Raw genomic sequence first — 87,790 nt, 5'->3', positions numbered from 1 at the left:
TTAATATCAAAGGTGGGTCTTACAGATTAAGAGAAAAAGTAAAAGCTGGCATACAGCCAGCTAAGATACGCTAATATTAGGGAATTTGTTTCCGTTGAAATTAGGGAATTTTAAACCGTTATTGACAACGGTATATTAATACCGGAATGGTCGAATCCCTATATAGTATTCAAGTTGATATAGCGATCATCGTCAATTATTTATTCTCTCACCAATCTTTAACACAACGAAGCATAAGACCCATTAATTAAAGTATTATAACAATCGTCACGATTTATGAAAAAGTAAAAACCCCAATCGTCATCGATTTTGGAAATATTGGATGGAGCAAGGAACCTGCCCCACTGTCCACTTAACTATACAGGAGAAAACCTTACTAGCGTTGTGATTAATTTTATCCTCCTAGCCTTTAGTACATTTAGGTGAGTTAATTAGTACTTCAGGCGAGAGAATAAACGGCTTCTTCTCTATCTTGAATACACATTTCTGCCAAAGAACCCTACTCTTCCTTCCGCTGTTTCATCACAAAACTATTAATCTTAAGTAAAAATGGTCCAATTCCCAAAAATAGAATCAAAGAATCTCGGGAAATCCAGCTCGATTCATCGTCAAAATGTAATGAAAAAGGTAAAAAACCCCTCTTGCATCCGCAAGAGGGGTTTCCATCGATGGAGCATAGCGGGCTCGAACCGCTGACCTCTACACTGCCAGTGTAGCGCTCTCCCAGCTGAGCTAATGCCCCGTATTATGACAGCGATTTCCTGTCGACAAGATTTATTTTATCATAGCTTTTATTGTGAGGGCAACTTATTTTTTGAAATATGCGAAAGTGCGTAAATCTCATTTCGAAATCGCAGCCTCTATATCAAAAGCCCCTCAACTTAATACCAAAGTACATAAAGTATAATGTACACAAAGTATTTTGAGGAGCTTTTACTCATTCTAAAACTTTTCTTCTTCCCCTGCTTCTTCTTTTAATTCCAACTTCCTTTTTTCCAACTCCAGTTTCTTTTCCTCTACCTCTAACTTCTTCTTTTTCAAGTCAAAATTCATTACAAAATATAAAAAGATAAACGTCATCCCAACGATTACGGATATAAATAAAAATAGGTCCAAACAAATCTCCTCCAATATTTAGCTTCGTTCATTAATTATACTTATAAATATAAACATCATGTTCATTTTTCTTTATTCAACCTGCAATGTTGGTTCAATAAGCTGTTTTAAACTGCCTTACCTCTACCTGTTTAGTGATGCTATACTAAAAGATATATACAATTTTGATAAGGGAGATGAATTCATGAAAGATATCCTTATCCAATATATGAAACGGTTTTCGGATCTCAGTGAATCCGAATTAAGAAAGCTGACAATCGATATTCCTGTTGCTTCGTTTAAGAAAGGAACGGTTCTTTTACATCAAGGTGAAGTTCCTGACAAATGCTATTTTGTTTTAAAAGGATGTGTACGGCTTTACAATGTCGATAAAAATGGAAATGAGAATACGTTCAATTTCTATACGGAAGAACAGAGTGTCACGATCTTTAATCAGCATACTACTGACAAAATTTCTCCATACTCTCTTAGCTGTTTGGAAGACTGTACGCTTATTGTAGGTGATTTATCTACTGAGCAGGAAACTTACGACATGCATCCGGTATTAGAAGAACTGACTCGTAAAATGATTGAAGAAGATATGGGTGCTATGAGGGATAATTTCTCCTCCTTCATTTCTTCGACGCCAGAAGAGCGGTACCACAATTTGATGGAAAAAAGACCCGATTTAATTGACAGGGTTCCCCAGTACCAACTAGCAAGCTACCTGGGAGTTAAGCCAGAATCTTTAAGTCGTATTAAGAAGAGGTCCGTATCTAATCTTAGGATTGTTGATTAGTTCATCGTTACCTTTTTTCCTTTTACGAATAACCAGATCCCAAACCCTAATTCACCGATGACCATGGGAGCCATCAGAATTAATTCTAGTAGTCCAATAACGTTTTCAATTTGTGGGATAAAATTGTACATGAAATGAATTAGCGAGTAGCTGAAGCCTGCTAAAACAACTAGAATACTAATCACTTTTGGTATTATTATTGTTTTCATTGCGATCAACCCGACTACGATCAGATGAAGGCCAAAAATGATCAACCCAAATGACCAAATGGCTTCAAAAGCTGTGATGGCATCCATCGCTTGCTGTGCCACGCGCGATGACGTACCTAACTCTGAATTTTGAAAAACACTTTTGGTTATTACAAGATGTGAAACCGCATTGGCTAGAATGGCTGTGTAAAGGAAACGAAGCCAGCCGGCTAATAATGCGTAACCAGGATGAAACGGCTTCAAGAAAACATAAAAGCCCCACGAAACAATTAAATCCATAATGATAATGATGAGCCATCCAAGTACCTCAAGACGAAACAAGACTTGAGATGCTTGGATGTTTTTTAATGTTGTTACTGCATCTCCCTCAATGACTAATGAGCTATGAACATATCCTTGAGCAAAAAATGCAGCAAATGTCATAATAAGTAATGCAATTGCTGAAAAGACTGCTGCTTTCTGCTGCATGTTTTGATTAGTTGTTGTCTTTAATTCCATATAAGAGCCTCCTCGACTTTGATGTTAAATGTATTGTATTTCGTCTGAGGAAGACTTTCATTGACTTAAATCAAGAATATACTATTTTTTTAAATTTGGGCAGGTGGATAGCTTAGTAGTTCGATTCTATTTTACTTCAAAATAAAACCCTCTTACGGTTGCAAGAGGGTTTCTTCTTGTTCTATTACATAATAAAAGTCGTATAACCAATAAAAGAAACGCTGTCCCCCAGCGTTTCTCCTCTCTTACCTTCTCTCCCGACTCGTTAATCCCATTGCTACAAACCGTACAATGAGTGATGCCACGATACTATATACAATCAGTGCAAATACTGCAGAGAATTCAACGACATATTGTCCAGCGAATTCCGTCGTTGGAAAGATGTTTCGAAATGGATATAATAATGGCGCTGAAAAGTCATAGATCCACTGCACGAATGGAGCTGTTGGATTGGCGCTGAATAGTTTCAGCAATATGCGAATTCCGAGAATCGCTTCGATAATGCCAAAAATCAGGCGTACGAGCGATACGAGGAATGATGATAGTGCTCTCATGTTTCTTCACCCTTTTTTAAACTGTCATATCCTTTCTTTACCCTGTTGCGATTGATCACACACGTGTCGTTTTTTTCCAGTGATTGATGGGCATAATGGATGTGGAGAAAGGAGCGTTTTACTTTGAGATTACGTGACTTAGTTTATTATATATCCCGCTATCCGCCTGTATTACAACTCGGTGCACTGATTGTGCTGATTCTTATAACAATGGGATTTATCATGCATCTGGTGGAGCCGGAAATGTTTCCGACCGTTTTCGATGGGGTGTGGTTTGCGATCGTGACGGCTTCCACGATTGGATACGGCGATACATCACCTGTGACTGTTAGAGGGAAAGCTTTTGCGATGGTGTTTATTATGTTTGGCGCTGGCTTTATGACGTTTTATATGGCGAAGCTTGCTTCTTCCTTTGTAATGACGCAGGGGGCGCTTGGCCGTGGAGAGCGAAGTTACGAGCGGACCAATCATGTAGTTGTGGTTGGTTGGAATTCGCGCAGCAGACATACGATCAAAGCACTTTTATCCAATCAGCCTGAACGATCCATCGTGCTCATTGATCATTCGCTTACGGAAAACCCGCTTCAAAAAGAAGGTATTCATTTCATTCGTGGAAACCCTGGTGAAGATAGCACATTGCGTAAGGCGAAAGTGAGCGATGCGCATACTGTTCTTATCACAGCGGATCAGTATAAAAGTGAAATTGAAGTGGATATGCAAACCATTCTTACCCTTTTAACGGTTAAAGGGATTAATCCTTCGGTGTATACAATTGTGGAAATTCTTTCGCCTGAGCAAATTGTGAATGCTGAGCGAGCTGGTGCAAATGAGGTAATCGAAAGTGCCCACCTACTCAGTACAGTTATGACGAATAGTGTCTTCTCTCATGGGATTTCGACCACTTTACTTGAGATGTTAACGCATTTAAATCCTAATCAGCTTGATTTCATGAGTGCTGAGTCGTTTAGTGAAGAGTCTTTTTGTGATGTAGCACAGCAACTAAATGAAAAAGATATCCTGATGATTGGTGTAAAAAGAGGGAGTGAGCTCGTCATGAACCCCTCCCCTTCATTTCTTATTGCATCTGATGATCTCTTACTCGTGATTCACACATAAGATGAGAGCGCGGCGTCTAGTTCTTTCACGTATCGCTCTCCGTATTTCAGCCATTCTTCATCAATTTCAGCATCTTTATTTGTGGGCTCTTGGAACTGATTAAACGACGCTGAGATGTTCCCAATATTGCCTTCAGGATCAACACCTGCCTGATACATATGAGAGAGCATGAAAGGCTGTCCAATTTCAACGATTGCGCCATCCGCATCAAGCTCTTTTTTTACAGCTTTAATGGGTACTCTTAGAAAAAGATATCCGTCTTCATCATCGATTTTATAGTCGAAATAGCCGTGATCGTATTCCCAGCCGCCTCCATAGCTATAGCCTAATTGGCGGAGCTTGTCTTCCATAATACTAAGTTCGATCGTTTTCCCTTCAAGCACAGAATTCATTGGAATCATGTTCGCTTCCTCCCTGTTTACGTAGTCTACGCTTATCGTGTCCAATGAGAGAGAATTCATGAAAAAAAAGCGCAATCGCTCGGTTAGTCCCGACAAGTGCTAGAAATAGACTTCACTGAATTTTATACTTACTTTTTTAAAATAAAAAAAGAGAGCGCCGAGGCACTCTCTCTTGTTCGTTCTATTCGTTTGTCTTAAGGCGATCCTCAAGCTCAGCTTTTTCTTTTTCGAATCCTGGTTTACCAAGAAGCGCAAACATGTTTGTTTTGTATGCTTCTACTCCTGGCTGATCGAATGGATTCACGCCAAGTAGGTAACCGGAAACGGCACATGCTTTTTCAAAGAAATAAGCAAGGTAACCGAAGTGGTAAGGCGTCATTTCAGGGATGTTCACGATCAAGTTCGGAACGTTACCATCTGTATGAGCAAGCATTGTACCTTCGAATGCTTTCTGATTAACAAAGTCCATTGTTTCACCAGCAAGGTAGTTCAGCTTGTCTAGGTTCTTGTCGTCTTCTTCGATTGTGATCTCATGACGCGCTTTCCCAACGTTCAATACTGTTTCAAACAGGCTACGACGGCCGTCTTGAACGTATTGTCCCATGGAGTGAAGATCTGTTGAGAAATCAACAGATGCTGGATAAAGACCTTTGTTGTCTTTTCCTTCACTTTCGCCAAAGAGCTGTTTCCACCACTCAGAGAAATAGTGTAGAGATGGCTCATAGTTCACAAGAAGCTCGATGTTCTTGCCTTTGTTGTAAAGGGCATTACGAACCGCTGCATACTGATAAGCCTGGTTAGATTCGATGTCAGATGTGTTCAAGTCATCTTGTGCGTCTTGAGCACCTTTCATCATCTCTTCAATAGAGATTCCGCTTGCTGCGATTGGAAGAAGTCCAACAGCTGTCAGAACAGAATAACGTCCACCAACATCATCAGGAATCACGAAGCTTTCGTATCCTTCTTCGTCAGCTAAGGTCTTAAGAGCACCTTTTGACTTGTCAGTAGTCGCATAGATGCGACGACGAGCTTCTTCTACGCCGTATTTATCTTCAAGGAACTTACGGAAAATACGGAACGCAATCGCAGGCTCAGTCGTTGTACCTGATTTTGAAATGACGTTAACGGAAACGTCTTTCCCTTCAAGTACGCTAAAGAGGTCCTTTACGTAAGTTGAGCTGATGTTGTTTCCTACGAAGAACACTTGTGGTGTTTTGCGCTCTTCTTTTGTTAGAACGTTATAGAAAGAATGGTTCAGCATTTCGATTGCTGCACGAGCACCTAAATAAGAACCACCGATACCAACAACAAGAAGCACGTCAGAATCTGATTTGATTTTCTCAGCAGATTTCTGAATGCGTGAAAATTCTTCTTTATCATAATCATGCGGAAGCGTTAGCCAGCCAAGAAAATCGTTGCCAGCCCCTGTTCCATTATGTAGCGCTTCGTGTGCAGCCTTCACTGCATCCGCCATGTATGTTACTTCATGTTCGCCAACAAACGACAATGCTTTTGAATAATCAAAACTTACTTTTGAAGTCATAATTAGCCTCCAATTATCATTTTTTGTTCTTCACTCACGTTTTACTTTAGCCCAAGACCCATTCGAAATCAAGAACACCGATCCATGTAAGCGATTACCTGGAGAGATTTCTTTCTAAACTCGTTTGACCTTGTGTCCTTATTCACTTCAGAGGACAAATTTCTTCGCTCGATTTTTGACACATTCGATTGAAACCTGAGTTTCAATCGCCTTTAAGCGGAGCTTAAAGGTCGCTGTGTTCGGCAGCCCCGGTGAGCAAATTCATTTGCTCTAACTGGGGCTGCCGAACACAGCGTAAATGGGTCAAAATCATCCCTAGCTAAAAAGCATAACAAAAAGAACCGCTCCAAAACGGAACGGTCCTATCATTTCACCTTATAGAGAAGCCTTCAAAATCGCCATCACGTCGTCGCGCTCAAGGGATTTGAAATTACCAAACGCCCCATTAGCCATCGCACGGTCAACGATAAGATCAAGCTGGCTATCGTCAATGTCGTAATCAGCAAGACGATTTGGTGCACCAAGGCTGCTCCAGAACGCACTTAGCTTGTCGATACCTTCAAGCGCAACATCGCGATCTGATTTACCTTCTTCGTTTACGCCAAGAACTTTGACAGCAAGACGCTTGAACTTATCAACGTTCACGTCAAGGTTGTGTTTCATTAAGTTCGGGAAGAGAATCGCAAGACCACCAGCGTGTGGAATATCATAAACAGCTGATACTGCGTGTTCAATGTTATGAGAAGCCCAGTCACCGCGAACACCCATCTGTAGAGATTGGTTTAGCGCTACTGTACCACTCAACATAATTGTTGCACGGTGGTCGTAGTTTTGCATATCTTCGAGAAGTTTTGGAGCTGTGTTCATCACTGTTTCAAGAACAGAGAACTGCATGTTTTCTTGTAGCTCTGTATTTGATTCAGGGTGAAGGTACTGTTCAAGTACGTGAGACATCATGTCCACCATGCCGTATACTGTATGGTTTTTTGGCACTGTATACGTATTCTCAGGATCTAGAATAGAGAATTTCGGGTGTACAAGTGGATGTCCCCAACCGTATTTCTCTTGTGTATCCCAATTTGTGATAACAGAACCTGGGTTCATTTCTGAACCAGTTGCTGCTAGCGTTAGAACTGTACCGAATGGAAGAGCTGCTTCAGGGAATGCTTTCTTCGTTACGAAGTCCCAAGCGTCTCCATCATATTTAGCACCTGCAGAAATAGCTTTTGTGCAGTCAATAACACTACCGCCACCTACTGCTAAGATGAAATCAATGTTGTTTTCTTTACAAATATCGACACCTTTATGAACAGTTGTTAGGCGTGGGTTTGGTTCAACGCCGCTAAGTTCAAATACTTCAGCACCGATTTCGGTTAATGTGTTCATTACGCTATCGTAAACACCATTTTTCTTGATGCTTCCTCCGCCATAAACAACGAGGACTCTTTTTCCGTATTGTGGCACTTCAGTTTTGAGCGCTTCTAGCTGCCCTTTACCGAAGATCAATTTTGTTGGATTTTGGAAAGTAAAATTATTCAATGTTATGTCCTCCTTTAATTCAAATCACGTTTAACTTCGCCTCTAGGCGCAATAAAAACTCACCTTTTATCTTTAGTAATGCAAGAAGTTTAGGTGAGAGTAAATGACCACCAAAAGGATTAATTCGTGCAACTAACCATCAGAAATAAACAGCTTTGATGGAAGTTCCATTTTATTATGCCTCAATCAATTATTAAAATAAAGCAATCTGCTTATAAGAATTAAGTGGAGCTGCTATGTATAATTTGGTGAAGTTTTTATCATGTTATAGAAGAATCAATATGTTTCCTAATAAAAGGAGGTATTCTTATGAGCACATTACAACGATTTGCTCTTGCGTTAGTGATCATCGGAGCGGTCAACTGGGGCCTAATTGGATTTTTCCAATTTGACCTCGTCGCGGCTATATTCGGTGGACAAAATGCTGCACTTGCTCGAATTGTCTATGGCCTAGTCGGGCTAAGTGGACTATATTGCCTAACACTACTTTTCAAGCCGACAGAAGAGCTTTCACATGATCCTGATCGCGCAACAACATAAAAAAAAGAAGGCAGCCGCGGCTGCCTTCTTTCGTCATTCCTTACTTCTTCAGACGCTTGTTCAATTGAGCTTGACGGTCGTTAGATTCTTTCAACCAGTCTTTAAGTTTATCTTCAAGCGTGTTGAAGCCTTGTGGAGAAGAAGTTTGTTGTGGTTTCTTGTTTCCGCCGCTCGGTGCTGCCGGGCGAGGCTTTCTTTCCGGACGCTCAGGTTTAGGCTGAGTAGCACGGATTGAAAGAGAGATTTTACCGGAACCTTCTTCAATGTTAAGGATTTTTACCTTAACTTCGTCTCCTACAGTAAGTTGATCTTCGATATTTTTTACGTACCCGTGAGAGATTTCAGAAATGTGAACTAGTCCTTGCTTTTGGTCGTCAATTGCAACGAAAGCACCAAAAGGCTTAATACCAGTTACCTTCCCTTCAACGATATCACCGACGTTATATTGCTCTGCCATGAAAACACTCCTAACAAATTTTTTCAACTTTACTAGTATAACATAGATTTCTAATCTAGACAAAACATCATACTAGCCTTTTCTACAAATCATACCTTTCTATTGAAGGAATAGCAAGACAAGAATGTATTATAAAGCATTTACTTTCAAATTAAAATAAACAGAGGGAATGGCTGGTACTTCAGTAATAACAAGGTTTATAGCGTGTGGTAAATAAATACATGAATATTTAATATTGACTGAATTCTTTCCGCTCGCTATAGTGATAAAATGCCATTCAATTGGACTTACTATATTGTATGAGGTGACAAGATGAAATCAAATGATCAATGGTCGTCAAGATTCGGATTTATTTTGGCTTCAGCTGGATCAGCTATCGGGCTTGGTGCACTGTGGAAATTTCCATATATGGCGGGTACAAACGGTGGAGCAGCATTTTTCCTTGTTTTTCTTCTTTTCACTGTTTTAGTCGGTGCTCCAATGCTTCTTGCGGAATTTGTTGTTGGGAGACACTCACAGCAAAATGCCGTTTCTTCGTATGAATCAATTTCCGGGAAAGCAAGCTGGAAATGGCTTGGTTATCTGGGCGTTATCGCCTCTTTCATTATTCTTTCCTTCTATAGTGTCATTGGAGGATGGGTGATTACGTACTTAACAAGAAGCTTCTCTGGTTCACTTACAGGACTTCAAAATAGCCGTTACGAAGAGTTGTTTGGTGAAGTCATTGGAAGTCCTGCAACCGCTCTCCTAACACAGGCTCTATTTTTAGCGATAACAGTAGCCATTGTGCAGTTTGGGATTCAAAAAGGGATCGAAACAGCAAGCCGTTATATGATGCCAGCTCTCTTTATTCTTTTTCTTGTGCTTGTTGCGCGTTCGCTTTCTCTTGATGGCGCAATGGAAGGGGTCTCCTTCTTTTTAAAACCTGATTTCTCTATGTTATCAGCAGAAGGTGTTCTTGATGCCCTGGGCCAATCGTTCTTTGCGCTCAGCGTCGGGATCTCCTTAATGGTTACGTACAGCTCTTATCTTGATAGAAAAGCTGATTTAACAGGATCAGTAGTATCAGTCGTTAGCCTGAACGTGTTAATCTCCTTTCTAGCTGGACTTGCCATCTTCCCTGCTGTTTTTGCATTTGGATTTGAGCCCACAGAAGGACCTGGACTTATTTTCACCGTTCTTCCTGCTGTTTTTAATCAAATGGCGTTTGGTGGTTTGTTTTTCACAGTTTTTCTAGCGCTTTTGCTCTTTGCAACGTTAACATCAGCTTTTTCCTTGATGGAAATCATTGTTTCTACAGTGACGCATGGTAAAGGAAATCGCAAGAAAGTTTCCTGGATCGCAGGATTTTGCGTATTCTTACTCGGGATCCCTTCCGCTTTGTCATTTGGTGTCCTTGGAGACATTTCCATATTTGGCAGAACAATATTTGATACGATGGACTTTCTGGCAAGTAACTTATTAATGCCTATCGGTGCTCTTCTTATCTCTATTTTCGTTTCTCGGAAAATGAAGAAAGAAATATTAGCGGACGAAGTGATGATGTCTTCTAAAATAGGGCGGGTCGTCTTCCCACTCTGGTATGGTTTAATTCGTTACTTTGTCCCAGCTGCCATTACAATTGTCCTCGTTACATCTTTACTTTCATATTAATTTCATTTATATGTATATTCTTTTTCTAAAGTGGGAATAACAGGAGTAGTAAGCTATCTATATTCCCCCTTTTGAAGACGAGGCCAACGCCTCGTCTCTTTTTTTGTCTTCTCATTCGGCCCTTCAACTTTCTAAGAGTAGGATAAAGTATGACTAAGTAAGCCAAACTTTAAATAGCGAATGGATGAGAGGTGATGAAACCGTGTCTATCCCAAGTAAGAAACGGATACAAATCGACAACGTGACGTTGGCATATGAGTATTACAAACATACTAACCCTCATGTCCATACACTTGTCTTCATTCATGGCTTCCTTTCTTCTTCCTTTAGTTTTCGTAAGCTTCTTCCCCTTCTTAAAAAGAACTATCACTTATTGTGCTTTGATTTACCAGGCTTCGGCGAGAGCGAAAAGAACTGTGATATCCACTACTCGCTTCATGAGTATGCTGCTCTTACAAATAGACTTCTTGAACGAATGCAAATTTCAAAAGCTATCTTGATTGGACATTCAATGGGCGGACAAATTGCTCTTCGCGCGTGTATTCAGCACCCAGAACGAATTGAAAAGCTTATTCTCCTATGTAGCTCAAGCTATATTAAATCTTCTTCATTAGCTATTCGATTATGCTCTTATCTCCCTTTTTTTCCACTTTGCCTTAGCTTATCAATGAGTGCCATTAATTTAAGAAAGAATTTTGAACATCTCGTTTATGACCATAAGCTACTCACGCAAGAAGTCATCGATGGCTACACATCCAGTTTTAATGAAAAAGGTTTCTTTCTTGCGCTTTCTCGCCTCATACGAGATCGAGAAGAGGATTTATCTACGAGCACATTAAATAAAATTAATTTTCCCACCCTCTTAATTTGGGGAACCTACGACCGTCTTGTACCTATACGCGTAGGTGAACGCATGAAAAAAGACCTGCCTGACGCAGATCTTCTTACCCTCTCTCATACTGGACACCTTATCCCAGAAGAAAGGCCTGTGGAAGTGTCACAAGCCATTCACCAGTTCTTACAAAAATAACAAAAACCGCACCTCGTAGAGCGGTTATTTGTTTGCGACTAATTGTGGTTCTTCCTTTAGTAAAATACTTAAAAAACCTGAAGTTACGAGAAAAGCTGCTGGAATAATATAAAAAATCGATAAAAAAATAATTCCTCCTGCTGCTGAAACGAGGAGACTAAACCCTCCTAAAATAGGTCTTGTTTTCACAAAATAACAACCTAGTACAGCAAACGCCGGAAAAATAAAAGCAGTTAAAAACGAAATATCTTTGACTTGAATTAGAGGTATCACATTAAACCTTGAGAGCACTGCTGCGATAATGCCCAAAACACATCCAGCAACGGCCAGTTTAAACATGCGCTTTTGTTTCATTTTATTCCCTCTCTCATTTTGAACCATACTCTTCTTACATCTATTCGAGTTCGAAACGCTTCATCCTTCTCTTCTTTCATACTTTCCACTAAACGATTCCATTTTAACATGAAAATTCAGCCTTAAGACTGAGAAAAGTTCAATCGTAAGAAACTCCAATTCACTCACATATTTCTATACACTCTAGATAGAGACAAAATGATAACACTTATTAATATTTCACTATTGTAACCGCGATCGAATTTGGAAACTAGTATCAAAACAAACCATTACACCACACTATTTCCCTAAAAGGAAATATATTCTTCCAGATCCAAGTTACTTCAAGTGACAATCCAGTGTTATGGCAGGAAACAAGCTATCAACTGTCAAATATGTTCTTGTATAGGAGACAGAATGAATTGAGGAGATTAGATGAAACGTATACAAACTGGACGATTCCTTTCCGCGATTTTTTTCGTTGCTCTCGGAATCTTTCTTCTTCTTATAAATATCGGCATTATTTCCATGGAAATGACGGAGGCAATTGTCTATTTTTATCCCTTCTTGTTGTTTCTGCTCGGTGGAAAGTACCTTTTTGATGCTCTATTACCTTCAACGAGAAGGAAGAAATGGACAACCGGTGTGCTACTACTCACCTTTGGACTACTTCTGATCCTTGATCGTTTCGAAATAATTGACTTTAGTTTCTGGAGTATTTGGAAACTATGGCCGCTTATATTCGTAATGATTGGCTTTAAATTCCTAGGGAGATATCGAAAAAGCCAGGGGTTCAGTCTCGTTAAGGACCATTCCTATAATAAGCCAAATTGGCAGGTTCATACGATGAATGATTGGAGTTTTGTGTGCGATTATAACTTCGATTTTTCAACGACACTTATCCCAGAGGAAGAAACCGTCATTACGCTGTCAGGATTTGTTGGTGATATTAATATTATTTTCCCAGATGATATCCCATTTAAAATTGACGGTACAGCCCATGTACTTTCGGCTACAATTGATCAGCATAACCAGGACAACGTCGGAAAGGGTCACGCCTTAACTTACAAAACAGACGATTTCGATGACGCTCTCCAACGAATCGTATTCTATCTTGACTTCTCCGTACTTGATTTACGAGTTGATCGGATTTAGAGAAAGGTGCCATAGCTGTGAATAAATCAACGCTCAGATGGAAATTATTCAAGTCGCTTCTTTATACTGCTTTATTTACTGGGGTTCTTTATTTTCTAGTTATCCAAATTGCATTGTTTTTTCAGCCTAATGCCGTATCTGTGCTATTCAGTTTATTATCACCGCTATTAGTCATGATTCTCGTGGTTCTGTTAGGAAGCTATTTCAGCTATAAAGACACGCTCTCCATCAGAAATCGACTTGAAGATATCTCCACCCAAATCATCATTCTTTCGAGAGGCAAGTTCACTGAAAAAATGAAAATGACAGACAAAGATGAAATTGGTCGGATTAGTAGTGAATTAAACGAACTGGCGGACAAGCTTCAGAAGCAAGTAACCTCTCTACAGAATTTAGTTAACCAAAAAGCTGACTTAGCTGAGAAAGCAAGAGGAGCAGCCATTATCGAGGAACGTCAACGACTTGCAAGAGACCTTCATGATGCTGTCAGTCAACAGCTTTTCGCGTTAAATATGATGTCCTCTGCTTCCATAAAGATGATGGATCGAGATATTGAAACAGCTAAATCACAAATGTTGGATGTCGCAGATCTCGCAAGTAAAGCACAAGTTGAAATGCGAGCCCTTCTTCTCCATCTCCGCCCAATTCACCTATCTGAAGATTCATTATGCGAAGGAGTGAGAAAGCTTGTCGAAGAGTTAGAAAGAAAATCAGGAGTTACTTTTCACGTCACACTTGATGATCTTCCGGACCTTTCAAGTGGAATTGAAGAGAATTTATTCCGAATCGTTCAAGAAAGCCTCGGGAATGCGCTCCGGCATGCCGAAGCATCTGTGATTCGAATTACCTTTAAACTTAAGAAAAATCAGTTTATATTACATATAAAAGATAATGGACAAGGGTTTGAAATGAATGAGAACAAAAAAGGAGCATACGGACTAGGTTCTATGCAGGAGCGATGTGATGAAATCGGCGGACAGTTCCGCATCTCTTCTCGGGCTCGTGAAGGAACTCTGGTTGAAGTACGTGTGCCGTTGGAGGGTTTGGATGATGGCAGAGATTAAGATGATGATTGTAGATGACCACGATATGGTGCGAAAGGGATTGAAAGCTTACCTTCTGACAGAACCAGATTTTCAAATCGTAGGCGAAGCTTCTAATGGCAAGGAAGCCGTCACTCTAGTGAATGAAATGAACCCTGATGTGATCTTAATGGATCTTATTATGCCAGAGATGACGGGCATTGAGGCAACAAAAGAAATCATGACCGTGAGGCCAAATACAAAGATCATTATCATAACAAGTTTCTATGATGATGAGCAGGTGTTTCCTGCGATTGAAGCAGGTGCCTTTAGCTATCTTCTAAAAACAGCTTCTGCTGATGAAATTATCTCGACCATTCGTAAGGCCGTTCAGGATGAAAGCGTAATCGAACAGAAGGTCGCTCAAAAAATGATGAACCAATTACGATCAAATCAAAAGAAGTCTTTGCATGATGATCTAACGAAACGCGAAAAAGAAGTTCTGCTATTAATAGGCGAAGGGAAAACAAACAATCAAATTGCCGAAGAGCTATACATTGGGTTAAAAACAGTGAAAACACATGTAAGTAATATTTTGGGGAAACTCGGTGTCAATGATCGAACTCAGGCTGCAGTTTATGCGATTAGAAACGGCATGGTTCGATAACACGTTACCTTCTAGAATATGCCTTTTAGTTTAGCACCCCTCTTAACTGCCTCGCATTTACTATAGGGAGTAGTGATTGAAGGAGGAACTAGCTATGGCAGAGAATTATAAAAAATGGTCAGAGCTTCCGTATGCAGGTGAAAACGAGCCACCTCATAATCCAGAAGAACCTTATGCTGGATCATGGCCGGATTATTATATACGTAATAAACCACCAGGGCGTTTTACCACATTAAGCGGAAGACCCTTTCGACTGGACATCAAGCCACCAGCATCGATCGATTGGGACAATGAGTTAAAAAAAGTCAAACATGCACAGAATCACCTTAATCCGAAGCAAGTCACTTTAGCTGAATATTGGGGGACGGGTGTAGCCAGTAAACAATGGACTCCGATTATTGATAAGTTAATTGATACGTACAACGTAACAGCACCTCGAGCAGCAAGAATTCTTGCAGGCGTTGCAACCGGCATGAATGATGCTTTTACAACGGCTTGGTATTTAAAATACCGTTGGAACGTCGCACGACCAAATCAACTGGACCACGACTTCAAATCCCTGGTCTGTACGCCAAGACATCCCACCTATCCATCAGGACATGCGACGGTAGGAGCAGCTACAGCAGAAATACTTTCTTATTTCTTTCCTGCAGAGCAAGAACGATTAAGAGAACTCGCGAAAGAGTGCGCTGACTCAAGACTCTATGCTGGTGTTCACTTCCCAGTTGATAATGAAGAAGGACTTCGCCTCGGAAAACAAATAGGTTCCATCGTCGCTGCTGAGTTGGAAAGTCAAGATAATGTTCGTGGGCAAACAATTGATGTACCATACCGAGAAAGTCATCACGCTAAATTAGCACCCCCGCCATACAAGCAGGCAATTGAGTATCCATTCGATTCGAAATGTGATTCTTCAACTAAAAATCCTTTTGTGCGAAGCAATACAAAACAACCTAAACCAAAACTCTTTTTTTAACCCCACATTTGAATTGGATCACTTTGCGATTAATCATAAAGTGATCCAATTTTTCTATGTCTTCTTTCCGTACAAATAGAGGAAGTTTCGTTATAATAGATGAAAGATTAGCAGATGAAAGGATCTTACATATGAAGCATTTACTACTTCTTATCCTTATGGTGGTCTCCATTGCAGGATGTCAATCAAGCCAAGAAGAAACAGCCAATATAACGGTTGCCGCAGCGGCTAGTTTAAGTGATGCGATGAAAGAGTTAAATTCTCTTTACGAACAAGAACACCTTGATACAGAAATCACACTAAATCTTGCATCATCCGGTGTTCTAGCCAATCAGATCAAGCAAGGCGCACCTATAGATGTCTACTTCTCTGCATCAGAGTCTTATTTCGATGATATTAAAAAGGAAGACCTGCTTGAAATCGAAACAAATTTACTGCGAAATAAACTCGTTTTAATTAAAAGCCAATCAGCTAAATTGAGTAGCTTTGACCAATTAGATGAAAGTCATGAAGGTCGCTTAGCGATCGGAACGCCTGAAACAGTCCCAGCTGGAGCCTATGCAAAAGAAGCGCTGCAATACGCAAACAAGTGGGATAAGCTAGAAGATCAGCTAATCTTCAGTAAAGATGTACGCCAGGTTCTGACTTACGTTGAAACAGGTAATGCCGATGCAGGTATTGTTTATGAAACCGACTATCGCTCTTCTAGCAAAGTAACCTTGGTTGAAGACGTTCCTACCCAATCGTATTCACCGATCATTTATCCTGCCGGGATCGTCAAAGGAGCTAACGAAGAAGCCAGTGACTATTTCACATTCTTACAAAGCGATGAATCATTAGCGATTTTTGAATCTTATGGTTTCCAAAGTGACGTGACCGCAAATGACTGAATTCCTCGATCCCATACTAATTTCACTTAAAATCTCTCTCGTCGCAAGCATCATCGTGACAGTCCTCGGGATTATCATTAGTCACCTAATGGCAGGAAAGAATTTTCGCGGGAAAAGTTTGATCGATACCGTTATTATGCTCCCGCTTGTGCTGCCTCCTTCGGTTGTTGGCTTTATTCTACTCGTCCTCTTTGGCGCTTCAAGCCCAATTGGTCAGTGGATTGAGACGATCTTCGAGCACTCACTCGTTTTCACGTGGCAAGCAGGTGTTGTCGCGGCAAGTGTCGTTGCATTCCCGCTCATGTATCAATCAGCTAAAGTTGGTTTTGAGTCAGTTGATCGAGATATTGAGGATGCAGCACGGGTAGATGGAGCAGGAAAATGGACGGTTCTAAGAATCATCTCAATTCCACTTGCTTCAAACGCTCTTATCTCTGGGATTATCTTAAGCTTCGCTCGTGCACTTGGGGAATTTGGAGCGACTTTAATGTTCGCCGGAAACCTCCCCGGAAAAACACAAACCATGCCCACGGCCATTTATGTTGCCATTGATTCTGGTCAAATGACACTTGCCTGGTCCTGGGTAATCGTAACCATTACCATCTCAACGATCATGCTTTTTTTATCTTACCGAGTAGCGATTAAAATATAAAAAAACTCGCTTACGCGAGTTTTTTACTCTTCTGTGTTCATTTCTTCTTCCTCAGACTCAGCCGATGCTGGATAGAATTCTCTCCGCAAGTGAATTTTCTCAATGAAAGAGTCTTCACTCTCACCTTCCGTTCCATAAATCGTCACATCAGAAAATCCTTCTATAAGATAGATCGTTACAGGCTTCTTAAATGGATTCGACCCTTTTCTAACCTCTTCAACTTCAAAACCTAAACTCGCGAGGAGAAGGCGATTATCCTCAAGGTAACGCAACCCTTCTGGAAAATAATTCATCTCAACGGCAACATTTTCTTTGAAAATAACTTCACCATTTTCAAATGTCATTTTCATTGGATCCTTGCGATCTGGCTCAATGCTCTTAGGGAAGTTCGATAAAAATTCCTCACGTGATAAACCTAGTAACTCAGGAGCATTTACAATCAATTCAATCGATGAAGGTTCAAAATCAATCTCTTCTTCAATCTGAGCTTCTTGTTCCTTCACATCATTCGGGACTTCATCCTCATTTTGCTGACTGTTTCCTGATGATTCATTTCCATTCCCGATCGCTTCATCAGTTTGCGCACCGCCAAAGGTCGGAACGCCCCAGACGACTATGTATAGCAATAGCCAAAAGCCGGCAAACATTGCTGCTCTTTTTCTAGAAGATGTTACAAAGGGTTTAATGATATTAGCCGCCATAAGAAGAAATGCGATAACCACCACTGCTTTTAAGAAATCCATCCTCATTCACCTCACAATTAACTATAGGATTATTTGTTCCGCAAATACAACCATTTTCTTCACTATTATGTCGAAACTGTTTTGAACCTACAGTTCCAATGGTAAAAAGAAGGAGAAATGGTTTATGTATCTAACTACAAGAGTAAGCTCATTTATAGGAGGTTCATCATGTCAGCAAACCGTTACGTTAACTTAACTGTCAAAAACTACCGATCTGCTCGAAATGACATTCAAACAGGCGACCTTCTCCTTTGTAGTGGCTCGTACCCAGTTAGTAAAATCATTCAGAACGTATCCAAATCCCAATTCAGTCACGTTGCTCTTCTATTTCGGTGGATGGATCGCATTATGATGCTAGAAAGCGTGGAAAGTTACGGTGTACGCATCGTACCGCTATCTCATTATTTCCAAGACTATCGCAATTCAGGTCATCCATACAAAGGAAAGCTTTATCTTGCAAGGCATTCTCTCACAAAGAACTTAGACGAAAATAAGCGTAATGCAATGCTAAGAAGAGGCGCTGATCTAACAGGTAAGCTTTATGACATAGAAGAAATCCTTAAAATCCTCGCAAGCGTCGTGATTGGCGACTTAGAATCGATACCAAATGACAAATACATCTGTTCAGAGTTTATTCAGGAGTGTTTCCAAAAAGCAGGCATCTCTTTCTCAGACGATGGCCGAGGCTTCATTTATCCAGAGCATATTGCAAGTGATCCAGCTGTTCAACCACTATATAAACTCACTCCTTAACCTGAACCACTATGATTTTTATTGAACAGTTACACTATGTACTGTGGTAAAAAGCCTATTTTCAAGAAACTCCTCCTAATTGTACGGTTTGTCCAGACAGATTGAATTGGTATAAATATACTAATAGTATCCGACAATGATGGAGGGAGTCACTTGACGTTAATCATAATTGATCCAGGGCACGGTGGTACAGACCCTGGTGCAACGTATAAAAATTATCAAGAGAAAAATTTCAACCTTGCTATTGGTCGTATGGTAAGAGATCGTTTATTTTCAAAATACGAAGTAGAAGTGGCATTAACACGCGAATCCGATAAAACCATTGACTTAAAACCTAGAACAAATTTTGCAAATGCGATCAAAGCTGATTTCTATCTTAGCATTCACCATAATGCTGCAGGGGGTAGCGGGTTTGAAACATATATCTATAATGGCACTGTTCCAAATGAAACCGTCCAACTACAATCGACCATTCACAACAAAATTTCAACTGAGATATTAAAGAAATACAACATTTTGGATCGCGGAAAAAAACGCGCCAACTTTCATGTCTTACGCGAAACCAAAATGAATGCATTGCTTATTGAAGTGTTATTTGTTGATAGTGAAAAAGACCTTAAACTCCTCACCAACCCTGCATTTATGACAGACATATCGACTGTCATTGCTGATGCAACTGCAACCGCCATGAAACTTCCGTTAAAACCTAAGCCGGTCGATGGCACTTTATATAAAGTGATTGCGGGAGCTTTTAGCAAGCGAGATAATGCAGAAACCTATCTCAACATGTTAATCCAAAAAGGCTTTGGGGGTTTTATAGCCACCACTGTCGTCAACAAGGAAACAATCTACCGCATTCAAGTTGGCGCATTTAAGGAAAAAGAAAATGCAGAAGTCTTAGCAGAAAAGTTAAACAAAGCAGGTATAGAAACATTTATACTAGTTGAAAAAGGAAACCCGCCTGTGGTGGAACCGGACCCGGTGCCGGTTCCAGACAAAGGTTATAAAATACAGGGCAATGCGGTGTTATCAGCTGAGCAAATGGATGCTTATACAAGAACCATTAATCCTGGAGCCCCAGACCTTGCTGCCCTATATTTGGCCCATAGTAAGAAATATTCCATTCGCGGTGATATTGCTTATGCTCAGGCACTTCACGAAACAAATTTCTTTCGTTTTACTGGCGATGTGAAACCAGAGCAAAATAATTTCGCGGGAATTGGAGCGACCGGAGGCGGAGCAACAGGTGCCACCTTTCCAAATGCTTCGACTGGCGTTCTTGCTCATATCCAACACCTCTATGCATATGCTTCCACCTCTCCTCTTCCGGCATGGGACGAAAAAGTTGATCCAAGATTCGATCTTGTGACACGTGGCTCTGCCACAACATGGCAGGCATTGAATGGAAAGTGGGCTGTTCCTGGTTCCAAGTACGGTGAGCTCATTCTCTCTTTGTACAAAAAAATGATCGAAACCGCATTAGTCAAACTTGAAAAAGAACAGGCAACATTGCAAACGACACTCAAAAACCTTGAAATTTAACATTTAGATGAAAGAGCGTTCCCCGCTTTAGGAGAACGCTCTTTTTCTATAACCGGCTATTTTTATACTTTGAAATAGCAGCCTGTACGTGTGGATGATAGGTTGTTTTTATGTAATCCGTTCCAGATGAAATCCACTTTATCGCCGTTTCTGCACGTACCCCAGTAATCATTATATCCACCCCAAGGAGATTCAATGAGCTGCATAACTTTAACATCATTTCAGAAAACTCTTGATTGAGAGAGGTAACAGACGATAAATCGATAATAAGTGTATTCACCTTCATATCAGCTACTTTTTGAAGTCCTATATCAAGAAGGAATTGAAAACCTACTTCTTCCACAACAGGTTGAAGAGGTAATAATCCCAGTTGATCCATAAGAGGGATTACGTTCACTGCCATGTTCTCCATGCGATCAATCAGTTCTTCTTGTTTTTCATACAAAAGAGTCATATCCCGGAATTCTACCATTGCTCCATACATTTTATCAGATTCTCGTAAAACCCTCGTTTGAATGGTTAAATACAGGTTATAAACTCCCCAGCTATACGGCATAGCTTCAATGAAAAACTCTTCACCCGTTTCAATCGTCCGCTCCACATGGCGCACTTCTTCTGGCGCTAAGGGGAAAACTTCGTATACATTTTCCCCTAACACATCTTGACGCTTAACTTTTAGGATCTTTTCCGCTACTTCGTTAATGTGTATGATGCGAAAATCTAAGTCGATCGCTAAAATACCACATGATATATGATTCAATATATGATCCTGTACTATACTCACTATATCACTCCTATTAGATCAGGCTCATGAAACAAAAGGAGAAGATCGGCACTCAATTCGTCCATTACATCTCTGTCAGTCTATTATAGGGCTTCAAGCTTTCCCATTCCTATTTATTATAACTATCTAAATTCTACACCCATCTTCATTTCCCTGTTTTTGTAAACGAATCGTTTTGTCTACTACAAAACTCTCACCAATCTAGTAACATTCTGAACAAAAAAAACTGCCAAAAAGGCAGTTTTCAATCCCAAGCAAATCGCTGTTCTTTCCACGGATTACCATACATATGATAACCATTCCGTTCCCAAAAGCCCTGCTGATTTTCTGACCGAAATTTAATTGCGCGAATCCATTTCGCACTTTTCCAGAAATACAGATGGGGCACTACCATTCTGATCGGATAGCCGTGTTCTGGGGTTAACATTTTCCCGTTATGTTTGTAAGCAAGAAGGCTCGATTCTGCAAGAAAATCTTCAAGCGGAAGATTCGTAGTCCATCCTTCTTCTGCCTCTAACATAACAAACCTAGCTTCCTTTCGAATGCCTACATGATCTGCTATCGTCCGTGTTGCAATGCCTTCCCATTCATTATCAAACTTCGACCAGCCCGTCACACAGTGAATATCATTTGTTTGTGACGTCTCAGGTAGAGCCATTAGCTGTTCAAAGGTTAGAACCGTAGGGCGCTCAACGAGGCCTCCTATTCTTAAATCCCAATTTGAAAGATCTTTTTCATAATAAGGAACGTCACCAACGTGTAGAACTGGCCATCCCTTCGTTACGCGTTGATTAGGAGGAACACGATCGCTGTTTTGCTCCTTTACTTTACCAAAGTACATACGCCACCTCATTTCATAGCTGTTTTATTTAGTGTAACAGAATACACCGACCCTTCTTTTATAGAATGCTCTATAATAAGCAAAAAGAAAAACACGGAGAGCACTCTCCGTGTTTTTCTTAGTTAAAAGATCATAGCTGCAATCCAGCCAAATAAGATAAGCGGGATATTATAGTGTAAGAACGTTGGGACAACCGTATCCCAAATGTGATTATGCTGACCATCTGCATTTAGTCCTGATGTAGGGCCTAATGTACTATCTGATGCAGGAGAACCCGCATCTCCGAGGGCGGCGGCAGTTCCGACAAGCGCAATTGTTGCCATTGGGCTAAATCCTAATTCCATAGCAAGTGGAACATAAATCGCTGCAATAATTGGAATGGTTGAGAATGATGATCCGATTCCCATCGTAATAAACAATCCGACGATTAACATCAAAAGAGCCGCTAGCGCTTTATTATCGCCTATTAATCCGGAGGCTTGTGTTACAAGCGATTGAACTTCACCCGTTTGTCTTAGAACTTCAGCGAACCCATTCGCTGCAAGCATCACAAAACCAATGAATGCCATCATTTTCATACCGTCTGTTAAAATCGCTTCAGATTCAGCCAAACGAATGCTCCCCGTAATATAAAGGACGATAATACCTGAAAGTGCGCCTAGAATCATTGATTCAGTTGGAATCTGAACGGCAAGGGTAACGACAACAGATAAAATTGCAAATAGGATGGAGCGATTTGAATAACTATATGTCTCAGATGTATCTTCCTGAGCAATAGATAGCTGTTTATACGTCCTTGGCTTGCGGTATGAAATGAAGACCGCAATAAGGAGACCAACGACGAGACCTGCTGTTGGCAATAGCATAGCTGTCGGTATAGAGGAAAGTTCAATTTCCATGCCACTATCAGCCATATTCGACTGAAGAATTTCGTGAAATATTTTACCGAAACCAGCCGGTAACAGAATGTATGGTGCGGTTAGTCCAAAAGTCAAAACAGCTGCTACCGCTCTACGATCCATTCCAAGTTCATTTAACACCTGAAGAATAGGTGGGATAAGAATGGGAATGAACGCAATGTGAACAGGTACTAGGTTCTGAGAGAAACATGAGATGAGAAGAATGACAAAGAGAATAAGAACTTTAGCAAGTCCCTTCTTCCGATCTCCTCCACGACGGTTAACCAGCTTTAGAGCACGCTCAACAATTAATTCAGGAAGTCCAGTGCGAGTAAGACCTACAGCAAAGCTACCTAGCAACGCATAGCTTAGTGCAACAGTCGCTCCTCCTCCAAGTCCTGAACTAAACGCTTCGATTGTATCATTAAGAGAAAGTCCTCCTAATAAACCACCTGCGATCGCTCCAATAACAAGTGCAATGACAACATGTATACGAAAAAGGCTTAGCCCTAGCATGATGAGAACTGCAAGAATAACGGCATTCATAACTTAACAACCTTTCAATCAATCCTTTAGTTTGGTAAATCACTAATAAGTTAACACGAAAGAGCAATCGTGTCAATGGAAGACGCTGGTGCTTCCCTATCTTACCATGTGGCAAGTCACAACTTCTTAGGGATATGATATAATAGACTGACAATTTTATGCATAATATTCTTTGTTTGAAATGGAAGTTAGGTAAGGGTTTCATTCACAAAGATCGAAATGAACCACCAAATGAGCAAAGACTTGATAGTTTATCCTCAACCAATCTTCATTACTTCAATCATTCACTCGATTGAAAGTAAATTTCTTCGGGTACACCATTCATAGGATCAGTTTAGAAAGGAAGATGTTGTCACTCATGGATATTTTGCTAAATTTCCCCCTTTGGGCAGCGCTATTTGGCGTTGTATTTGCCCAGTTTCTGAAAGTACCGATTTATTTTATTGCAACGAAACAAATTAATTGGTCCCTCTTCAACGCAACAGGAGGGATGCCAAGTTCTCATTCCGCCGCTACGACAGCTTTAGCGACAGGAGTTGCACTTGAGACTGGCCTTGATTCTCCTATATTTGCCGTAGCAGCGATGTTCAGCATTATTGTGATGTTTGATTCAACCGGTGTTCGCAGACAAACAGGAGAGCAAGCCATTGTACTAAACCAGCTTGTTCTTAATTTCAATAGATTCGTTTCTGAAGCGAAAAATTGGCAGCAAAAGCAAGAACGAGAGAAAATTGAAGAATTAAAAGAGCTATTAGGGCATAAGCCAATCGAAGTTCTCGTTGGTGGCTTGCTTGGAATTATTTCAACTTTAATTTTATACTACGCTTTTCAAATCGCTTAAATATAGGAGGACTTAAATGCGAATTGTTTCATTATGTCCTAGTAATACTGAGCTATGTGCCTACCTTGGTTTAACAGATCAGCTTGTCGGTATTGATGACTTTTCAGACTGGCCAGAACAAATCAGAAGTCTCCCACGTCTTGGTCCCGATCTTTCAATTGATTTGAAGCAAGTTGAAGCGTTGAAACCAGACCTTATTCTCGCATCACTGAGCGTTCCAGGAATGGAGAAAAATATTGAGGGCATGGACGAACTTGGTCTATCTTATACAGTATTAAATCCCAATTCCCTTGAGGACATTTGTAACGATCTCGTTACTCTTGGAGGGCTTACAAATAAAAAGCAGGAAGCCCTCTCTCTTTCCAATCGTTTCAGGAAATTGATTCAGGAGTACAAGGAAATCAGTGATCAAATCCCAGAAAAGCCGGATATTTATTGGGAATGGTGGCCAAAGCCCATTTTCACACCTGGTAAAACAAACTGGTTAACTGAGATTAGTGAACTGGCAGGAGCGAGAAATTCTTTTCGTGATGTGGAACTCGCTTCTGTTCAAACAGATTGGGCAGATGTCGTAAATCGAAGACCAGACCATATTTGTCTTGCCTGGGTTGGCGTTCGACAGAATAAAGTAAATCCAAAAATCGTTCAAAAACGTCAGGACTGGGACAAGCTTCAAGAAAGTCCCATTCATGTACTTGAAGAATGGCTTTATTGTCGCCCTTCACCACGTTTAATGACCGGCCTCGTCAAACTTGCAGCCATTCTTCATCCTAATCGCTATCCCTCTTTTGAAGGGGAAGATGCTTTCTTAGAAAATGAGAGGTAAACACAAAACGTCGGAGAGAATACTCTCCGACGTTTTGTAGCTTCTGTTATTCTTTCTCACTCATTAACTCTTGTCTGAAGACTTGCATCGACTCTTCTTCATTCAACGTTAACAACATTTCTTCCGTTAAGGTTCCATCACCTTTTTCGATCAGGTATACGTCGAGGGTCTTTTTCCCCCACTCATTATAAACATCATTAACTGTGTCGTAATAGAGATCAATTCGCTTCCCAGTTATTGCACTTCCTGTATCTGCTACAACCCCAAAGCCATACTCAGGAATAAAGAGTACACTACCAATTGGAAAGAGGGACGTATCGGCAGCGATCGTAGAGTAGAGATCCCGTTTTACCTTTACTCCAGAATAGGTGATGCCATATGCAGGGTGCTCAGGTGTTTTCCCTGTTGATTCCTCACCTGCCGTATAGCCTGTAGCCGTTACGGTATGCGTTGGATACTGTGACCAATCCTGAGACGTCGCTAGGCTTGTCCTATCCTCTTCACTGAGTACAGTCTGCTGAGGAAAAATCCACTTCGTTACATCTTGCATTGATAAACCCGATAATAATAAATAAGTTGATAGCAACGCTGCTGCAAAAAGTCCTGTAAAGATCATACCTTTTGCGATCAGCATGATAAATCGCACATTTTCCACTCCTCTCATGATCTATTCATTTCCAGAGAAGTGAAAACCTATTCATCAAGATAATGTACTTTTACACATATAAAAAGCTTCTGCCAACAATTGGCGAAGCTTTTAAAACATCTGATATCCTCTTACACGAAGCATTCTGATCGCAACACCTGCGAACACAGCTCCAACAAGTCCAGCAGTTAAAATAATTGCATCGGCACTTCCTAGTGAAAGAAGATCAGTACCTAACGCTTTAAATGATGAACCTGGTGAGGAAAAATATTGAAAAAACGTAACGTTATCAATAATCATGATAACGATTACAGGATAGACAACTGCCATAATCCATGTCGAGCGAAGAAGCATGTTAAGCAGGAATCCAATTCCAAAGAAAAGCACAATAAACAGCAGCATCGAAATAATCAGCTGTGGAATCGCCATCGTTTCACCCCCGAGTAATCATTGTTATTTTACTGGATTGTCCCATTTTAGTCAATGAACAGAGGGTGAACAAAAGCAAAGCGCAAGCGCTCGGTAGGTCCGACAAGCGCTGGAAGCTTTTCAATTGAACACGGTCTTCGTGTTCAACTGAAAGGCTGAAGCGACTCGAGGACCTGGGCGCTGGAGCTAGATCAAAGCAAAGCGCAAGCGCCCGGTAGGTCCGACAAGCGCTGGAAGCTTTTCAATTGAACACGGTCTTCGTGTTCAACTGAAAGGCTGAAGCGACTCGAGGACCTGGGCGCTGGAGCTAGATCAAAGCAAAGCGCAAGCGCCCGGTAGGTCCGACAAGCGCTGGAAGCTTTTCAATTGAACACGGTCTTCGTGTTCAACTGAAAGGCTGAAGCGACTCGAGGACCTGGGCGCTGGAGCTAGATCAAAGCAAAGCGCAAGCGCCCGGTAGGTCCGACAAGCGCTGGAAGCTTTTCAATTGAACACGGTCTTTGTGTTCAACTGAAAGGCTGAAGCGACTCGAGGACCTGGACGCTGGAGCTAGATCAAAGCAAAGCGCAAGCGCCCGGTAGGTCCGACAAGCGCTGGAAGCTTTTCAATTGAACACGGTCTTTGTGTTCAATTGAAAGGCTGAAGCGACTCGAGGACCTGGGCGCTGGAGCTAGACCTCAACCCATTTTATCCATTCTTATATTGAACCAAAAGAAAAACTAAGCGCTCTCAAACGCTTAGTTAGTTGGATTTTGTTTTGCTCCACTTCCTCCACAGTTATCACATGTTTCCGATCCACCAAGAAGTAGTTGAAAGTACCCCTTTCCCTGGCAATAAGGGCAATCAGTTGCTTTCGCCTTATTTTGTTGTCTTCTCACATCAACCACTCCTTTGTTGTAATTTTCTGATAATATATCAAGAATCGCCGAAAAAGAAAAACACCAAATTTCACATTGACAGCCCGTGTAAGCGAATACATCATTAGTTATCAGATTATTTCGTCATTTATCAAACCATTTCAACCATTAGTAGGTGATGTGAACAAATCGGACCTTTCCACCTATAACAGAGGTGTCTCGATTCGTCTTGAATTTTTCACTTTTTATTGAAGCTCGAATATAACAATTTGTAAGACGTGTACTGAAATTGATTTCCAGGATTCATCTCCGTTATAAACTGATCCATTTCATTCAGAAAAGAAGGAATCATAGACGACGTACGTGGATCAGTAAGCAGTTCCTCCTTTGTTAAAAATCGGCACTTTTCAATTTCATTCGTTTCGGACGTTAGCGTGCCTCCGGTTCTTCTCATATAAAAAACCACTAGGTTATCACTTACCTCTTTGTTAATGACACCTGAACGAATTCCTGCTATTCCAGTCGTTTCCGCAACAATACCCGTTTCTTCAAAAATTTCTCGGACAGCTGCTTCATCAACCGTTTCACCCGGATCCACAAATCCAGCAGGAAAAGACCATTTCTCTTTTAAACCACCATACTTCTTCATCACGACGAGATACTTCCCCTCAAATTCCACAATGCCTGCTGCTGCCAACCATACTTTTCCTCTTTCGGTCAAATCGAAATCCTCCCCCTGGAATAAATAAAGTAGTACGTTCATAGACTTTACTATAGCCCCTATTCTATTGAATAGATTAGAAAAACTTGGCTGATCGTCATCTCCTTTATGACGATCGCCTTCGTTTTTCTTATTACGCTGATCACAAATGAATCATTCCATAAGAGCAAAAAAAGGCAAAGACATGACGTCTTTGCCCTCTTTATCGAATGATCTTAAAATAGCTTAAGCTTACCTTTTTTCCAGACAAGCCCTGGCCCACCAAGCATGAAGAGATAGCGATTATCAATCACTTTTTTCATAGCAGACGCTGTGCTACCATAAAGCTTTTTATTCCCAACTTTACCAATCGCTTCGCCTTTACCAAGTGAAGCAACCGTACCTTTGATGTCAGGAGTAAAGCTTTCAAGCTCTTTCCCGCGCACAAGGCTTAATAAGTTCTTAGATACAGCTCCAGCAGCCTGGATCGCAACCTGAGCCGTCGGAGGGAATGGACGATTGATTTCTTCGTTAATAAGAAGAGCACAATCTCCAACAACGAAAACATTATCGTAATCCGGTGTACGCTGATCTTTACGAACAGGAACACGGCCGCGGTTTGTTTCGAAGCCAGAATTTGCAACGATGGAGTTACCTTGCACGCCACCAGTCCAAACAACTGTCGCCGCTTTTACTTCTTCATCCTCACCCAAAATAACGCCGTCTTCTGTTACTTCTTTGATCATTGTGCTGGTACGGAATTCCACACCTTTACGTTCAAGTAGATTCATTCCGTATTCTACAAGCTCCTCATCAAAACCAGGAAGAACAGTTGGGGACGCTTCCACATTAATGATTTTAACGCGATCACGAGGGATATCGAACTCTTTGCACAGTTCAGGAACACGTTCAGCGAGTTCACCAACAAATTCAATTCCAGTGAATCCTGCGCCACCGACAATAATAGTTAGAAGATCATCGCGACGCTTAGACTCATTATTGTAGCTTGCGAACTGGTATTCAATGTGTTCACGAATTTTTCGAACGGAGTTTACGCTACGAATACTGAAAGCATTTTCTTTAAGACCCTTAATACCAAACGTAGCTGGTTCAAAACCAAGTGCTAGCACAAGGTAATCGTATTCAAGTTCACCGTTAGAAAGAATGACGCGCTTTTCATCCGGCTTTACTTCTACGACTGTGTCTTTAATAAATTTGATTTTGTTCATATCAATGACATCTTTGATCATAATTCTTGTTTTGTCATGGTGCATTGTTCCTGCAGCTGGTTCATGAAGCCATGTTGTTTGGTAATGATAGTCATGCTTATTCACAAGCGTAACTTCCACTTCATTTGTTCCCATTTCTTTCTGAAGACGAGCTGCTGTCATAATACCGCCGTACCCTGCACCTAAAATTGCGATTTTTGGCCTACTCACTTGAATCACATCCACCTTTTATCGGTATTTTTTTAGGACATATTGTAGATTTCCCTGCATTGCCCCATCGTGAAACGTCAATAAACGCTAAATATAAGGAATCTCTTTCTCAAAATAAACAAAAATAAATAGGATCAAGAGACATTGTTAAGTATTTCACGTTCTAGATCGAAAAAAAATGGTGATCCAGCCCGCACTTTGTCATAAAATTATCAAATCTGACGCTCCATTCTAATCATATTCTTTTTTTTTTCCTTTTTCAACCTTTATAATGAAAGTTCTAGAGGTGTTTTCACCTTAGGGGTTTAGTTCCGTTTTTATTATGATTATAATAATGAAAGCACATTGAATAAATTATAGGGGGACTGACTTATGACTGACCAACATGAACTTTATGATATAACGATTATTGGTGGAGGTCCTGTTGGCTTATTTACCGCATTCTACGGTGGTATGCGCCAACTTAAAGTAAAGATTATTGAAAGTATGCCACAGCTTGGAGGGCAGCTCTCTGCACTCTATCCTGAAAAATACATTTATGACGTTGCTGGTTTTCCAAAAGTTCTCGCACAAGATCTTGTCGATAATCTTGTCGAACAGGCGAATCAATTTCAACCAGAGGTTGCTTTGGAGCAGTCTGTGGAAGAAGTAACAAAACAAGAAGACGGCACTCTTTACCTTCGTTCAAACACGGGAGAAGAGCATTATACTCGAGCGGTTATCATTACTGCTGGTGTTGGGGCCTTCCAACCTCGTCGCTTGAAAGTAGAAGGTGCTGATCTTTATGAAGGAAAGAACCTTCACTACTTCGTAAATGATCTCACAGCATTTGCAGGACAAAAAGTCCTTATTGCTGGTGGAGGAGATTCAGCAGTGGATTGGGCTAATATGCTTGAGCCAATTGCTGAGGAAGTAACGCTCATTCACCGTCGTGATAAATTCAGAGCTCACGAACACAGCGTTGAACAGCTCATGAATTCTTCGGTGAACATTCAAACGCCGTATAACATTACTGAGTTCATTGGTGATGGAGGACGCATTAACCAGGTTGTTCTCGAGCAAGTTAAAGGTGAGGAGAAAATTACTAAAGACGTGGATGCAGTTATTGTGAATTACGGCTTCATTTCTTCTCTTGGACCAATTAAAGAATGGGGTCTTGAGATTGAAAAGAACTCCATTGTTGTTAATTCCAAAATGGAAACAAACATTCCTGGTATTTATGCAGCTGGTGACGTTGCTACATATGACGGCAAAGTGAAGCTTATCGCCTCTGGATTTGGTGAAGCACCAACAGCTGTTAACAATGCCAAATCCTATATGGATCCTGATGCAAAGGTACAGCCGCTTCATAGTACTAGCCTTTTCGACAAAAAAAAGTAAGTTCTACGAAAGGTAAGGATAAACATGGATGAGACTCTCTTTATCATCGTGATGATAGCAGGTCTTGGCTTCTCTCTTTATAAAAGTCTTAAAGATACGCCAAAGCCGAACTGGAAAATCGTAAAACAAAACCTTTTCCATTCTTCTCACTAAGACGTTAAAAACCCCGTACACTTGTACGGGGTTTTTAATATGTATGTTTTTACCATCCAAGCCCTACTTTGGTTGCTAGAATTTCTCCACCTGAACCATTCAACGTAATTTCATAACGCCCTGAACGATTAGAGTATGCGAGTGTTTTTTCTTTAAAAGCAACATTAGCCTGATAGCGCACTTCAAAATTCTCCGTCTCTAAATCTCCAGATCCCTCTTCATGTATCTTTAATGTAAACAACAAAATCCCCTCCTTATACAGTCATTTTATCACCGTCAGAATTCATGAGATATGACAAATAGTTTACACTAGTACCGTATTTTTCCATGAAAAATATTTTCTTTACAGCACATTCCTTGTGATTATTTTATTTTTGAAGCGGGTAAACCCAAAATAGACTTAAATAATCTGTTTACAGGAGGACTTATCAATGAGTAGATTACAAAATAAAACAGTGGTAATTACTGGTGCTGCAACTGGAATTGGACAAGCCACTGTTGAGCTTTTCGCAAAAGAAGGAGCTACGGTTTTATGTGCTGATGTTAATACAGAAGAGATGAATAAAACAGCTGAGAAGCTGAATAACAATGGAGGGAATGTAGAAACATTTCACGTTGATGTATCAAGTGAGGAAAGCGTAACGAGTTTTGCTAACAAAATAAAAGAGGAATATGGCACGATTGATGTTCTCTTTAATAACGCAGGGGTTGACCAGGAAGGTGGAAAAGTCCATGAATACCCAGTCGAATTGTTCGATCGCATTATTTCAGTTGACTTGCGCGGTACTTTCTTAACAAGCAAATACTTACTTCCCCTTATGATGGAGAACGGCGGATCAATTATTAATACGTCTTCGATGTCAGGTCGAGCAGCTGATCTTGATCGTTCAGGCTACAACGCAGCAAAAGGCGGTATTACTAACTTTACGAAAGCCATGGCAATCGACTATGCAAGGCAGGGAATTCGAGTAAACTCTCTCTCTCCTGGTACGATTGAAACGCCACTAATTGATGAGCTTGCCGGTTCAAAAGAAGAAGAAATGGGTCAGAAATTTAGAGATGCGAATAAGTGGGTTACACCACTTGGTAGACTTGGCCGCCCGGATGAAATGGCGAAGGTCGCTCTTTTCTTAGCATCTGATGATAGTTCTTATGTGACAGGTGAGGATATTACAGCTGATGGTGGTATTATGGCGTATACTTGGCCTGGTAAGATGTTAATCGATGAGCAATGGAAAAAGGAAACAGAGTAAGACAAGGAAGCAAAACCCCGACGCAACGAGCATCGGGGTTTCTTTATGAATAAACTTAAGCCCACCACATTTCCGTTGGCTGTTCAACAATTAAAACAGATTGAAGGTTCTTAACAGCCGTTTGGAAGCCTTCGTTAATAGACATGATTGGATCTTCGTGTTCAATGCTTACAACATGGTCATAGCCATATGTACGAAGTGCGCTCATCATGTGAGACCATTCTTGATTACTATGTCCACAACCAACAGAACGGAACGTCCATGCTCGTGTCTTCACTTCTCCATAAGGCTGCATGTCTGTTAATCCATGCATGTTCACATTATCTTGATCGATATACGTGTCTTTCGCATGGAAATGATGGATCGCATTTTCTTTTCCAAGAATTTTAATGGCTGCGACAGGGTCAATTCCTTGCCACCACATGTGACTTGGATCGAGATTTGCACCGATTGCGTCACACGTTAGCTCACGAAGCTTAAGCATCGTGTAAGGTGTATGTACAAGAAACCCGCCATGAAGCTCAAGACCTATTTTCACATTATGATCCTTAGCAAATTGCCCCCACTCTTTCCAATAAGGAACTAGTTTCTCTTCCCATTGCCACTTCAAAATATCTGAGTACTCCGCTGGCCATGGCGTTACTGGCCAATTTGGGTTTTTCGCTTCTTCGCTATCACCGGGCGTTCCTGAGAATGTATTCACTACCGGAACATTCATTGCCGATGCTAATTTCACAGTCTTAACGAAAGTGTCGTGGCACTCCTCAGCAAATTTCTTATCAGGAGAAATAGGATTTCCGTGACAGCTAAACGCACTAATTTCGAGTCCTCTTGAATGAACTTTATCAAGATATTCCGAGCGCTTCTCTTCACTTTCGAGCAATTCATCCAGATTGCAATGAGCATTACCTGGATAACCTCCCGTTCCGATTTCCACCGCTTTAAGTCCAGATTCTTTCGCATGATCGAGCATCTCTTCGAATGACTTATCTGAGAATAGTACAGTAAATACACCTAGTTTCATAGGACCACTCCTCTTATGTTTTTAATCAAGTCGAATGCTTCTCCCAGTTGTACAGCTTTCATAAATTGCTTCAATTACTTGTGACACCCGTCTCGCCTCTTCCGATTTTACGATCGGTTCCTCTAGTCCAAGACAGCTGTTCACAAAATTCGCAGCTTGAGGCAATCCTGGGTCCTCATCTCCTGGTACCCATTGACTGCTCGTATTAAAAAGCATGCCGTGCTGAGCTTTATTTAATTGAAATGGAAAAACATCGAGACCCCCATTACTACCGGAGATACTAACAGACTCTTTGTCCTCTGCAATGTTGGCTGACCAGGATGTTTCAAAGAGCATAGAAATATTATTATCAAAACGGATATATGCCGTGACATGATCATCCACATTAAACGTCTCGTGATCAAATGCTCCCCACTGGTTCACTTGTTCAGGCGTTTTGCTTAAACGATTGTATGTTGTTCCTGACACTTCAACAGGCTTCGCGTTTCCCATCAGCCACATACTTAAATCAAGAAAGTGGCATCCATAATCTATTAAGCTACCGCCGCCTTGAAGCTGTTTATTCGTAAACACGCCCCAGCCCGGAACCTTTCGGCGACGAAGAGCTTGAACTCTTGCAACCATTGGATCACCGATTTCATTCTCTTGAATAAGTTGACGTGCCGCACGCGGTTCCTTCATGAAGCGATAATGATAAGCGATGGATAAGATTTTGCCAGACTTTTTCTCTGCTGCAATCATCCGATCACATTCGGTAACTGTCATCGCCATTGGCTTTTCACAGAGAACATGAACGCCTGCGAGTAGAGCTTGCTCAGCTAGATCAGCATGAAATTTATTCGGTGTGCAAATCGTAACGGCATCTACTTCATTTAGCATATCCTGTACATGCTCGTACACATTAGGAATATGACAAGAAAGCCCTACCTGCTGCGCTTTTTCATAATCAACATCATAAACACCAAACAACTCTACTTGTTCAGAGAGCTGCTGGTATGCTGGGATATGTCGGGACTGGGCGATGCCGCCAGACCCGATAATCCCCATACGTAATTTATTCACTTGATCACCTCAGGTTAACGATTTTCTTCGTTTCATTTGATTCTAGTGCCGCGAGAACAACTTGAAGAGAATTCATACCTTCCATACCGCTTACAGGAACGTCTTTATCTGACACAATGCTATCTACGAACTTGTCGATAACTTGTGAACTCGATTGGCCGTCGCTATCATTTGTTTGAATACCACCAAGCTCATATTTCACTACTTCACCAGTCTGGTACTGAACAACAAGCGAATTTACTGGATCGTCTTCAAGTCTAAGAATCGCTTTTTCGCCATAGATAATCGTTGAATTATCTTCACTCGCTGTATAAGCCCAGCTTGCTGCTAGCGTTCCAATAATACCGCTTTCAGATTTTAAGATACACACTGCACTATCATCAACAGTAGCAAACTCCTTCGCACTTGTTTCAACAAACGAGCCTACCTCTACGATCTCTTCATTTAATAAATAGCGGATAAGATCGGTCTTATGCACACCAAGATCTCCCATTGCTCCAATAAATGCTTTCTCTTTCTCGAAGAACCAACTATCTTTCCCATCCACACTCCAACCTTCAGGTCCAGGATGTCCAAAAGCTGTTCTAAAACTATACACTTTGCCAATTTCACCGCTTGCTAGAATGTCTCTCGCCTTTGCGTGGGAAGGAACGAAGCGTTGATTGTGAGCAATCATTAACTTCTTCCCACTTGCGCGAGCTGCTTCAATCATTTCTTCCGCATCTGCACGTGACGTTGCCATCGGCTTTTCGCAAAGAACATGCTTTCCTGCTTTTAATGCAGCAATAGAAATCGGGGCATGGAGGTAGTTTGGCGTACAAACACTTACAGCATCAATCTCACTATTTTGCAGTAGTTCCTCATAGCTTTCATAGGACTTTGCTCCGTAAAGAACCGCTGTTTCATCTGCTCTTGTTTTCACAATATCGCATACCGCAGCAATTTTTATTTGTGTATTTGCCGCGTATTCTGGTAAATGGCGGTGTTTCGCAATACTCCCACATCCGATAACACCAATTTTTAATTCATTCATGGTTTCTCCTCCTCAATCAATCTCTTATTTAGACGCGATGGTTTCTAACGGTTTTGCATTTCCATAGACTGGTTTTGGTATCGTCGTGGGTTTAGCCCAGGCTACAGCATTTTTCATAACCTGTTGGATCTCTTTATTGTAATAGGTTGGATATGTCTCATGACCAGGTCTGAAATAGAAAACCTTTCCTTGTCCTCTCTTATATGTACAACCGCTTCTAAAGACCTCTCCGCCTTCAAACCAGCTTACAAACACAAGTTCATCTGGAGCAGGGATATCAAAATGCTCGCCATACATTTCTTCTCTCTCAAGATCAATTTTCTCACCAAGTCCCTCCGCAATCGGATGGGTTGGATCTACAATCCACATTCTCTCTTTCTCATCCGCTTCACGCCATTTTAAATCGCAGCCTGTCCCCATTAGCTTCTTGAAAATTTTAGAGAAGTGACCAGAATGAAGAACGATAAGCCCCATTCCATCAAGAACTCGTTGATGAACGCGATTCACAATTTCATCAGATACTTCTTCATGCGCGATATGTCCCCACCAGAGAAGTACGTCCGTGTTGTTCAGGACATCTTCAGATAAACCATGTTCATGTTCGTCCAGCGTTGCCGTTTTCACTTCAAAATCTTCTTTTAGAAATTCTGCAATAGCACCATGAATCCCATTTGGATAGACGCTTCGCACTTCTTCACTACTCTGCTCATGACGATTTTCATTCCATACGGTTACGTTTAGCATTAAAATCCACTCCTATTTTTATCTATTCTTTAACTGAACCTGATGTTAATCCTGACACGATTCTTCTTTGGAAAATCAAAACCATAATAACAAGAGGAACGGTTACAACAACGGTCGCTGCTGAAATTTCTCCCCAAGGGATCGTATACTGACCCTGAAATAGGGCAATTCCGACCGGCACCGTTTTAAACTTATCAGCCGTGTTAATCGTAAGGGCAAACAAGAACTCATTCCAGGCTGCAATAAATACGAGAATGGCTGTTGTAAAAATACCTGGTACAGCAAGTGGCATAATCACTTTCCAATACGTTTGCCATAATGATGCTCCATCGATCTTCGCTGCTTCTTCAAGATCGAAAGGAATTTTACGGAAGAACGTAACGAGAAGCCAGATCGATAATGGCAGCGTGATCGTTGTGTACGGGATGATTAAGCCAAGATAACTATTTGTAAGACCTAAGTTTTTCAGAAAAATATAGATTGGTGAAATCGTCGCTACTTGTGGGAACATGGATACAGATAAGACAATCCCCAATATAATCGGTTTTCCTTTAAAATTCAGACGCGCGATGGAATAAGCAGCGAATGAAGCGACTAGAACGGTGTACACAGTCGTAATCGTCGCCACAACGGTACTGTTCCAAAGATAGCGTGGGAAAGGATAATCTACGAAAACGGATACATAGTTTTGTAGAGTTGGGTTATTGGTAAAAGGATTGAACGCTTTTTCACCAAAGAGCTCTGTTAGTGGTTTAATCGAACTTGCAAGCATCCATAAGAACGGAAACATGACAACAAAAACAAACACAACTAGGAAAACGTAAAACATCGGTCCCGCTTTCTTATTCATCTGGCTGTCCCTCCTTATTCATGATAAAATACATTCTCATTTCTTTCCAGTTCCATCGTTTATTAGTTCTGCACCGAGTAATTTAATAAAGATTCCAGAAATTATGGCAACACAGATGAATACAACTACTGAAATAGCTGAACCTTCACCAAAGTTTGTCTGTGTAAACATCAATGTATAAGCGAGCATCGAGATCGTTTCGGTTGAATTCGCTGGACCTCCGCCAGTTAATACGTATATTAAGTCAAACACTCGGAATGCATCTAGAGTCCGGAATAAGAGAGCAACGAGAAGACTTGTTTTCAATAGTGGTAATGTAATCGTTACAAACTGCTTCCATTTATTCGCTCCATCAATTGATGCGGCTTCATAGAGGGAGGATGGGATCGTTTGCAGTCCCGCTAGAAGAAGTAAAGCCATATAAGGTGTCGTTTTCCACACATCAGCGAAGATAACAGAGAACATTGCACCTGTATCCGTAGTGAGAAGCATCGACATACGATCTATCAATCCTACATCTTCAAAGAGCTTCGCTACAATACCGTTTTGTCCATCATAAAGGAACTTCCACATGAGGGCTGCAACAGCTGTTGGAATAGCCCACGGGATAAGAATACTTGCTCGAATTAATCCTCGTCCTAAGAAAGCTTTGTTAATAAGAAGGGCAATCGCCAGGCCTAGAATTAACTCTGCTAGAACAGAAATAAATGTAAATACACTCGTATTCCAAAGAGATTTCCACATCCGTGTATCAGTTAAATTTTCTTTGTAGTGTTGAAATCCAATGAAATTTGGTTCAACAACAATTTCAGTTAAAGCCGATGACAAACCTACAATTTTATCGCCTTTTTCCAAACTTCCTTCTTCATTGATTGTCATTAAATTACTATTGATTTCTTTAACGGAAGTCGTAAAATCTTCTGCTACACTTTCGTTGATTTCAACGTATTTCATGTCGTCAGGAATATTTTCAAACTTATCAAGCTTTTCATTAATCACATCATAGTTTTTTGCAGCTTGAGGATTTTCTTTAATACTTGCATCAAGATCCTCAAGTGTTGCCTTCATCTCAGTAAGCTCTTCACTTGAATTTCCATTGTCAATTTCAGAGTTAATTGCACCAACTAGAAATGGATAGTTTTGCAAATACCGATCAAGATCAATTTGGTAATCAAGATGAACTTCTGATTTCGTTGGTTCATTAAGACGAAGGTCGAAAAGACTAAAATAAAATGACTGGAAAACTGGCCAAATAGAAATCGCTAGAATAAGAATTAGTGCTGGGGCAAGAAGTAAATAACCTACAACCGCATCGTTTTTTTTCTTCTTTTTGGGCTGGTTGTCCACTTTAATAGGCTCTTTTGGATCGATATCTGTCTGCATACCAACGCTCCTCTCTTTAGGAAAAAGTGTCTTGTTGCTCACTTAGTTACGATCGCTACAAGACACCGCTTTTTGATACTACGAAATTTCTTGCAGAGAATATGTAGGAAAGAGATTAGCCTTCGTAGTGAAGGCTAATGACCTTCTCTATTATTTTTCTAGCTTTTCATTCATTTCTTTTTCCATTGCAGCCGCTGCTTCTTCAGGAGTTTCTTCTCCTGCGATCGCTTTAGAAATGTGAATTTGAATGATTTCAGAGATTTCAGGGTAGTTTGGTGCTACAGGACGTGAAACCGCTGCTTCAAGTGCTGTTTGGAATCCTTCTTCTCCAAAGAATGGGTTCGCTTCGATAATTTCTTCATCTTCGAACAGAGCAGGGATTGTTGGAGCGTGTGAACCTTTAATTGCATCAATTTTTTGTCCTTCTTTACCAGTCATAAACTTCAAGAACTCCCATGCTTCTTGAGGATGTTCAGAGAAATTATTGATGGCTGCCATCCAACCGCCAAGGGCTGAAGCAGAACCAGCGTCACCTTCAGGAAGTGGAGCTACTTCTACGTTTCCAACAATCTTAGACTGTTCTTCATCATTCGCAAGTGCGAATTGATATGGCCAGTTACGGATAAACGGAGATTGACCTTCAATAAATGCAGTATGAGATTCGACTTCAGTAAACGTATTGATGTTACCTGGAACGAAATCAGAGTTTGCGATTTCAACCATTTTTGAAATACCTTTGATCGCTTCAGGGCTATTGATAACAACTTCTCCATTCTCATCAATAAACGCACCGCCGTAAGAACCGACAAATTCAACTGCGTTTGTTACAAGACCTTCGTATTGCTTCGCTTGCATGAGGTAACCAAACTTCGTACCGTCTTCACCTTTTAGCTCAGAAGCTTGAGTCATCAAGTCATCCCATGTTTTTGGAGCTTCAGTTACTAAGTCAGAGCGATAGAATAGCATACCAGTATCAATGAATTTAGGCATCGCCCACTGCTTTCCGTTAAATGTTGCTGCCGTAACTGGTCCCTGGTTGTAGTCGTCCATATTAATACCGTCTTTTTCAATGAAACGGTCTAATGGAAGAACATATCCTGCTTGAGCGAATTCAGCTGGCCAGATTACATCGATATCGAATACATCAATTTCTGATGATTCAGCGTTCAACATTGTGACATAAGCATCATGTTGTGCTCCTGTGTCGGTCGGCATCTCGCGAAATTCGATTTCGATATTCGGGTTTTGCTTCATAAATTCCTCAACCATTACATCAGTTGATCCAGTAGCATCTTTACCACGCGCATAAACAAGTGTTACTTTCTCTTCGTCACCTGAACTTGCATTTTCATCACCAGAGCTGTTGTTATTACTTGAAGAATTGTTTGAAGAACTACATGCCGATAGAACTAGAATAAGAGCCAAAACGATAAAAAGTAGTTTACTATTCTTCATAATTCGCATAATAATAAATCCCCCTTAAATTTGGTTGAAATCGATTTCAAAATTGTAATCGATTTCAATAAACAAGTTAACGCTTACATTTATCGCAAGTTATGTAGAGTTACGAATAACAAGCGATAGTGGTAATTCTTTAACACTTTGAGTAGTACGTTCACACTGCCCTTTTAAACAGTCAATAAAAATAGTCATAGCTTGTCCGCCAATTTCAGCCCCAGGTTGATATATGGTTGTTAGCTCTGGCTCAATTAAGCTAGCAATTGGCTGATCGTCAAATCCGAGTATCGCAATATCTTTCGGAACATCTAATCCATTTCGCTTTGCTTCCTTCACCATTGCAGCTGCAACTTCATCTCCACCTGTAAAGATAGCCGTTGGTCGTTCAGTTAATTCAAGAATTTTGTTAAACGTTCTTACGCCGTCTTCCATTGTATATGTATCTTGGAAGATCCATTCTGGTTTTATTTCTAGGCCAGCTTCTTCAATCGCTTGAAAGACTCCTTTGCGGCGATCATTAGACAACCCGCTTGTTGAGCCCATACAATAAGCAATCCGCTTATGTCCTCGCTCAATTAAATGCTTTGTCCCTAAATAACTCCCCTGAACTTGATTCAATCGAACCATTGGTACCGTCGCATCATGATGATATTCATTACAAAGTATAATCGGTCCATGTGCCGTGTAGGGCTGAATTTCTTCCCAATTATTTTCAATCGAAGTGAAAATAACACCATCAACTTGCTTCGTCTGTAACAAATTCAAGTATTCGAGTTCCTTCTTCTTACTAGATTTCGTCTGACAAATGATCAATTGAAACCCATTCGCTTCAGCTACGCTTTCAATTCCATTAAGAACCAGTGTAAAAAACGGATTTGTTAATCTTGGAATTAACACAGCTACTAGATTTGTTCTTCGATTTCGCAAGTTTCTAGCTGATGTATTAGGAAAGTAACCTAGTTCCCTCATTGCCTTATGAACTAATTCCCGCTTGTCTTTAGTTACGTGTGGATAATCATTGATGACACGTGACACAGTCGCTCGTGATAGACCTGTATAGTGTGCGACATCAGCAATTGTTGCCATGTTTCATCCTCCTCAGAAAGTACAAAAGACCCTCCCTTCGTTTGTAATCGATTTCATGAAATCGATTACAAATAGCATAACGTAAGTTCACAGAATCTTCAACATTATTTTTTGAATATTTTAACCATTTTATTTTTTTAGCTGTATTTCTCTTAAATACTTATAACTCTGAGTCACACTTTCAATCGGATCAACATCACATTCGTCCTGCTCAACAACCCACCATTTTACGTCGCATGCCTGCCCCTGCTCCACTACTTCCTGAATCGCAATGTTACCAGTGCCAAGTATAGCCGTTGCTTCTCTTTCATCATCCGATCGGTCCTTTAAATGTATGATTGGTGTTCTACCTGAGAACTTTTGCATCCACTCAACTGGATCATGACCAACCTGGTTAAGCCAGTAAATATCAAATTCAGCCTGAATGGAAGAATGCGCATCTAAAATTCTGAACAGCTCACTCCCTTCAATACTTCGACCAAGTTCAAAATCATGATGGTGATATCCTAATTCCATTTGATGCTCAGTACAAACTTCCGCTGCATTCTTCATGATTTTAGCTATCTTTAAAAAGTCCTCATGACTTCTTCTTTCAGGTGGAAGCCATGGGCAAATAATTCGGCTGTTTCCAAGTACTTTTTGCTCCTCTATAACAGCTTCCAATTCGTTTTCAATTCGCTCAATTGGGATATGATGTCCAATGACGCTTAACCCAAGTTCATCTAATTTGTTTTTCACCACTGATGGTTCATGGCCATGTAATCCTGCAAGTTCAACACCTTCGTAGCCAATGCCCTCTACTCTTATTAATGTTCCGAATAAATCCTTCTCACATTCGTTTCGCAATGTGTAAAGTTGTAACCCAACTCCAATTTCAGTCATATGTGACACTCCTTTTCATAATTAGAATAAACATTCCATTCTTCCTGGCAAAGTCGATCAATTTGTAAATTTACAAATTGATCGTTTGAATGTTGACTCTCATAGAAGATAAATTTTCTTCACCATCACTGTGTTCGATGGAACGACTATAATCCCTTTTTTTAGACATAAAAAAAGAAATTTTTCATTATGTGCTCTCGATTAAAATTACATTTAAAAAGCTCATAAATTGTTCAGAGAGTTTAAGGCAAAACCTATAATGGAAAGAGAGTAATAAAAAAGCTCCCCCACACGTTCAATAAATAATTGAACGTTGGAGAAGCTTTAAACTAAGGGTAATGACTCACCCTATCCGATATTAAATTCTTAACAATTCTCCGGCGTACCAGCGTTTGTCGCTGTCTTAAAAGAAGAACCACAGCCGCATGATGCGATCGCGTTCGGATTATCGATGGTGAATCCGCCGCCCATCATGTTTTGTTTATAATCAATATTTACACCGTTTAAAACGGGTGCGCTTTCGTTATCCATAATAATCGTTACGCCATGCTGAGCGTCGAGAGCTTGATCATCTTCCTTCATTTCTGTGTCAAAGCCCATGCCATAGCTTAAACCGGTACAGCCGCCACCTTTAACACCTACGCGCAAATAAAGATTGTCGCCTTCTTCTTGCTTCATCATTTCTTTTACCTGTGCTGCTGCAGCTTCAGATAAATGGATCATTTAAATCCCTCCAATCACCGTAATGCTACTATTAGTATATCGTGCTATAGAACTAAGCTCAACAATTGAACACTATCAAACAGAAATACTCACTTCGCTAGCCTAATGATTGTATTTCAACTGTAATATCAGATTATGCTTCTTATCAGGTTTTTGACCATATGCCAATAGTTCCAGGTAATTCAAGGCAAGTACTATATCGGCTTGAGTCATTTTTGCGCATAGAATTTCACGCCGTATCTTTTCACAGTCGGAGGCTTGAATGGTCCTTCTATTTATAACCACTTATTATTCTATATCAGTATCCTATCATTTACAAATATCCAGTTATTTCACCATATAATAAACTCCAGTTGATATCGTCACTGCTGGACCTGTCATCCAGATGTGATCATCTTCATCCCACGTAATTTTCAGATCGCCGCCTGCAAGGTGAACTGTCACCTCTGTACCCTTTAATGTTTTGTTATTTAATACACCTGCTACTACTGCTGCACACGCGCCTGTTCCACAAGCTTGAGTAATACCAGAGCCTCTCTCCCATACCCGAAAATGGTATTCACTGCTAGAGACTACTTCAACAAATTCAACATTAATACTTTCTGGAAATAGCTGATGATCTGTAAAATAAGGTCCCGCTGTTGTGAGAGGAGCCTTTTCTATATTATCGACAAACATCACCATGTGAGGATTCCCCATCGATACTCCCGTCATTTGAAGCGGTTCTTCTTCAAAAAACACCGTTTCATCAATCACTTCGTCTTCTGAATTTCCTTTCATAGGAAGACTTCCTCTTGTCCACTCTGGTCTGCCCATATCAATCGTAACAGTTTCCACACGATCACCCGCTAAATGAACTTCTGCCTGTACAAGTCCTGCTAGCGTTTCAATTGCAAATTTCGTTGAAGAAACCAGCTTGTTTTCATATGCATACTTAGCTACACAGCGGAGGCCATTCCCACAGTTTTTCCCTTCAGAACCATCTTTATTAAAAATTCTCATCTTCACTTCTGCTTGATCGGAAGGGCAAATCAAAATCATTCCATCCGATCCTATACCCGTGTAGACATCCGATACTTCTCTTGCGTAATGAGGAAGATTCTTTTCTTCTAACTTTTGCTCAAATAAGTTGATGTAAATGTAATTGTTACCAAGACCGTGCATTTTTGTATATGTTATCTCTTGCAATGCTTTCACTCTTTCTATATTTTAATGGCTCTTTCGAACAGCTTCTGTCGTCCAGAAATAATCACTATCAATTTTCTCAATCATGAGCTTGCCGTTACAGCAAGGCATCACGAGTCTTGTTTTGATTTCTTCACAACCTTGTTGGTAATCTCGTTCTGTCATAGGCGTTAAAACATTCTCACTATGACAAAATGGACAATGCGGAACATAGACGTCCCCCATCATACGATCATATGGCAATGTATGTTCAAAGCTACTCACGAGTGATCCCCCCTGTCTATTATTTAGACAAGTATACCGTAAAACAGGTAAAAAACAACACCGCTTCGCCTTCCGTTTTCAACACAATCAATCAGAAAGGTATAAAAAAAAGCCTCTATAAAAGAGGCTTTCAAATTTAGAAAATAAGCATACCTGCGATTGCAGCATTTAAAAGGTTCGCAAGCGTACCTGCAAGGATTGCGCGCATTCCAAGCTTTGCAATTTCAGGGCGACGTTTAGGCGCCAGACCTCCAAGGCCTCCAAGTAAAATAGCAAGAGAAGAGAAGTTCGCAAATCCACAAAGAGCAAAACTGATAATCGCAACTGATTTGTCAGTTAGGTTTCCAGCACTAATTTCTGGACCGAAAGAAGAGAAAGCTACAAATTCATTAAGAATCAACTTCTGTCCAATGTAGTTACCTGCTTGAACAGCATCTTGCCACGGAACACCAATAACAAAGGCAAGTGGTGAGAAGATATACCCAAGAATCTGCTGAATCGTTATGCTTCCTGCGCCAAACCATCCACCAACTGCTCCAAGTAAACCGTTTAGCAAGGCAATCAATGCGATAAACGCAAGAAGCATCGCTCCAACGTTTAAAGCAAGTTTCAGACCGTCTGATGCACCATGTGCAGCAGCGTCAATCACGTTTACGTGATCTTCGTTTCTTTCCATCTTAATTTCTTTCGCTGTTTCTGGTGTTTCTGTCTCTGGCATGATGAGCTTAGCCATTAACAAACCACCTGGTGCTGCCATGAAACTTGCCGCTAGTAAATACTCAAGCGGTACACCTAATAAAGAATAACCAATCAGGACAGAACCAGCTACCGAAGCAAGTCCTCCTGTCATAACTGCAAAAAGTTCTGATTTCGTCATTTTATCTAAATAAGGTTTGATGACAAGTGGCGCTTCCGTTTGACCAACAAAGATATTTGCAGTAGCTGATAGTGACTCCGCTTTACTTGTTCCAAGCGCCCATGAAATCGCTCCACCAAGTAGACGGATAACCCACTGCATAATCCCAAGGTAATAAAGAACAGAAATAAGAGAAGAGAAGAAAATAATGATCGTTAGTACTTGAAATGCAAAGATCATTCCAATGTCTTCATTTCCAATTAAGCCACCGAAAAGAAAGCCAATTCCCTCATTAGCATATCCAATAATATCCTGAACGAATAATGATAGTTGCTTTAAAGCAGTCTTACCTGCTTCCCATTTTAATACTACAAATGCAAATGCAACCTGAATGGCAAGTGCACCCAGTACCGTACGAAGGTTAATCGCTTTGCGATTTGTAGAAAAGATTAGTGCGATGGCAAATAACACAGCCATACCACCGAATCCCCATAAAATTTGCATATTTTACACCCCTTGTTAATTATTGAACCCGTTTATAAGCATAGCCTACCCCATTACCAGATTTTAAATAGAAATATTATAGCAATTAGCTAAATACAGCGCTTACAAACAGTGTTTTGTTATCTGAATATTCGACATTTTTCGCGCGTACGCGGAAAATAAAAAGTCCGTTCTCTCTCTATTAGACTTCAATGGACCTTTGTCATTATAACACAGAAACTGAGCAGTGAAAGCCCTTAATTTTCTTCGTTTAATTTTCGCATTATTTTTTCTATTAAAGCTTCAGATGTATCTGCATTTACTAAACGTCCATCTACGATAGCAAAAGACTCAGAGTAGCAGTTCCCACAATAACCAAGACAGCCGTAGTCAATTAATTCAATATCGTGGATCTTCTCCAGGGCCTCCCATACGCGCTTATTCTCTCTCAAGTTTCCCGCACAAAATTCGATTGTCTTCAAAGTAAAGCACTCCCCAGTTAAGCATTTAAGAAATGTTATTGTACATAAGTCACAGTTTCGCTATACTTTTAACTGTCATAACATAATGAATCGTATAACTATATTATAGCGCGTGTCGCTTCCTTTTTTCTTCCTTATTCATCATTTCTTCTACATCTTTTCTACTTAATTATAGGGAGACAGCGTTATGTAATTTTATTAAAGGGGACCTCTTATCATGAAAAGGCTAGTGCTATTAGGCGGAGGATACGGCGGTATGCGTATCCTACAGAAATTATTTGCATCTGATCTACCAGAAGACCTCACAATTACGCTTGTTGACCGAAACCCTTATCACAGTATGAAAACCGAGTATTATGCACTTGCTGCCGGAACAGCAAGTGATCATCACATACGTGTTCAATTCCCTGTTCATAAGAAGCTAGAAATCAAATACGGCGAAATCACTAGTATTAATCTTGACTCAAATGTTATTCACCTAAATGACGATGATGACCTTGCATATGACACGCTCGTCATTGGACTAGGATGTGAAGATAAGTATCATAACGTACCAGGTGCAGATGTTCATACGCTAAGCATTCAAACGATTGATTCATCTCGAAGAACGTATGAAGTATTGAACAATCTCGGCGCTAAATCTGTCGTTGGTATTGTTGGTGCAGGACTTAGCGGAGTGGAGCTAGCAAGTGAACTTCATGAAAGTAGGCCAGATCTTCAAATTAAGCTATTTGATCGAGGACACACTATTCTTTCTGCCTTCCCAGAACGACTTGGAAAATACGTTCAATCCTGGTTTGAGGAGCGTAACGTAGAAGTTGTTAGTGAATCGAATATTACAAAGGTGGAACCTAATACGCTCTTTAATCATGGAGAGCCTGTCCACTGTGATTCGATTGTTTGGACAGCTGGCATCCAACCTAACAAAATCGTAAGAGATCTTGACGTTGAAAAAGATGCCCAGAAGCGAATCGTCTTAAATGACTATCATTCTGTTCCAAGTCATGAGAATGTTTTTGTTGTAGGAGACTGTGCAAGCTTGCCACACGCACCAAGTGCTCAGCTTGCTGAGGAACAAGCAGAACAAATTGCTCTCGTATTGCAGAAACAATGGAAAAAAGAAACACCACCTGCGCTTCCACCAATTAAAATTAAAGGAACGCTTGGTTCACTCGGAAGCAAGCACGGCTTTGGTGTCATGGCCAATCGTCCACTTACTGGCCGAGTTCCTCGCCTACTTAAGTCAGGTATATTATGGATGTATAAGAACCATAACGGTTAATAAAGTTGAACTTTATAAGAAGCAAATATACTTTTTCGTAATATAAAACCCGTGAACAAATTTGTTCACGGGTTTTATCATTTAAGCCGTTGCAGAACGGTCTTCTAGAACAGCATATAAGTCTTTTAATTTAGGGTTACCTTCTGACACAATTTCATTTCGGACGACAACAACTGGATAGAACAGATCTTCATCAATCACTTTTGAAGCGAAAGCCGCCTCATATCCGGAAAGTTTACTATGAATATCAATATATCGAACGACTATTTGGCGATCTGGATACTTGCGGTCGAGGGCCGCTTTAAGCCATTCAGCCGTTTCCTCTGAAGAAGGTAAGTTAACACAGCTCGCACAGCGCTCACCTGCTCCATAGACGAGTACTTCTTCCATGGTGAAAACGTCCTTTCTATTCAATCAATTTACCTTCATTGTACCCTATTCCTATCATGTAGAAAAGAAGCATTGGCCTTTTTCATGTTCCAATCTTGAATATGGATTCATACCATGATAAAGTTAGGATGAGAATTATAATCATTCTACATTAGCACATAGATTTTTAACATAATCATTAGTATAATGGAAGTATGAAGGGAGTCGATGAATGATGCAAGAGCAAGTACAAGATGTATTGAATAAACTACGTCCATTCCTTCTGCGTGACGGTGGAGACGTAGAGCTTGTAGACATCGAAGAAGGCGTAGTTAAAGTACGTTTAATGGGAGCATGCGGCAGTTGCCCTAGTTCCACTATCACACTTAAAGCAGGTATTGAACGCGCACTTCTTGAAGAAGTTCCTGGCGTAACTGAACTCGAGCAAGTATTTTAAACCAAACACATCCACCCCCTCTGTCATGGAGGGGGTTTTTATTTTTAACTTAACCAATCTACTCTTCTCATTTGCTTACCATATTCACCCATCAATTCCTGAAACAACAAACGGTACATTTCCTCCCTTTCGCCTTCTCTTCTCACAAGTTCCTTTAAATTCACAAAGCTCTTTTCTTTCTCCTTCAAATTGCCATCACTATAGTAATGCTCGACTGTCTCTACATATGGAAGAGGGAATAACAAACGAGCATACAGTAGATTCCAATCCATTTGAGTTAACGTACGCCTCTCATGATAATCCCACATAAATTGCCTGATGCCTTCAAAATTCCCTTCGCCCTCCACTAGCTCATATCTAATCCACTCAGCAAGATCTCTCGCTGGATGGTCAAGGATGAGATCATTCGGAAATAGCCCTTCAGATGTACGGTGATAATTGGCCGTATACCGATTAAACGCAAGAGTTCTAATCTGAAATGGATTCATTCCCATGTCGATGCCACAGTCCACAATGTACTGAATCGCATTCTCTGATAAGCCAGAATAATAGGGGAATGTTTCTATAAACCATTCATCAAATTCTCTGAGAGGCTGAGTCTGATTCTTCAATTCCTCACGAAAAGATTCAAGTTGGTCTATCCTGTACTGCCACCTCATCTGCCACGGTTGAATTTCTGGTAATTCATTATAAGCTGCAAGGAGATTACCTGCTTTCCTATGAAATAGCGCTAGCCGACTCCCATCACTGTGATGAATGCGATTATTTCGATCATACGGTTTTTGATAAAGAACATACGCCTCATTTTGAATTGTCTCTATATACTTCCCTCTTCTTGAAGAAATCGGTAACATTGTAGGTTCATTCTGTTGATTAAGAAAGTTTGCAACCATTACATACCAGGGAAATTCACTCTCTTGTTCACTTAGTGCACGTCTCAAAATAAATTCAGATTGATCAGATGTACGAAGCAAATATCCACTATTTTTAACATTATGTTGATCTATAACGATGCCATATTGATGAAAAACCTCTCGTTCAAGCATATTAACCCTCCGGCAATTCGTCTTAATACCGTACTATATGCCCCGCGCGCCCAATCGGTGTAAAGTAGTCACAGAAGTTTAGTGTCATATTTCTTCCTGACTTACCATATACTAATATAATCAATAACATCCAATACCAATTTACTATAAAGTTAGGTGGGACAAGAATGGGCCAAGAACCTATGGACCTTGTAGAACAAGCAGCGAGAAGTAAATTAAAAGAACGTGGTGTCGAGATCAAAGATATCGCAGACCTTGTTTTCTATCTCCAAGAAAAATATCACCCTAACCTTGAAATGGAAACTTGCATACAAAATGTAGAACGTGTACTTTCAAAAAGAGAAGTGCAAAATGCAGTGCTCACGGGAATTCAGCTTGACGAACTTACGGAAAGAAAACTGCTTGATCAGCCTCTACAAGATATATTAATGAAAGATGAAGGTCTATATGGAGTAGACGAAATCATCGCTCTTTCAATTGTAAATGTATACGGATCGATTGGCCTTACGAACTATGGTTTTATCGATAAACAAAAGCCTGGTATTCTCGAAAAGTTAAATGATAAATCCAGTGGTGCATGCCATACCTACCTTGACGATATTGTGGGAGCTATTGCGGCAGCTGCATCTAGTCGACTTGCCCATAGAGCTCAAAAAACAGAATAACGGCAAATATAAAAACGCCCAATGGGCGTTTTTATATTTGCCATTCATCTAGCGTAAGAGCCGTATACTCGGGTTGCTTTTCGACTGATAACAAGTGCTCTTTCGTTGTTACGCCTGTATGAACAAGCAATGTATCCAAACCGGCATTGATACCTGCAAGAATATCGGTGCGATAATTATCCCCAACCATCAACGTCTCTTCTTTCGGTGTACCAAGTTGAGCAAGAGCTTGTTCCATAATAATCGGTTCAGGCTTCCCAATAAAAATAGGGTCTACTTCCGTTGAAACAGTCACGACTGCCGTCAATGAACCATTACCGGGTAACAATCCTCGTTCAGTTGGAATCGCAATATCTCCATTTGTCGATATAAAAGTAGCTCCGTTTCGAACGGCAATGCACGCCTTCGCAAATTTTTCGTATGTGATTGAACGGTCAATCCCAACGACAACATAGTCTGGATTGTCGTCTTGAATCATTAAACCTTCATCCGTTAAGGCATCACGAATGCCTTCTTCTCCAATCACATAAACCGAAGCATCTTGCTTTTCATTAGAGATATAACTTGCTGTTGCCACGCTTGTTGTAAACACGTGATCTGGCGTACATGGTACACCAAACGCCTCTAGCTTATCAGAAACTTGTTCTTTCCGTTTTGATGAATTGTTCGTCACAAATAAATAGGGAATATTTGCTTCCTTTAAACGCTTCACAAACTCGACTGCTTCGTGAATTTTTTCAGTGCCTCGATACATTGTACCATCTAGATCAATTAAATAGCCTTTATAGTTTTTCATGTACTTATTATCCTCCTTCTACTTATCCAATCCATAAGAAAACCGCTTTCATTAATGAAAGCGGTTCATATATTCGGGTTTTTGAATAAAAAATGTCAGCTGATCGTTTCTTACTCTTTTCATCAAAAACACCTTACTTTCTTTACAATGTGTGTTTACCTTAACATCAATCTTCATTATCTGGAAGAAAAGCTGAAACAGCCCCTAATTCTTGATTTAAGTATGTTCTTATATCAGTAGGAAACTGCTCTAGTGCACTGAGGTTATTCCGAAGATTTTGCTCCAATGCTTCATGATCAAGCATAACATATTGCTGCATTAGTGGTTTTCTCATGCCCACGACTTCTTTTAACATAATAGTATTTTCAGTTGAAATTACTTTTTCATCAGCTAGGATTTCAATAATATCTTCATAGCTCCCGGGATCTCGCATAATGAACCCATCAATGATGCTGTTCCCTACGTCAATCATGCTCTCAATGACAACGTGATGAATTCGCTCTAATCCGAGAAAATGAAGTTCTGTTTGAAAAGAACTTTCCTTCATAAGAACAATCATTTTATCGAAATAAACCAGCTGTTCTTCTATTTTCTTACGATCCACAAAATACATACTCATGCACCTACCTCTAACACTTATGATTCAATCACCATTTTCTGAAACGGTATTAAATACTTCTCTACATTTTATCATATCTTAAAATGCAACGGCTTACATTTTCTAATGAAAGCTTGTATGAGAACGCCTCATAAGATGGTATGATAGCGTTAACTAGAAAAGGAGGGTGCTATGATGGAAGATGAACGACTCATCTACGACGAACAGGAGGCCACTGAAGCCAGGTTCGTCTGCTTTATGGGAAGCAATCATCGGTTTGACCTTTGTATTGTAAAATCAGATCGCTTTTATGGAAAATCGTTAGTCCTCGATATTCAAGGAGGCAAATTTGCAATTATCGGCCACGATGATCTAAATGAGCCTGGAAATCTCGAGCATGCCTACTCTCTCAATGAGGAAGATGCTGAAGAACTTCGTACCTTCTTGAGAGAAGTCTTAAGTCACTAATATTTTATCAGACAATGAATACACTACCTCCTAAAGGTGGTGTTTATTCATGTTTGATGAAGAAGATTATCAAGACTTTGCTAACGTAGAGAAAGGGCGAAATTACGTCCTCCCTGAAGATACGCCAGAAGGTCCATACGGTTCACCGGTGAATAAAAAGCTCGGTAAAACCTCACCTTGGCGAGAAGGGCAGCGTTCCTATAGTGCATTTAATTACGAAAATAAAAATCTTCACCAACATTTACCTCGTCAGGACCCTGGCTCACATCCACCACACGATGATCCAGAAAAAGACTCCGAAAAACCATACAAAGCATAAGCCCTTAGGGCTTATGCTTCTTGTTGTTGTTTCTTCGGTTTTTCCTTCTTCTGCTTCTTTAATACAAAATAAGGGCAGCCGAAGTTGCAGTATTCATATAAATAATCAAGCACCGTGCTGAATTTTGTATCGAAAGTTGCTTTTTGGTTACGGTCCTCAAAGAATCCTTTTAATCTAAGCTGACCATATCCCCAATCCCCAACAATGTAATCATATTTATCCAGAATCTCACTATATCGAGCAAGAAAAGCTTCTTCGTTCCAACCTTCTCTTTCATCCTTCATCAACTCAAACGTATGTTGATTTACTTTTATCATTCTTTATCCCTCATTTCAAAATGGGCTCATTAGTCTTATGATACCTTTTTTATTCGATTTGTCCAAGTAATACCAGTAAAAAAGGAACAGAGTTCGGTCATGATAACAGTATGGAGGTGAAGGTTATTGAAAAAACAAATTCTGCTCATACTGCCACTCGTATTAGGACTTGGGGCATGCCAGGGAGAAAATGCAACAGATTCCTTTGACCACGCAGATTTAACACCTGTTAAAACGGATCCCGATGAATACGGTATGAACACCGCTAACTCTCAGGAAAAGTCCAAAAAGGGTGGCTTTGGATATGTGCGTCATACACGAAATACAAACAACATGAATTCTCAAAAACAACCCGAGAACATTGCCTACCTTGATCGTGATCGTATGTCAGATATGATCGGTTCAATGGCAATTGTTTTACCTTATGTCAATGATGTCGCAACGCTAGTAACAGATGAAGAAGTTCTCATTGGCTATAAAACAACAACAAAAGATCGTGATGCCACTGCGGATCAAGTAAAGAAAACGGCTCTTTCTGTCATTCCAAGATATTATCACGTCTATGTTTCTGACGAAGAAGGAATGATTGCTGAGGTCGAGCGATATCAAAATGCCTCCACTGCAAATGGAGAACTCGAGAAGAGCATAGAAGAAACGATTGCCAAAATGAAGAAAGCGCCACAAGGGAAAAAAGTAAGTGATGGAGAGAATGAGAACGGTGAGATGAAGGGCGAAATGAATGAAGACTTAAATGATACAGATGGAAAAGAAATGATGTCGAAGTAAAAAAATCGGCCCGATAAAGGCCGATTTTTTTATCTTTCCTATTACTTATCCATTACTTCGAAGCCTGCTTAGCTGCATTGACTTGCTCATCAGCATGATAAGACGAACGAACCATTGGACCAGATTCACAGTGTTTAAAGCCTTTTTCCAGCGCGATATCTTTGAGCTCAAGAAACTCTTGAGGCGTCCAGTATTTTTCTACTTTTAAATGCTTTTTCGATGGTTGTAAGTATTGTCCAAGTGTAACAATATCAACATCATGTGCGCGAAGATCATCAAGTGTTTGAATGATTTCCTCTTTTGTTTCACCTAACCCTAGCATGATGCTGGATTTAGTCGGAATCTCAGGATTCATTTCTTTTGCACGCTGAAGAAACTCTAGTGTACGACGATATTTTGCGCGTGCTCTCACTCTTGGCGTTAGGCGCTCCACTGTTTCGATATTGTGGTTCATAATATCCGGTTTCGCATCCATGAGTGTTTCAAGCGCTTCATATTGTCCACCCATGTCTGATGGAAGAACTTCGATCGAACAGAACGGATTTTTACGACGAATAGCACGTACGGTTTCAGCAAAAACAGCAGCACCACCATCTTTTAAATCATCTCGCGCTACAGCGGTAATGACCACGTGTTTTAGTCCCATCTGTTCAACGGAATCCGCAACGCGTTCAGGCTCTGCCCAATCAAGCTCAGTTGGAAGACCAGTTTTTACTGCACAAAAACGGCATGCACGAGTACAAACATCACCAAGAATCATAAAAGTTGCCGTCTTACGAACAGCCCAACATTCATGGATATTCGGACAACGCGCTTCCTCACAGACCGTATGTAACTTTTTCTCGCGCATCATCTTTTTTAAGCCTTTATAATTTTGGTTTGTATTTAGTTTTATTTTCAACCACTCTGGTTTTCTTAAATATTCTTCTTTCTTACTCACTACACTCACCTCACCTATTACTTTTCTGTAATAAAGAATACCATAGGTAACTCATTCATTTCTATAAAAAGTGTGAATCTATTGAGGATTAAGACTTTAGACCTTCCATTATTTAGTTCTAATGATTTACGCACGGAAAACCAAACTAAGGGTAATGACAAATTACGAAAGGAGAAGAAACACTTGAGAAAATATAGTTTTCTTATCCTTATTCTTTTCTTCCTCATCCCTATAAACGTTCGAGCTGCTGATATAGACGAAGATAAACTAAGAAACGAACGGAAGATGTTATTTCATAAGATGGAAGCCGTCACACAGGTCCCCTGGTACATCTATGCTGGTATTGATCAATATGAACGAAGCATTAGGCGCTCACAAAAAGATATTCCTCGTGAAAAAGGTGCAATAGCTATCTATATTACGCCTGAAAAATGGTCTGGGAGTACGAATCCAAATAAAGAAGATCACGATCCTATCTCGATATCGTTCTTTAATGGAATTGGCCTCGATGGCAATGGAGATGGCAAAGCCGAGCGTACTAATGACGAAGATCTACTTTATACAATTGGGTCTTTCATACAACAGTATGGAAGTTCTTTAGAAGATATTCAGATTGGTCTTTGGGATTATTATCATCGTGACCAAGCAGTAAGGACGATTACAAGTAATAGTGCTGTTTATCATACATTCAAAACGCTTAAACTCGATAAGCATGCTTTTCCCGTACCACTTCACGCAAACTATAGTTACCGAAGCACCTGGGGCGATCGACGTGGGTGGGGCGGACTTCGAATTCACGAAGGAACGGATATTTTCGCTTCTTATGGTGTTGGAGTGAAAGCGACAAGTTATGGAACTGTCGAAACGAAAGGATGGAATGAATACGGTGGTTGGCGGATCGGGATTCGGGATATCGATGGCAATTACCACTACTATGCTCACCTAAATGGGTTTGAAAAAGGCATTGAGAAAGGTCATGTTGTACAGCCAGGTGAAATCATTGGGTATGTTGGTAGCTCTGGATATGGACCAAAAGGAACGGCTGGAAAGTTCCCGCCACATCTTCACTATGGCATCTATAAAGACAACGGAAGAACAGAATGGTCGTATGATCCCTATCCTTCGTTGAGGCTCTGGGAACGACAGGAACGAATACGCAACAAAAAGTAAGCAAAAAAGAAGAACTAGCTCGCTAGTTCTTCTTTTTATGTTCTATTGTTTTTTCGATACTCTCACAGCATTCAAAATGCTAGCCGCAAGACCACCCCATATAATAACCATTCCAACTACCATCATGAAAATCGCGCTACCACCCATATTAGCTTACCTCCTTATACTTTTGCTGTTCAGCTTTCGCGTCCCATTTCTTTAGGCTGAATAGAATTCCAACCAGAAGGGCGAATCCTGCGACAGCCCAGCCACTATAAAGAATAAAGCCGTTTGAGTAGCCTTCATAGTTCCCAGTCGGTGTATCAAACTGACGAAGAAGATTTGTCTTAAAGAGATCGAACATCATATAACCAAGTACGAGAGGAGTAATGACTCCAAGACAAGCTTTCCACCAGTACTTCAGTGAAATGTCTGAAATGCCGTTTGCATGTGACTCAAGCGTATTAAGCTCACGAAGTACCCATGCTACAACAACGACTTCCATTAGTCCTACAAAGGCAATTCCGAACTGGTTAATAAAGTAGTCAGCTGCGTCAAGGAAGAACAATCCGCCTTGCGTTGCAAACAGAATTGAGATAATAGAGGAAATCCCTCCACCAATTAGAACAGCTTTCGTACGAGAAATTCCGAACTTCTCAGAAACACCTGCAACATATGTTTCGGAAATGGAAATGAGTGAAGACAAACCTGCAAGTACAAGTGAAGCAAAGAATAAGAATCCGAACAAACCGTTCAAAGCTGGGAACTCATTGATAATTTGAGGGAAGACAACGAAGGCTAGTCCTACGCCACCGCTCACTACTTCGCCAACGCTAAGTCCTTGCTGCTGAGCCATAAATCCAAGCGCTGAGAATACCCCAATACCTGCTAGAAGCTCAAACGCCGAGTTACCAAAACCAGTAATAAACGCGTTATTCGTAATATCTGATTTCTTAGGTAAGTAACTAGAATAAGTAATCATAATAGCAAAAGCAATGGATAAACTGAAGAAAATTTGCCCGTATGCAGCAACCCAAACACTTCCTGAAGTAATGCTATCAAAATTCGGTGTAAAGAAAGCATTTAGACCTTCAGCAGCACCAGGCAGTGTCACTGCTCGAATCACAATGATTAAGAAAAGAACAATTAATGTAGGAATGAAAATTTTATTAGCACGCTCAATGCCCTTTTTAACTCCAGCAAGAAGTACGCCAAGTGTAATGATCCATACGGCAATTAATGGAAGGAATACGCCTGGTACGATACTACCTGTTTGTCCAGGATCAACCGTTAATTTCAAATAATCATTGAAGAGGAATGCTTCTGTATCAGAACCCCAACTTTGATTAAATGCAAAATAGCTATAAGAGATGGCCCACGCAATAATTACCGCGTAGTATGTGGAGATGACGAATGCAACGATAACGCCCCACCACCCTAGCCATTCCATTTTCTTATTCATTCTAAAGAATGAAAGTGGTGCGGACCCACGGAATTTATGACCCAATGTAAATTCAAGAATAAGAATTGGAATTCCGGCTGTTAATAATGCAAATAAATAAGGAATAAAAAATGCCCCACCACCGTTGTCATAGGCTACGGCCGGAAATCTCCAAATGTTCCCTAGACCTATTGCTGAACCAACTGCGGCTAAAATAAAACCAGCCCTTGTCCCCCATTGCGCACGATTTTCCAAATAAATTACCCCCTTAGACAAATGTTAACCTTTTTCACCATAAGCCCCCTTCCAGAAAAAGGTTAAGACTTTTAAGTAAATTCAGATTATTTTGTTTATAGTATATCTAGTACGTATGTCCTTGTCAAAACAATCTTTTTACATTTTTCGTATGAATCGTTCAATTTTCTATATAAATCTCTCCTTTTTTGTGAAAATACATAAAAAAAACAGGAGGAATATCCTCCTGTTTGATTAATGATTTGCCATTTCAACTGGTCTGTTGGCATATTTTCCTTTTAGCATGAAAATTAATAATCCGAATAGAATCGCTGTTGCCACAAGACCAAGAATGGAACTACCAGTAAAGCCAAGAACCAAATATCCTAGTATAGAAATACCTGCAACGAGCAATGCATAAGGCAACTGGGTCATCACATGATCGATATGGTGACTACCTGCGCCTGTGGAAGAAAGAATCGTTGTATCCGAAATTGGTGAGCAGTGATCTCCAAATACAGCTCCTGCAAGAACAGCGGCAAGTACAGGAAGCATGTAGGTAGGATCCGTAGCAGCGGCAATCTCTCCTGCGATCGGAAGCATAATGCCAAATGTTCCCCACGAAGTTCCCGTTGCAAACGCCATAACACCTGCAAGTAGGAACAAAATAGCTGGTAAGAAGCCAATCACAATATGGTCATTAACAAGTCCTGCAAGATACTTACCAGTTCCTAGCGAGCCGATAATTTCAATCAATGTCCATGCAAAGAAAAGAATGTATACGGCTGGAAGCATTGATTTAATGCCTTCCCAAATTCCTTTTCCAAGAACCGCTCCACCCATTCTTTTTGGAAAGAAGAAGAGGAGAGAAGTTATAAGTCCAATAATTCCACCATAAAGGAGAGAAGCAGCAACGTCTGTATTTTCAAAGACAGACAAAGCTGTCACGGCTGTATCCGTTCCGCTAACAGCCTGGATTCCTGTAATGATCATAAACGTAACAGTACCAGTAATTAGCATAATAATGGGCCATGCAAGATCAGCTACTTTCCCCTTCTCACTTTCAGGTAGTCCAGATGTTTGACCAGGTACGGCACCTTGATTCGGATCAAGCACTTCTCCTGTTTTCTGTGCACGGTCTTCATGTACTCTCATCGCCTTAAGATTAATGTCAAAATAACTAACAAAGAACACCATCGCCAGTGCGAAGAGAGCATACAAATTCATTGGAATCATTCTGATAAAAGCTTCTAACGCGCCAACACCTGTAATGCTATGCGTTGCTAATACACCACCAATTAACGCGATGATATAAGCCCCCCAGCTTGAAATAGGGGAAATAATACACATTGGTGCTGCAGTTGAATCAATGATATAGGCAAGCTTTGCCCTTGAAACATTGTGCCTGTCCGTAATCGGTCTACTAACGTTTCCAACTGCGAGCGAATTAAAGTAATCATCAATAAAAATAATAATACCAAATACCGCTGTGACAATCTGGGCGCCTACTCTTGTTTTCACGCGTTTCATGGCCCACTCGCCAAATGCGCGACTTCCACCTGAGATCGAAATAAAGGCCGTCATCATACCTAATAAAAGTAGGAAGAAAATAATGTACATGTTCCAAGTATTTAAACCACCGCTCTCGGAATCAATGAAGATCCCTTTTACGATTGTATAAATTTCTTCTAATGAATTTGGTACACTCCAATTGTTGATCATTAGCGCACCAAGAATAATGCCTACTCCTAGAGAAGGAAGCACTTTTCTAGTCACCACTACCATTAGCAAAGCTACGAGTGGTGGAATAATGGATAGAACTGAATTCTCCATGAATATCCTCCTAATAAATGATTGGTCATCATAACCGGAATGGACGCCTATCCCTCAACCTTCTTGTCGTGTTTGTATGCAAAAAAGCGAGCAATGATAGGATTGGTCCTATCATTGCTCGCTTCACCGAGTCAATGTTAAGTGTCCACCCCGATCAGTAGTTCTCCATTACAAGTTAGACTCATAATGACAGTTCGACACTTCTTCAATGTCGCCCCAACATAAATAATGTGACCGTTATTTATGCTTCGGCAGATCTCCCTTTCGATGCTGATCATTGGTGTCATTCTCCCAACACGTACTCATGAGGATCTGCTCCTCTACCTCATCGTATAAGATAAGGAACAATATTAAGTTCAGTTTTAAAGTATACCTTACTTTCGTTGTTTGTGCAATTGTAGATTGTTCCAGAGATATTTCTATTAGAAAGGAACTATTTTCTTATCTATCGACATTTAACAATGACGATGAATAATGGGGTTCCTTGTCTTAATCGGGCTTTGGCAAAACGATCGATGGATTCCCACCATTTCCATTATCACCATTATAATAATAAGGAACGTCTCCCTGAATAAATAGATCCCCGATTTTTACGGAGTTCGACACCTCAGTATTCTTTGTAGAGAAAGGGATAATTACGTTCATCTCAACTTTAATATTGATATACACCTCAAGATACGTGTTGTTAATTCCCGTTTCTTTCACCTTTGTATCAATATTAGAAACCACATCTCCAATCATTTCAAACCGCACTGGAATCCTCGGTCCAAAATTTGAGAGAAGAACATTATTTGTAGCCATCCCTAAAGGTATAGAGTATACGATTCCTTGTTGATTTTCGGTACCTTCGTAATCGATATCTATATCATTCTTAAAGGTTTCCAGCTTATCTAAATCACCAGCTTCAACATAATCTAAATAAGTTTGAACTCGTTCTGTGGCCTCTGAAATCAATCGATTATAAACTTGCGAGTTAAAGCTATAACTTGGTACTTTTTCGGAATCATTACCATGAACGATAATTAAATTCTCAACGTCAATACCGTCTGCGATCTTCTTTGAAATGGCATCATTTATTGCTTGCGCAGCAACTTGACGTGTTTTTGTTTCAGCAATACTGATTAAGCTTGGTTCAATTCCTTTATTAACAATCCATAATCCTTGAACCGTAGTAAAGATAAAAATAATAAAGGAGATGACAAAAACATATCGAAAGGGAAGCGGTCCCTTTCTAAAGAATTTTCTGCGAGTTCGAAACAACGTGAACCCTCCCTTCTCTTCTTCATGTATATGCCATGGAGAAGAGAAGTATGGACAATTTCCTAGAAAGAGCCAAAATCAAGCTACTAGATGTGTCATAATCGAAAAGAAAGCCGTAGCAAGTGCTACGGCTTTCTTCACATCATCTTAAGCATCGCGTCTCTACCCTTAGTTCCAATCGTAATGCCTCGCGCTTCTGCTTCAAGCGTAACAGATTCGAGCGGTGCATCAAGCAGTTGTTCAATAGACCGTACACCAACAGCTCTTCCTGCGATAATCTTTCGGTCGCTTAACTTTTCATTAAGTAAGGCTACATCGAGTGCGCCGCACATGATATACCCATTGTCATTCATGACCGCTAGAAAATTCGTTTTCGGAAGCTGCATACTTACCGCTATAAAAGGATGACCGTCAATCAAGATTGGTGACATAGTGATCACGTCATTCCCGCCTCCTGACCTGAATGAATATCACTATATCTATATGAGACAAAGAGCATGTTTGACAATCAAACGCTGAAAATTTTAATGTCTATTTTCTAAACGCCATGCAAGGAGATCTCGAAGCATTTCAGGTAAAAAGTATTTCTTTTTAGCATGCTTCATTTGAGGATAGAATTTCCCAAATGTGAACATATCAGCCGTCGCAACGGCATATTCTTCATCAGAAACAAGCTTCTTTCCGTTGTGAAAAACATCTGTTACATGATAGAGGCCGTCGTCCATTTTGACAGAGGTAACCTCAAGTCCATCAAATGCCATAATCCCCATTACCTCACCTCTGAAACCGAGACCTTTAAAACTTAAATTCACTATTTCATCTGACATAGAATAAGAGATGATTTCTCGTAACTCACTTCCTTTTAACACCACTTTGCAAGGATTAACAGGATGAGGGCAAATGCGATGAAGATCTTCTCTTGATACATTTCCTTCTGGTAACCCATCAAGCAACATACCAGCATTAATCATGCCAATATCCGCTCCACACCACTCTCTAAGAGCGGCAGCTAACTCATCAGCTAGAACCGAGCGTTGAAACCATTCAGATTCAAGAGGCTGTTCAAGACGACATACGACCTCTTCAAGCATCTTATGTGCATCGATACTTAGTTGTTGAATCATCGCCTTCGCTTCCTCGTCTTCTTTCCGATTCCGGACGGTTATTGAATATGCTTCCTTCTCAATCACTTTCTTTGTTTCCATATCAAAACAAATCGAAACTTCTCCAACGTAATTCCCGTTTTTACCAGACTGAGTAATAAGCGTATCTTCTACAAGGATGCCATGCTTCAGCACATGATGGGTATGGGCTCCAATAATAACGTCAAGCCCCTTCATTTCCCTTGCTAGCTGTTCATCATTACCTAAACCCATATGAGACATCAATACGACAACATCTGATTGACTGCGTACTTCATCAATGAGGGACTGTAAGAAATGGAAAGGAGAATCTATCTGCCATCCAAGTAGTGAGTAGAATTGTTCATAAGGGATGGTAACACCAATAATTCCTACTTTAATGCCATTTAACTCATGGATCTTATAAGGTACAGCCCAGGAAGGCCTTGTACCATTTTGGTGGTAGAGATTGGCAACAATTACCTCGAACTTCGCGTCTGAATAAAGTTCTTCTAGTTCTTTTTTTGAAAAGGTAATACCCTCATTGTTACCGATAGTGGCATAATCATATTCCAGCTCATTCAGTAACTGAACGTTACCTTTCCCGACAGTTCCTTCTGTCATTGGATGCACCTTATCAGAGTGATCTCCTAAATCAAGAAGGAGATAAGGTGTCCCTTGAAGCTCATGCATTCGCTTCTTCTCTTTCAAATATGAAGAGACTTTTGACCAATTTGCGAAATGACTGTGAAGATCGTTTGTATAATAAAATTGTAATGTTCTAGAAGTCAAGACACTCTTCCTTTCTTATCCCATCGTTCCCTGCCAGATTAATCGGACACCTACAATGATTAACATCCATCGTAAAATAACAACCACTGATTTGTCCGAAAGTTTCTGATTAATAAATGAACCGCATTTTGCTCCAATCCACGCACCTGGAATGAGACCGATTAGTAAAAACCACTGAATGTTACCAAGTGCTAAATGCGTCAGGGTACCCGTTATACTTGAAAGAAAAATCATAAACATGGAGGTTGCAACAGCAACCGATGTTGGAAAACCAAATAGTAGAATCATGGCAGGAACCATAAGTGAGCCGCCACCAATTCCGAATAGACCTGAAATGACCCCAACGATAAATGAAACAATAACAGCTGCTACGGCAGAAAAGTTATAATTCATCTCAGTCCCATTCGGATCCGTATACGTTCGTTCAAATTGACCATTTAGTTTCATAGGGCGTAAACGGCTCCTTACCATTAATAATATGGAAACAAGCACCATAAATACCCCAAAATAAATGGAAAAATAATCAACCTGAATAAATTTATTTAGCCACGCCCCTAGAATAGCCCCTGGTCCACTTCCTAGAAAAAAAAGCGCTCCACTTTTATAATCAACGCTTTTCTTTTTCATGTAAGCAAGTGTAGAGGAAAGACCGATCACGACGAGGACAACGATCGAGCTACCTACAATTTTCTGAGGCGTTAAATCAGAGAGCCAGTTCGTATATTGATCGATAATGAGAAGAACAGGAACGATAATAATGCCTCCCCCAAGACCGACAAGGCTTCCGATCGTACCTGCTAATAGACCAATGATAAATAATAAGATCCACGTCACCATAGGGTATACTCCTTATAAATCAAAGAGATCAAGTTGCTTCGGGTTTAAATTCGTGTACTCAATATCAAGCATTTGAATCATTTCCTTAGCATTATTAGCAGCATGACCTCCTGAATTATTGTTAAATAAAATAAATACATCTTTACATTGTTGTTCTAATTCTAATATTTGTTCTTTCCATTGTAAGAGTTCTTCTTGATTATAATCATATAAATACCGAACTTCCCTCCAGTTATGGCGATTACCTGGATTCGTCCATCCATTCGTATTTCGACCATGTAATCTGACAAGGACCTGATCCTGATTTAGAGTTTCCATCACTAAAGGAACCGATCCCTCGCCAGCTTGTGGCTCATCGCAAATCGTATGGATAAAATCCTGTTCCTCTAGAAACGAGAGCGTTTTATCACGAAAAGCTTCATGATACCAGGACTGATGTCGAAATTCTACCGCACATGGAATATCTCCCATCCGCTGTTTACAGTCTCTCAAGATGTTAACATTATCTTTATTCACATCAAACCAGGGAGGAAATTGAAAAAGCACCATCGCAAGCTTTCCTGCATTTCGCAGGGGACGAACCGATTCCTTGAAAGCTTGAAACATTTCATCTCTTGTTTCAAAGGGAATATCCCCACGTTGATGGCCAGTCATACCCTGGTAAGCCTTAACGACAAACCGAAACCCCTCTGGTGTCTCATCTATCCATTTCTGAAAATTACGTTCTGGTTGCACAGCATAGAAGGACGAATCAACTTCAACAGTAGGAAAGTGCGAACCATATATCGAAAGTTTTTCATTGCTTTTTACACCTGGTGGATAAAGATCATCATGGTCTCCCCACCCTGTTACGCCTATGTAAATCATGCAATTCTTCCTCTCATCTCGATTCTCTTTCTCTATTCTCATACCATTACCCGAAAATAGCAAGTGAAAATCCCTCATACTATTTTGAAATAACAATTAGGATTTCGCCCTTTACACTTCCACATATAAAAAACGAACCGGAAGATCCGGTTCGTTTAAAATGGAAGCTTAACCGATTGAACCTTCCATCTCAAATTTAATGAGACGGTTCATTTCAACCGCATATTCCATAGGAAGTTCTTTCGTAAATGGCTCGATGAAGCCCATTACGATCATTTCAGTTGCTTCTTCTTCAGATACGCCACGGCTCATCAGATAGAAGAGCTGCTCTTCAGAAACCTTCGATACTTTCGCTTCGTGTTCAAGTGAAATGTTATCGTTTAGGATTTCATTGTAAGGAATTGTATCAGAAGTAGACTCATTATCCATGATAAGCGTATCACACTCAACGTTTGAGCGAGCACCTTCCGCTTTACGGCCAAAGTGAACGATACCACGGTATGTTACTTTACCGCCTTGTTTTGAAATAGATTTCGAAACAATTGTCGAAGAAGTGTTAGGTGCTAAATGAATCATCTTAGCGCCAGCATCCTGGTGCTGTCCTTTACCAGCAAGAGCGATGGAAAGCGTCATACCACGAGCGCCTTCACCCTTTAAGATAACAGCTGGATACTTCATTGTAAGTTTGGAACCAATGTTACCATCGATCCATTCCATCGTAGCATTTTCTTCCGCAACTGCACGCTTCGTAACAAGGTTAAACACGTTGTTAGCCCAGTTCTGAATCGTCGTATAACGGCAGTATGCATCCTTCTTAACAATGATCTCAACTACAGCACTGTGTAGAGAGTTAGTTGTATAAACCGGTGCAGTACAACCTTCAACATAATGGACAGAAGAACCTTCATCAGCGATGATAAGCGTACGCTCGAATTGACCCATGTTCTCAGAGTTAATACGGAAGTATGCTTGTAGAGGCGTATCGACTTTCACACCTTTAGGAACGTAGATGAATGAACCACCTGACCATACAGCAGAGTTAAGAGCTGAGAACTTGTTATCCGTTGGAGGAATTGTTTTCGCAAAATACTCTTTAAAAAGATCTTCGTTCTCTTTAAGTGCAGTATCTGTATCTTTAAACACAATCCCCATGTTCTCAAGGTCTTCTTGCATGTTATGGTAAACTACTTCAGATTCGTACTGTGCAGAAACACCCGCAAGGTATTTTTGCTCAGCTTCAGGAATACCTAACTTATCAAATGTCGCTTTGATTTCTTCTGGTACTTCATCCCATGATCTTTCGGACTTCTCAGAAGGCTTTACGTAGTACGTAATTTCATCAAAATCTAGATCAGCAAGGTTTCCACCCCATTGAGGCATTGGCATGCTGTAGAAATGTTCAAGCGATTTCAAGCGGAAATCAAGCATCCACTGTGGTTCATCCTTCATGCGAGAAATTTCTTTTACAATTTCAGGAGTTAATCCACGCTCTGAACGGAAGATCGAAACGTCTTTATCACTAAAACCATATTGGTATTCGCCAACTTCAGGCATTTTTTTAGCCATTCTATTTCCCTCCTTGACATTACACATGTCAGTGTTTGGCTGATGTTCTCTTTCCATCATTCTAGTATGAAAAAGAAGCGGTGACAACACCTGGAAGCGGGTTAAGCTTCATCCTGTTCCTTGAAACCCTTCTCCATTGCCTTCCAGGAGAGTGTTGCACATTTGATACGAGCAGGGAACTTCGAAACGCCTTGAAGTGCTTCAATGTCGCCTAGATCGAAATCTTCTTCTTCATATTCTTTCCCCTGCATCATATCAGAGAAAATCCCGGATAGCTTCAAGGCCTGATCAACTTCAAGTCCTTTGACTGACTGTGTCATCATCGACGCTGATGCCAGGCTTATAGAGCAACCTTCTCCAATAAACTTCGCATCCGAAATCTTCCCATCATCTACTTTCAGCTGAAGCTGAATGGCGTCACCGCATGTAGGGTTGTTCATATTAATCTTAAGGTCGCCTTCTTCAAGCTCCCCTTTGTTTCTTGGGTTTTTATAATGATCCATAATGACCTGTCTGTATAACTGGTCTAGATTATTAAAAGACATTACCGAAAAACTCCTTTGCTTTTCGTAATCCGGCTACAAAAGTATCTACGTCTTCTTCAGTATTGTATAAATAGAAGCTAGCACGCGCGGTAGCCGATACTTCAAGCCACTTCATTAGCGGCTGAGCACAATGGTGTCCAGCACGAACAGCGATGCCTTCTGTGTCAAGTACGGTGGCCACATCGTGTGGGTGTACTTCATCACTATTGAAAGTGACAACTCCAGCACGTTTTTCTGGTCCGTAAATGGATACGCCTTCGATCGTCGATAGCTGCTGCATCGCATATTTAGCGAGGTGGGTCTCATGCTGCTGAATGTTATCCATCCCAATTTCATTTAAGAAATCAATCGCAGCTCCTAGACCAACGGCGCCGGCAATGATTGGAGTACCACCTTCAAATTTCCAAGGTAGATCTTTCCACGTCGAATCGTAGAGACCAACAAAATCAATCATTTCTCCCCCGAATTCAAACGGCTCCATGTTTTCAAGCAGCTTCTTCTTCCCGTAAAGAACGCCTATTCCAGTAGGTCCGCACATTTTATGACCAGAAAATGCAAAGAAATCGCAGTCAAGATCCTGAACATCAATGTTCATGTGAGGGGTGCTTTGAGCCCCATCAACAACCATAACAGCGCCATTTCGGTGCGCAATCGCGGCAATCTCTTTAATCGGGTTAATTGTCCCAAGCACATTCGAAACCTGCATAACAGAAACAATTTTTGTGTTTGCTGTTACCGTTTTCTCAACGTCTTCCAGCGCAATTGTTCCGTCTGGTTGAAGAGGAATATATTTTAGAGTGGCTCCAGTTGCTTTTACAACCTGTTGCCAGGGAATAATGTTGCTGTGATGCTCCATCGGTGTGATGACAACTTCATCACCTTCTTGAAGATTTGCACGTCCATAGCTTGAAGCGACCATATTAAGGGCTGTGGTTGTTCCGCGAGTAAAAATCACTTCTTCCGTTGAAGAAGCATGAATAAATTCACGAACCTTTTCACGAGCGCCTTCATAAGCATCTGTTGCGTGTGTCCCAAGCGTATGAACACCACGGTGAACGTTTGAGTTAATTTCCTTGTAGTAACGCTCTACTGCGTCAATTACTTGAGTAGGTTTCTGAGACGTTGCTGCACTATCAAGGTAAACAAGAGGTTTCCCATTTACCTCTTGATGTAAAATGGGAAACTGCTTGCGAATGTCCTGGACATTCATCATTTAATTAACTTTCCCTTCAGTTACCTCAACCGCACGTTTACGAACGCCTTCGATCGGAAGTTCGTTAATAACTGGAGCGAGGAAACCATGGATGATCAAACGTTCAGCTTCATGACGGGAAATCCCGCGGCTTTGCAAGTAATAAAGCTGAATTGGATCAACTTTACCAACTGATGCAGCGTGGCCTGCCATAACATCATCTTCGTCAATAAGAAGGATCGGGTTTGCATCCCCACGCGCTTTCTCATTCATCATAAGAACACGCTGTGTTTGCTCACCGTTTGATTTCTTAGCACCGTGTTCAATCTTCGTAACACCGTTAAAGATGGCACTAGCACTATCTTTTTGAACACCGTGCACGAGAAGAACACCCTCAGAGTTTTGACCGTGATGGAAGATCTGATTAGTGAAGTTCTGGCTCTGGCTTCCGCGACCGATCGTTACGGTTTTAGAGTCAGCATAAGAACCATCACCAATAAGGTGCGTTGTATTTGTAGAAACCGTGTTACCGTCGTTCATTTGAGCAAGTGCCCAATCAACTTTACCGTCGCGTGCCACATTAGCACGGCGGTTTACGTAAGTAGTGACACCTTTTGCAAGGTTATCAACAGAACCAAACGTAACGCGAGCATTCTGTCCTACATGAACTTCAGCAATAATGTTCGCAACAGACTCCACATCGTGACTATAAGATAAGAAGTTCTCAACATATGTCACAGAGCTATTGTCCTCTGCTACGATAATCACGTGGTTGAATAGCCCAGCTTCAGGGTCTTCTTGCCAATATAGTGCTTGAATTGGCACTTCAACTTCTACATTGCGAGGTACATATAAGAAAGTACCGCTATTAAGAAGAGCTGCGTGAACGGCCGTTAAACGGTTCTCGTCAACCTTCATAACGTCTTTCATGAAATACTTCTCTACAAGATCTCCGTGATTTTGTAGAGCAGTTTGAATATCTGTGAAAATCACACCTTGTTCTTTCAGCTCATTCGATAGCTGACTGAAAACGGGTGTTGAGTTACGGTGCACAAGAAGATTCCCTGACTGTTGATCTTTAGCAACAAGATCGCGCACATCTTCAGGAAGATCATCAAGTGATGAAATCGCTTCTCCTGCTACATCATGTTTAAATGAAGTGAAATTCCACTTATCAATTTTTGTTTTATCAGGTTTTGGCATTGGAAGACTTTCTGACTTCTCTAACGCCTTTAAACGAAGGGAAGCCATCCATTTCGGCTCCTGACGCTTTTCTGAATAAGCTTTAATGTATTCTTGATCGAATGCAATTTTCGTATCCACTGACATTGTCATCCTCCTTACTGCTTACGCTTCTTGACCAACTGTTTCGTCTTTAATACCGAGTTCTTCTTTAATCCAATCATAACCTTCTTCTTCAAGACGCTGTGCTAGTTCTGCGCCGCCAGATTTCACAATACGACCCTGCATCATAACGTGTACTTTGTCAGGTGTAATGTAATTCAATAGACGCTGATAGTGAGTGATAATTAAGCAACCGAAACTCTCATTGCGCATAGCATTAACACCTTTAGAAACAACTTTAAGCGCATCGATATCTAGACCGGAGTCAATTTCATCCAGAACAGCGATTTTTGGTTCAAGCATCATAAGCTGAAGAATTTCGTTACGTTTCTTTTCACCACCAGAGAAACCTTCGTTAAGGTAACGCTGTGCAAATTCTTCACCCATATCAAGTTCAGCCATTTTACCGTCTAGCTTTTTGATGAATTTCATTAGAGAAATTTCATCGCCTTCTTCGCGACGAGCATTGATTGCAGAACGAAGGAAATCAGCGTTTGTTACGCCACTTACTTCACTTGGATACTGCATTGCAAGGAAGAGTCCAGCTTTTGCACGCTCATCAACTTCCATTTCAAGTACATCTTCATTATCAAGGAAGACACTGCCTTCAGTGATTTCGTATTTCGGATGGCCCATAATTGCTGAAGCAAGGGTAGATTTACCTGTACCGTTCGGCCCCATTACTGCGTGAATTTCTCCACCATTTATTTCAAGGTTCAATCCTTTGATAATCTCTTTTCCCTCAATGGAAACATGAAGATTCTCAATCTTTAGAGTTGATGCTGCCATTTGTGAATACCTCCAATAACGTTTATACTATTCCTTCCTTATTGTAGTACCTATAAGGTGTATGTCAAGGAATGTGTGCTGAGTCATTCTCAATCTATTTTCATTCTTATTTTATAACAAATCCAAACTAATATCAAGGAACGCAAGACTCATACTTTCTAGCGTTAGCCAAGGTATAGCTTGCTATTCAAATTGAGAATGAATCGTTTATTTTTTCGTTGCATACCTTTCTAAGCCTACCATTTAATCACCACAGCTACAACGAATACACGTGATTATCTTCATACAAAAAAACCAGTCGTAAGACTGGTTTTTCGTATATCATGGTTATTTTGGATGCTGATTCATCTAGATAGTTTACGGTCGAATTCACTAACCATTTTGAGACTCCGACGGTGATCCAGCTCACGCTCTCGCTCGACTTGCATTCGTTTATTGAAATTACGACTATACTCCGCATAGCCAACTCCGTGAGACTGGTACATCGCCTTTTCCATTTCAGGTGTGTGGTTTAACCGCATGGGGCTAATAATGAATCAATCCTTTCAATATCGTTTTACTTACAAAAATTACTTTACCACGTTACATTAGTAGCTACAAACAGCATTTTAAGGGTTGAGGGGGTTTCCGGAGTGGTGAAAGAAGTTCTGAATAGTTAAAAAACATTCATTCTTACTTTTCCTCCCATATCCACTCTATTTCACCCCTTCGACACAATACACTATTTAAATAGTAGAAACACGATTTCATTAATGCTTCGGTTGGTTCAAATCCTTCATACACTCCTGTACGAGAGTAACGGCCTGACTCATCGCTGCGCCACCACCAAATGCAGCTGTCACCCCTACCGTTTCAAGTATTTCTTGTTCAGAACATCCTTGGTCAAGACACCCTTTCGTATGGTAGATAATGCAATATTCATCTTGTGAAAAAATAGATATTCCGAGAGCAATCATTTGTTTCTCTTTTTGACTCACTTCCCCATCTTTAAAACACGCTTCAGTAAATGCCGAATACTTCTTAGCTAACTGCGGCATTTTCTCTGTAAACATTCCTAATCCTTCTTTATAATCATGTAGCGCCGCTTCTGCGAAGTTGTTAAATTCCTGTTCCTGTTTCAAGACACAGGCCTCCTTTATTCGATATCATCCGTACTAGTATGAGAATTGGGTAACAAAGCTATCCATCATTTTCTTTAAATTGTTTTTGGATGAGTGCGTTTACATGTGATGTATGTCACAATAATAAGTAAAGGGATACGGTATGATGCTTATGAAGACAATATCTACTAGCAGAGGTGAAGATGATGTATGAAGGAAAAACAACGCGCGTAGCATTAATTGGCACTGGATTCGTAGGGACAAGCTATGCCTTCTCGTTATTGAATCAAGAACTAGTAAACGAACTTGTACTTATCGATGTAAATAAAGAAAAAGCGGAAGGGGAAGCAAGAGACTTAAATCACGGCCTTCCTTTTGGCGCTCCAATGAAAATTTGGGCGGGGGACTATACCGATTGCAAAGACGCAGATATTGTCGTTATCGCAGCGGGTGCAAATCAGGCACCAGGTGAAACACGCTTAGACCTTATTGATAAAAACACAGCGATCTTTAAAAAAATCGTTTCAAGCGTTATGGGAAGCGGATTTGATGGTATTTTTATCGTTGCAACGAATCCTGTAGACGTACTTACTTATGCGACATGGAAGTTCTCAGGCTTGCCTAAAGAACGGGTTATCGGCTCAGGTACGATTCTCGATACTGCACGATTCCGTTATTTACTGAGCGACTATTTCAATGTAGATTCTAGAAATGTACATGGTTATATTCTTGGAGAACATGGTGATACTGAACTTCCTGTCTGGAGTCATGCTACAATCGGTAGTCGACCAATCATGTCTCTTATTAAAGATAGACCAGAGGCTAAAGAAGATCTTGATGCGCTTTTCGTCAATGTTCGCGATGCTGCTTATCATATCATTAATCGTAAGGGAGCAACATACTACGGTATCGCAATGGGCCTCGTACGGTTAACAAGAGCGATTATACGAAATGAAAACTCTATTCTTACCATCTCTACGTTACTTGAAGGCGAGTATGGTTTAGATGATTTGTATATCGGAGTTCCCGCAATTGTGAATAACAACGGCATTCGTGAAATTATTGAACTTGACCTTGATCAAACCGAGCTAGATCAATTGCACCATTCTGCAAAAACGTTAAAAGAAGCGATGAAGCCAGTTTTCCAACATTAAAATGAGTAAAAAAAGGTTCTCCGCGAAATGACGGAGAACCTTTTTTCTTTCTTATTTGTCTACTGGTACAACAGCGCCATCGTATTCTTCTTCAATAAAGCTTTGAATTTCATCAGAATGAAGAACTTCTACTAACGCCTGGATCGCTTCATTGTCTTCGTCACCTTTGTTTACTGTAATCACATTCACATATGGTGAGTCTGAATTTTCAAGTGCAATGGCATCCTCTTGAGGATTAAGTCCTGCATCAATCGCATAGTTTGTATTGATCATCACTGCATCACCTTCACCTTGCTGGTAAATCTGTGGAAGCAGTGAAGCCTCAACATCTGTTTTGAAATCAATATTCTTAGGGTTTTCAGCAATATCTTCAACTGTTGCATCTGAAGCCTTTACACCTTCTTTTAATGTGATAAGGCCCTGTGCTTCAAGTAATGACAGCATACGTCCATGGTCAGAAACAGAGTTACTCATTATGATTTGAGCACCATCAGGAAGCTCATCTAAGCTCTTGTAATCCTGAGAGTAAACACCGATTGGCTCGATATGAATGCCTCCAGCGTTCACGAAGTCATAATTATCGTTTTCTTCCATTTGCAAGTCCATATAAGGTATTGTTTGGAAGTAGTTTGCATCTAATTCACCATTTGCAAGCGTCTTATTAGGTAGAATGTAATCCTGGAATGTTTTAATTTCAAGCTCTATTCCTTTTTCCTCTAACATCGGCTTAGCTTCTTCAAGAATTTCAGCATGGGGAATGTTTGATGCACCTACTACGATTTTCTTCGAATCTCCACCGTCACCAGAACCTTCGCTGTTTCCGCCATTGTTGCCACATGCAGCAAGAACCGCAAGAGCAAGAACTGTTATTAGCGATAAAAACTTTTTCATCATAACCTCTCCTTTTCTCCTTATTATCTTTTATCTATTACTCGTGTTGCAACGTCTCCACAAACCTGAAGAATCGCAACAATTACTAATATCAATACTGTTGCAACAAGTGTCACGTCAGGATTGTTCCGTTGGAAACCTTCAAGATAAGCGAGGTTTCCGAGACCCCCTGCGCCTACGACACCAGCCATAGCGGTGTAGCTTACAAGAGCTATCGCCGTCACAGTAATCCCTGAAATAAGGGCTGGCATTGCTTCTGGTAGAAGCACTTTAAAAATAATCGAACCATTGGATGCTCCCATTGACTGAGAAGCTTCAATGACCCCTTTATCCACTTCACGTAAAGCAATTTCAACCATTCTCGCATAAAATGGCGCCGCTCCTGCAATAAGGGCTGGAAGGGCAGCATTAGCACCTAGCATTGTCCCTATAATGTAAACCGAAAGAGGGATAAGCAAGATAATCAAAATAATAAATGGTATGGAGCGAAATAAGTTCACGACTCCGGCAATAATACTATTCACAAATTTGTTTTCCCATATGTTCCCTCTACCTGTTAGAAACAACAATAATCCAAGGAGGATTCCGAGAATAAACGTTGCCAGCACCGAAATTGCCGTCATGTACGCTGTTTGTAGAGTGGCTTCCCACATAGATTCCCACCTGACGTTAGGAAATAACGATTCAGTCATTCGTAATCACCTCCGCTTTAACACCTTGGGCTTGCACATAATTCAAGGCCATTTCTACCACAGCTGGTTCCCCTTTAAGGAACACAGAAAGTTTTCCATAAGGACCATCCTGTGTATGAGAAATCTTCCCTTGAATAATGTTGACTTCTACATCAAATTTACGAATCAACTCTGTCACAAGTGGTGAACCTGTTTTTCCTTTCACAAAGGTAAACTGAACAAGTTCTCCATCCTGACTCGTTGCCAGATGTGCAATCGATTCCTTCATTTCTTCAGGCTCGCTTAGCTGATTAACAAAGTCTTTCGTAATCTCTTCCTGCGGATGGTGGAAAACTTCAAGGACAGAACCATTCTCCACTACTCGTCCATTCTCCATCACGGCTACACGATGGCAAATTTTTCGTATGACGTGCATTTCATGCGTGATAAGGACAATCGTAAGGCCAAGCTTGTGATTAATTTCAGTCAGAAGTTCCAGAATGCTATCCGTCGTTTTAGGATCTAAAGCAGAAGTAGCTTCATCACAAAGCAAAACCTTTGGATTATTAGCAAGTGCTCTCGCAATACCCACTCGCTGCTTTTGTCCACCACTTAGTTGTGAAGGATAAGCTCCTTCTCTACCTTCGAGTCCAACAAGTTTAATTAATTCATCAACACGCTTCATTCTCTTTTCTTTCGGAACACCTGATATTTCAAGAGGGAACGCGATGTTATCACGTACCGTTCTTGACCAGAGAATATTAAAATGCTGGAAAATCATTCCAATTTCCTGTCTTGCTGCACGAAGATCTTTTCCCTTAAGAGAAGATAGATTATTACCAGCCACTGTGACTGTCCCATCAGTAGGTCTCTCAAGAAGGTTAAGCATTCGAATTAGCGTACTTTTCCCAGCACCACTGTAGCCAATAACACCAAATATTTCGCCTTTTTTGACTTCAAGGTTAACATCCTTAACGGCTTCCACCTTCCCGGATTTCGAAAAGAAGGTCTTATTAATGCCTTTAAGCTCAATCACATGTCTCACATCCTTTATGCATTTGCATGATCAGCTACCTGAAACAGGACTTAAGTCCCATGCCTTTGTTCTTTATTTCTATGCACTTAGAAACCTAATTCGCTTATCACTTTGTATAGTAAAGTAAAAAAATGCCCTTCTGCTTTGAGCAGAAAGGCATTTGATAAATCGATGTCTTCCTCTCATTTCTCAAAGCAATCGCTTTGCAGGAATTGGCACCTTTTCAAACGAGTCGTTTGACGGTTGCCGGGCTTCATAGGGCCAGTCCCTCCACCTCTCTGAATAAGAGATATATAGTTGTTATTACTTTACTGTGGTTAAGTGCTAAATGAATTCTAGCATGGTACTTTATGAGTGTCAATTACTGAGCAAAAAGTCGGAATAATCTAAAATATATACGTTGAACCCCATTAGAAAACCATCAGCTTATTCGCCTGATGGTTTTCGCTCGTTGAGAAAGTTGTTTATAAAGGGATATTTTCGCAAGATCCGCATTCCCTCCACTAACAACAACACCAATTCTCTTACCTTCTAAACGATTAGACTTGCATAAGACAGCAGCTACCGATGCAGCACCTGCACCTTCTACAAGTGTTTTGTGTCTTTCAAGCATAAAGACAATCGCTGCAGCAATTTCTTCTTCTGACACGGTTAGCATATCATCAACAAGCTCTTCAATAATTGGAAAGGTTAATTTTCCAGCTTCTTTCACAGAAATACCGTCTGCAATCGATTTGACAGATTGAAGGACAAGAGGACCAGTACCTTTAAATCGATTCCATGTCGCAGATGCTTCAGAAGCCTGGACCCCGATGATTTTCACGTGAGGAAAGAACGACTTAATCGCCATCGCCATTCCAGCTAACAATCCTCCACCTCCAACAGGCACGAGAATCGCATCTAAGTCAGGACACTGTTGCATCATTTCGAGTGCAACCGTTCCCTGTCCTGCCATTACTTCAGGATCATCGAAAGCATGAACGAATGTGGCCCCTTTCTCAACACGCTCACGATCCGCTCCACTAAACGCTTCGTTATACGATTCTCCTTCAAGAACAACCTCTGCTCCATAAGATCGCGTCGCATCAATTTTGCTTGTCGGTGTATGGACGGGCATATAAATCTTAGCTTTAATTCCACGCTCTCTAGCAGAAAGCGCCACTCCCTGAGCATGGTTTCCAGCCGATGCAGCAACAATCCCTCGCGCTGCCTCAATATCCGTTAGCGACGCAACTTTGTTATAAGCACCTCGAAGTTTGAAGGAACCCGTTCGTTGAAGGTTTTCCATCTTCATGAAGACATCTCTATTTGTATAATCATTAAGCGTTGTCGACTGCTGAAGCGGGGTCCTGTGGACGGCTTCCAGCAAATTCTCCATTGCTTTTACGACATGAACGTTATATTTCTCCTGGTAATTCCCAACGTCATTCACTCTCCTACAAGTTGTTTTTCTTCATATAATTTAATTTTATCTTCGAGAGATAAAGTTCGAGATACTTCATCCCATCCATTTAACAGCATTTCTTTCCAATAAGGATCGATCTCGAACGACGCATTTAGTCCTTCTCCATCAATTACTTGCTGTTTACTTAGGTCTACGCTAAGTTCGTATCCATCCTTCGCTTTTTGAAAAAGCTCCGAGATCGTTTCTTGATCAAGAGCGATAGGAAGTATACCGTTTTTTACACAGTTGTTATAAAAGATATCAGCAAAGCTTGTCGCAATGACAATTCGAAACCCATAATCCAGAAGGGCCCATGGAGCATGTTCTCTTGATGAACCACACCCAAAGTTTTTACCCGACACTAGAATAGAAGCATGCTGGTATTGTTGTTCGTTCAAATTAAAATCTTCACGCGGATGACCATCATCATCAAACCGCCAATTGTAAAAAAGAAACTGACCAAAGCCTTGCCGTTCAATTCTCTTTAAAAACTGCTTCGGAATAATTTGGTCTGTATCTACGTTAACCTGCTCAAGGGGATAAACGATCCCTTTGTATTTATTAATCGGTTCCAGGACGTCTCACTCCTTTTACACTACAAGAGGTTTTATTTTTCTAGCGTCTGTAAATCGGCCTTCAATGGCAGCAGCTGCAGCCATAGCTGGGCTGACAAGATGTGTTCTAGCGCCATTCCCCTGACGCCCTTCAAAATTACGGTTAGATGTAGACGCGCAGCGCTCGCCTGGTGGAACAATGTCATCATTCATCGCAAGACACATGCTACATCCTGCTTCTCGCCACTCAAACCCAGCTTCTTTAAAGATCGTATCTAACCCTTCTGCTTCAGCTGCATCCTTCACTGATTTAGATCCTGGTACTACGAGAGCAGTCACACCTTCGTGAACTTTTCGACCACGAACAATATCAGCGGCCGAACGCAGATCACTTAATCGCGAATTCGTACACGATCCGATGAAAACATATTGAATATCTATATTTTGAATAGGCGTTCCCGGTTTAAGATCCATATAGGCAAGGGCTTGCTTAATTGCTTTTTGGTCACCTGGATCTGCATAATCCTCAGGGAAAGGAACGCGAGCATAGACAGAAGATCCCATTGAAGGATTAGTGCCCCATGTTACTTGTGGCTCGATTTCGTCAGCTCCAATTTCGAGCACTTCATCATACTTTGCTCCTGGATCAGATGCGAGTTCTTTCCACTCAGCAACAGCTCGATCAAAATCTTCTGGAACATGTCTTTTTCCTTTTAAATAGGAAAAGGTAGTCTCATCTGGGCTAATAAGCCCTGCTTTTGCGCCAGCTTCAATTGACATATTACAAACAGTCATACGTTCTTCCATTGTCATATTTCGAATCGCTTCGCCTGTGTACTCCACAACTGCTCCAGTACCTGCATTAACACCAAATTTGGCAATAACAGCAAGAATTAAATCTTTAGCAGTCACCCCAGAACCAAGGCGTCCGTTCACACGTATTTCAATTGTTTTGGGTCTTGATTGCCATAGCGTTTGAGTAGAAAGAACATGCTCTACTTCACTCGTTCCAATCCCAAAGGCTAGGGCCCCAAACGCCCCATGTGTTGAGGTATGACTGTCACCACAAACGATCGTTTTTCCTGGCTGCGTTAAGCCTAGCTCAGGACCAATAACGTGAACAATCCCTTGATCTGGATGATTAATATCGGCGATTTCAACTCCAAATTCATGACAGTTCTCTTCAAGCTTCTCCATTTGCACTTTTGATACCGGATCATTAATAATATGACGTGCAATGGTTGGAACGTTGTGGTCCATAGTAGCAAAGGTTAAATCTGGCCTTCTTACACTTCTATTATTCATCCGCAGACCCTCAAAGGCCTGCGGAGAAGTCACTTCATGAACAAGATGCAAGTCTATATATAGGAGATCCGGGCTACCTTCTTCTTCATGCACAACGTGTTTATCCCAAATCTTTTCAATAATCGTTTTCGGCTCCACACCCATCCTCCTCTTACCTGTTTGTCATTAAGCGTATGCTTCCATGATGCCTGCTGTGGCATCCGCTTCTTCTAATTGATAAATCACTTTCTTGATCATAGCGTCTGTCCCAAGTGCTTTCGGCGAGCCATTTGCAAGATCATTCGTATAATATCCAGCATCAAGTACTTCTTTCACAGCCTTTTCGATTGACTCCGCTTCTTCATTCATATCGAATGAATACTTCAGCATCATTGCACTTGATAAAATCATTGCCAGTGGATTCGCAAGGTTTTTCCCTGCGATGTCTGGCGCTGAACCGTGTACTGGTTCATACATTCCAAAACCGTCGCTACGAAGACTTGCGGAAGGCAACATTCCAAGTGATCCTGTGATCATCGAGGCTTCATCGCTCAAAATATCTCCAAATAAATTCTCCGTTACAATAACATCAAAGTGAGCCGGGTTTTGAACCAGTTTCATTGCTGCCGCATCGACAAGCATATGCTCCACTTCTACCTCAGGATAATTCTTCGCTTTTTCTTCAACGATTTCTCTCCACATTCGGCTTGATTCCAGAACGTTCGCTTTATCTACGCTCGTTAATTTCTTGTTTCGCTTACTTGCAGCTTCAAATCCCTGATCCACAATACGTTCGATTTCTTCTCTTGTGTAATGAAGCGTATCAACAACTTCTTTCCCATTTTGACGACGCTCACTCGGAGTACCGAAGTACAAACCACCCGTTAATTCGCGAACAATTAACATATCCACACCTTTAATCCGATCCGGTTTAAGTGGAGATGCATCTAATAGACTCTCAAATGCCGTCACAGGACGAAGGTTTGCAAACAAGCCTAGTTCTTTTCGAATACCAAGAAGACCTCGTTCAGGACGAAGATGGCCAGGAAGAGTTTCCCACTTAGGACCACCGACAGCACCTAGTAGAACAGCATCGCTTTCCCTACAGATGCGCAGCGTTTCATCTGGTAGTGGCGAGCCATCCTCATCAATAGCAGCCCCTCCAATTCTTCCCTCTTGAAATTCAAACGTATGGCCAAATCGATCTGCCACGGCATTTAGAACTTTCATCGTTCCTTCCATTACTTCTTTACCAATTCCATCACCGGGTAATACCGCAACTTTTCTCTTCATCCTTCTAACCTCCCTGTTAGACGTGCGCTTTTTTATTAACTTGATAGCTTTCACGAGCAAGAACGCGATTCACTGCATTCAAGTAAGCAATAGCGGAAGATTCAAGAACATCCTGCGCTGTGCCGCGACCATTCGACTCAACCCCGTTATACATGACTCGCACATGAACTTCAGCAAGAGCATCTCTTCCACCACCGACGGAATTAATTCGATAGTCCTGAAGCTGAAGTGTGCCAGGAATCATTGCTTCAAGCGTGTTATAGATCGCTTCTACACTACCCGACCCTGTTCCAGCTTGTTGAATCATGGTTCCATCAGGCTTCTCAATTGAAATAGTAGCCGTCGGAATGTTTGCAGTTCCATACTGTACTTGAATACTATGAATCTCATATTTATTAACAAATTCATCTGTTTGAATATCAGTTAACAATGCAAAAAGGTCATCTTCCGTAACCTGCTTCTTCTTATCAGCAAGATCTTTAAAGTCTGCAAATGCCTCATTTATCTTCGCTTCGTCAAGTTCAAAGCCTAAATCCTTCACTTTATCTCTGAAGGCGTGACGCCCAGAGTGCTTTCCAAGAACAAGACTATTCGACTGAACACCGATAAGCTGTGGACTAATAATTTCATAGGTTGTTTTTTCTTTTAATACTCCATCCTGGTGAATGCCTGATTCATGAGCAAAAGCATTCGCTCCAACCACTGCTTTATTACCAGGAACCGCCATGCCAGTAAGCTTGCTGACAAGGTTACTTGTTCGTTTAATTTCATCAAGCTTCAATCCTGTTTCTGCTTGGTAGAAGTCATTGCGAATTCGAAGCGCAACGGCAACTTCCTCAATCGCTGCATTACCAGCGCGTTCTCCAATACCATTAATCGTTCCTTCTATTTGAGTCGCACCACATTCAATCGCAGCTAAGGAATTCGCTACCGCCATCCCTAGGTCATTATGGCAATGGGCAGAAAGATCAACGCCTTCAATGTTCGGAACATTGTTTCGCAAATAAGTGAACAGTTCTCCGTATTCCTGTGGACTTCTGTATCCAACTGTATCTGGAATATTAATGACAGATGCTCCTGCATCAATCACTTCTTTAATAATCTTTGCAAGAAAGGAGCGGTCGGAGCGGCAAGCATCTTCTGCTGACCACTGGACTTTCGGAAAAAATTTCTTGGCATACTTCACTGCTTCAACTGCTGTTTCAACTACTTCATCAGGCGTCTTCTTTAGCTTGTGAGTCATATGAATGGGAGACGTTGCAAGAAAAACATGAAGTCTTGGATCAGCGCCACCTTTTAACGCATCCCATGCCGCATCAATATCTTTCATATTCGCTCTCGCAAGGCCAGTTACGGATACATCCCTTACAGTATCAGCAATGTTCTTCACACCCTGGAAGTCACCTTTGGAAGCAGCAGGAAAGCCTGCTTCCATAATGTCGACTCCAAGTCTCTCAAGCTGCTTCGCGATTTCCAGCTTCTCTAATGCATTCAGATTGACTCCGGCTGACTGTTCTCCGTCACGAAGCGTTGTATCGAATACATTAATCTTTCGCACTGGTAACCACTTCCTTCTTTGATTTTGGTTTCACAAATGGCATCATCGCACGAAGCTCTTTTCCTACTTGCTCGATTGGATGATGCTTTTCTTTCTCATTGATCGCATGGAATTCTGGACGATTTAGTTTATTTTCTAGGATCCAACCTTTTGCGAACTTGCCTGTTTGAATATCTTCAAGGATATCTTTCATACGCGCTTTTGTATCTGCATCGACAACACGTGGTCCAGATACGAAATCGCCCCACTGAGCTGTATCAGAAATCGAATAACGCATACCAGCAATACCATCTTCATACATCAAGTCAACAATGAGCTTTAGCTCGTGCAAACATTCGAAGTAAGCGACTTCTGGTTGATATCCCGCTTCCGTGAGCGTTTCAAATCCAGCTTTCACTAGTGATGACAGTCCACCACATAGAACTGCCTGTTCACCAAAAAGATCTGTTTCGGTTTCTTCTTTAAAGGATGTTTCAAGTACCCCCGCACGAGCACCGCCGATTCCTTTTGCATAAGCTAGCGCAAGCTCTTTTGCGTTACCCGATACGTCCTGATAAACACCGAATAGCGCCGGAACTCCTGCACCATCTTCAAATGTTCTTCTTACAAGGTGTCCTGGTCCTTTTGGAGCAACAAGGAAAACATCCACATCTGATGGGGGTACAACTTGATTGAAGTGAACGTTAAAGCCGTGAGCAAAGACTAGCGCATTTCCAGCACGAAGACCTGGTTCGATTTCCGCTTTGTACACTTCAGGCTGATACTCATCTGGAAGAAGAATCATGATAACATCTGCTTCATCACTTGCTTCCTTTACTGTTTTTACATCAAAACCATCTTCCTCTGCTTGATTCCATGAACGCCCTTTACGTAAGCCGACTGTTACATCAAAACCACTCTCGCGAAGATTTAGTGCATGCGCATGACCTTGAGATCCGTAACCAACTACTGCGATTTTCTTTCCTTTTAGCATTCCCTCGTTGATATCACCGTTATAGTATACTTTTGCCATTTTCATTCATCCCTTCATATTTAGGTTTATTAGTTAATTTAAAATGGAATACTGCTTCAAATCTGTTACTGACTTTTGACTTCCTCTTGGAAAAGCAGTTATACCAGTTCGAACCATTTCCTTAATGCCATATGGCCTGAGAAGGTCTAGAATCGCTTCAATTTTGTCGGAGTTACCCGTTACTTGTACGGTAATGCTCTCTCGACTGACATCGATGATAGAAGCCCTAAACGGCTCAATAATTCCTGAAATCTCACTTCTAATTTGGGCGTTACTTATAACCTTAATTAACGCTAATTCTCGGACAACGATAGCTTGATCCGTTATATCAGTTACTTTCAAAACATCAATCTGCTTATTGAGCTGTTTGATCAGCTGCTCAATCTTCGCATCACCGTCCACATTAACGACAAAGGTCATTTTGGATACTCCTTCTGTCTCGGTATGACCAACCGTTATGCTTTCGATATTAAATTGCCGCTTGGTCATCAACCCCGTAATGCGGTTTAGAACACCACTTTGGTTAATCACTGTTGCAGTTACGATTCGTTTCATGGTTTCACCCCAATCATCTGATGAAGCCCTTTACCAGGTGCAATCATTGGATATACATTTTCCTTTCCAGCTACTCTACAGTCGATCAAAACTGGATCTCGGTGAGAAAAGGCTTCTTCAAAAACAACTTTTGCTTCTTCTTCATTGGTTACTTTAAAAGATTGGATACCGTAAGCTTCACCAAGCTTCACAAAATCTGGCTGTACAGGTATAAGGGATTGAGAATAGCGTTCTTCATAGAAAGCTTCCTGCCACTGCCTCACCATTCCAAGCGTCTGATTGTTCATGATGACTACTTTCACAGGAAGGTTTAACTCTTGCAGAGTCGATAGCTCCTGTAATGTCATCTGAAATCCCCCGTCTCCTGTAAGAGCCACAACCGTTTGTTCTGGGAATGCGAGCTGTGCTCCAATCGCGGAAGGGAAACCAAAGCCCATCGTGCCAAGTCCACCAGATGTTACCCATCGGTTGGCATCTGCAAATGCGTAGTACTGAGCCGCCCACATTTGATGTTGACCAACGTCCGTCGTAACAATAGCGTCTCCCTTCGTGTATTCATGCACGAGTTCAACTACTCGCTGTGGCAGAAATTCCGTTGAAGATGTTTTCTTCCAAAGTGGGAAATCTTCACTATTTTGAGTAAGCACCTTACGCCAATCCTCTGTATCTGGAACTGGTGAATCAATATCTAGAAGCTTCTTCAATGCCTCTCTTGCATCAGATACGATTGGAATCTGAGTAGGAACGTTTTTCCCAATTTCTGCAGGATCAACGTCGATGTGAGCAACCGTTGCATGAATGGCAAAATGGTCAAGGTTACCCGTTAATCGATCATCAAATCGTGCACCAATGCTAATTAACAAGTCACATTCATACAGTGCCATATTCGCTGTGTACGTTCCGTGCATTCCTCCCATTCCAAGGAATAGAGGATGATTGCCAGGGTAGCTTCCTAAACCAAGTAATGTATTGATGACTGGAATGCGATGCTTCTCAGAAAAAGCGACGAGTTCTTTTCCTGCATTCGCATGGAGAACGCCAGCTCCAGCTAAAATCACCGGTTTCTTTGCTGCACCAACCGCATCCGCGAGCTTCTTGATCTGCAAAATGTTTGGCGAGAAAGTTGGCTGATAGCCGGGTAGATGAATAGTAGAATCATAGCCGGGTGCAATGGTTTTGTTCGCCACATCCTTAGGGATATCAACTAGAACTGGACCGGGACGTCCTGTTGTTGCAATATGGAACGCTTCTTTAATAATTCTTGGTAGATCCTGAACGTCACGAACCTGATAATTATGTTTTGTAATTGGTGCTGTAATTCCCATAATATCCGCTTCTTGAAAGGCATCTGTACCAATCACCGTACTTGCAACTTGCCCAGTGAAGATAACCAGTGGTAATGAATCCATCATGGCATCTGTTATCCCCGTTACGAGGTTTGTTGCTCCTGGACCTGATGTTGCAATAACTACACCTGGTTTCCCACTAACCCTCGCATATCCTTCAGCCGCATGAATGGAACCTTGTTCATGCTTTGAGAGAATGTGTTTAATTGGCGATCGATAAAGTGCATCATAGATTGGAAGAACTGCTCCTCCCGGATATCCGAAGAGAACTTCAACATTTTCTTTTTTTAAAGAGTCAATCAATACGTCTGCCCCGGTCATTTCCGCTGTTACCGCTTCGGCTTCTGGTTTAGCCTTCGCCCGCATATTCATACCCTCCAATGCTTTATTGTGTTGCACGCCTCCGTTCGATAACGGGTTTGCGTATTTTACTGTTTATTACTAATAAAAAAAAGCCTTCTCATCCCTACGCCGCTTTTTTTACGGTCCATAGGGGCGAAAAGACTTCACGGTACCACCCTACTTTGCGACAAAAAGATGCCGCCTCATGAGCAAACTGCTCGTTTTGATAACAAGTGTTTTTAGAACACTTGGCTGATCCTATGTTACTTAATTCAGATCAACACTCGGAGGGGATGTCGATACAGGGGGTAATACCGGCTTCCACCACTACCGGCTCTCTGGTTAATACCAATTCCTGTTTCTTTTGCCTCGTCATCGATTATTGATATTTATTTTTTTGTAAGAATTATCCTGCTTGAACGTCTCGTTTTGAAGGGTAAACACTGACACCATCGACAGTGACGATATCTCGAAATGCTTCAAGCAACTCGTTCGTCGTTTTACCCGGTTTTGCTTCACCAATTTCTCGACCATCTACTTTTACGACCGCAATAACTTCAGCAGCTGTTCCAGTTAGGAACACTTCATCTGCAACATAGACATCATGACGTGTGAAAGTTTCTTCTCTCATGTCATATCCCTTTTGTCTTGCCAATTCCATAATGGCATTTCGCGTAATTCCTTCTAATGCACCAACATATCCAGGCGGTGTTTTGATCACATTGCCTTTTACGATGAATATATTATCAGCTGATCCTTCAGCGACATATCCCTGATCATTTAACATTAGAGCTTCGCTGACACCAGCTAAATTCGCTTCGATTTTTACAAGAATGTTATTTAAATAGTTGAGCGATTTAACCTTCGGACTTAAGACATCCGATCGGTTTCTTCTACTTGCTACCGTTACAATATCAATTCCTGTTTCATATAATCGCTTAGGGAACAAGGCTAGTGATTCTGCAATAACGATCACTTGAGGTTCCTTACATGTGAAAGGATCAAGTCCCAGGTTCCCAACTCCGCGTGATACAACAATACGGATATAGGCATCCTGAAGGTTGTTTTTCTTCAGCGTTTCCACAATAATGGCGGTCATTTCCTCCATAGTGTGCGTTATTTTAAGCATAATTGAATGAGCTGAATCATAAAGCCGTTGTAAATGATGTTCTAATCGAAAAACATTTCCGTCATACATGCGAATTCCTTCGAACACCCCATCGCCATAGAGAAAACCATGATCGTATACAGATACTTTGGCATCTTCTTTCTTCACAAATTCTCCGTTAAGGTAGATCCACTGTTCACTCACCTTGTTCACTCCTTTCTGTTTGTTAAGTAGACGCAGTAAAGCGTTAGTGTTTAATGATAGGACCAACGTAATCCGGGGTCCTAATTGTGTGTTTGAGTTATTTGAATACTTTGTTTAATTGAGGATTATATTACGCCGGTTTGGACTTAAGGTCAACACCTAAAATATAAGTTTTTTGATAATTTTGATATATCAATCTATTTGGAAACGCTTACAACGTTGGTATGCGTGAGATTTAATCACACGAAAAATTTTTAATTATAAATTCAATAAAACGCTTACATTTTTTTGTTTTATGCCAAGGAAATTTAAAAGAAAGAGCTGGATCCATCTGTACCTTTTCTTGGGCAAGTCCTCTCCAGATCTATAAACCATTCCAAAAAAAATTGTAAACATATCTTATATACTTTACACCTGCCAACGCCATCCGCAGTGCTATCTTCTGTTAGAATTCCTATACTGAGCTACAACGCTTTCAAGTATATACCTGGATTTTTCTAATTATTTTAGCCGATTTGATAAAAACTGAATTAAACAACAAACCTATCTCAATGAGTAGCATCATAGCGAAGCTCTCGTTTTTATGAAAAAGCATAGAAGAAAATTACAACTCGATTTACTTATTGAAAAGAAAAAGATTAAACAAGGAACAACCAAACGGCTCAGTCCTCTTACGTAATTGACCATTGCATCACCAAAAGGGTAAGCATTCTTTCTGTATGTTTATTTACAGTTGTCATGTGTATATATGATGAGCTTTGAAGACTAGTCATCTTAGTCTCTCATTCAATATTTGACGTAATGAAGTCAGAAACTGCTAAACTAAAAAAAGCTCTCTTCAAATGGAAGAGAGCTTTAGTGCTGAATTATACGTTGGCTTCAACTTTTGCTTTGGCAATGGCCTGATCCAGGTCAGCGATTAAATCATCAATATGTTCAATTCCAACAGATAAACGAATGAGGTCATCACGCACGCCGGAAGCTGTTAGCTCTTCCGCACTTAGCTGCTGGTGGGTTGTGCTGGCAGGATGAATAATTAAACTTTTCGCGTCTCCTACGTTTGCTACATGAGACCAAAGTTCAACTGAATTAATGATTCCTGCTCCGGTTTCGCGTCCTCCCTTTATTCCGAATACGACGACAGCTCCAGCACCTTTAGGTAGATACTTTGGCACCAATTGATTCGATACATGATTCTCATCTTCAGGATAGCTCACCCACTCAACTGCCTGATGATTTTTTAAGTAAGAAACGATTTTCCGAGTATTTGCAACGTGCTCTTTCATGCGAACATGGAGTGTTTCTACACCTAGAGCAATTTGAAAAGCGTTAAATGGACTAAGCGCAGCACCTGTATCTCTTAGGAGCTGTACCCTTGCTTTCACGATATACGCCGCTTCGGGTAGTGCTTCTGCGAATACTATGCCATGGTACGTGTCATCGGGTTCTGTGAAGCCCGGAAACTTAGGTGAATTCCAATCAAATTTGCCACCATCGACAATAATTCCTCCCATTGTGGACCCGTTTCCGCCAAGCCATTTTGTGGCGGAATGAACGACGATATCTGCCCCATGCTCAATTGGTCTACAAAGATATGGAGTAGCAAATGTATTGTCTATAATAAGTGGGATTCCAGCTTCATGTGCAATATCTGCTACTTTTTCAATATCTAATACATGGAGACCCGGGTTACCAATCGTTTCTGCAAAAATAGCTTTCGTATTTGGAGTAATGGCTGATTTAAAAGATTCCAGATCTTCAGGATCAACAAAGTTGGTCTTTATTCCGTATTTCGGAAGTGTAGCAGAAAAGAGGTTATACGTTCCACCGTATAAAGTCGAAGCAGAAACAATTTCGTCCCCGCTATTGGCTACATTTAGAATGGCAGTTGTAATGGCAGCCATGCCACTTGCAAGAGCAAGAGCTCCAACACCACCTTCTAGTTGAGCAATACGTTCTTCAAGTGTACCCACTGTAGGGTTGCCTATGCGCGAATAGATAAACCCTTCTTCCTTTAAGGCAAATAAATCGGCTGCGTGATCAGTATTATTAAATCGATAAGCATTCGATTGATAAATCGGTAAAGCCCTTGCGCCTGTAGCTGGATCAGCTTGTAAACCTCCATGAATTCCAATTGTCTCCAAATTATATTTTTTCTCTGCCATTTCACTTCACTCCTTCGATATTTTTAGTTAATGTTACTTGTTCCTTTATAAGCGGTCCCCATTTATCAAACTCAACGAGAAAACCATCATGACCAAATTTTGTGTTGATTAGATAAAACGGAGAAGAATGAACTTGAGCAAACAATTTTTCTAAATCCTCTGGAGGATAGATTAAATCCCCTTTAAAACCTATAGCAAGAATGCTCGCTTTAATGTCCTTGATAATAGATGTAAGATTACCTCGGCCTTTACTAATATCATGTGTGTCCATTGCCCGTAATAAATACAAATAACTATTTGCATCAAATCGGCTTACAAGCTTATTTCCTTGATAGTGTAAATAAGATTCCACTTCGTACTGTGCTACTTTATGATTTTCTTCTGAAGTTTCGATCGCCGCTCGACCGAATTTTTTTTGAAACATTTCATCTGTTCGATAAGAGATCATACCGATCATTCTTGCAGTTGCAAGCCCCGATGTTGGCTGTTGATGAGGATCGTAGTATCCATCCTTCCAATCAGGATCGTTTGTAATAGCAAATCTAGAAATCGCGTTATAAGCTATTCCATACGTATTTAAGCTTGGGGTTACCGCAAGTGGAATCAGATGCTCCATTCCATCTGGGTAAAGGACACCCCATTCAAGAACCTGCATTCCTCCAAGTGATCCACCAATCACAGCATGAAGGTGATCGATACCTAACACTTCAAGTGCCTTTTTCTGTGAGTGGACCATATCTCTCACTGAAACAAACGGGAAGTCCGCTTTATACCGTTCTCTCGTGACTGGATTAATCGATAGCGGTCCTGTAGAACCGTTACATCCTCCAAGAACGTTAAACGTTATAACTTGAAATTCAGAAGTATCGATATAGCCATCCTTTCTAATTAATCCTTTCCACCAGCCAGGCTCAGAATCACCAATTGTATATTGATTTCCAGTTAATGCATGACAGACAAGAATAACCGGAGCGTCTTCTGGTCCAACGCGTTCATAAGCGAGTTCTACTTCATGTAGCGTCTCGCCAGACTCAAGTGTGAACGAGCCAATCAATACGTTCTGAGCTTCGTATCTCGTCTCTCTTTCCAAACCCCTATCACTCCTTTCGACCAATCCGTCTTTCTTCATTAAGGCTATAATAATGAGCCATAAATCTAGAACCAATGCTATAAGAAAACGTCGCCTCAATATAAAAAATCCTCTCTGAAAGACAGAGAGGATTGATTTATTCATCAGCTCCGCTTATCTTTCAGGATTTCTCCTGCAGGATTTGGCACCTTTTCAAACCAGAATTGGTTTGACGGTTGCCGGGCTTCATAGGGCCAGTCCCTCCGCCTCTCTAGATAAGTAAGAATATTTTGTTTTTGTTTAATTGAGTTTATTTTAGCAAGGTGGCGCATTAGTGTCAAACACTTTTTCGGAATTATCATTCTTTTCATTTTTTTAAAGAATGCCTATGTTAATCCAAATTATCGTGAAACAGAGCCTACAGTGTATTAAGTTTGATTAGAATCGAATTTTTGATAAAGTAGCCTTAGAATAATTTTGAAGAGGTGATTGATAGTGCAAGCGCCGTCCTTTGCGTTAGAAGAAGTACAAAGCGGAGAAATCATCAGCTTAACGGACTTCAGGGGGAAACCAGTTATGATTACATTCTGGGCTTCTTGGTGCCCCGATTGTATGAAAGATTTACCGATGAAAGAACAGTTCTACCAGCATGCAGATGCTGATACATTAGCATTCTTAACAATTAACGTGACAGGTCGTGAACGGTCAGAAGAAG

93 protein-coding genes, 1 tRNA gene and 3 riboswitches (1 of these 97 running past the window's edge) are annotated in these 87,790 nt (G+C 40.8%); of the genes, 27 read left to right on the top strand and 67 right to left on the bottom strand.

The window, feature by feature from the left end; genetic code table 11:
* Positions 1 to 669: 669 nt before the first annotated feature.
* Both ABVF21_RS17840 and ABVF21_RS17835 read right to left on the bottom strand, forming a co-directional pair.
* Positions 670 to 742, bottom strand: a tRNA-Ala gene (locus ABVF21_RS17840).
* A 200-nt stretch (positions 743 to 942) separates the two neighbouring features.
* A complete protein-coding gene (locus ABVF21_RS17835; protein WP_303536256.1) occupies positions 943 to 1,116 on the bottom strand; it encodes a hypothetical protein in 174 nt (57 codons plus the stop codon).
* A 184-nt stretch (positions 1,117 to 1,300) separates the two neighbouring features.
* Here ABVF21_RS17835 and ABVF21_RS17830 point away from each other — a divergent pair, with 184 nt between their 5' ends.
* The gene (locus tag ABVF21_RS17830) at positions 1,301 to 1,894 is read left to right on the top strand and encodes a Crp/Fnr family transcriptional regulator (protein WP_371018697.1); all 594 of its coding nucleotides are present in this window, start codon (positions 1,301 to 1,303) and stop codon (positions 1,892 to 1,894) included.
* Here ABVF21_RS17830 and ABVF21_RS17825 read toward each other — a convergent pair.
* Positions 1,891 to 2,601 carry a DUF4386 domain-containing protein gene (locus ABVF21_RS17825; RefSeq protein WP_371018696.1) on the bottom strand — a complete coding sequence of 237 codons (711 nt, stop codon included), beginning with the start codon at positions 2,599 to 2,601 and terminating at the stop codon, positions 1,891 to 1,893. The genes ABVF21_RS17830 and ABVF21_RS17825 overlap by 4 nt on opposite strands.
* A gap of 245 nt (positions 2,602 to 2,846) precedes the next feature.
* Positions 2,847 to 3,155 carry a YggT family protein gene (locus ABVF21_RS17820; protein WP_098444795.1) on the bottom strand — a complete coding sequence of 103 codons (309 nt, stop codon included), beginning with the start codon at positions 3,153 to 3,155 and terminating at the stop codon, positions 2,847 to 2,849.
* Between the two features lie 123 nt (positions 3,156 to 3,278).
* Between ABVF21_RS17820 and ABVF21_RS17815 the strand changes: the two genes are divergently transcribed.
* Positions 3,279 to 4,271 (top strand): potassium channel family protein, encoded by a 993-nt coding sequence (locus ABVF21_RS17815; RefSeq protein ID WP_371018695.1) that lies wholly within the window; start codon positions 3,279 to 3,281, stop codon positions 4,269 to 4,271.
* Here ABVF21_RS17815 and ABVF21_RS17810 read toward each other — a convergent pair.
* From ABVF21_RS17810 to ABVF21_RS17800, 3 genes are all read right to left on the bottom strand, one after another.
* Entirely contained in the window at positions 4,262 to 4,672 is a 411-nt protein-coding gene (locus tag ABVF21_RS17810; protein WP_283153760.1) for a YugN-like family protein, read from the bottom strand. The genes ABVF21_RS17815 and ABVF21_RS17810 overlap by 10 nt on opposite strands.
* 181 nt (positions 4,673 to 4,853) lie before the next feature.
* Positions 4,854 to 6,215, bottom strand: coding sequence for a glucose-6-phosphate isomerase (locus ABVF21_RS17805; RefSeq protein ID WP_371018694.1), 1,362 nt, complete (start codon positions 6,213 to 6,215; stop codon positions 4,854 to 4,856).
* A gap of 375 nt (positions 6,216 to 6,590) precedes the next feature.
* Complete coding sequence (locus tag ABVF21_RS17800) at positions 6,591 to 7,754, bottom strand: iron-containing alcohol dehydrogenase (RefSeq protein WP_371018693.1); 1,164 nt, start codon at positions 7,752 to 7,754, stop codon at positions 6,591 to 6,593.
* A 309-nt stretch (positions 7,755 to 8,063) separates the two neighbouring features.
* Between ABVF21_RS17800 and ABVF21_RS17795 the strand changes: the two genes are divergently transcribed.
* A complete protein-coding gene (locus ABVF21_RS17795; protein ID WP_194219039.1) occupies positions 8,064 to 8,294 on the top strand; it encodes a DUF378 domain-containing protein in 231 nt (76 codons plus the stop codon).
* Positions 8,295 to 8,334: 40 nt separating this feature from the next.
* On the opposite strand, the gene yugI is transcribed toward ABVF21_RS17795, so the two are convergent.
* Positions 8,335 to 8,751: a S1 domain-containing post-transcriptional regulator GSP13 gene (yugI, locus tag ABVF21_RS17790; protein ID WP_098444801.1), complete on the bottom strand. Its 417-nt coding sequence runs from the start codon at positions 8,749 to 8,751 to the stop codon at positions 8,335 to 8,337.
* A gap of 312 nt (positions 8,752 to 9,063) precedes the next feature.
* Between yugI and ABVF21_RS17785 the strand changes: the two genes are divergently transcribed.
* Positions 9,064 to 10,404, top strand: a complete 1,341-nt coding sequence (locus ABVF21_RS17785; protein ID WP_303536238.1) for a sodium-dependent transporter — start codon at positions 9,064 to 9,066, stop codon at positions 10,402 to 10,404.
* A gap of 202 nt (positions 10,405 to 10,606) precedes the next feature.
* Positions 10,607 to 11,434, top strand: coding sequence for an alpha/beta fold hydrolase (locus ABVF21_RS17780; protein WP_371018692.1), 828 nt, complete (start codon positions 10,607 to 10,609; stop codon positions 11,432 to 11,434).
* A gap of 24 nt (positions 11,435 to 11,458) precedes the next feature.
* On the opposite strand, the gene ABVF21_RS17775 is transcribed toward ABVF21_RS17780, so the two are convergent.
* Positions 11,459 to 11,788: a hypothetical protein gene (locus ABVF21_RS17775; RefSeq protein WP_371018691.1), complete on the bottom strand. Its 330-nt coding sequence runs from the start codon at positions 11,786 to 11,788 to the stop codon at positions 11,459 to 11,461.
* Positions 11,789 to 12,202: 414 nt separating this feature from the next.
* Here ABVF21_RS17775 and ABVF21_RS17770 point away from each other — a divergent pair, with 414 nt between their 5' ends.
* The 6 genes from ABVF21_RS17770 to modB all read left to right on the top strand — a co-directional run bounded on the left by ABVF21_RS17770 (position 12,203) and on the right by modB (position 17,129).
* Positions 12,203 to 12,922, top strand: a complete 720-nt coding sequence (locus tag ABVF21_RS17770; protein ID WP_371018690.1) for a LiaF domain-containing protein — start codon at positions 12,203 to 12,205, stop codon at positions 12,920 to 12,922.
* A gap of 17 nt (positions 12,923 to 12,939) precedes the next feature.
* The gene (locus ABVF21_RS17765; protein WP_303536229.1) at positions 12,940 to 13,986 is read left to right on the top strand and encodes a HAMP domain-containing sensor histidine kinase; all 1,047 of its coding nucleotides are present in this window, start codon (positions 12,940 to 12,942) and stop codon (positions 13,984 to 13,986) included.
* Positions 13,973 to 14,611 (top strand): response regulator, encoded by a 639-nt coding sequence (locus ABVF21_RS17760; RefSeq protein WP_303536227.1) that lies wholly within the window; start codon positions 13,973 to 13,975, stop codon positions 14,609 to 14,611. The genes ABVF21_RS17765 and ABVF21_RS17760 overlap by 14 nt, the downstream gene beginning before the upstream one ends.
* A gap of 94 nt (positions 14,612 to 14,705) precedes the next feature.
* Positions 14,706 to 15,587, top strand: a complete 882-nt coding sequence (locus ABVF21_RS17755; RefSeq protein WP_303536224.1) for a vanadium-dependent haloperoxidase — start codon at positions 14,706 to 14,708, stop codon at positions 15,585 to 15,587.
* A 131-nt stretch (positions 15,588 to 15,718) separates the two neighbouring features.
* Positions 15,719 to 16,477, top strand: coding sequence for a molybdate ABC transporter substrate-binding protein (modA, locus tag ABVF21_RS17750; protein WP_371018689.1), 759 nt, complete (start codon positions 15,719 to 15,721; stop codon positions 16,475 to 16,477).
* Positions 16,470 to 17,129: a molybdate ABC transporter permease subunit gene (gene modB / locus ABVF21_RS17745; RefSeq protein WP_303536219.1), complete on the top strand. Its 660-nt coding sequence runs from the start codon at positions 16,470 to 16,472 to the stop codon at positions 17,127 to 17,129. Before modA ends, modB begins: the two co-directional genes overlap by 8 nt.
* A 23-nt stretch (positions 17,130 to 17,152) precedes the next feature.
* Here the strand turns inward: modB and ABVF21_RS17740 are convergent, their stop codons facing one another.
* Positions 17,153 to 17,872 carry a hypothetical protein gene (locus ABVF21_RS17740; RefSeq protein WP_303536216.1) on the bottom strand — a complete coding sequence of 240 codons (720 nt, stop codon included), beginning with the start codon at positions 17,870 to 17,872 and terminating at the stop codon, positions 17,153 to 17,155.
* Positions 17,873 to 18,040: 168 nt separating this feature from the next.
* Between ABVF21_RS17740 and ABVF21_RS17735 the strand changes: the two genes are divergently transcribed.
* Entirely contained in the window at positions 18,041 to 18,625 is a 585-nt protein-coding gene (locus ABVF21_RS17735; protein ID WP_303536214.1) for a YiiX/YebB-like N1pC/P60 family cysteine hydrolase, read from the top strand.
* 153 nt (positions 18,626 to 18,778) lie between these two features.
* Positions 18,779 to 20,167, top strand: a complete 1,389-nt coding sequence (locus ABVF21_RS17730; RefSeq protein ID WP_303536211.1) for an N-acetylmuramoyl-L-alanine amidase — start codon at positions 18,779 to 18,781, stop codon at positions 20,165 to 20,167.
* A gap of 46 nt (positions 20,168 to 20,213) precedes the next feature.
* On the opposite strand, the gene ABVF21_RS17725 is transcribed toward ABVF21_RS17730, so the two are convergent.
* From ABVF21_RS17725 to ABVF21_RS17715, 3 genes are all read right to left on the bottom strand, one after another.
* Positions 20,214 to 20,951: a PAS domain-containing protein gene (locus tag ABVF21_RS17725; RefSeq protein ID WP_303536208.1), complete on the bottom strand. Its 738-nt coding sequence runs from the start codon at positions 20,949 to 20,951 to the stop codon at positions 20,214 to 20,216.
* 244 nt (positions 20,952 to 21,195) lie between these two features.
* The gene (locus ABVF21_RS17720) at positions 21,196 to 21,792 is read right to left on the bottom strand and encodes a sulfite oxidase-like oxidoreductase (protein ID WP_303536206.1); all 597 of its coding nucleotides are present in this window, start codon (positions 21,790 to 21,792) and stop codon (positions 21,196 to 21,198) included.
* Positions 21,793 to 21,914: 122 nt separating this feature from the next.
* Positions 21,915 to 23,237: a Na+/H+ antiporter family protein gene (locus ABVF21_RS17715; protein WP_303536204.1), complete on the bottom strand. Its 1,323-nt coding sequence runs from the start codon at positions 23,235 to 23,237 to the stop codon at positions 21,915 to 21,917.
* 358 nt (positions 23,238 to 23,595) lie between these two features.
* Between ABVF21_RS17715 and ABVF21_RS17710 the strand changes: the two genes are divergently transcribed.
* Positions 23,596 to 24,078 carry a divergent PAP2 family protein gene (locus ABVF21_RS17710; RefSeq protein ID WP_194219610.1) on the top strand — a complete coding sequence of 161 codons (483 nt, stop codon included), beginning with the start codon at positions 23,596 to 23,598 and terminating at the stop codon, positions 24,076 to 24,078.
* 16 nt (positions 24,079 to 24,094) lie between these two features.
* Entirely contained in the window at positions 24,095 to 24,904 is an 810-nt protein-coding gene (locus ABVF21_RS17705; protein ID WP_303536202.1) for a cobalamin-binding protein, read from the top strand.
* A gap of 46 nt (positions 24,905 to 24,950) precedes the next feature.
* Here the strand turns inward: ABVF21_RS17705 and ABVF21_RS17700 are convergent, their stop codons facing one another.
* The 5 genes from ABVF21_RS17700 to ABVF21_RS17680 all read right to left on the bottom strand — a co-directional run bounded on the left by ABVF21_RS17700 (position 24,951) and on the right by ABVF21_RS17680 (position 28,975).
* A complete protein-coding gene (locus ABVF21_RS17700) occupies positions 24,951 to 25,538 on the bottom strand; it encodes a 3D domain-containing protein (protein WP_371018701.1) in 588 nt (195 codons plus the stop codon).
* A 123-nt stretch (positions 25,539 to 25,661) separates the two neighbouring features.
* A complete protein-coding gene (locus ABVF21_RS17695) occupies positions 25,662 to 25,979 on the bottom strand; it encodes a YuiB family protein (RefSeq protein ID WP_194219021.1) in 318 nt (105 codons plus the stop codon).
* A gap of 737 nt (positions 25,980 to 26,716) precedes the next feature.
* On the bottom strand, positions 26,717 to 26,857 hold the full coding sequence (locus ABVF21_RS17690; RefSeq protein WP_194219020.1) for a YuiA family protein: 141 nt from the start codon (positions 26,855 to 26,857) through the stop codon (positions 26,717 to 26,719).
* Between the two features lie 217 nt (positions 26,858 to 27,074).
* Positions 27,075 to 27,557 (bottom strand): NUDIX domain-containing protein, encoded by a 483-nt coding sequence (locus ABVF21_RS17685; RefSeq protein ID WP_303535560.1) that lies wholly within the window; start codon positions 27,555 to 27,557, stop codon positions 27,075 to 27,077.
* 215 nt (positions 27,558 to 27,772) lie between these two features.
* The gene (locus ABVF21_RS17680) at positions 27,773 to 28,975 is read right to left on the bottom strand and encodes an NAD(P)/FAD-dependent oxidoreductase (RefSeq protein WP_194219018.1); all 1,203 of its coding nucleotides are present in this window, start codon (positions 28,973 to 28,975) and stop codon (positions 27,773 to 27,775) included.
* Positions 28,976 to 29,347: 372 nt separating this feature from the next.
* Between ABVF21_RS17680 and ABVF21_RS17675 the strand changes: the two genes are divergently transcribed.
* Together ABVF21_RS17675 and ABVF21_RS17670 are read left to right on the top strand one after the other, a co-directional pair.
* Positions 29,348 to 30,355, top strand: a complete 1,008-nt coding sequence (locus ABVF21_RS17675; protein ID WP_303535558.1) for an NAD(P)/FAD-dependent oxidoreductase — start codon at positions 29,348 to 29,350, stop codon at positions 30,353 to 30,355.
* 24 nt (positions 30,356 to 30,379) lie between these two features.
* Positions 30,380 to 30,508, top strand: coding sequence for a hypothetical protein (locus tag ABVF21_RS17670; RefSeq protein WP_371018688.1), 129 nt, complete (start codon positions 30,380 to 30,382; stop codon positions 30,506 to 30,508).
* Between the two features lie 49 nt (positions 30,509 to 30,557).
* On the opposite strand, the gene ABVF21_RS17665 is transcribed toward ABVF21_RS17670, so the two are convergent.
* Entirely contained in the window at positions 30,558 to 30,749 is a 192-nt protein-coding gene (locus ABVF21_RS17665; protein WP_303535555.1) for a hypothetical protein, read from the bottom strand.
* Positions 30,750 to 30,939: 190 nt separating this feature from the next.
* Here ABVF21_RS17665 and ABVF21_RS17660 point away from each other — a divergent pair, with 190 nt between their 5' ends.
* Positions 30,940 to 31,761: an SDR family oxidoreductase gene (locus tag ABVF21_RS17660; protein ID WP_371018687.1), complete on the top strand. Its 822-nt coding sequence runs from the start codon at positions 30,940 to 30,942 to the stop codon at positions 31,759 to 31,761.
* A 55-nt stretch (positions 31,762 to 31,816) separates the two neighbouring features.
* On the opposite strand, the gene ABVF21_RS17655 is transcribed toward ABVF21_RS17660, so the two are convergent.
* The 14 genes from ABVF21_RS17655 to ABVF21_RS17590 form a co-directional block, all read right to left on the bottom strand.
* Positions 31,817 to 32,785: a sugar phosphate isomerase/epimerase family protein gene (locus tag ABVF21_RS17655; protein ID WP_303535552.1), complete on the bottom strand. Its 969-nt coding sequence runs from the start codon at positions 32,783 to 32,785 to the stop codon at positions 31,817 to 31,819.
* Between the two features lie 21 nt (positions 32,786 to 32,806).
* Positions 32,807 to 33,847 (bottom strand): Gfo/Idh/MocA family protein, encoded by a 1,041-nt coding sequence (locus tag ABVF21_RS17650; RefSeq protein ID WP_303535550.1) that lies wholly within the window; start codon positions 33,845 to 33,847, stop codon positions 32,807 to 32,809.
* 4 nt (positions 33,848 to 33,851) lie between these two features.
* Positions 33,852 to 34,880, bottom strand: a complete 1,029-nt coding sequence (locus ABVF21_RS17645) for a Gfo/Idh/MocA family protein (protein WP_371018686.1) — start codon at positions 34,878 to 34,880, stop codon at positions 33,852 to 33,854.
* A gap of 24 nt (positions 34,881 to 34,904) precedes the next feature.
* A complete protein-coding gene (locus ABVF21_RS17640; protein ID WP_371018685.1) occupies positions 34,905 to 35,624 on the bottom strand; it encodes a ThuA domain-containing protein in 720 nt (239 codons plus the stop codon).
* Between the two features lie 22 nt (positions 35,625 to 35,646).
* Positions 35,647 to 36,474 carry a carbohydrate ABC transporter permease gene (locus ABVF21_RS17635; RefSeq protein WP_098444829.1) on the bottom strand — a complete coding sequence of 276 codons (828 nt, stop codon included), beginning with the start codon at positions 36,472 to 36,474 and terminating at the stop codon, positions 35,647 to 35,649.
* A 36-nt stretch (positions 36,475 to 36,510) separates the two neighbouring features.
* On the bottom strand, positions 36,511 to 37,857 hold the full coding sequence (locus ABVF21_RS17630) for a carbohydrate ABC transporter permease (RefSeq protein ID WP_371018684.1): 1,347 nt from the start codon (positions 37,855 to 37,857) through the stop codon (positions 36,511 to 36,513).
* Between the two features lie 150 nt (positions 37,858 to 38,007).
* The gene (locus ABVF21_RS17625; RefSeq protein ID WP_303535542.1) at positions 38,008 to 39,321 is read right to left on the bottom strand and encodes an ABC transporter substrate-binding protein; all 1,314 of its coding nucleotides are present in this window, start codon (positions 39,319 to 39,321) and stop codon (positions 38,008 to 38,010) included.
* 90 nt (positions 39,322 to 39,411) lie between these two features.
* Positions 39,412 to 40,401 carry a LacI family DNA-binding transcriptional regulator gene (locus ABVF21_RS17620; protein ID WP_303535541.1) on the bottom strand — a complete coding sequence of 330 codons (990 nt, stop codon included), beginning with the start codon at positions 40,399 to 40,401 and terminating at the stop codon, positions 39,412 to 39,414.
* Positions 40,402 to 40,530: 129 nt separating this feature from the next.
* Entirely contained in the window at positions 40,531 to 41,283 is a 753-nt protein-coding gene (locus tag ABVF21_RS17615; RefSeq protein WP_303535540.1) for a sugar phosphate isomerase/epimerase family protein, read from the bottom strand.
* Positions 41,284 to 41,649: 366 nt separating this feature from the next.
* On the bottom strand, positions 41,650 to 42,006 hold the full coding sequence (locus ABVF21_RS17610; RefSeq protein ID WP_283153732.1) for a HesB/IscA family protein: 357 nt from the start codon (positions 42,004 to 42,006) through the stop codon (positions 41,650 to 41,652).
* Positions 42,007 to 42,333: 327 nt separating this feature from the next.
* A complete protein-coding gene (gene dapF, locus ABVF21_RS17605) occupies positions 42,334 to 43,194 on the bottom strand; it encodes a diaminopimelate epimerase (protein WP_303535538.1) in 861 nt (286 codons plus the stop codon).
* Between the two features lie 21 nt (positions 43,195 to 43,215).
* Positions 43,216 to 43,455, bottom strand: a complete 240-nt coding sequence (locus ABVF21_RS17600) for a hypothetical protein (RefSeq protein ID WP_226615075.1) — start codon at positions 43,453 to 43,455, stop codon at positions 43,216 to 43,218.
* Positions 43,456 to 43,591: 136 nt separating this feature from the next.
* On the bottom strand, positions 43,592 to 44,815 hold the full coding sequence (locus ABVF21_RS17595; protein WP_194219002.1) for a NupC/NupG family nucleoside CNT transporter: 1,224 nt from the start codon (positions 44,813 to 44,815) through the stop codon (positions 43,592 to 43,594).
* Positions 44,816 to 45,051: 236 nt separating this feature from the next.
* Positions 45,052 to 45,276 (bottom strand): DUF1450 domain-containing protein, encoded by a 225-nt coding sequence (locus tag ABVF21_RS17590; protein ID WP_283153731.1) that lies wholly within the window; start codon positions 45,274 to 45,276, stop codon positions 45,052 to 45,054.
* Positions 45,277 to 45,493: 217 nt separating this feature from the next.
* On the opposite strand from ABVF21_RS17590, the gene ABVF21_RS17585 reads away from it, so the two are divergent.
* Entirely contained in the window at positions 45,494 to 46,558 is a 1,065-nt protein-coding gene (locus ABVF21_RS17585; RefSeq protein ID WP_283153730.1) for an NAD(P)/FAD-dependent oxidoreductase, read from the top strand.
* Between the two features lie 81 nt (positions 46,559 to 46,639).
* Here ABVF21_RS17585 and ABVF21_RS17580 read toward each other — a convergent pair whose 3' ends face one another.
* Complete coding sequence (locus ABVF21_RS17580) at positions 46,640 to 46,948, bottom strand: DUF1462 family protein (protein ID WP_194218999.1); 309 nt, start codon at positions 46,946 to 46,948, stop codon at positions 46,640 to 46,642.
* A gap of 211 nt (positions 46,949 to 47,159) precedes the next feature.
* Between ABVF21_RS17580 and ABVF21_RS17575 the strand changes: the two genes are divergently transcribed.
* A complete protein-coding gene (locus ABVF21_RS17575) occupies positions 47,160 to 47,384 on the top strand; it encodes a NifU family protein (RefSeq protein ID WP_194218998.1) in 225 nt (74 codons plus the stop codon).
* Between the two features lie 44 nt (positions 47,385 to 47,428).
* Here the strand turns inward: ABVF21_RS17575 and ABVF21_RS17570 are convergent, their stop codons facing one another.
* Complete coding sequence (locus ABVF21_RS17570) at positions 47,429 to 48,430, bottom strand: hypothetical protein (protein WP_194218997.1); 1,002 nt, start codon at positions 48,428 to 48,430, stop codon at positions 47,429 to 47,431.
* Between the two features lie 167 nt (positions 48,431 to 48,597).
* Between ABVF21_RS17570 and ABVF21_RS17565 the strand changes: the two genes are divergently transcribed.
* Positions 48,598 to 49,095 carry a phosphatidylglycerophosphatase A family protein gene (locus tag ABVF21_RS17565; protein ID WP_194218996.1) on the top strand — a complete coding sequence of 166 codons (498 nt, stop codon included), beginning with the start codon at positions 48,598 to 48,600 and terminating at the stop codon, positions 49,093 to 49,095.
* A gap of 31 nt (positions 49,096 to 49,126) precedes the next feature.
* On the opposite strand, the gene ABVF21_RS17560 is transcribed toward ABVF21_RS17565, so the two are convergent.
* Positions 49,127 to 49,891 (bottom strand): TIGR01457 family HAD-type hydrolase, encoded by a 765-nt coding sequence (locus ABVF21_RS17560; protein ID WP_371018683.1) that lies wholly within the window; start codon positions 49,889 to 49,891, stop codon positions 49,127 to 49,129.
* 166 nt (positions 49,892 to 50,057) lie between these two features.
* Positions 50,058 to 50,504 carry a DUF86 domain-containing protein gene (locus ABVF21_RS17555; RefSeq protein WP_303535569.1) on the bottom strand — a complete coding sequence of 149 codons (447 nt, stop codon included), beginning with the start codon at positions 50,502 to 50,504 and terminating at the stop codon, positions 50,058 to 50,060.
* A 180-nt stretch (positions 50,505 to 50,684) separates the two neighbouring features.
* Here ABVF21_RS17555 and ABVF21_RS17550 point away from each other — a divergent pair, with 180 nt between their 5' ends.
* Both ABVF21_RS17550 and ABVF21_RS17545 read left to right on the top strand, forming a co-directional pair.
* Complete coding sequence (locus tag ABVF21_RS17550; RefSeq protein WP_303535532.1) at positions 50,685 to 50,957, top strand: DUF3055 domain-containing protein; 273 nt, start codon at positions 50,685 to 50,687, stop codon at positions 50,955 to 50,957.
* Between the two features lie 49 nt (positions 50,958 to 51,006).
* Positions 51,007 to 51,276 carry a hypothetical protein gene (locus ABVF21_RS17545; RefSeq protein WP_226615082.1) on the top strand — a complete coding sequence of 90 codons (270 nt, stop codon included), beginning with the start codon at positions 51,007 to 51,009 and terminating at the stop codon, positions 51,274 to 51,276.
* Positions 51,277 to 51,287: 11 nt separating this feature from the next.
* On the opposite strand, the gene ABVF21_RS17540 is transcribed toward ABVF21_RS17545, so the two are convergent.
* Positions 51,288 to 51,593, bottom strand: a complete 306-nt coding sequence (locus tag ABVF21_RS17540) for a YutD family protein (protein WP_194218993.1) — start codon at positions 51,591 to 51,593, stop codon at positions 51,288 to 51,290.
* Between the two features lie 126 nt (positions 51,594 to 51,719).
* Here ABVF21_RS17540 and ABVF21_RS17535 point away from each other — a divergent pair, with 126 nt between their 5' ends.
* Complete coding sequence (locus ABVF21_RS17535) at positions 51,720 to 52,379, top strand: YhcN/YlaJ family sporulation lipoprotein (protein WP_303535528.1); 660 nt, start codon at positions 51,720 to 51,722, stop codon at positions 52,377 to 52,379.
* 52 nt (positions 52,380 to 52,431) lie between these two features.
* Here ABVF21_RS17535 and lipA read toward each other — a convergent pair whose 3' ends face one another.
* Complete coding sequence (lipA, locus tag ABVF21_RS17530; protein ID WP_303535526.1) at positions 52,432 to 53,319, bottom strand: lipoyl synthase; 888 nt, start codon at positions 53,317 to 53,319, stop codon at positions 52,432 to 52,434.
* Between the two features lie 183 nt (positions 53,320 to 53,502).
* Between lipA and ABVF21_RS17525 the strand changes: the two genes are divergently transcribed.
* Positions 53,503 to 54,489, top strand: a complete 987-nt coding sequence (locus ABVF21_RS17525; RefSeq protein ID WP_303535524.1) for a M23 family metallopeptidase — start codon at positions 53,503 to 53,505, stop codon at positions 54,487 to 54,489.
* Between the two features lie 42 nt (positions 54,490 to 54,531).
* On the opposite strand, the gene ABVF21_RS17520 is transcribed toward ABVF21_RS17525, so the two are convergent.
* The 14 genes from ABVF21_RS17520 to ABVF21_RS17455 all read right to left on the bottom strand — a co-directional run bounded on the left by ABVF21_RS17520 (position 54,532) and on the right by ABVF21_RS17455 (position 69,341).
* Complete coding sequence (locus ABVF21_RS17520; RefSeq protein ID WP_194218990.1) at positions 54,532 to 54,636, bottom strand: methionine/alanine import family NSS transporter small subunit; 105 nt, start codon at positions 54,634 to 54,636, stop codon at positions 54,532 to 54,534.
* Position 54,637: 1 nt separating this feature from the next.
* Entirely contained in the window at positions 54,638 to 56,164 is a 1,527-nt protein-coding gene (locus ABVF21_RS17515; protein ID WP_303535523.1) for a sodium-dependent transporter, read from the bottom strand.
* A 234-nt stretch (positions 56,165 to 56,398) separates the two neighbouring features.
* Entirely contained in the window at positions 56,399 to 57,976 is a 1,578-nt protein-coding gene (locus ABVF21_RS17510) for a Na+/H+ antiporter NhaC family protein (RefSeq protein WP_303535521.1), read from the bottom strand.
* A 150-nt stretch (positions 57,977 to 58,126) separates the two neighbouring features.
* A riboswitch (Lysine riboswitch) is annotated at positions 58,127 to 58,307 on the bottom strand.
* 158 nt (positions 58,308 to 58,465) lie between these two features.
* A complete protein-coding gene (gene yunB / locus ABVF21_RS17505) occupies positions 58,466 to 59,236 on the bottom strand; it encodes a sporulation protein YunB (RefSeq protein ID WP_194218987.1) in 771 nt (256 codons plus the stop codon).
* Positions 59,237 to 59,373: 137 nt separating this feature from the next.
* A complete protein-coding gene (locus ABVF21_RS17500) occupies positions 59,374 to 59,667 on the bottom strand; it encodes a YunC family protein (protein ID WP_306558532.1) in 294 nt (97 codons plus the stop codon).
* Between the two features lie 93 nt (positions 59,668 to 59,760).
* Positions 59,761 to 61,149 carry a bifunctional metallophosphatase/5'-nucleotidase gene (locus tag ABVF21_RS17495; RefSeq protein ID WP_303535519.1) on the bottom strand — a complete coding sequence of 463 codons (1,389 nt, stop codon included), beginning with the start codon at positions 61,147 to 61,149 and terminating at the stop codon, positions 59,761 to 59,763.
* 15 nt (positions 61,150 to 61,164) lie between these two features.
* Positions 61,165 to 61,986: a sulfite exporter TauE/SafE family protein gene (locus ABVF21_RS17490; RefSeq protein WP_306558529.1), complete on the bottom strand. Its 822-nt coding sequence runs from the start codon at positions 61,984 to 61,986 to the stop codon at positions 61,165 to 61,167.
* 12 nt (positions 61,987 to 61,998) lie between these two features.
* Positions 61,999 to 62,853 carry a DUF72 domain-containing protein gene (locus tag ABVF21_RS17485; protein WP_303535518.1) on the bottom strand — a complete coding sequence of 285 codons (855 nt, stop codon included), beginning with the start codon at positions 62,851 to 62,853 and terminating at the stop codon, positions 61,999 to 62,001.
* Positions 62,854 to 63,021: 168 nt separating this feature from the next.
* Complete coding sequence (sufB, locus tag ABVF21_RS17480; RefSeq protein ID WP_194218983.1) at positions 63,022 to 64,419, bottom strand: Fe-S cluster assembly protein SufB; 1,398 nt, start codon at positions 64,417 to 64,419, stop codon at positions 63,022 to 63,024.
* Between the two features lie 101 nt (positions 64,420 to 64,520).
* Complete coding sequence (gene sufU / locus ABVF21_RS17475; protein WP_194218982.1) at positions 64,521 to 64,964, bottom strand: Fe-S cluster assembly sulfur transfer protein SufU; 444 nt, start codon at positions 64,962 to 64,964, stop codon at positions 64,521 to 64,523.
* The gene (locus ABVF21_RS17470; RefSeq protein ID WP_303535565.1) at positions 64,954 to 66,174 is read right to left on the bottom strand and encodes a cysteine desulfurase; all 1,221 of its coding nucleotides are present in this window, start codon (positions 66,172 to 66,174) and stop codon (positions 64,954 to 64,956) included. The genes sufU and ABVF21_RS17470 overlap by 11 nt, the downstream gene beginning before the upstream one ends.
* 3 nt (positions 66,175 to 66,177) lie before the next feature.
* Positions 66,178 to 67,485 (bottom strand): Fe-S cluster assembly protein SufD, encoded by a 1,308-nt coding sequence (gene sufD, locus ABVF21_RS17465; RefSeq protein WP_194218981.1) that lies wholly within the window; start codon positions 67,483 to 67,485, stop codon positions 66,178 to 66,180.
* Between the two features lie 18 nt (positions 67,486 to 67,503).
* On the bottom strand, positions 67,504 to 68,289 hold the full coding sequence (gene sufC, locus ABVF21_RS17460) for a Fe-S cluster assembly ATPase SufC (protein ID WP_194218980.1): 786 nt from the start codon (positions 68,287 to 68,289) through the stop codon (positions 67,504 to 67,506).
* A 749-nt stretch (positions 68,290 to 69,038) separates the two neighbouring features.
* Positions 69,039 to 69,341 (bottom strand): carboxymuconolactone decarboxylase family protein, encoded by a 303-nt coding sequence (locus ABVF21_RS17455; RefSeq protein ID WP_194219604.1) that lies wholly within the window; start codon positions 69,339 to 69,341, stop codon positions 69,039 to 69,041.
* Positions 69,342 to 69,592: 251 nt separating this feature from the next.
* Between ABVF21_RS17455 and ABVF21_RS17450 the strand changes: the two genes are divergently transcribed.
* On the top strand, positions 69,593 to 70,543 hold the full coding sequence (locus tag ABVF21_RS17450) for an L-lactate dehydrogenase (protein ID WP_303535516.1): 951 nt from the start codon (positions 69,593 to 69,595) through the stop codon (positions 70,541 to 70,543).
* Between the two features lie 51 nt (positions 70,544 to 70,594).
* Here ABVF21_RS17450 and ABVF21_RS17445 read toward each other — a convergent pair whose 3' ends face one another.
* The 14 genes from ABVF21_RS17445 to metX all read right to left on the bottom strand — a co-directional run bounded on the left by ABVF21_RS17445 (position 70,595) and on the right by metX (position 87,096).
* Entirely contained in the window at positions 70,595 to 71,434 is an 840-nt protein-coding gene (locus ABVF21_RS17445; RefSeq protein WP_303535515.1) for a MetQ/NlpA family ABC transporter substrate-binding protein, read from the bottom strand.
* Positions 71,435 to 71,457: 23 nt separating this feature from the next.
* Positions 71,458 to 72,126, bottom strand: a complete 669-nt coding sequence (locus tag ABVF21_RS17440; protein WP_194218977.1) for a methionine ABC transporter permease — start codon at positions 72,124 to 72,126, stop codon at positions 71,458 to 71,460.
* Positions 72,119 to 73,141 (bottom strand): methionine ABC transporter ATP-binding protein, encoded by a 1,023-nt coding sequence (locus ABVF21_RS17435; protein ID WP_303535514.1) that lies wholly within the window; start codon positions 73,139 to 73,141, stop codon positions 72,119 to 72,121. Before ABVF21_RS17435 ends, ABVF21_RS17440 begins: the two co-directional genes overlap by 8 nt.
* Positions 73,142 to 73,320: 179 nt before the next feature.
* A riboswitch (SAM riboswitch) is annotated at positions 73,321 to 73,430 on the bottom strand.
* A gap of 132 nt (positions 73,431 to 73,562) precedes the next feature.
* Complete coding sequence (gene ilvA / locus ABVF21_RS17430; RefSeq protein WP_283153726.1) at positions 73,563 to 74,573, bottom strand: threonine ammonia-lyase; 1,011 nt, start codon at positions 74,571 to 74,573, stop codon at positions 73,563 to 73,565.
* Positions 74,570 to 75,160, bottom strand: a complete 591-nt coding sequence (leuD, locus tag ABVF21_RS17425) for a 3-isopropylmalate dehydratase small subunit (RefSeq protein ID WP_226615476.1) — start codon at positions 75,158 to 75,160, stop codon at positions 74,570 to 74,572. The genes ilvA and leuD overlap by 4 nt, the downstream gene beginning before the upstream one ends.
* Before the next feature lie 15 nt (positions 75,161 to 75,175).
* Positions 75,176 to 76,582 carry a 3-isopropylmalate dehydratase large subunit gene (gene leuC / locus ABVF21_RS17420; protein ID WP_371018680.1) on the bottom strand — a complete coding sequence of 469 codons (1,407 nt, stop codon included), beginning with the start codon at positions 76,580 to 76,582 and terminating at the stop codon, positions 75,176 to 75,178.
* Positions 76,583 to 76,609: 27 nt separating this feature from the next.
* Positions 76,610 to 77,716 carry a 3-isopropylmalate dehydrogenase gene (gene leuB, locus ABVF21_RS17415; RefSeq protein ID WP_371018679.1) on the bottom strand — a complete coding sequence of 369 codons (1,107 nt, stop codon included), beginning with the start codon at positions 77,714 to 77,716 and terminating at the stop codon, positions 76,610 to 76,612.
* Between the two features lie 16 nt (positions 77,717 to 77,732).
* A complete protein-coding gene (locus tag ABVF21_RS17410) occupies positions 77,733 to 79,274 on the bottom strand; it encodes a 2-isopropylmalate synthase (RefSeq protein ID WP_303535509.1) in 1,542 nt (513 codons plus the stop codon).
* Positions 79,261 to 80,286, bottom strand: a complete 1,026-nt coding sequence (ilvC, locus tag ABVF21_RS17405; RefSeq protein ID WP_371018678.1) for a ketol-acid reductoisomerase — start codon at positions 80,284 to 80,286, stop codon at positions 79,261 to 79,263. The genes ABVF21_RS17410 and ilvC overlap by 14 nt, the downstream gene beginning before the upstream one ends.
* A 33-nt stretch (positions 80,287 to 80,319) precedes the next feature.
* Complete coding sequence (ilvN, locus tag ABVF21_RS17400) at positions 80,320 to 80,841, bottom strand: acetolactate synthase small subunit (protein WP_194218971.1); 522 nt, start codon at positions 80,839 to 80,841, stop codon at positions 80,320 to 80,322.
* The gene (gene ilvB, locus ABVF21_RS17395) at positions 80,838 to 82,559 is read right to left on the bottom strand and encodes an acetolactate synthase large subunit (RefSeq protein WP_371018700.1); all 1,722 of its coding nucleotides are present in this window, start codon (positions 82,557 to 82,559) and stop codon (positions 80,838 to 80,840) included. Before ilvB ends, ilvN begins: the two co-directional genes overlap by 4 nt.
* 376 nt (positions 82,560 to 82,935) lie before the next feature.
* Entirely contained in the window at positions 82,936 to 83,841 is a 906-nt protein-coding gene (ilvE, locus tag ABVF21_RS17390; protein WP_194218970.1) for a branched-chain-amino-acid transaminase, read from the bottom strand.
* Positions 83,842 to 84,707: 866 nt separating this feature from the next.
* Positions 84,708 to 86,006 carry an O-acetylhomoserine aminocarboxypropyltransferase/cysteine synthase family protein gene (locus tag ABVF21_RS17385; RefSeq protein WP_303535504.1) on the bottom strand — a complete coding sequence of 433 codons (1,299 nt, stop codon included), beginning with the start codon at positions 86,004 to 86,006 and terminating at the stop codon, positions 84,708 to 84,710.
* Position 86,007: 1 nt separating this feature from the next.
* Positions 86,008 to 87,096: a homoserine O-acetyltransferase MetX gene (gene metX, locus ABVF21_RS17380; protein ID WP_303535502.1), complete on the bottom strand. Its 1,089-nt coding sequence runs from the start codon at positions 87,094 to 87,096 to the stop codon at positions 86,008 to 86,010.
* Positions 87,097 to 87,246: 150 nt separating this feature from the next.
* Positions 87,247 to 87,357: riboswitch (SAM riboswitch) on the bottom strand.
* Positions 87,358 to 87,570: 213 nt separating this feature from the next.
* On the opposite strand from metX, the gene ABVF21_RS17375 reads away from it, so the two are divergent.
* Positions 87,571 to 87,790, top strand: the 5' portion of a protein-coding gene (locus ABVF21_RS17375; protein WP_303535500.1) for a TlpA disulfide reductase family protein. 206 nt of this gene lie beyond the right edge of the window; only the first 220 of its 426 coding nucleotides appear in the window; the start codon lies at positions 87,571 to 87,573; the stop codon falls past the right edge of the window.

This window comes from Pseudalkalibacillus sp. JSM 102089 (genome assembly GCF_041366475.1).
Lineage (GTDB): Bacteria > Bacillota > Bacilli > Bacillales > Guptibacillaceae > Guptibacillus > Guptibacillus hwajinpoensis_B.
Note: the sequence above shows the minus strand (reverse complement) of the source record. Positions and strands in the feature narration are given on the sequence as shown.

Bases quoted from the DNA above. Each gene is read 5' to 3' on its own strand.
- ABVF21_RS17660 (WP_371018687.1), top strand. From the start codon at position 30,940: ATGAGTAGATTACAAAATAAAACAGTGGTAATTACTGGTGCTGCAACT.
- ABVF21_RS17615 (WP_303535540.1), bottom strand. From the start codon at position 41,283: ATGACTGAAATTGGAGTTGGGTTACAACTTTACACATTGCGAAACGAA.
- modA (WP_371018689.1), top strand. From the start codon at position 15,719: ATGAAGCATTTACTACTTCTTATCCTTATGGTGGTCTCCATTGCAGGA.
- ABVF21_RS17610 (WP_283153732.1), bottom strand. From the start codon at position 42,006: ATGATCCATTTATCTGAAGCTGCAGCAGCACAGGTAAAAGAAATGATG.
- ABVF21_RS17440 (WP_194218977.1), bottom strand. From the start codon at position 72,126: ATGACTGAATCGTTATTTCCTAACGTCAGGTGGGAATCTATGTGGGAA.
- sufD (WP_194218981.1), bottom strand. From the start codon at position 67,485: ATGTCAGTGGATACGAAAATTGCATTCGATCAAGAATACATTAAAGCT.
- ABVF21_RS17720 (WP_303536206.1), bottom strand. From the start codon at position 21,792: ATGTACTTTGGTAAAGTAAAGGAGCAAAACAGCGATCGTGTTCCTCCT.
- ABVF21_RS17490 (WP_306558529.1), bottom strand. From the start codon at position 61,986: ATGGTGACGTGGATCTTATTATTTATCATTGGTCTATTAGCAGGTACG.
- ABVF21_RS17595 (WP_194219002.1), bottom strand. From the start codon at position 44,815: ATGCAAATTTTATGGGGATTCGGTGGTATGGCTGTGTTATTTGCCATC.
- ABVF21_RS17715 (WP_303536204.1), bottom strand. From the start codon at position 23,237: ATGAATGCCGTTATTCTTGCAGTTCTCATCATGCTAGGGCTAAGCCTT.
- ABVF21_RS17670 (WP_371018688.1), top strand. From the start codon at position 30,380: ATGGATGAGACTCTCTTTATCATCGTGATGATAGCAGGTCTTGGCTTC.
- ABVF21_RS17820 (WP_098444795.1), bottom strand. From the start codon at position 3,155: ATGAGAGCACTATCATCATTCCTCGTATCGCTCGTACGCCTGATTTTT.
- ABVF21_RS17450 (WP_303535516.1), top strand. From the start codon at position 69,593: ATGATGTATGAAGGAAAAACAACGCGCGTAGCATTAATTGGCACTGGA.
- ABVF21_RS17540 (WP_194218993.1), bottom strand. From the start codon at position 51,593: ATGATAAAAGTAAATCAACATACGTTTGAGTTGATGAAGGATGAAAGA.
- ABVF21_RS17500 (WP_306558532.1), bottom strand. From the start codon at position 59,667: ATGTCACCAATCTTGATTGACGGTCATCCTTTTATAGCGGTAAGTATG.
- sufC (WP_194218980.1), bottom strand. From the start codon at position 68,289: ATGGCAGCATCAACTCTAAAGATTGAGAATCTTCATGTTTCCATTGAG.
- ABVF21_RS17775 (WP_371018691.1), bottom strand. From the start codon at position 11,788: ATGAAACAAAAGCGCATGTTTAAACTGGCCGTTGCTGGATGTGTTTTG.
- ABVF21_RS17760 (WP_303536227.1), top strand. From the start codon at position 13,973: ATGGCAGAGATTAAGATGATGATTGTAGATGACCACGATATGGTGCGA.
- ABVF21_RS17635 (WP_098444829.1), bottom strand. From the start codon at position 36,474: ATGAATAAGAAAGCGGGACCGATGTTTTACGTTTTCCTAGTTGTGTTT.
- leuB (WP_371018679.1), bottom strand. From the start codon at position 77,716: ATGAAGAGAAAAGTTGCGGTATTACCCGGTGATGGAATTGGTAAAGAA.
- ABVF21_RS17705 (WP_303536202.1), top strand. From the start codon at position 24,095: ATGCGAATTGTTTCATTATGTCCTAGTAATACTGAGCTATGTGCCTAC.
- modB (WP_303536219.1), top strand. From the start codon at position 16,470: ATGACTGAATTCCTCGATCCCATACTAATTTCACTTAAAATCTCTCTC.
- ilvN (WP_194218971.1), bottom strand. From the start codon at position 80,841: ATGAAACGAATCGTAACTGCAACAGTGATTAACCAAAGTGGTGTTCTA.
- ABVF21_RS17710 (WP_194219610.1), top strand. From the start codon at position 23,596: ATGGATATTTTGCTAAATTTCCCCCTTTGGGCAGCGCTATTTGGCGTT.
- ABVF21_RS17830 (WP_371018697.1), top strand. From the start codon at position 1,301: ATGAAAGATATCCTTATCCAATATATGAAACGGTTTTCGGATCTCAGT.
- ABVF21_RS17445 (WP_303535515.1), bottom strand. From the start codon at position 71,434: ATGAAAAAGTTTTTATCGCTAATAACAGTTCTTGCTCTTGCGGTTCTT.
- ABVF21_RS17825 (WP_371018696.1), bottom strand. From the start codon at position 2,601: ATGGAATTAAAGACAACAACTAATCAAAACATGCAGCAGAAAGCAGCA.
- ABVF21_RS17485 (WP_303535518.1), bottom strand. From the start codon at position 62,853: ATGATTTACATAGGCGTAACAGGGTGGGGAGACCATGATGATCTTTAT.
- ABVF21_RS17580 (WP_194218999.1), bottom strand. From the start codon at position 46,948: ATGGAAGAAGTACTCGTCTATGGAGCAGGTGAGCGCTGTGCGAGCTGT.
- ABVF21_RS17735 (WP_303536214.1), top strand. From the start codon at position 18,041: ATGTCAGCAAACCGTTACGTTAACTTAACTGTCAAAAACTACCGATCT.
- ABVF21_RS17455 (WP_194219604.1), bottom strand. From the start codon at position 69,341: ATGTTTACAGAGAAAATGCCGCAGTTAGCTAAGAAGTATTCGGCATTT.
- ABVF21_RS17555 (WP_303535569.1), bottom strand. From the start codon at position 50,504: ATGTATTTTGTGGATCGTAAGAAAATAGAAGAACAGCTGGTTTATTTC.
- ABVF21_RS17630 (WP_371018684.1), bottom strand. From the start codon at position 37,857: ATGCAGACAGATATCGATCCAAAAGAGCCTATTAAAGTGGACAACCAG.
- ABVF21_RS17385 (WP_303535504.1), bottom strand. From the start codon at position 86,006: ATGGCAGAGAAAAAATATAATTTGGAGACAATTGGAATTCATGGAGGT.
- ABVF21_RS17550 (WP_303535532.1), top strand. From the start codon at position 50,685: ATGGAAGATGAACGACTCATCTACGACGAACAGGAGGCCACTGAAGCC.
- ABVF21_RS17675 (WP_303535558.1), top strand. From the start codon at position 29,348: ATGACTGACCAACATGAACTTTATGATATAACGATTATTGGTGGAGGT.
- ABVF21_RS17565 (WP_194218996.1), top strand. From the start codon at position 48,598: ATGGGCCAAGAACCTATGGACCTTGTAGAACAAGCAGCGAGAAGTAAA.
- ABVF21_RS17805 (WP_371018694.1), bottom strand. From the start codon at position 6,215: ATGACTTCAAAAGTAAGTTTTGATTATTCAAAAGCATTGTCGTTTGTT.
- ABVF21_RS17625 (WP_303535542.1), bottom strand. From the start codon at position 39,321: ATGCGAATTATGAAGAATAGTAAACTACTTTTTATCGTTTTGGCTCTT.
- sufB (WP_194218983.1), bottom strand. From the start codon at position 64,419: ATGGCTAAAAAAATGCCTGAAGTTGGCGAATACCAATATGGTTTTAGT.
- ABVF21_RS17645 (WP_371018686.1), bottom strand. From the start codon at position 34,880: ATGAATGAATTAAAAATTGGTGTTATCGGATGTGGGAGTATTGCGAAA.
- ABVF21_RS17810 (WP_283153760.1), bottom strand. From the start codon at position 4,672: ATGATTCCAATGAATTCTGTGCTTGAAGGGAAAACGATCGAACTTAGT.
- sufU (WP_194218982.1), bottom strand. From the start codon at position 64,964: ATGTCTTTTAATAATCTAGACCAGTTATACAGACAGGTCATTATGGAT.
- ABVF21_RS17700 (WP_371018701.1), bottom strand. From the start codon at position 25,538: ATGCTGATCGCAAAAGGTATGATCTTTACAGGACTTTTTGCAGCAGCG.
- ABVF21_RS17560 (WP_371018683.1), bottom strand. From the start codon at position 49,891: ATGAAAAACTATAAAGGCTATTTAATTGATCTAGATGGTACAATGTAT.
- ABVF21_RS17770 (WP_371018690.1), top strand. From the start codon at position 12,203: ATGAAACGTATACAAACTGGACGATTCCTTTCCGCGATTTTTTTCGTT.
- ABVF21_RS17520 (WP_194218990.1), bottom strand. From the start codon at position 54,636: ATGGGTGGTAGCGCGATTTTCATGATGGTAGTTGGAATGGTTATTATA.
- ABVF21_RS17545 (WP_226615082.1), top strand. From the start codon at position 51,007: ATGTTTGATGAAGAAGATTATCAAGACTTTGCTAACGTAGAGAAAGGG.
- ABVF21_RS17695 (WP_194219021.1), bottom strand. From the start codon at position 25,979: ATGGCGATTCCACAGCTGATTATTTCGATGCTGCTGTTTATTGTGCTT.
- ABVF21_RS17585 (WP_283153730.1), top strand. From the start codon at position 45,494: ATGAAAAGGCTAGTGCTATTAGGCGGAGGATACGGCGGTATGCGTATC.
- ABVF21_RS17795 (WP_194219039.1), top strand. From the start codon at position 8,064: ATGAGCACATTACAACGATTTGCTCTTGCGTTAGTGATCATCGGAGCG.
- ABVF21_RS17655 (WP_303535552.1), bottom strand. From the start codon at position 32,785: ATGAAACTAGGTGTATTTACTGTACTATTCTCAGATAAGTCATTCGAA.
- ABVF21_RS17620 (WP_303535541.1), bottom strand. From the start codon at position 40,401: ATGGCAACAATTGCTGATGTCGCACACTATACAGGTCTATCACGAGCG.
- ABVF21_RS17510 (WP_303535521.1), bottom strand. From the start codon at position 57,976: ATGGAGAATTCAGTTCTATCCATTATTCCACCACTCGTAGCTTTGCTA.
- ABVF21_RS17740 (WP_303536216.1), bottom strand. From the start codon at position 17,872: ATGGATTTCTTAAAAGCAGTGGTGGTTATCGCATTTCTTCTTATGGCG.
- ABVF21_RS17470 (WP_303535565.1), bottom strand. From the start codon at position 66,174: ATGAATGTCCAGGACATTCGCAAGCAGTTTCCCATTTTACATCAAGAG.
- ilvC (WP_371018678.1), bottom strand. From the start codon at position 80,286: ATGGCAAAAGTATACTATAACGGTGATATCAACGAGGGAATGCTAAAA.
- ABVF21_RS17570 (WP_194218997.1), bottom strand. From the start codon at position 48,430: ATGCTTGAACGAGAGGTTTTTCATCAATATGGCATCGTTATAGATCAA.
- yugI (WP_098444801.1), bottom strand. From the start codon at position 8,751: ATGGCAGAGCAATATAACGTCGGTGATATCGTTGAAGGGAAGGTAACT.
- ABVF21_RS17575 (WP_194218998.1), top strand. From the start codon at position 47,160: ATGATGCAAGAGCAAGTACAAGATGTATTGAATAAACTACGTCCATTC.
- ABVF21_RS17755 (WP_303536224.1), top strand. From the start codon at position 14,706: ATGGCAGAGAATTATAAAAAATGGTCAGAGCTTCCGTATGCAGGTGAA.
- ABVF21_RS17640 (WP_371018685.1), bottom strand. From the start codon at position 35,624: ATGCTAAACGTAACCGTATGGAATGAAAATCGTCATGAGCAGAGTAGT.
- ilvB (WP_371018700.1), bottom strand. From the start codon at position 82,559: ATGAATATGCGGGCGAAGGCTAAACCAGAAGCCGAAGCGGTAACAGCG.
- ABVF21_RS17785 (WP_303536238.1), top strand. From the start codon at position 9,064: ATGAAATCAAATGATCAATGGTCGTCAAGATTCGGATTTATTTTGGCT.